Source organism: Nocardioides psychrotolerans, from assembly GCF_900113685.1.
Classification (GTDB): domain Bacteria; phylum Actinomycetota; class Actinomycetes; order Propionibacteriales; family Nocardioidaceae; genus Nocardioides; species Nocardioides psychrotolerans.
In genome coordinates this window covers 57,444-170,268 of sequence record NZ_FOQG01000009.1, presented here as the reverse complement: position 1 = coordinate 170,268, position 112,825 = coordinate 57,444, and the positions used below count along the sequence as shown (strand labels likewise).

Here is a 112,825-nt window from a genome sequence, read left to right as displayed (position 1 = left end):
CCATCATGGCGCTCACCTCCATCACTCTCTCGACGGGCGTGGACGTCGAAGGTCGGGTGTTGGCGCGCAATGGTGCGGTCACCATGGATGCCAATGACCTCACCTCTCCCGCGTGTGCGTCCGCGCCGCCGTCGACTGGCACCCCGACTGGCACCCCGACTGGCACCCCGACTGGCACCCCGAGCACCACGCTGCCCACCGGAAGCACGGTGACGCCCACCGCCAACCCAGGCCAAGGGCCTGGCCCAGGAGCAGGAGGCGGGTTCGGCGCCGGAGATAGCGGCGGTGGCGGCGGCTCCAACGACGGCTCAGACGGCTCAGGGAACGGCTTGACCGGCGGCCCCTTGGTCCCGGTCGGCAACCCCGATACAGGCCGCATGGCATCTCCTCAGGAAGGCGGAGGGCAGGTGATCCTGCTGGCGCTGGCGGGCCTGGCAGCTCTCGGCGCCCTTGGTGCCTTGGTCACGGGACCGCGCCACGTCAGGCGTCACTGAAGCGCCATGTCGATGACCCCCGTCGGGCCGCAGCATCGTCGTCGGCGGCCAACCCGGCGCGTCGTCGCAGCCTCACTGCTGGGGGCCGGGGCGGTTGCGGCGCTAACTGTTGCGCTGTTGATGGACGTTGCCGCGCCTGTGAGGGACGAGGTGAGCCAGCTATCGCCCACTCGCCCTTACCCGCTCACAGCGCAGCGTGACTTCTCCGGCCCCGCCGTTTCCGTCCCGTCTGCCTCCTCGACCGGCACCCGACCGGCGCCGACGCGACTTGCCGTTGCTTCGATCGGAGTGACCACGGACCTGGTTGACCTCGGAGTGAATCAGGACAACACGGTGGAGGTGCCGAGCGATCCGTCGCTCGCGGGATGGTTTTCGTTGGGGACACCGCCCGGCGGACGAGGCTCCGCCGTCATCTTGGGCCATGTCGACTCGGTCGACGGTCCTGCCGTGTTTGCCCGACTGAAACACCTCCGTCGTGGGGATGTGGTGGTTGTTGACTTGTCCGACGGAACGGCACGTCGATTCCGCGTGGAACGGGTAGTCACTTACGCCAATGCAGAATTTCCGGCCCAGCAGGTCTACGCCGGCACCGAGTCGCGCCGATTGCTCAATCTCGTGACATGTGGCGGCGAATACGACGCCGAGCGCGGTGGCTGGCAAAGCAACGTCGTGGTCTACACCGAGCTGATCGGCTGACCCGGTGGAGCACCACGGAGCCTGCCCGCTTCCGCTTCCTGGCACCCGATGACGAGAGCGGCTGACCGGTTCCGTCCCCGGTGTGAAGCGACCAGGATGGGTCGCACCAGCGAGAGGAACCACGATGGCCAAGTACCTGATGCTCAAGCACTACCGACGCACCCACCGCCGAGGAGACCGACTGGGTGCAGGTCGTCGAGTGGTACGACGAGCTCGTGCTCCTCACCGACAGCCCGGTCGTCCGGCTCAACCGCGCGGTCGCGGTCGGTGAGGTCGACGGCCCACGCGCCGGGCTCGCGGCCCTCGCGGCCGTGGACGACTCGGTGCCCCGCCACACCGCCGTGGCGGCGTACCTCCACGAGCGCGACAGCGACCTGGCACTGGCGGCGCTGGCTCAACGCCCGGCTGCGGGGATGAGTGACGACCCGCAGCCACCCACCAGAGGTCACCCGAGGGACGAGTGCTGGTCCGACGGCCCTTGCTGGTGACCGGCACTCGCACGACGAAGGTGGCCCAGCGGCCCGGGACGGACTCGGCGTGGACGCGACCGCCGTGCCGCTCGGTGATCTGCTTGACGATGGTCAGGCCCAGGCCGACGCCCGGGACCTCGGCAGAGCCGGGGGCACGATGGAAGGGGGTGAAGATCTCCTCGAGCTGCTCCGGAGGCGGGCCGGGGCCGTCGTCACTCACCACGGTCGCGGGGACACCGCCGGCGTCAGGGAACATCGCGCCGACTCGCCACCCTGCGCAACCGCAACGCCTCCCACCCACAGCGGCAACCGGAGGCCCTCCTCAGCCAACGCTCAGCACCGGTCTGGACAATGGAGGAATGAGGAAGGGAGCGGGCACCGCGATCGTCGGCGCGTCAGCCGTCGCCGTGGTCGCGGCGGTGGGCTACGGCGTACTCACCGGCAACGGTCCCCTGAGCCCGGCCTCTGACGAGTGCACCGCGACCGTCGACGGGCACAGCGTCGACCTGACGCTCGAGCAGGCGGAGAACGCAGCACTCATCACCGCCATCTCGATCCGACGCGGCCTGCCCGCGCGGGCGGCCTCGATCGCGCTGGCGACGGCCTACCAGGAGTCCGACCTCTACAACATCGACTACGGCGACCGCGACTCGCTCGGGCTCTTCCAGCAGCGGCCGTCGCAGGGCTGGGGCAGCGAGGAGCAGGTGCTGGACCCGGTCTACGCGACCAACGCGTTCTACGACGCGCTGGCGGAGGTCAACGACTACGAGGGCCTCGAGATCACGGTGGCCGCGCAGGAGGTGCAGCGCTCGGGCTTCCCCGACGCCTACGCCGACCACGAGCAGGACGCCCGCACGATCGCGTCCGCGCTGACCGGCAACTCCCCCGAGGCGTTCAGCTGCGAGATCGACGATGACGTGGACTCAGCAGACACCACGCTGCTCGATACCGGCCTGACCGACCGCGCCGACGTCGTACGACGGGAGGCGCTCGGGATGTTCGGCGACCTGGCCCTCGGCGGTTTCGCACCCGGTGGCGTGAGCAGCGGCCACATCGAGGGATCGGCTCACTACGAGGGACGAGCGGTCGACATCTTCTTCCGCCCGGTCAACGCCGAGAACCAGAAGAGCGGCTGGGCGGTCGCGCACTACCTCATGGCCCAGTCCGACCGGCTCGACATCAAGACGATCATCTTCGACGACCGGATCTGGACCGTGAGCCGCTCCGACCAGGGCTGGCGCGACTACGACGCGCCCAGCGGCTCCGGCGACCCGGTGATCCTCGAGCACCGCGACCACGTGCACGTCGATGTCGTCGAGTAGGACAGCACGGTGCCATGCACCCCGGGTGCTTCCCGGAGTGCACGGCACCGACGAGCCGAGTCGCAGCCTCTAGCTGCCGCCCTGCTTCCTGTTCTTGCTCACCTTGAGCGTCAGCACCTCCGAGCGGGAGCCCACGAAGTCGTCGTTGCCGACGAACACCGCCTGCACCCGGTGCTTGCCCACGGAGAGGCGTCCGAGCCGCACCGCGACCTGAGCCGCCGTTCCGTCGAGCCTCACCCGCTTGACCACGACGCCGTCGACCTTGATCTCCAGGCGCCCTGCGGCGCGACCGGACGGCAGCGCCTTGACCGTCACCCGGAGCAGGGCTCGCTGCCGCTGCTTCAGCGTGCTGTCGGCGAACGAGGCCTTCGTCCGCGTGTCGCTCGCCTCCTCCGGCTCGGGAGCCACAGGCACGGTCACAGCACCGGTCACGACCTCAGCGGAGTCATAGCCCGTCTTGCTCGCCGTGACCAGGACGGTCAGAGCCGAGCCCCGGTCGGCTGCCGTCACGACGTACGTCGCTCCGGTCGCGCCGGCGATGGCCTCACCGTCGCGCCGCCACTGGCGGGCGAAGGACAGGCCCTCGGTGTCCCAGCTCCCGTTCGTGACGGTGAGTGTCTCTCCGACGGCTGCCACACCCGTGACGAGCGGCGGCGACAGCGGAGCCGGAGCGGCACCCTTGGCGATGGTGACCGCCGAGGAGGTGCCCGCGCCGTCAGGGATCCCGGTCTTGGTCGCGCTGACCCGGACCGAGACCGGCTGGTCCAGGTCGTCGACCGACGCCACGTAGGTGGTGCCCGTCGCACCGGCGATGGCCGTCGCCCCGCGCAGCCACTGGTAGCCGAACGTCAGACCCGTGGTGTCCCACGTGCCCGGGTTGGCCGTCAGCGTGCTGCCGACCTTCGCTGCGCCCGAGACGCTCGGTGCCGTCGTCGCCGTCGGTGCGACCCCTGCGCCACCGCCACCGCCGCCGCCACCGGGGACAGTCGTCGCCGGTCCGACCGCGGTCGTGACGTCGAACGGCACGAACGCCACGATCTCGCCGGTGCCGTTCTCCTGCACGTAGTCCGGCCGCTGCGCCGCGACTCGGGCAGTGATGACCTTGCCGGCGTCGTCCGCCTCCTGCGCGTACGTCGCACCAGTCGCGCCGACGATCGGCGCGCCGTCACGGAGCCACTGCACCCCGGTCTGCACGATCCCGTCGGCCCACGTCCCGGTGGAGACGCTCAGCGTCTGCCCGACCTGACGGGTGCCCGTCACTCCCGGAGCCGCGGTCGGCGTGGGCGCCAATGGACCACACGTCACCTTGAGCAGCAGGTCGAGTCTCGGCGGCGGCACCTCGAGCGGGCTGGTGGTCGTGGTCGCGCAGGCCCCACCACCGCTGACGCCCGAGGTCAGCTTCACCTTGTAGAAGCCAGCCGTGACGTCCCAACGGAATACCCCGTCGGCGAGCGTCGTGGACGGGTTGGCGGTGTTGACGCTGGGGTCCATCACCGAGGTGTCCTCATTGGCCACTGCGGTGTAGACGCCACCGATCTGCTTCAGCAACGTGACCGTCGCCCCAGCGATGGGACGTCCGAACTGGTCGGTCACCACTCCCGCCGGGTCGATGTAGATCGAGAACTCTCCCCCGCACTCCGCAGGCAGGTTGGTGGAGAACGTGGCGTCCCCCGCGCTGGTGAACCGCGGGATGTTGGCCGTGTAGGTGCCAGGCGGGTCCTCCACCAGGGCGCCAGTCATCGGCGCGGCCCCATTGGCGAACGTGACGGTCCACTCCGGGTCGGCCACGGTCGAGCAGCCCTCGATCACGAGGGTGGCAGGGGAGCCGATGACACCAGAGGGGATGGTGTCATCCGAGGTGCCGTCACCGTCGGTGTCGACCGACTTGGTGGTGAAGCCACTCCCGGTCATCACGTTGTCGGGCGGCGGGGTGGGAGACTTCACGACGAGCGTCAGCTCGTTGACGGCTCCTTCAACCACGAGCAACGATGCGCTGACAGGGCCGCTGTTGCTGGGGAACGCCGTGATCCTGTACTCCTGCTCGACGACCTGAAGCGACAGCACCGCCTCACCGTCGGTGTCGGTCACTCCGCCGTTCGAGCAGGCGTCCACCGTGCACGCGTAGACGTACGAGTTCGCGACCGGAGTCGCCCCGTCGTTATCGCGGACGACGGTGACGGTGACGTCTTCCACGACGGCGTCAGGGCCCAGCACCAGCCCGTCGGTGTAGGTGTAGCCGTCCTGGAAGCCGTCCGCCACGGCTCGCACCTCGACATACAGGTAACGCCCTACGTCCCCGTCCTCCGGAGTAAACGTCGGAGCGGTCACCTGGCGGTTGCCGACGTACCAGGTGTAGGTCACGTCGACGTCGACCTCGGTCGCATTCTCATCGTCAACGGCGGCCCAGACTCCCTGACCCGGCGCCAGCTCCTGACCGACGGTCGGGACGCCGATGTCCAGACGCTCCGTGCGGTACAGCTGTGGCGCCTGAACGATAGTCAGCTCGTTGCTCGTTGCCGTGCCTGCCGAAGCGCCTGGTGCTGCGACGGTCTCCTCTGCGAAGACCGAGTAGCCACCCAGGGAAGCCGGCACGACGAAGTCCGTGCCGCCGTTCTGGACCAGGAAGGAGTAGCCAGTGTCGTCGTAGCTCGCGCGCCACTCGTAGGAGTAGCTCAGCTCGTCAGCACCGGTCCACTCACCCGGCGTGACCTCGAGGGTCTTCCCTGCATCTGGCGCACCGCCACCTCGCACCGCGATGAAGGGTCCGGTCACGACCTCGAGCGACGGGAGCGCTCGGACGTCGACCGGGGCGGACGTCGCACGCGCCGGGCTGAACCCGGATCGTCGAGCCGTGACCTGCACGCTGATGTCGGTGTCGACATCGGCCTGCTTCAGCACGTACGTCGAGCCGGTCGCGCCGGTGATGGCAACGCCGTCACGGAGCCAGCGATAGCTGAAGTCAAGTCCAGCATTCGGCTCCCAGGTGCCCGACGTGGCTGTGAGGGTCTGGCCCACCTGCGGGGTGCCGGAGATGGTCGGGGGCGCGGTGTTGGTGCCGGCCGCCCCACTGCTCGGTGCGTCAGAGGCGATATAGCCGAAGAAGAATGTGTTGGGCGAACCCTCCTCCGCACCGTCCTCGGTGAAGCTTGGCTCCGCGAGCGTCCATGCCTCAGCGCCCTCGTCCTGCAGAGCCGTGAGCGCCTCGGCCCTGCTGGGAGCAACGCCGTAGACGAAGTGCAGCTCTCGCATCGACTCCCCGGCGAGCGCGCCGAAGTCGAAGTCCAGCAGCGAGCCCTGGTCCCGAGGGCCGAACTTGTCGAAGTCACCCGTGGCGCCACGGTCGGTCGGCCCGGCCAGCGGGTCGGCTGAGGCGAAGCCGTCGTTGGAGGCGAAGGTCAGCTCCGGGACGTCGCCGGTGTGCATCGAGACCAGCTCGTTGAACACGGTCGGGAAGACGTCCCAGTCCATGACGCGGCGGTAGGCCAGGTCCATCGGGTCGGCGGTCAGGTTCTCGACGGCTACGTTGACGTCGTAAGCAAAGTCGGACTGCTCCGAGGGCTGGTAGTCGTGGGTGACGAGGATCTTCTCGTCGATCTCGACGACGGCGGTGGCACCGGTGCCGTCTGAAGAGAAGCCCACGCGCCGCAAGCCGGAGCTGAGACCGTCGTTGCGGTTCGCGTGACCGCTGGTGCCGGAGGCGCGGTCAGCCACTCCCCAACCCTCGCACTGACAACCGTGGACGAGGCCGTCCTGCACGGTGTCGTAGTACTCGTCAGCGGCATCGACAAGCTCGAGGCCGGTGCTATAGCGGTTGAGTTCACCCTCGCAGTTGACGCCGAGCCGGATCGTGCCGTTGCCGATCTCGGCACCGTCGCAGTAATCGCCTGAGTAGCGCAGCACGAGGTTCGGCAGGGTGAGAGTCTCACCAACAGCCGGCACGATCACGGTGTCGGCGAGCAGCGGGTCCTGGGCGCCACCGAGGCAGACGAGCTGGTAGACGTTGGTGTATGTCTGCGCGCAGGCGGTGACGCTGCGCCCCGGCATGTCACTGATGATGCGCACTCGGCCGTCGGCGTCGGACACGTCGGACTCGTCGCTCTGGTAGGCGTACTCCGGCTGACCGTCGTTGTTGTCGTCGATCAGCTCGTAGAGCGACACCTGGGTGTCCCGCTGCGGCACCCCTCCGCGCGTTAGGACCCGTCCATTAACCGTGCTGCCGGCCGGCAGCTCCAGCGGGCCGGGGAGCACGAGGTCCGAACCGTCGTCCGGAAGCGTGAAGTACGTCGCGTCCGCAGGGGTCGCACCGCCGAAGCACGGCTGGGAGGATAGAAGGAATACGCAGACGGCGACGGGCTCCTCGGTGAACGGCATGATGACGTCGAATTCCCCGTCCTCTGCGAAACGCTGCACGAAACCTCGGGTCTCGAATCCGCCGTCAGGCCGTTCCACGACCGCATGAACGGGGTAGTACCGCCGACCCTCGAGTCCTTCAGGGCGGGTGAGAACACCCCGGATGTGGACCCTGCGGGCGATCTCGAAGTCCCCGATGTCCTTCGTCCCCATGGTCGAACCCACCGGGATCTGGAAGGTCTCAGCCGACTCCGGGTCGGGTGCACCTCCGAGGCACTCCTGGACACCCACGTAGGAGCAAAGCGTCAGGTCGCTGTCAGTGGGCGCCAACCGGGTCGCGAATGAACCGTCCACCCGGGCGAAGGCGGAGCCGTAGTAGTCGGCGCCTCCACCGGCAGGGGAGACCTCGAACACGTTCATGCCGGCGTCCGTGACGATGGCTCCTGCAGAGTCCACGAGCCGGCCACGCAGCACCACAAGTGGGTCTACGACCTCGCCGATCGCCGCGTCGCCCTCCTCAGGGAACACAAAGTCGTCGACCTCGGGCTCGAAGGGGCTGCTCGCCCCCTGGCAGAACTCACCCAGGTAGTAGTAGTTATCGTTGGTCGAATCCTCAGAATCGACTATGACGTCAGCACGCGCTACACACACCACGTAGCGGCCCCCTGGGACCGCACCGGTCAGCGAGAAGGATCCATCCTCAGCGAGACCTGAGTAGCCCGCGTAGATGGTCGATCCATCGTCCCGGAGACCGTAGAGGCTCGCGTAGCCGCTTGCTACCGGCGCGCCCGCTCGATCCTTGGCAAAACCCGTCACCAGCAGCGGATCGTTCTGCAGGGTCCCGAAGTCGAACTCGGTGGCCGTGGGATCGATCGTAAAGGTGCTGGCTCCGACAGGTCCGTTGGCCCCGCCCTGGCAGAAGTAGCTCCCGTTGCCGCTGTTGTCGTAGGTGCAGACGGCGAGCTTCACTCCGGTCGGGACACTGGCGAAGGCCACGTTGCCGCCCGCATCGGAGTACTCACCACCCAAGCTACGAGCACTGCGTCCTGGGTTCACGCTGTAAAGCTCGATGTAGGCCCCGACGAGTGGATCGCCGTCGACGTTCAGCACCAGACCGGTCAGGCTCGCTTGGGGGCTCTCGGGTGCTACCGCCAGGGTGGTGTCCTGCAGATCTTGCGATCCCGCCACCACCGTGACCACGCCGTCGTAGTCGGTCGAGGCCCAGTAGGCGACGTCATCGCTGAAACGGAGCACGTAGTCGCCCGCATCGACGCCCGTGAACCGGTAGAAGCCGGCGTCGAGGTGCTCGCCGTACTGAGCGTCGTAGGACGAGTAGGCCGTAGCGACCGGGAAGTCCATGGGGCCGGAGGCCTCGGGGAGGAACAGCTCCGCGCGGATGCCGCCGACTGGGTTGCCCGCTTCGTCGACGAGTTTGCCGTCGACCGTGCCAAGTGTCGGCGGCGCCTCGGCTGCAGCGATCGCACCTGCCTTCGACGCGGCTGGCGCCTCAGCGGCGAGCACCGAGCTGGTGCCACCGAGGGTCAGCCCGAGGGCCAAGGCGGAGAGAAGAGCAGAGCGGACGGCCAACCGGCGTCGAGACATATGGAGTTCCCCCATGACATTCGTTACAGCGAGACAGTACGGCGCAACGTAGCGAGTCTCTTCGCCCAGCACAGCCCCCAGATGGCGATCTGGCCCGAAGTGATCAGCGGCCTAGTCAGATATGACTAAACGAGGCTTCCCGTCGCGGTCGCTCAGGAGCTGTGGGAGCACTGAGACCGCCCCCCTCAGACCCGGCGAGAAGCCCAGCGCACGTCGCTGACCTGCGCATTCGCTTGACAGCGCGCACCGTGGGGGCTGCGCGGGACGACGCCCCATGTGGGCTATCCGAAATGGCGTTCCTACCCGCGCCGGACTGCCCGAACGGGACGATCCGGCGTCGAGACGCGCATCTCGGACAAAGCCCGAACAGACAAGTCGCGGCGCCCGCACCCACCTTGGCCACCATGACGTTCCATCAGTTTGACATCGCGCAGCTGTCATTCCTGGAGACGTCAGGCAAGGCGCGCGACCGCGGCCGCGACCCGCTCGTCGGTGGCGGTGAACGCCACCCGCACGTGCTGCGAGCCGGCAGCGCCGTAGAACGACCCCGGGGCGACCAGGATCCCCCGCTCCGCGAGCCACGAGACGGTCGACCAGCAGTCCTCCTCGCGGGTGGCCCAGAGGTAGAGCGAGGCCTCCGAGTGCTCGATGCGGAACCCCGCGCCCTCCAGGGCGGTGCGCAGCGAGGCCCGGCGAGCGGCGTACGTCGCGTGCTGGACGGCGACGTGCTCGTCGTCGTCGAGGGCGGCGATCATCGCGCGCTGCTGGGGGCCGGGCATCTGCAGGCCGAGGTTCTTGCGCACGGCGAGCAGCTCGCCGACGAGCGCGGTGTCACCGGCGACGAAGGCGCAGCGGTAACCGGCGAGGTTGGAGCGCTTGGAGAGCGAGTGGACCGAGAGGATGCCCTCGTGCGACCCGCCCGAGACGGACGGGTGCAGCACGGAGAGCGGCGTGGCCTCCCACGCACACTCGAGGTAGCACTCGTCGGAGACCAGGATCGTGCCGCGCTCACGGCACCAGTCGACGACCTTCTTGAGGTGCTCGGGCGGCAGCACACGACCCGTGGGGTTGGACGGCGAGTTGAGCCACAGCAGGGCGGGCGTCTCGGGGCCGAGCGAGGTCAGCGAGTCGGTGGCAACCGCGCGGGCACCGGCCAGCACAGCACCGACCTCGTAGGTCGGGTAGGCCAGCGCGGGGTAGGCGATCAGGTCGCCGGCGCCGATGCCGAGGTGGCCCGGCATCGAGGCGATCAGCTCCTTGGAGCCGATGACCGGAAGGACGCCGTCGAGCCCGAGGCCGGTGACGCCGTGGCGGCGGACGAGCCAGTCGATGCAGGCCTGACGGGTCTCGGGCAGGCCGATGGTGAGCGGGTAGCCCGGCGAGTCCGCGGCCGCTCGCAGCGCCTCCTGCACGACGGCAGGGGTGGGGTCGACAGGGGTGCCGACCGAGAGGTCGACGATGCCGTCAGCGTGCCTGCGCGCCTGCGCGCCGGCGGACTGGAGGTGGTCCCAGGGGAAGTCCGGGAGCCTCGAGGAGACCGTCGTCCGGACTCCCCGCCTCACTCGTCGTGCTCTTGCGGGTCGAGCGCGGCAACGATCGGGTGGTCCTTGTCGATCTCACCCATCTTCGCCGCGCCACCGGGCGAGCCGAGGTCGTCGAAGAACCCAACGTTGGCGGTGTAGTAGTCCTTCCACTGCTCCGGCACGTCGTCCTCGTAGAAGATCGCCTCGACCGGGCAGACCGGCTCGCAGGCACCGCAGTCGACGCACTCGTCGGGGTGGATGTAGAGCATCCGCTTGCCCTCGTAGATGCAGTCGACAGGACACTCGTCGACGCACGCGCGGTCCTTGAGGTCGACGCACGGCTGGGAGATGACGTAGGTCACCGGGTCCTCCTGAGGACGTTGGATCGGGGCAATCCCTGAGAGCAGCCTCAGCCTAGTATCACCACGTGTCCGGAGCGCAGGAACCCCACCATGTGGTCGCCGGAGGTGTCGGCCAGGGTGTCGGCCAGCACGGGCTGGGGCCACACGTCATCGGCCAGCGCGTCGTCGTGCGACGAGTCGTCCGCGGCGAGACGGGTCCCTCGGGCGGTCCGGCGCTGACCGACCTGCTCGGCACGTGCGTCGCGTGGGGTGACGGCGTCTGCGTCGTCCAACCCGCAGCCGGCGCCCCGGTGACGATCCCGCTCGGCGACATCGTGTCGGGCAAGCCGGTGCCGCCGCGGCCGTCCGTGCGCGACCGCGTGCCGGCGCGCGACGCCCAGGTGCTCGGCTGCGCGCTGTTCGCGGACCTCGAGACCGAGCCGCTCGGTGACTGGGTGCTGCGTCGCTCCCCCACCGCCACCGCGCGGCGGGCCAACTCGGTGCTGGCGTTCGGCCCCACAGGGCTGGCCGACCAGGAGTCCGACGACGTCGCCCACGAGCAGGTCGTGGCGTTCTACGACAACGCCGGTCAGCGTCCGATCGCGGCTGTCCTTCCCGACTCGGCCGAGTCGTCGCTCTTCGAGCAGCGCGGCTGGGTGCCCGAGAGCGACGACGCCGACACCGTCTTCCAGGTCAGCGCGGTGGCGACGGTGGCCCGCGCGCTGCGCGCGGCCGCCCCTCCCGACGTCGACGTGCTCCTCGACGACCTCGACCCGCAGGCCGTGGCCAGCGTCCTCGTCGACGGCACGCAGGTCGCAGCCGGCGTCGCGGCCTTCGACCGCGACTGGGTCGGCTTCCGGAGCATCGAGGTCTCCCCCGAGCACCGCCGCCGCGGCCTCGGGCTCGCGGTGATGGGCGCCCTCCTCGACTGGGGCGCCGAGCGTGGGGCCACGACGGCGTACCTCCAGGTCCTCGGCGACAACGACCCCGCCCTCGCGCTCTACGCGCAACTGGGCTTCCGCGAGCACCACCGCTACCGCTACCTCACGCGTCCCTGACCGCTGCCGGATCTTCTCCGAGTGCGCGACCAGCCACGGCCCGGTTGGTGCGGACCATCAGCAGGAGCAGGCTTCCCGCGACGATCATGCCTGCGACGTCGGCGCCGAGCTGCGCGAGCGAGTGGGGCGGGAGGTAGGGCGGCGGGCTGCATGAGTACCCGGATGTCCGGGGACTCTGTCACTTGAGGGGCGTTGCAACACCCCTCAAGTGACAGACTCGCCCGCCCAGTCCAGGCCGGGGGTGGTCCTCAGGCGTGCGCGACGGCGCCGACGCGTACGCCGCTCCGCACGGTCATCCACAGGCGCGAGATCGCGATGAGTCGAGGCCGGCAACTTCGGGCAGGCGGTGGCGCATGATGAAACCACTCCCGCCCGAACATCCGATGCTCGCCCCGGTGCAGCTCCGTCGTGACCTGATAGCCGACGGTTACACCGACCGTGCGATCGCGCGTCTGGTGGACGCCAAGGTGCTCAAGAAGCTGCGCCACGGCGCCTATGTCGCTCATGACGCGTGGGAGGCGCTCGACCACGAGGGGCGCCATGGGCTGACGGCCCGCGCCGTGGTCAAGGCCGGCAAGACCGACCTCGTGCTGAGCCACGTGTCGTCGTTGCCCGATTGGGGAGCGCCGATGTGGGGGCTGGATCTGTCCGTCGTGCACGTCACCCGCACCGACCACAAGGCAGGACGGCGGGAGGCAGGGGTCAAGCAGCACCGGGGTCTGCTGATGCCAGACGACACGACCGCTCGCAACGGCGTACGGATCACTAGTCCTGAGCGGACCCTCATCGAGCTGACGACCATGGCCGACCTTGAGCAGTGCCTGGTGGTGTGGAACCACTTCGTTCACAAGAAGTTGACCACGATCGACAGGGTGAACTCGCGCTACCGAGCCTTGTCGACGGGCCCAAGGTCTTCCATGGAGCATTGGCCCGACACGCTCACGACCGAGCTTCTGCTTCGTCTCGCGGACGGCCGCATCGAGACCGTGGGTGAGTCACGGACCCAGTGCCTGTTCTGGAAGCAGCGCCTGCCAAAGCCCGTGCCGCAGTACGAGATGCGCGATGCGGACGGAAATTTCCTCGGACGCGTCGACTTCGCATGGCCCGAGCACAAGGTGTTCCTGGAGTTCGACGGACGGGTGAAGTACGAGAAGTACCTGCGCGAGGGCGAGACGGCCGCCGACGCCGTGATCCGCGAGAAGCGGCGCGAGGAACGGATCTGCGAGCGGACGGGTTGGCGCTGCATCCGCATCACCTGGGCGGATCTGGCCTACCCCGAGCGCACCGCTATGCGGATCCGCAACTTCCTCTTCGCGAGCACGGCGACCGCCTGAGACCGCACTTGGCGGGCGAGTCTGTCACTGGAGGGGTGTTGCAACACCCCTCCAGAGCCAAAGTCCCCGGACATCCGGGTACTCATGCAGCCCCCCTCAGCGCCCAGGAGCAAACCCAGCCCGACCAGGGCTCCGAGCGATCGACGCATGCTCCATCGTACGGTCAGTCGATCGAGCCCGGCGGCCGACAGATCACCGTGTCGGAGGCGGTGTAGTCGGTGTGGAACTTCTCCTCGCGCACCAGGTCGTCCGAGCCGGGGCGGCGAAAGTAGCGCCACACGTCGACCTGGAAGCCGGAGTAGCCGGTGTTGGGGTAGCAGTCGGGCGTGTCCAGGGTCCGCGTCGCGGGTGAGACGTAGGCGTAGCGGTCGGAAGTGGCGGTGGTGATGTCCCACGTCTTCGTGGAGTAGATCGAGACCGTCAGCACCCCCTGCGACGACGGCGTGCTGGGGCTCAGCGTCGCCTCGACGAGGACGCCGCTGTCGGTGTCGTTCTGAAAGCGCAGGTCGATCGCCCCGAAGGCGACGGTGGCCTCACGGCCGACGGGGTAGCGGTCGATGTAGAACGAGTGCGGCTTGTGCTCGACGTCCTTCAGCCCGGCGAAGAACGCGGCGTTGAAGGTGGTCGTCGCCATCTGGGAGACCCCGCCACCGAGGTCCTCCTTGAAGATGCCGTCGCTGATGATGAAGCCTTCGGTGAAGCCGTTCTCGCGGGTGCGTTCGCCGACGACATCGTTGAGCGAGAAGGTCTCGCCGGGCTCGAGCACGGTCCCGTTGACGATCTCGGCGGCCCGGCCGATGTTGATGTTGCGGTATTCCGCGTAGGGGAAGTACGTCGTGAAGGACGACACGCGCTCGCGGATCCCCAGCGCGCGCGCCTCCTTCGTCGTGAGGTCGGCCTCGACGACGGTCGCCTCGACGTCCATCTGCCGCTCGCCCTCGGGCTGCGTGACGAGGGTCAGGAAGGTGTCGGTCACGACGGACGGCTCGTAGGTCACGCCCGGCTTGGCCGGCACGACGCGGGGCTTGCCGTCGACGACGTCGTACGACGCGTCCACGGGCGCGCCGGACCCGCCGATCTGGTCGGAGACCAGTGCGGTGAGCCGCTCGGTGTCGAGCGCGGGCACGAGCACGCCGCCTTCGGCCTTCATCCCGAGCACGCGGGCGAAGTCACGCGGCTGGAGTCGCACGGGTGAGTCGCCGAAGACCAGCGTGACCGAGCTCGACAGCGCCGGGTTGGCGAAGTCGTCGAGCGCCGCCTGCACGTCGGCCATGTCGATGTCGGGCGCGATGTCGGTGAGGGTGAGGGCGACGTCCGCCTCGTCGGAGAGGTACGCCGAGACGAGGGCCTCGCGCGTTGCCCCCGGGTCGAGACCCTCGCCCACGACGGGGTCGGTCACCACGATCTCGCCGCGCCGGAAGTCGACCGCTCCGTCGACGGCGTCGCTGCCGAGGTCGCCCCCGAGGCGCTCCACCAACGCATCGAGCTTCGTGTCGTCGACGCTCACGACGGCGTCGAGGTCGTCGCCGCCGGTGTAGTAGTCCCACAGCCGCTGGGGCTCCCAGCTCTGCTCACCCCCGGCGTCGGCGACCGACGCCAGGTAGTCGACCGAGAGACCCGCATCCGCAGGCTGAACGACCTCGGTGCGGTCATCGACCGTGACGGTGATGGGAGCGTCGACCTTGTCGGCCAGCCCCTCCTCCAACGCCTGCGCGGCCACGGCCTGCGTGCGGCCACCGATGTCGATGCCGGCGACGGTCGTGCCGCGCGGGACCTTGTCGCCCGCGGCGAGGTAGGCCGCGGCGTAGCCGCCACCGACCAGCAACGCCAGCCCCACCAGGACGAGCAGCACCACGCGACCCCCGTTGCGCTCACGGCGCGCGTCGGGCTCGCGCGCCGACTCATCCCACAGGCTCATCACCACATCCTACGAAGCACGCGCTCTCACCCCGGGAGGCGGCCCCTGCGCCCAGACGGCGCCGGCAGCGTCGCGACCGAGAAGATCAGCACGGCGACCCCGAAGCCCAGCAGCAGGTAGCCCTGCCCGTCGGCGGAGATGACGTAGTCGCCCTCGGGGCGCGGGACCGACAGGTAGGCCACCATGACGGCCCAGCCGGCACCGAACGACGTGCGCAGCCACCACCCGGGCGGCAGCGCCCACAGCGCCGCGGCGGTGGCGAGCACGCCGAGGAGGAGCCCCCACCACAGCGAGTGCAGCGCGACGGTCGCGAGCCCGACGGCCGCCCCGCCCACGAGCAGCGCGAGCGCCGACAGGACCTTCACCGAGCGCTCAGTGGTCAGCGGGGACGCCGGCGAACAGGTCGGTCTCGAGCCCGTCCTCGTTGACCTCACCCGGGCGGCCCTTGACGATCCGGAAGTATTCGATGCCCCACGCCGTCGCACCCACGTTGTTGGACAGCGCGAAGAACGGCCCGTCGGTAGTGATCTGCGTCCGGTGTGCTGCGAGGGCCGCCATCTTGTGGGGGTGGAACTCCTGCGCGTCGACCATGGCCGCGAGGTTCTCGTCGGCGGTGATGAACGGCGGCAGCGGCCCGTCGGGGTCCATGCCCTCGAAGCTCGTCGTGTCACCGGACTCGCGCAGGGCGCGCAACCCGGCGCGCATGCGGCTCGCGGACATGGCGCCCCAGTAGATCTTGGCGATCTCCCACGGCTCCCCCAGGTCGTGCCTGTACGACGGCACGGCGGCCAACTGGGCGGCATACATCGCCACGCGGTGGGCCTGGATGTGGTCGGGGTGTCCGTAGCCGCCGAACTCGTCGTAGGTCACGAGCACCTGCGGGCGCACCTCGCGGATGACCTCGACGAGGTGGGCGGCGGCCGCGGTCAGGTCGGCGTGCCAGAAGGCGTTGTCGTGCACCAGGTCGGCGGCGACCGCATGGCCGTCGTCGTGCCACTTCATGCCGGAGTCGCGGTAGGTGCCGAAGCCGCCGAGGAAGCGGTGGTCGGTCACGCCGAGCTCACGCATGGCCTCGGCCAGCTCGCCGCGGCGGTGCAGCCCGAGGCCGTCCTCCCGGTCGGCGGCGAGGTGCTCGAGCTCGGGCACCAAGATCTCGCCCATCTCGCCGGCCGTGCAGGTGACGAGCGTGACGCCGCGCCCCTCGGCGGCGTATTTCGCCATCGTGGCGCCCTGGCCGATGGACTCGTCGTCGGGGTGGGCGTGGACCAGCAGCAGCCGGTGGGCGGGGGGGCTCATGCCCGCCAGCCTAGTGAGGCCCACGGACGCTCCGGTCAGGTGCCGTCGCGATGGAGACGCTTGGGCTGGGTGGGCAGCTCGACGGGTGTGACGCCGGGCGGCGCAGCGACTGGCTCGTCGAGGTCGAGCCACCCGTCGAAGTCGTCGACGAGCACCTCGAGCACCAGCTCGGGCGCATCGGTGAGCACCGCCCACGGGTGGTCCTCGTCGTCGTCCTCACCCTGGAACGGCTCACGCAGGACGCTCGCCTCGAAGCCGTCGCGGGTCAGCCGCTGCGCGACCGCGCGGGCGTCGTCCTCGTCGAAGAGGATCGCGCGCAGCAACGGGGCCGTCTCCCCGAGCTGGCCGAGGTGATGGGCCAGCTCGGCGAGGAACGGCCGGTCGGGCTCGAGCCAGTCGACGTCGTGCAGCTCGTCGCGGCTCAGCCAGCGCAGCTCGTCGTGCTCGCTCGCCTCCGGCTCGCCCCGGGAGAGCCGCGCCAGCGCGACGATCAGCACGTAGGAGTCACCGATGACGCTCTGGCTCCTCAACCATTCGGTCACCTCGATGTCGCAGCCGAGCTCCTCGGCGACCTCCCGCTCGATCGCCCCCAGCGGGGTCTCCCCCACCTCCACCTTGCCGCCCGGCAGCTCCCACCGGCCCGCAGCCTCGGGTGGCGTCGTACGACGTGCGGCGAGGACGCGCGCGTGCCTCACGATGGCTGCTCCCACGACCTGTTGCATCGCATCATCGTAGGACCCACTCGAACGGACTCGGACAACGCTCATCGGTCTCGCGCCCGCACCAGGCGGGACCTAGGCACGCGCTTCCCACCTGGTCATTTGCCGCCCGAAACGCTCTCAGAAACTCTGATCAAGGATCTCTACTCTCACCCACTCTCACGTAGCGGGGAAAAGACTACTCCCATTTACTCTAAAAATGTTAGAGTAAATGTGTGTCGTCGAACCGCGTGGACTTCTGCCTCAACCTCCCGGCTCCTGATCGGGCGACCGGCCTCCTGGGGCTCCGCGAGGACCAATGGTTCGAACGCAAGTCGATTCGCGTCACTGCCCGTAGGTTTGCTGAAGCACTGACAGCGCTGGCCAACGCCGAGGGAGGCATCGTCGTCGTGGGCTTGAGTCAAGGCCGCGTCGAGGATATCGACGCGGAGACCAAGCAAGTCAACGAGCTTCGTCGCGCTCCGATGAGCCTGACATCGCCCCCCGTGCGCACCCACTTCGAGGAACTGTCAGTCGTCGACACGGAAGGAAGCCCGGCCACCCTGCTCGTGGCTCGTGTCTCCCCCGGGGAGACGGTGCACGAGATGAGCAACGGTGACGTCTACCTCCGCGTGGGCGACTCGAGCGTGAAGCTGGGACCGGCCGAGCGTCAGGAGCTGCTCTACGACCGCGGAAGCTCGCACTATGAAGCCCGGGCCCTTGCCGGCGTGAGCATGGCTGACCTCGACGTCGATTTGCTCGGTCACTTCCGTGACGCGATCGGCGCGGGCCCCGACAGCCCCTTCGAGCGTCAGCTCCACGCCCGGAGTCTGCTCACGTCCTCGGAAGAGGTGACTGTCGGCGCCTACCTGTTGTTCGCACCCAACCCGGGCCGATTGTTCCCCCATGCCCACGTGCGCGTGCTGCGTTATGACTCGACAGCTCGCGGCACGGGCGCACACCAGGCGCTCCTCGACGGCGGAGACATCCGCCTCGAGGCATCCATACCCCGGGTCATCGACGAGGCCAGCCGCCTCATCGACGCATGGGTTCCACGCCGACGCGCGCTCCAGGGAGATGGGCGCTTCGCGGCGACGCCCATCGTGCCGCGCGATGCCTGGCTCGAGGGGCTTGTGAATGCTGTCGTGCACCGTTCCTACAGCGCCGCCGGTGACCACATCCGCGTCGAGATCTTCCCGGACAGGATCGAGATCGAGAGTCCAGGCCGCTTTCCCGGGATCGTCAACCCCGAGCGCCCCCTCGACATCACGCGCTATGCGCGCAACCCGAGGATCGCGCGAGTGTGCGCCGACCTCGCGATCACCCAGGAGCTGGGAGAGGGAATCAGGCGGATCTTCGACGAGATGCGAGCGCACGGCTTGTCTGATCCGGTCTATCAGCAGACCGCTGGAAGTGTCCGACTGACCTTGGCAGCCATCGCGCGACTTGACCCCCGAGTGCAGACTCGGCTCCCCCGTGGCGCGAACACCGTGCTCCAGGCGCTGCGCGCCGCCGGACAGCCTCTGGGCACGGGGCAGATCGCCGATGCGGTTCAGCGCTCGCGACCCTGGGTATTGCGCGTGCTTACTGCCCTGCGCGAGGAAGAGCTTGTCGAATGGCGCGGCAACTCAGCCCGCGACCCACGCGCCACCTGGCAGCTTCGAGGGCTCTGAGGCTGCCACGCATCTCCGCCCTGGCTGCGGCCGACTACCGTCACCCCATGCCAGCACACCCCGGCCTCCACCTGACCCGCACCGAGGAGAACGTCGCCGCGATCGACGCCCTGGCAGCGCTCCTCGGCGGCCGGATCGGCCTGGAGACGATGCTGGGGGACCTCGACCGCCGGGGCCGGCGAGGGTTCGCACCCGGCCTCAAGGTGCACCGCTCCTTCACCTTCGACGCCGCCGACCGTCGTGACGAGCGCTGGTGGCCCCAAGGCATCAGCACCTCGGCCGATGCCTCCACCTCCGAGACGATCGGCGGCAGGAGGATCGTCGCGGTCTCCTGGTATGCCAAGAAGCTGCCCGGCGACGAGAGCGGCAACCACGGCTCGCGCCTCACGTTCTTCGACCTCGACACCCGCCGCTACCGCCACGTCCTGCTGGTCGTGCCCACGCTCGAGGACGGCCGCCTGGTCCTGGCTCCCCTGCGGGCGCACGCGGGCGGCATCGTCTGGTCCGGCCCCTACGTCCACGTCGCCGCCACGGCCAAGGGCTTCCACACCTGCCGCCTCGACGACCTGCTGCGGGTCACCGACGACCTGGCCGGTCCCGCGTCCGGCATCGGCATCGAGGACGACCGGGTGTCCTCCCACGGCTACCGCTATGTCCTGCCGGTGCGCTTCGCCTACAGCGCCGTGGCGGCCGACGGCGAGGAGCGGTTGCGCTACTCGTTCATGTCGCTCGATCGGGAGACCACGCCGCCGTCGTTGCTTGTGGGTGAATATGCCCGCGGCAAGCAGACCCGCCGCCTCGCGCGCTTCGCCCTCGACCCCGACACCCACCTGCTCTCGACGGCCGAGGACGGCCTCGCGCGCCCGGTCCTGCTCGACGACGGCACGCGGCGCATGCAGGGCGCCGTCATGGCCCGCGGCCGGCTGCACGTCACGACGTCGGAGGGCCCGTGGGGGCTGGGTTCGTTGTACGTCGGTCCGCCCGGCGCCCTGCGCCGGCACCGCTGGGCGACCCCGATGGGGCCCGAGGACATCACCTACTGGCCCTCGACCGACCTGCTGTGGTCGGTCTCCGAGCACCCGCGCCGGCGTTGGATCTATGCCGTGCGCCGCGCATCGCTCGACTGAGCAAACTGACCATGGGCCGAAATGCGACAGGCGGCCCGGGCCTCACTCTCGCAGCGGCGTGAGAGTGGAACCCGGGCCGCGTCTGTGCGTCCCGTCTTGGGGCAATGCTGCTAGGGGGATACGGAAGTAACCCCTGAGAGCTCGCTCCGGGGCACTAGGTGCCCCGGAGCTTCCTCACGTGGTGGTGCTAGATCAGCGAACCCGCTTCGGGTTCGTGACGTCACCCAGCGTGCGAGCAGTCTTGACGACCACCGCGACGTACTTGGTGAGGCGGTTCCCGTTGCGGTCCCGGACGATGAATGTCGCGTTGCCGAACGAGTTCAGGCCCTTGGTCTTGCCGACCTGGATCCGACGACCGTCGATCACCTTGAACAGTCGAACCTCAGCACCAGCGGCCGAGGACGGCGCGTTGACCTTCAGCTTGTCGTTGGCCGGGCCGTTGCTCACGCCGGTCAACTTGGCGACGATCTCGATCGGCGGCACCGGCGGCTGGGTGCCGTTGTCGACCGTGACCGTGTCGGTCAGCGTCTCGCTCTGGCCACTGCCGTCGGTGACGATGGCCGTGATGTTGACCGTGCCCTCGGTGCTGGCGACGAACGTGTAGTTCGCCTCACCGTTGGCGTTGGTGGTGCGGGACTCGGTCTCGCCACCACCCGCGCCGGAGCGGACGAACTCGACCTGGAGACCCTGAGCCGGGTTGCCGTTCTGGTCGAGCACGGTCACCGTCTCGGTCACCGCGGTGCCCGGGACAACAGTGCCCTCGGGGTTCGAGGAGATCGAGAAGTCGGAGGCAGCGAAGTCGATGCCCTCGAAGACCACGTCGGCCGTGTCGGTCAGCGTCTCGCCGTTGGCGACGGTTGCCGGGGCACCGTTCCCAGTCGCGGTCGTGTACCGGTAGGTGTCAGTGACCCAAGTCGCCGTCGCGGTGACGGTCTGTGCGCGGTCCGAGAACACCGAGATGTCGCCGGAGTTGTCGAAGTCAGAGAAACCACCGGTCGTCGAGGCGCCCGGCTTGTTCTCGGTGACGTTAACGAACTCGCCGCCCACGCGGTTGCCGAACTGGTCGGTGGTGACCAGGTCGAACAGAACCGACTGGTTGACAGAAGCAGGGTCAGTCGGGCCGCTCTGCTCAGCTGCCGGGGACTCGACGAGCTCGACCGTACCGCCGTTGAGCGGGTTGGCAGAGCTGTAGTCGACGTCCTCGGTGTCGGTGACCGTGCCAACCGTGGCGGTGACGATCGCCTTGACGAGACCGTCGTCGTCGAAGCCGGCGTCACGCTCGATGGCGACGCTGAACGAAGCGTCACCGGCCGAGTCAGTGGTAACCGTGATCGACTGGGTCAGGGACTTCAGTTCGCCGGCGTCCGCGCCCACGGCAGGAGCCGGGTCGTTGGTGCCGTCGGTGAAGAAGCCCTTGTCGACCGTCAGCGTGACCTGCGTGTTCGGAACGGCGGCGCCCCCAGCAGTGCGGAGCTGAACCGTACCGGCGACTGCCTGGCCAGGCGTCTTGTTGCCCGTGATGGCGACGATCGTGGCGACCGAGCCAGCAGGCGCGGCGCTCGTGGCGAAGACCACGTTCAGCGCGCCGGTGGAGTCAGCAGGACCGGCCGGGTCATCCCCGTCCTTGATGGGCGCGGCCGCGGTGGCGGTCAGCGTGCCCGTCTCGGCCGTGGGGGTGACGTTGGCCGGAACCGGCGGGTCGGTCAGCGAGACACTGAACGTTCCGTCAGCCTTGGTGACTGCAGTCACGCTGTCAGCGTCGACTCGAGTCGTGCCGCTCGGCTGCGTGGTGGAGAAGACCACGTCACCGGTCGGGGTGTACTCGACGTTGACCGTGCGACCACCCAGGGCACCCAGACCGCCCAGGAGCGCGAGCTTGCCGGAGTAGGTGTCAGAGGTGTTCACAGCCGACGATGCCGTGGGGGCCTCATCGAAGGTGATCTCAGACTCGTTCGTGTCGAACGTGAACGGGGTCCCCTGAATGAAGCCCGAACCCAGCACAGCCGGGCGGCGGACATTCAGCGTGTAGGTACCGACGTCGGTGCCCGAACCCGTAAACGGGATGGTGATGCGGCCGTTGGAGTCGGTCACACCGGCGGCCGCGGCGTAAGTCGACGGAGCGCCAGCAGGCGCAGCGCCAGCGGGGTCGAAGGTGTAGCTGTACTCGACCAACTCACCCGCAACGGGGTTGCCGTTCTGGTCCTTGATGACGGCGCGGAAGTCGTTGTCGTCGTCGAGCTCGTCGATGTCGTAGTCAGCGCGACCGGCGACGACGGGCTCCGCCACGAGCGAGGTGTTGACCGGCGTGTACGAGGTGATGGTGACGGGACCAGCGGTCTTCTCACCAGCGTTGGCGACACCGTCCGGGACTGCGTTCGTCTCGGCGATGAAGGTGTACGAGCCCGCGCCGAGCGTGAACTCCGCAACACCCTTGCCGTTCGTCCGCAGGGACGCCGCCCCCGGGGAGGGCTGCGGGTTGGTGTCAACGTCAGAGTCGTCGTCCGGCGTGGTGTAGTCGACGATCACCTTGGGGATCGGGTTGCCGTTCTGGTCCTTGACCGTCACGGTGACCTTGGTGCTGCCCGTGCCCGCAACCGTGTTCGAGGCTGCCGTGGCAGTGATGCTGTTGATGCTCTGGAGGTAGAGCGTCGAGGCCTCCACGTCGTCGGTGCTACCGGCACCAGTGACCGCACGCAGTGCGAGCTGGTTGCTCTCGGTACCGGGGGAGTAGGGGTAGCCCTTAATGTCGACGATGCCAAGGAAGGTCGCCGTGGTGTCGGCACCCTCAACGGGAGTCACCGTCGCCCCAGTGCCGCCAGGAGCGCCGGCGAACAGTGGAGAAACCGTGACGGCGCCAGCATCGTTCGAGTTGGTACCGGATACAGCAACCCACTGACTGCCAGTGTCGGCCGTGTAGGGGCTCTGGAAGACGCCGCGGGACCCCTCGGTCGCCAGCTCCACCGTCTGTGCGGTGGCGTTGGTGAGGAGCGTGGCAGCCTCCGTGTCGGTGTTGGTGAGGCCAGTGTTGGGAATGGCGATGAGGTCGACAGCCGTGACGCCAGCGCCAGCGTTGCCGTCCCACTCGACGACGAAGAGGCCGTCCGCGTTGCGAGCAACCGGGCCGCCGATGTTGACAGGGTCCCCGGCCGCGGGGGCGGTGGGGGCGTACTGGAATTGGATCGACGTGACGTTGGAGCCACCGGTCGCCGCGATCGAGACCGTGGTGTTGGTGCCGTCGTTCTTTGCCGACACGTCATTGACGGTCAGAATGTCGACCTTGTCGGCGCTCGCCAACGCGGCGGTTGCCTGAGTCGCGAGAGGGGTGGCCGAGGCCGAGGTGGCGATGAACGGGATGCCCGTTACCGCGAGAGCGGTGATGGCCGTGGTGGCCAGTCCCCGCTTGATGCCGCTGCTGTTCATGCGTGTTCCCTTCAGGAATGAATGTTGTTCGAGGACCCGAGGCCCTCTCGCGCCGGAGCCGGGTCCCAAGACGGGTGACCTGACTGTCGATGCAGTCAGCAACCTAAGGAGGGGTGAGTGAACGATTGGAATTGTTGTGACATGATCCAATCTCGACAACAAACGAGTGACCCGGGTCACCACACCGGCAGCGCGCAGTCAGTCCGCCCATCCAGGAGGCGTTCATCACCGGCACCAGGGGCCCCACGGTCAGTCCCTCGCGACGAGGCCGCCGCCTGCATCTCCCCGAGGACGTCTCGACGATCACGTCGACATCGATCCGTGTCGACCTCCGCGTCGCGTGGCTGCTGACCACGGCGCGGATCCTCGGTGGTGATCCCGCGCTTTCTCGGCGCGATGGCTTCATCTCACGCCTGGCTGAGCGTGGAACAGCGTTGGATGCGCCTCGCCTCTCCCGTGTGGAGTCGGGCAGCAGCGTGGCCCAGGCGAGCGTGCTGGATGGCTATGAGGACGTCCTTGGACTCACCTCCGGATTGCTGGCGGCCACGGTCGGCGGGCTGCGCCGCGGCTTCCAGAGCGCCGAGGCGCCGCGGGTCCGCAAGACCCCTGAGGTCGACGCCGACGCCGACTTCGACGCCCTCCTGGAGGCCGTCGCCAAGGGGGTCGTGACGGGTGCTCAGTGGCTCTCCGCGAGCCGTGCCCTTTGGTACTACGACCAGGTTTTCCTGCGTCACGACGACTGGTCCGCCCTCGCTTCGGCCCTGATCCGCGAGCTCGCGACCAGCGGTGGCATAGACCACGTGCGGCGCTTCGAGGCGGCCGTCGACTTCCTGCGCCACCCCTCCTCCCAGCGCCACGTCTCGCGCGCCCTGGGCAACTTCGTGATGGACCCGGACGCCCAGGTCGTGGCCCCGGTGCTCAACCTGCTCGGCGAGGTGACCGACCGAGCCGCCAGCGACCTCGTGCTCCGCCTGCTGTCGTCGCCGTCGAGGAACCTGCGCCGCGCGGCGACCTCCGTCGCGGCGACCAAGGTCGCCCGCGGGCACTTCGACGCCCAGGCCCTGCCCGAGCTGGAGCGCCACCTCGAGCGGCAGCTCTCCCGTGGTCTCGACCTCGACGCCGGCCTCGACACGCTCGACCTCGCCGTACACGTCCCGCGCACCTCCTGGGAGGCCGTCGAGAGCCGGCTCCGTGACCCCGTCGCGACCGCCATGGTGGTCCGCGTGCGCTCCACCCGGGAGCTGATCACCTCGCGCAAGGCGGCCTCGCTCGCCACCGAGGTGGCCACCGCGATCCAGGACGCCACCCCGACCCACCACCCCATCGAGACCGACATGATGCTCCACCGGCTCGTCCGCGAGGCGTTGGTCCACACGCACAAGGCGCGACGTCACCACGCGGCCCTGCTGCTGTCCGCGAGCCCCTACGGTCCGGCGACGGCCGACCAGGTCCTCGCCCTGACGCACCACCGCGACGAGTTCATCGCCGCCCGCGCCTGGGCGATGCTCATGCGCCTGCCCTGCCCCACGCCGCCGACCGGTCCCCGTCAGCGCACCGTGGACGCCATGCCCGACCGTCACCTGGCACGGGTGCTCATCAACGTCGGCATCCACGACCGTCCGCTCGACCCCGCCACGGCGGCCGGCCTGGCCGCCCGTCTGCCCGCCCGGCGCCGGTCGGAGCACCATGGCGTCCTCTTCGCGCTCGGCATGCACGGCTCACCCGAGCTCGAGCGGTTGAGCGAGCACGCGGACGACGGCGTACGACGAGCAGCGGCGTGGTGGCTGCTCCAGGGCGGCGCGACGCGCGACGACGACTCGGCCGCTCAGCGCGGCAGTCGGGCCAACTGACGGCTCTGGGCGACCAGGCGGTCTTCTGCGTCCCAGACCTCGCAGTCCTCCTCGAACATCCCACCGGCGACGTTGCGGCTCACGTGTCGCACGCGCAGCCAGCCGGGGGCGGGCTTGGCACGCACGTGGGCGGTGAGCTCCAAGGTGGGCGCCCACCCGATGCCTTTGGTGTTGAACGTGACCGGCGGGAGCGCGTCGACGACGAGCAGCAGGGAGATCGGGTCGGGCTCGCGGCCGTCCTCGAGCCGGAACCACGCCGCCATCTCCGCGACCCCGGTCGGCGCCCCGAGCGCCCAGCCGACGTGCTCGGGGTGGAAGCGCATGTCGAAGCGCCCCATCAGCGGCGCGATCCGGCGCACCTCCTCCGGCGCCATCGTGTTGGGCACGCACTGCTCCAGCGGCGGCAGGTCGAAGGGCAACGCGGTGGTCTGCACGTCGTCGGCGCCGCGGTCGAGGTCGCCATACGTCGCGAGAGCGGCGATGCGCGCCTCTCCCCCCTGGCTCAGCTCGGCCGAGGCAACCGACACGGTGCCGCCGGAGCGGCGTACGTCCACCTGGACCTGCGCCGGGCCGGGCACCGAGGCGGCGAGGTAGTAGGCACTGATGGCCAGCGGGTCGGGCTTGTCGGGCATCTCCGCGCGCAGCGCGTTGCCGATGACGGCGAGCAGGTAGCCGCCGTTGACGCCACCCCCGACCACCCACCCGGGGTCGAGCACCGCGTCGTAGCGCCCCCCGCCCCGGGGGTTCACCGCGGTGGTCGAGTCGAAAACGGAAGCCATGCGCCGGAGCCTAGGGGGCGCCCGTGGGCCACGATGGAGTGCATGGACCCCGTCTACGGGCGCGGCGAGGAGCCGGACCCGCGCTACACGCTGGCCAACGAACGCACGTTCCTGGCCTGGGTGCGTACGACGCTCGCGATGCTGGCCGGCTCCGTGGCGCTGCACTCGCTGGGCAACGCCTGCGAACGACTGGCTGCGCAGCGTGCTCGTCGTGGTGCTGGCGCTCCTCGGCGGGCTGCTGACCGCACTCGCGTTCGTCCGGTGGGCGCGGGTCGAGCGGGCGATGCGGCTGCGCGAGCCGCTGCCGCACTTCACCCTCGGGCTGGTCGTGACCGTGGCGATGGTCGCCGTCTCGGTGCTGATCGCGGTGTCGTTCGCGGTGTGAGGCTCAGCCGGTGACGGTCCTGACGATCGCGACATCTGAGCGCTATACTGCTCAATCGAGCATGATTTCGCTCAACTCAGAGGTGCTGCGATGGATCTGTCCCACCCGCTCTCGTCCGTAATACCTAGCGCGCATGGACCGGTGTTGACGGTGCTCGCCCGCACCAGCGAGCCCCTGAGCGGTCGGAAGGTCGCCGAGCTGACCGATGGGAGGGTCAGCCAGCGACGGGCCAACGACATTCTCGGCGAGCTTGCGACCGCTGGTGTCGCGCTCTGCGAGGACCGGCCGCCGTCGAAGCTGTACCGGCTCAACCATGAGCACGTGGCCGCGCCCGGCATCCTCGCGCTCATCGACATGTGGGGTGCGCTCCTGCAGCGGATCCGCCACGAGATCGCGACGTGGGAGATCCAGCCGGGCGCGGCGTGCCTCTTCGGCTCCGCTGCACGGGGAGCAGCCACGGCTGGCAGCGACATCGACCTGCTGCTCGTCCGCAGCGATCAAGGCGAAGCGCGCGTCGATGACCCCCGCTGGCTCGACCAGGTGGAGCAGCTCGTCTCGCACGTCCACGCCTGGTCCGGCAACGAGTGCGAGATCTTGGAGCTCAGCCTTGATGAGCTCGAGCGGTCCGTGCTGGACAACGATCGGCTCGTCGTTGACTTGCGACAAGATGCGATCGTGTTGGCCGGCAAGGACGTCCGAGACCTGATGCGGCGGACGAAACCCGCGTGACCGCCCTGGATGATGCCCAGGCACACCTGGTGAAGGCCCGCGAGTTCCTGGAGGCGGCTCGTCTGGACCTGACGTGGAACCACGTCAATGCCGCAACTTCGAACGCGGTCATCTCCGGCATCAACTCCAAGGACGCCATCTGCCTGCGCCTCACCGGCACCACGCGCAAGAGAGACAACCACCACGACGCCGTCGCGGAACTCAAAGCCGCTGGACCTGCTGGTGCGGCCCTGGCCTCGACACTCGGTCGACTGCTGAAGCTGAAGACAAAGGCGCAGTATCAATCTCGTCTGGCGGCCCCAGGCGACGCCGCGAAGGCCATCGAGTGGGCGGGGCGGCTCCTCGACGAGGCCGAGACGGTCGTGACAGGTCGCTAGCCGGTGACAGTAACGGTCACCGTCGAGCCGGGTTCGACGACCGTGCCGGGACGTGGAGACGCACCCCAGACGAACCCCGGCGTGCTCCGCGACGGCTTCACGACGACCTTCGCCCGCAGCCCGGCCTCCGTCAGGGTCCGCACGTAGTTCTCCCCCGCCTTGCGCTGCTCGCCGTCGTAGTTGGCCGACGAGAACCCTGGGACCGCGACGAGCATGTCGAGGATGGAGATGCCCGCGAGCACGTCGGTGACCGCCTGCGCCGACACCGAGGACTGGGCGGCGAACATCACGTCGCGCTCGGGGAGGTAGACGCTGGCTCCATAGAGGCGACCGCCGAAACCACGGCCGCTCGAGGTCGGGGATCGCAGCGCAGCCTCTCCGTCTACCTCGACCGGCGTCCAGCCGTCGATCTCGTCCACGGCGTTGCGCTCGCGGATCGTCACGCTCGTCGTGTCGGCGGGAAAGGGGATGAGGCAGAGCGGGATGACTCCTTCGTCCACGACGACCGTGTCGCGGCTCGGCGTGCCACACCCGGTCGCGTTGGTGCCCCACGAGTCCGGGATGGCGATGACCGCCTGGCCGATGCCGGCCCAGCGCGTGCCTGCGGGAGATAAGTCGTCGGGCGGCTCCGGCTGGGGCGCCGGGGAGTCGGAGGCTGCGGGCGCCGGCTCGCGGGTGTCGGCGACGTCACCGGCCGGCCACAGCGCGACCCCGCCCGCGACCAGCGCGACGGCGGCTGCGGCGGCCAGCCCGGCGGCTCCCGACCTGCGGCGGCGGCGCGCGGTGCGGTGCAGGGCGGCGAGCGGGGGCGGGCCGACGCCTACGTCGGCGACGGAGCGCTCCAGGATCTCGGTCAGGTTGTCGTCGTTCACAGCGTCTCCTCGTGGTCGGCGAGATCGGGGTCGAGCGCCAGGGCCGCGAGGGCGCGGGAGAGGCGGCTCTTGACGGTGCCCGGCGCGACGCCGAGGACGCTCGCCATCTGGGCCTCGCTCAGGTGCGCGTAGTAACGGAGCACGACCGCGGCGCGCTGGTCGGCGGTGAGCCGGGCGAGCGCGCGGTCGACGCTGTCTCGGACGAGCACGTCGCGCGTCGGGTCGTCGCCCCCGTCCACAGCCCGCTCCGGCAGGTGCTCGGTCGGCTGCTCGCCGCGCCAGAGCCGGCGGCGGCTGTCGGTGAAGGTGTTGACGAGGACGCGGTAGACGTAGGCGTCGCGGTCATCGGCGCGACGGACGCGCGACCACGTGACCAGGCAGCGAGTGAGCGCGGTCTGGACGACGTCCTCGGCCTCGTGGCTGCTGCAGCCCAGGAGCACCGCAGCGCGCACCAGCCGCTGCCAGCGCGCGGCGACGAAGTCGTCGAACTCCGCGTCGTCACCGGTGTCCCGGTCCATGGCGCCTCCTCGTTGCTCCCTCACCTGCTGCGACGAGTCGGAGGCGGCGTGGGGTTCCCGAGGATCGTGCCTGACATCGCAGAGGCGCGTCAGGGGTCGGTGAGGTCTCTCGTGCCGGTGGGGGTGACGAGCATGGTCTGGCCGTGGGGTTTTCGCCAGAGGAAGGTGCCGGGGGTGAGTTGTTGGTAGGTCCAGCCGGCGTGGGTCTTGAGTTGGTGGTGATGTCGACACAGTGGTGCGAGGTTGCATTCGCAGGTCACACCGGTCCTGGTGTGGGCGGTGAGGTGGTCCAGGTCGCAGGACCTGGACTTCTTTGTGCAGTGGGGGAAGACGCAGGTGGGGTTGCGGAGGCGGACCTTCTCGGCGGTGAGGAAGCTGGGGACGTAGGGGTCTGGCCCCTGGCGACCGTGGTGGCCGGTGTCTTCGCTGCCGTCGCAGTGGTCGTTGAGGTTGATCACGGGGCGGATGGTGATGTGGCGGTCGCCGCGGGTCAACCATTCTCGGATGCGGTCGGCGAGGAGGGTGTGGCCGGCCTCGTCGTGGGCGAGGAGCCCGCGGCCTTCGATGACGTCGTGGTCGAGGTGGACGTAGGCCACGATGCTCTTCGACGGCGGCGGTGGCTCGGTGTTGTTGATGAGCGCGAGTGCCCTGGTGGGGTCGGCGAGGATCCCGACCGCTTGGGAGCGCCTGACATCGAGGGACTCAAGTGAGCCGTCGCGCTTTAACGCTTCGGCGATGAGGGCGACGGCGGTGTCGAGGTCGTGAAGGTCGGCCCAGTCGGCGCGGATGGTCATCTCCGCGATCCCGGTATGACCGATGGATCTCTCGTCGAGGGTGACGTGGCGGTGTTCGAGGGCTTCGAGTGATGCGATCTCGACCTCTTCGGCGTGCAGGAGCAGCATCGCTTCGTCGATGAGGCGGTCGAGGGTGATCAACCCGGCGGTGCCGGCAACGGGGGGCGATGGCACGGTCGACGTGGGCGATGACATCTCTCGGTGCGCCGAGGACGGCGCCCGCGATGCGCCGGGCCCGCCACACCGGGACCTTCCCGGCCACCACTTTCGCGTAGACCCTCGGCATCCGGTGGCGGATCACCAGGCAGTCCCGCAGGAACGCCTTCCCGGCTGCGGTCGACATCGCGTTCGCTGTGGCGAAGGGGGCCGCGGCGGACCAGGCGATGGGGGGGATCCCGAACCACTGCACCTCATCAAGGTCACCGGTGACCGGGGACCCGTCGCCCATCGGCTCACCCGGGACGTAGGAAGCTCGTGGCGCCTTCCAGGACTGGTCGCCGGGGGTCTCGGGGTGGGCGTGGGCCCACGCGATCGCGAGGTGGAACGTGTCGAGCGCGGCAGCGTCTGCGGTGGCCTTCGCGGCACGGACCTGGCGGATCAGGTCAGTGGGTGTGGGCGCGTCGTCGGCGACCTCGTGGGGGTCGATCGCGGCGCCGGTCATGTGATGTCTCAGGACATCGGTGACAGTTCTGTCTCAAGACACTGGTGACACTTGGTGTCTCAGGACATCGGTGACGATTCAGTGTTCTTGCGAGGGCGGCCGCGCGGGCGTCCGTTGCCGACGTAGGTCACGCCAGGTGCGGGTCGGATGTGCTCGATGAGGATCTCGCCTTGCAGATCAGTGATGGTGATCTTGTCGCGGTCAGTGATGACCAGGACCTGCTGGAAGCCATGTCGTGCGTCGACCTTGTAGTGGACCTTGTCCACCATGAAGGTGCCGGCGCTGGTCAGGTTCTTGACGACGGTGTCGTCGGGCAGGTCCGACGGCACCGGTACCGGTGCTGGTGAGGGTTGGCGTTGGTGGACGCGGGGTCGGGTGAGCTGCTCACGGGTGGGTCGTGGCGCCTCGGCCTTCTCGGTGGCCTGCCACGCGGTCAGCGGTGTGATGCGACCGGGCAGTCCTTGGTGGGGGCGCTCGGTGTTGTAGACGACGTCGAAGGTCTCGACCTGGGTTTGCAGCTCGGCCAACGAGGCGGCGAGTGGCTGCTTGTCCAGGAAGCGGAACAAGGTCTGATGGAAGCGTTCGTTCTTGCCTTGGGTGGTCGGCTTGTACGGCTTGCCGGTGATCGGTTGCACGCCCAGGGCCATGACGTGGGCGACGAGCTGGCCCAGGATTCCGCGCCGCGAGGGGTTGAGTGCGGGCCCGTTGTCGGACAGCAACCGTTGCGGCACACCATGAGCGGTGACTGCCTTGTCGAACACCGCGATCGCCGCTTCGGACGTTTCGCCCCACGCCACGTGAGAGGCGACTGCGAAGCGGGAGTGGTCGTCGATGAGCTGGAAGATCACGCACTTGCGTCCCCGGTCAGCACGTACTCGGTGGCATCCAGCTGCCAGCAAGCGTTCGGAGCTGGGTAGACGAACCGTCGCCAGGCCGATCGGGGCTTCTTCTTGGGCTCCAGCCGGGCGACGCCTGCTTCCCTGAAGATCCGGGCCAGCGATGCGATCGATGGCACGGGGTCCAGGCCCATCGCGCGCATCTTGTCGTGCACGCTGATCGGCCCGTGGTCCAACCCCGAGGACTCCATCGCGGCACGAACGGACAGGGCTTGTTCCTTGACCTCGTCAGTGATCTTGGTCGGACTGCTCCTAGGACGTCGGCTGCGGGGCTCGAGGGCAGTCGCAGCACCATCGGTGCGGGTCCTGGCACGGATCACGTAGAAGGTCTTGCGGGAGATCTCGTGCTCGGCACAGAAGGTGCTCACGGATCCGCGTGGCGCGTCATCGGGCCACTGGACTATTGCGAGACGGACACGGGGATCGACGGGGTCATTGGCGGTCGGCACCGGCCAAGACAGCCAGAAGTGTCACCACCAGACACATCCAGCGTGTCACCGATGTCCTGATGCAGAACTGTCACCGATGTCCTGCGACATGACATCGCGGCGCCGGTCATGCATCTAGTGTAGTCGAAGAGACGTTCGGTTGACAATCAATATCCACATGAATTCCACGCTGAATTCTAGTGGCGAGCACCGACGGAGGCTCAGCCCGCGAACGGCGCGTGTCGGGCCACGCTGAGCTTGGCCGGTCAGGCGAGGGCGGCGGCCCGAGACCTGACGGAGAGCTCGTCCGGCGCCCGGCCGGCGCCGGTGGTCCAGGCGATCGTGCCGGTCTCGGCGTCGGCCCGAACGTGGCAGAACAGGTTGTCGTCGGTCATGAGTGGCTCGAAGACGGGCCCACACATCAGCGACTCCATGTCGATGATCTTGACCTCGGTCGTGTCGAACGTGACCTCGAGGACGGCGCGACCCAGAACGCAGACCCCGGTCACGACGACCAAGGCCGGGTCGACTGCCCGTTGGACCATGCCGGAGTCACCATGCCGGTCCCCCTTACCCAGTTCTCGATCGAGTCTCAGCTCAGACGCGCTCGTCGGCGGTGATCAGGAAGCCGTCGTCGGTGGGCTCGAGATAGATCCGGCGGGTCTCGGACTGGGTCGAGCCGTCGGTCCTGTAGGTCAGGGACACGTCTACGGTGGTGTCGTCGACGTCCTCGACACCGCCGACGCTGACGGCGTCGATGGTGCGCCAGAACCCGTCGTACTGGTCGAAGCCACCGAGGTTGGACTGGTAGCCCTCGGTGAACATCTCCCACGCCGCGCCGGTGTCGCCGGGCAGCAGGGAGTAGTAGCCCGCGACGAAGTCGCTCGGGCTCCCAGCATCGGGGGCGGGCTCCGGCTCGGGCTCCTCCTCGACCGGGGTCGTCGGGCTCCTCGGGCGTCGGCTCCGGCTCCGGCTCCGCCGACTCGCTCGGGGTCGGATCAGCGGACGGCTGCCTGCCCTGCGGCCGACCCGACAAGCCCGACGAGCCCGACGACCTGGGATCGGCGGCCGCGGGCTCGGTCTCGTCGTCGTCGGTCATCGCCCACGCCGTGCCGCCCAGCAGGAGCAGGACGAGGACGGCCGCGAGGACCCACGGCGTACGACGGCGACGGTCACCCGCACCACCCGCCGACGGCACGGGCGCAGGCACGGGCGCAAGGTGCTCGGGCGACGGCGCCGCGAAGACCGCTATCCGGTCCGGGGGCGGCGCGGGGACGGGAGCGCCGGCGTGACGGTCGTTGACCTGGTGCAACGCGTGCGCGCAGTCGGCCATGCTCCAGCGGGCGGCGACGTCGGTGTCCATCATCCGGCGGATCGGCTGACGCAGCGGCCCGGCGCGCTCGGGCAACGGAGGGGGCTCGGTGGCGATGCCGGCGAGGACGGCGAGGGCGTTGCCCTGCGAGGGATAAGGACCGTGGCCCTCGACGGCGGCGAAGAGCGTGGCGCCGAGGGCCCACACGTCCGAGGCCGGCGAGGCGTCGGCGCCGCGGGCGAGCTCGGGGGCGAAGTAGGCCGGCGTGCCGACCATCAGGCCGGTCTGGGTGAGCTGGTCGTCGGCCAGGCTGCGGGCGATGCCGAAGTCGGAGATCTTGGCGACGTCGTCGTCGGTGACCAGGATGTTGCCGGGCTTGACGTCGCGATGCACCATCCCGAGCGCGTGCGCCGCGGCCAGCCCGTCGGCGACCTGGGCGCCGATCCGCGCAGCCCTGATGGGGTCCATGGGCCCCTCGGCGGCGGTGATCTCCGACAGGGTGCGGCCGGGGACATATTCCATCACCAGCCACAGGTGCTCCCCCTCCTCCACCGCGTCGTAGACCGCGACGACGTTGCGGTGGTTGAGCGCGGCGGTGGAGCGGGCCTCGCGCATTGCGCGGGCCAGGTGCGGCAGCGACTCACCGGGCAGGTGTCCGACGCGCTTGATCGCCACCTCGCGACCGAGCCGCTCGTCGTGGGCCAGCCAGACGCTGCCCATCCCTCCCCTGCCGACCTCACGGTCGAGGCGGTAGCGACCGGCGAGCGGTCCGCGGGAGGAGTCAGGGGTGCGTGGGTCCATCAGGGAGAGGTACCCACGCCGTGAGGTCCCCACACGTCCGCGTCTCGCCCGACGTCGTACCGGCCAACTGGCATAGGCCGCACGAGACCGCGGGGCCGTGCGCGGCCGGGCCCCCGCTGCCGTCCTATGCCCGTTTGAGCGTACGACGAGCCGCGCTGCCGGCGGGTGGGGATCAGGCCGCTCGGCGCTTGAGCGGCAGCAGGTGGGTCTTGCCCTCGCGCTCGGCGACCATCTGGGTGGCCTCGCGGTCGTAGCCGGCGGCCAGCTCGTGCACGGTCGCCATGTCGTCGTCGGCAACGGCGGTGTTGATCGCCGACACGTAGGAGGCGTGCAGTGCGTTGAGGTCGTCGATCAGGCGGGGCTTCAGGGTGCTGGTCATGCCTGGCTCAGCGCTCCGGCTGGTCGGTTCGTTCCCGATCGGACACCGAAGTGATCGATGTCAAGTGTTCGCGCTCGCCTCGTTCACCCGTCGAGCTGGTCGCGCAGCACCCGCTTGAGCAGCTTGCCGCTCTGGTTGCGCGGCAGCTCGTCGACGAAGTGGACGTGCTTGGGGATCTTGAAGGACGCGAGCGTCTTCCGGGCGTGCGTAGTCAGCGCCTCGGCATCGCCCGTGGCGCCAGGACGGAGCACGACCACCGCGGTCACCGCTTCGATCCAGCGCTCGTCGGGGGTGGCGATCACCGCGACCTCGGCGACGTCGGGGTGGGTGTAGAGCGCGTCCTCGACCTCGCGGCTGGCGACCAGCACCCCGCCGGTGTTGATGGCGTCCTTGATCCGGTCGACGACGGTGATGTAGCCGTGGGCGTCCATCGTGACCAGGTCGCCCGAGCGGAACCAGCCGTCGCGGAACGCATCGGCGGTGGCCTCGGGCGCCTCCCAGTAGCCCGTGCAGAGCTGGGGTGAGCGGTAGAGCAGCTCCCCCGGCGTACCGGCCGGCACCGGCGCGCCCTCCTCGTCGGCGACGAGCAGCTCGACGAAGAGCACCGAGCGGCCGCACGACTCGGGGCGCTCGGCGTGCTCGGCGGGCTGGAGGACGGTGGCCAGCGGACCGATCTCGGACTGGCCGAAGCAGTTGTAGAACTCCAGCTCGGGCAGCCGCTCCCGGAGCCGGTCGAGCACGGGCACCGGCATGATCGAGGCGCCGTAGAACGCCTTGCGCAGCGAGGACAGGTCGCGGGTCGCGAGGTCGGGGTGGTTGGACAGCGGCACCCAGACGGTCGGCGCGAGGAAGAGGGCCCCCAACCGATCCGACTCGATGCGGCGCATCAGCTCGGGCACGTCGGGGCGCACCATCAGCCGGTTGGTGGCGCCGACCGAGAGGTAGGGCATGAGGAACACGTGCATCCCCGCCGAGTGGTAGAGCGGCATGCAGTGCAGCGGGTCGTCGTCCTCGCCCATCGCGAGCGACACCACGCACGAGACGTATTCATGCACCAGCGCCCGGTGCGTCATCATCGCGCCCTTGGGGTTGCCGGTCGTGCCCGAGGTGTAGAGCAGCTGCACCAGGTCGGTGTCGACCACCGTCACGTCGATCGTCGGCACGTCGCCCGTCGACCACGACGGGAGGACCGCGTCGTCGGTGCCGTGCAGCACGAGGACCTGCTCGATGCTGTTGTTGCCGCGGCTGCGAGTGCCCTCCACGGCCTCGCGGAGGTCCGGGTCGACCAGCGCGACCCGGCTCCCCGACTGCGTGAGGATGTAGTCGAGCTCGCTGCCCGTCAGCGCGTAGTTGACCGGCACGTGCACCAGCCCCGCCCGGGCACAGCCGAGGTAGGCCAGCAGGTAGGCGTCCGAGTTGGCCCCCACCGTCGCCACCCGGTCTCCGGCGACGAGCCCCAGCCCCAGGAGGTACGCCGCGGCGCGCGACGTCGCCGCGTCGAGCTCGGCGTAGGTCCAGCTGCGTCCCTCGAACTCCAGCGCGACCCGGTCGGGCACCCGCACCGCGCTGCGGTGCAGGACGTCGTCGACGGTGCTGGAGCGGGGGTCGGTCATGGGTCCTCCGAGGCGGGCGTTCGGCTGTGACGGCGGTCACCGCCAGGCTAGTCGCCGTGGAGGCGTGGCACCGCCTGCGAGCATGACCCGCATGCGTGCCGTCGTCCTCGACCAGTTCCGCGGACCTGTGTCGGTGCGCGAGGTGCCCGAGCCGTCGGCTCCGGCCGGTGGGGTCGTGGTGCGGGTGCACGCGACCGGGCTGTGCCGCAGCGACTGGCACGCGTGGGCCGGCCACGACTCCGGGGTGACGCTCCCCCACGTGCCGGGCCACGAGCTCGCGGGCGTCGTGGCAGAGGTCGGCGCCGGCGTAGAGCATTGGCAGGTCGGCGACCGGGTGACGGCGCCGTTCGTCTGCGGTTGCGGCGAGTGCACGTGGTGCCGCGCCGGCGAGGCCCAGGTGTGTCCCGACCAGACCCAGCCGGGCTTCACGCACTGGGGGTCCTACGCCGAGCTGGTCGTGCTGCACGCGGCCGACCACAACCTCGTGGCGATCCCGGACGGCGTCGACGACGCGGCTGCGGCCAGCCTGGGCTGCCGGTTCGCCACCTCCTACCGCGCGCTGACCGCGCGGGCGCGCGTGCAGCCCGGCGAGTGGGTGACGGTCGTCGGCGTGGGCGGGGTCGGCCTCAGTGCGGTCATGATCGCGGTCGCCGCCGGCGCCCGGGTGATCGCCGTCGATCGCAACGCCGGCGCGCTCTCGCTCGCCACGCGGCTCGGCGCCGAGCACGTGGTGCTCGCGGACGGGGACGCCGTACCGACTCGGGTGCAGGAGCTCACCGGTGGCGGCAGTCACGTGGCCCTCGACGCCGTCGGCTCCGCTGCGGCCCTGGCCGACTCGGTGCTCAGCCTGCGGCGTCGGGGACGACACGTGCAGGTCGGGCTGCTGGCGTCGGCACCGACCGTCCCGATGGACCGGGTGATCGCGTGGGAGCTCGACCTCCTGGGCAGCCACGGGATGGCGGCGGCGGACTATTCCGCGATGCTCGCGCTCGTGGCGTCCGGCGCGCTGGACCCCTCGCTGCTCCTCGAGCGCACGGTGACGCTCGACGAGGCCGCCCGGCTGCTGCCCGTCCTCGACTCCGCCTCACCGGCCGGCATCACGGTGGTCGACCCGCGGCTGGCGTAGGCGCGAGCCGTCGTGGTGGCCCCGGTGGAACTAGCCTGAGACGCATGGACTCCACGGCGAACGAACGCACGATGCTCGAGCAGATGCTGGACGTGCAGCGTGGCGAGATCGCCGCACTGCTCGAGGGGATCAACGAGTCGCAGGCCCGGGCCAGCCTGGTGCCGTCGCTGACGACGCTGCTCGGACTGGTCAAGCACGCGACCTTCGTGGAGCGGGTGTGGTTCCACTCCCGTGTTGCCGGGGTGCCGCGCGAGGAGCTCGCCATCCCGGTCACCGTCGACGAGAGCTTCGTGCTCGTCGACGAGGACACGGTCGACTCCGTGCGTGCGGCCTACCTCGAGGCGTGCGCCCGGTCGCGGGAGATCGCGGCCCAGCACGACCTCGACAACGAGTGGGAGTGGCACGGCCGCCCGGTCAGCCTGCGCTTCGTGCACCTCCAGCTCGTCCAGGAGCTAGCCCGGCACGCCGGCCACGGGGACATCCTGGTCGAGAAGCTGCGCGCAGCGGGCTGACCGCCGGCCCGCCGTCGTGGCAGCCGTCGTGGCAGCCGTCGTGGCAGCCGTCGTGGGAGCCGTCGTGGCAGCCGTCGTGGGAGCCGTCGGCGATACTGGATGACATGACGCAGAAGCGGATCCTCCGGGCCAACGCCAGGAAGCTGGCGCTCCAGCGTGACCGCATGACCCAGGATGCGTTCGCGAAGTATGCAGCCGACCCGGACGACCCAGACGTCCAGGACGTGATCGACCAGCTCGTCGAGGACGACCCGAGCGAGACCGCGCGTGAGCTCTTCGCCATCGCCGCCCGCCTGCTCCACGAGGTGGCCGACGCGACCGGCAGCTCCCCGGACCACGTGCTGGCCAGGATCTCCCGCGCCTAGATGCGGGCACGCTCCTCGGCCGAGGCTCTAGACTCAGGGTGATGAGTCGCCGCGGTGCAATCCCGATCAGGCGTGTCGCCGGAGCTTCCGCGGCACGCCTCTTGGTCGTGCTCGCGGCGCTGGCAGGTCTGTTCGCGATGCACGGCATGTCCGAGCACGGTGTCGCGCACCACGACTCGTCGTCCATGTCGGCGGAGTCCCCGTCAGGTGACGCGATGGCGATGGGCCTGGGCGCCGCCGCGTCCGTCGCAGACGCCGCCGCCGACGTCCAGACTGGTGCAGCTGTCACCGCCACGGCGGCGGGGGACCTGGTCGGCCACGGCGCGGACATGGCCATGACGCTGTGCCTCGCCGTTCTCGCCGGGCTGGTCCTGCTCCTGACCCGGGGACGAGGGTTGTGGGTCGGGCTCGTCATGCGGCCCATCGTCGCTGGGGCGGATGCGCGCATGGCCCGGACTGCTCGTGACCCTGTCCCGCCTGACCTGTTCGTCCTCTCCATCCAGAGGTGCTGAGGAGCACGTCCAGCAACCACGTCGCATGACGTGACGGCTGGACCACCGCATCCCTTCACACCCTTCGCGCTGCCCGCATCGCATGTTCGGCAGTGACCGTTCCTGGAAGAGAGACACCCCTGTGTTCACCCTTGTTGCATCCCGCAAGCTCGCCGTCGCGTTCGCGACCGCGGCCACTCTTGCCCTGTCCCTGACCGCGTGCGGCGGAGACGACCCTGCTGATGACCCGAGTGCCGTCCAGACCGCCGAGAACGGTGACGTCTTCAACGGCGCCGACGTGGCCTTCGCCTCCGACATGATCCCTCACCACACGCAGGCGATCGAGATGGTCGACCTCACCGAGGGCCGCACCCTCGACCCCGAGGTCCAGCAGATCGCCGACGCCATCCGCAACGCCCAGGCCCCCGAGATCGAGACCATGTCGGGATGGCTGACGTCCTGGGGCGAGGAGGTCCCCGAGACCTCCGAGGGCGGTCACGACATGTCGGACATGGGCGGCGACTCCGACGCGGACATGGGTTCGATGAGCGGCATGATGACCTCGGAGGACATGGCCGGCCTTGCGAACGCATCTGACGCGGAGTTCCAGGACATGTGGCTCTCCATGATGGTCGAGCACCACACCGGTGCCGTGGAGATGGCCGAGGCCGAGCAGGCCGATGGCGAGTTCGCTGACGCCGTCGCTCTCGCCGAGCAGATCGAGTCTTCGCAGACCGAGGAGATCGCCACCATGAAAGACCTTCTTTCTTCCTGACGCAACTCTGATCACGGGCGCACGGTGCCGGGACCACCACGGTGGCCCCGGCACCTGCCTCGGAGATTCCCGACCCCGCTCACAGACCGACCATGTCGAGGTGTCAACCGCATGTCAGGCCCGAAGATCATCACCACTCCACCATCGCCTGGATTGATGTCCCTGGTCCGGCGGCCCTCACGAGGCAGCGCGCTGATCATCGGCACGCTCGGGGTCACACTCATCGCTGCGTTGCTCTTCGCCGCCACTCGCGGCGACCAACACTCCACACCCAGGACCACCGCCGGCGTCGACGTGGGTCACATCCACGGCATCGGCGTCGACCCCGGCAGCGACCAGCTCTACATCGGAGCCCACCTCGGCACGTTCAGCGTCACCCCTGAGGGAACCGTGCAGCCGGTCGGAGTCGTGCGCAACGACACCATGGCCTTCACCGTCACCGGCCCCGGACGCTTCCTCGCCTCCGGGCACCCGGAGATCGGCACCGACCAGCCCGTCCACCTCGGCCTCATCGAGTCCCGCGACGCAGCCGCCACCTGGGAGTCCGTGTCGCTCGCCGGCGACGCCGACTTCCACGCCCTCGACACGGCTACCGGCGGACGCACCTGGGGTGCCGACTCGGCACGCGGACTGCTGCTGACCTCCACCGACACCCGATCGTGGGACACCGTGGCGTCAGGCCAGTTCATCGACGTCGCCGCCGACCCGGCCGGGCAGGACATCGCCCTCGTCACCACCGGGACCGGTCAGCTCCGGTTCTACGACCCGACCGGCACGTCGACCGCGGTGCCCGACAGCCCGACACTCACCTTCATCGACTGGGCCGCCCCCGACCTCCTGGTCGGCCTCGGTCCGGACGGGACCGTCTTCGCCTCCACCAGCACCGCCTCCTCGTGGGAGCGAGTCGGGCAGGTGCCCGGTCGACCCAGCGCCCTCGAGGTCACCGACACCGGCTGGTACGCCGCCAGCGACCAGGGACTGTTCTCCTCGACCAGCTCCGGAAGCTCCTGGCAGCCGCTGTTCACCTACGACAGCGCGCCGTGAGCGGCGCCCACCGCAGAGCCCGCACGGACGCCAGGCGCCGGACATCACGGGCGCTGACCGGGGCAGCGGCCACCGCACTGGTGACCGTTGCCGCTGTCGTCTGGACCGACCAGACGACGACCCGTGGTGACGACACCGCTGTCCCCGTCCTGGAGGTCAACGCCGCGCAAGCACCTCGCTCCTCCCCGGGTCTGGGTCCGGAGACCCGGCCCCCCGACGTGCGGACCGACCCGACCTCCCAGGCGCGCACAGCACCTGCCGCCCTCCCGACGCCACTCGTGGCGCGCCTGCCCGAGGTGGGATCCGGGGAGTTCCTCGTGGCGGCAGGCTTGGGCCCGGTCACCGGCGCCGGCGTGCTGATGACCTACACGGTCGAGGTGGAACGAGAGGTGCCCGTCGAGCAGGACGCCGCCGCACGCGTCGTGGACCGGGTCCTGACCGATCCACGTGGATGGACTGCCACGGGCGCCCATGCCCTGGCCCGCGTCGAGACCAGCAGCGACATCCGCGTCCTCCTGGCCACCCCGGAGACCACCGACGCCCTGTGCGCCCCCCTGGACACCGGAGGCCGGCTCTCCTGCCGCAACGGTGACCTCGTCGTCCTCAACGCCTGGCGCTGGTTCAACGGAGCCCCGGCGTACGCCGACAGCCTGCGCGACTACCGCAGCTACCTCATCAGCCACGAAGTCGGGCACGCACTCGGCAACTCCCACGTCGCCTGTCCTGGTCCAGGACGTCCGGCGCCCGTGATGATGCAACAGACCAAGGGCCTCGGCGACTGCGTCGCCAACCCCTGGCCGACACCCTGACCAGCAGCCACGGCCGTTCAGTGGCCGGAGTGCTCGCTGTGATCAGGCGTGTCCGCCGGTGGCGGGGTATCGCCGACCGCGTCACCGGAGATGGCGGGGCCGATGACGAAGGCCGACAGCGAGAACATCGCGGCGAGGATGGCGAGCGCGATGGCGGGCGCCTTCCACGTGTCGAACCTGGTGTAGAGACGACGCAGCAGCGGTATCGAGAAGAGCAGCCCCAGCGCACCGAACAGCAGGTTGCCGCCCGCGCCCGTGACCAGGGTGGCGCCGAAGATGAGGCCGGCGTGATGCAACACGTGCGGAAGGAGCCCTAGCAGGGTCCCGACAACGGCCGAGATCGTGCGCCACGTCCTCTTCAGGATGCTCACGCCCGCTCTACGGCCGATCGATGCGTTCGTGAGATCCGTCGAGGTCCGACGGACGGCTCGAGGTCGAGCTCTGCTGACCCTGCGAGCTGTTGTCCTGCTGGCTCTGGCCGCCGCTCATCCCGCCGCGCATCATGAAGAACATCATCAGCGGACACGCCAGCACGAGCAGGAGGAAGGGGGAGACCCCTGCCCAGACTGCGATGGCAGCTCCTCCGACGACCGCGAGCACATATAGAGGGAAGTTATTGCTGTTGTTCACGAGATCCTCCAACACTGTCTGACGGGAACTCCCGTCCGTGACCAGACTTCCAGTCCGAGAACCACCTGCTCAGGGGCGAAGGTCCTCCTCGACCCGGGCATCGGCCTCGAGTGTTCAGAGCGTGTAGGAGAGGACGGCCATCATCCCCAGCTCCGCGTGGTAGGCGTTGTGGCAGTGCGTCATCCACTGCCCCGGGTTGTCGGCCTGCAGATCCACCGTGACCGTCTGCATCGGCAGGACGTTGACCGTGTCCTTGCGGACGCCTGTGCCCGTGCCACCTGCGAGCGCGAACGTGTGGCCATGGACGTGCATCGGGTGGAACATCATCGACCGGTTGGTCATCGTGATGCGAACTCGCTCGCCGGATGTGATGTCGAGTGGCTGCCGGTCGGCGAAGGTGGCGCCGTTGATGAGCCAGCGGCGCCCTCCGTCTGCCATCCCCAGGGTCATCTCCAGCTCGCGGTCGACGTCCTTGGCCGTCAGGGTGGCCCGGGCAGTAGGCACGAGGTCGCCGTAGGACAGGAGCCGCCCGTCGAGCTCGGTAGGGCGCGCCCCGGGGGCGGGAGCTGCACCCGGCGTCGAGCGCAGCACGGCCATCGCAGCCGGGTCCGGTTTCCCTTCGGGTGCGGCGACGACCGGGAAGACGCCGTCACCGACCTCGACCACGACGTCGTAGCGCTCGCCCATCCCCAGGATGAGCGTGTCGACCTCGAGCGGCTCGACGCCGTAGCCGTCGGTGTGGGTCACGCTCAACCGGTGCCCGCCGACAGCGAACCTGTAGGCCGTGTCGCCACTGGCGTTGATGAGGCGAAAACGGATCCGCCGACCCGGCGCCGAGGTGATCGTGACCGGATCTTGAGGCAGGCGTCCGTTGATCAGGTGCGCGGGGTAGGCGACGTCGCCGGTGTCCGCGCCGAGTGGCGCGTCCGAGGAGACGCCCCCCATGCCGCCACCCATTCCATCCATGCCATCCATGCCGCCCATGCCTGCCATGGAGCCCATCCCGTCGCGGGCGAAGCCGGCGAGGATCTTCGTCGGGGACTGCCCCCAGCCATCGGTCCAGTCGTCGAGGACCAGGACGACCTCTTCGTCGTAGCCGCCGGGTTCGTCGGGGTCCTCCACGATGAGGGCGGCCTGCATGCCGTAGTCGAGCTGGATCCCGGCATGCGGGTGGAACCAGTAGGTGCCGGGGTCGGGGACCACGAAGCTGTAGTCGAACGCCTCCTCAGGGGCGACCGCGGGCATGGTGAGGTCAGGGACGCCGTCCATGTCGTTGCGCAGCGCGAGGCCGTGCCAGTGCACCGTGGTCGGATCGGGAAGCTGGTTCACCAGACGGACCTGCAACAGGTCACCGGCGCCGACCCTGATCTCTGGACCCGGAACTGATCCGTCATAGGCCCACGTGGACACGACACGTCCACCGAGGTCCACGGTGGAGGGGGCAGCGGTGAGGGTGCGCTGGACCACCTTGCCGGAGGTGGAACGCGCCGCTTCGACCCTCGCGACCGCGGTGGATCCAGGGACGACCAGGGTCCGGGACTGCTGATCGAGGAGCTGGATCCCGGCATAGCTGCCGCCGACCGCAACCGCAGCGAGCCCACCGAGCTGGAAGACCTGTCGTCGGCTCAGCGACCTCGGCCCGGTGCGGGAAGCGGTCCTCACAACGGCGATTGGCCGTGCAGCGTGGCCAACCGGCTCGCGAACTCGGTCTCGTCGATCTCACCCCGAGCGAAACGCTCGGCCAGCACCTGCTGGGCCGTGCGGTGCGCTGGCACCATCCCACCGGCGGAGCGGTCCTGCCGGCTGGGCTGGCGCAGCACGAAAGCGAATGCGGCGATGATCGCGCCCCAGAAGACCAGCATCCCGAGAACCATCAGCACGTATCCGGCCCCACTGTCTGCCCAGCCGCCGTCGCCGTTCCAGTACATCATCGTCGTCTCCCTCATCTCGGGTGCCGACACCATCGAGTTGCCGGTCCCCTGAGCCTTGCCGCACTCGTCCGGACCCGACAGGGCCCTTTGGCTCCACTGCTAGGGACTTGAGACTTCGGGAGCGCAACCCCACCCCGGCTATCCTCGCCGCGTGCGCCGCCCCACCTCTGTCATCACCCTGCGCCGCCCGGCGCGGCGGCTGGTGGCGATCCTGACTCTCCTCGGCCTCGGTCTGGTGTGCGCCGGCCCCGGTCTGGTCGACGGGGGGGCATCCTCGAGCGACCACGCCATGTCATCGGCCATGTCATCGGCCATGTCATCGGCGGAAACCGAGTCGATGACGGACATGGGTGCGGGTGCGTGCGACGGCCTCTGTGCCTCCGAATCGGCGACCAGCTGCGTGCAAGCGGCGGATGCCACGCCCATCCACCCAGGGGGACTGCAGCAGCCGGTGCGACCTGAGCGGCGACTGCACATCTCTGCCACCGGTCCCCGCGCGGACTCGGTGCACCACGGACCCGGCGGCTGGCACGGGTGGTCCTCGGTGAGTGCGACCTCGTTGTGCGTGTGGAGGGTGTGACAGGTCGCTCGGCCCCAGGCTGAGCCACCGCCACCTCTCCCGATACCTCACCGTCACCACGTGACGAACACGACTTCGAAGGACGGAACCACCATGGACATGCAGATGAGCAACCGCGTACCTGACTGGCTCACCCCTCTCGCGTGGGCCTACATCGCCCTCGCGCTCCTCACGGCAGCCGCGATCGGCTACGACATCTACGCGCGCCAGCGGCGGCACGGCACCGTCGCAGCAGAACTGGTCTGGATCGCCTCGGCGCTCTACCTCGGACCGTTCGCGATCGCCCCCTACGCCAGGCACGGGCGCACACCGCGCACCACCGCCACGACCACGTCGTACGAGGCAACCAACCCGGCCTCCGGCCCGCAGCCCGTCGCCGTCGCTGGACTTCCCGGGGGCGGGGCCTCGGCCGTGGCGCACCTCGTCGGGGTTCCCCTGGTGATCGCCTCAGGCCTCACCATCGCCGGGATCAACCTGTGGGTCATGATCATCGTCATCGGGTTGCTCGCCATGACGTTTCTGTTCGCCTACGAACGCGCGTCTGCTCGCCACGGCTCCGGCACCCCGACCCCGCTCAGGGCGGCCGCCGCAGCAGCGATCCTGACGGTGTTGGCGTTCGACATCGGCATGGGCGGCTGGATGCTCCTGCTGCACTTCAACGAGTTCATGCCACCGGCCAGCGACGGAACTTTCTGGTTCCTCATGCAGGTCGGCATCATGCTCGGCCTCGTCACGGGCTACCCGGTCGTCGCCTGGCTTGCTCAGCGCCACCAGGTGGTTGCGCCGGCCTGACGTCTGACCTCGCAGCGCTGCGACCTGACGTCGCAGCGCTGCGCGTCCGACGGCTCAACAGGGCATGCCGTCCCAGTCATGGGCCCCCCGATGGACGCCCGGATTGTGGTCGCCACTCAGTCCCATGGTCTGCGCGCAGGAAGACACGTGCTGGCCGAAGTCGCCCGGCGCCGGTTCCGCCTGGGCGGCACCGGGTAGGGCGATCAGCAGGCCGAGCGCGAAAGGCAGGGCGACGAGCGTGGTCGTGTTCATGTCTGGACTCCTCAATGACTGAGGGACCGATCGGTCTCTCACGTCCAGCCTGCAGCGCACCGCGCCTCGTCATCAGGGTCCATGGTCCCGACGAGGCGGGACGAAACGCGCGCGATCAGAGCCGGTGGCTGGGTGAGGCCTCGAGGATCCTGAAGACGTGCCACTCAGAGCAACGAGAAGACGCAGAGGTAGGGAGTCACCTGGGCCATGGGATCTCCGGTTCGTCGAGCTCGGTGAGCGGTGAGACCATCCGGTGCTCGGGGGCCGGTCAGCTCTCGCAGGTCGTCTGCATCGGGGTTGACGTCGGCCACAGGGGTGCCCAGCTACGGAACAGCCGGATTCGGTAGAGCCGATCGAGGGTGCGGCCGTCGTACCGGCGTCGGCCGCCGGCACCGCGGACCGGAGCCAGGAGGCCGAGCTCCTCGTAGTAGCGCAGGGTGCGTTCGGTGACACCGGTACGTCGGGCAACGTCGCCGATGCCCCAACACTTGTCGGGGGCAGGGCTGGTCATGCCTCTCACGTGAGGACCTCACGTCACGTCAGGAGCAAGAGATCCGCGGGCGGCTGCCAAGATCGAGGGGTGAGCACCGCCGACATCAGAGACCGCCAGCTCCAGCGCTGCTGCGATGCGCTGGCCGCTGTGGATCCGGGCGCGGCGACACTGTGTGCAGGCTGGTCCGCGCACGACCTTGCGCTCCACCTGTTGCTGATCAAACGCGAGCCGCTGGCCTGGGCAGGCATGGTCGTGCCTCTGCTCGCCCCGCTCACGAGACAGCGCGCTGAACGGATCCGTCGCCGGTGGCCTTACGGAGATCTCATCGACCAGCTCCGCTCGGAGTCGGGTGCCATCGCCTGCATGCCCCTGGATCGCTGGGAGGACCACCGCCACGCACTGGGCGAGTACTACGTCCACACCCAGGATGTGGCCCGCCCTCACGGCGTCCTCCAGCCGGCTCCTGACGATGAGCTGCAGGAAGCGCTCTGGCTGCGGACCCGCGCCGCCGCCAGGGCCCTACGACGGCGGCTACCGGCCGGTCTGGTCCTGGAGCACCCCGACGGTCGCCGGGCTGCATCCGGCCGTGGCCGTCCCGAGGTCGTCGTCAGCGGCGCGCCCACTGAACTCATCTGCTGGGTCTACGGGCGACAGTCGATGGCGGCGGTGACGGTTCGGGAGGAGTAGACGGACCCTCAACGCGAGGTTCGTTGCGACAACTGGTCGAGCCCAAGCTGCTCCTCGGTGACCTCGATGGCTGATGCAGGGCCGGATTCACCATGCCCTCAGATTGCCCGGCAACAGCGAGACCCGGACAGTCACTTCCGGGCGTACCGCCGACCAGCTGGGCGATCACGACGAGAGCCCTCTGACGAGGGCGGCGTCGAACAGCGTCCGAGCGACCTGCTCGGCCTTCTCGGTCGCCGCGGCACCCACCGGCCTCGCCTCGTAGCGGTCCTGGTTGCGAGCGCGTCGCAGGCGGTCGAACTCTTGCGCCGCCCTTTTCGCGGGCGGTTTGTCGAAGACGGCACGCAGATACCGGCCGAGCGCATCGTGTTGGCCGGGCCCGTTGGTCGTCCGGAAGCCGTACGCCGCCAGCAGGGCCTCACCCGTGTCGTGACAGGCGTCGTAGGCGATGCCGTACCTGACGACGACACTGGTGAGCAGCGGCAGTTGGTTCAGTCGCTCCTCGGCCTGGCGCAGAAACGAGGTCGCACGCGCGACGTCTGCGGGCACGACATCGAGACGTCGCGCCTCGACCAAGGCGAGGACCGTCGCCTGCTGGACGCGGGTGAGCGGGGTCAGCGCCACGGCAGCTCCCCGATCACGGCGACAACCTTGCCGCTGCGCACGTTGTCCAGGAATCCGGAGCGCACGGCGAACTCCTCAGGGGTGAGGATCGTCGGGTTCACGGGACGGTGCACCGCGGCCTCGATCCGGGTGCACGCCTCGTAGACCGCGTCCACGTCGGGCTCACCGAGCACCATGACGTCAATGTCGTGCGGTGCCGGACCGGCCTCCCCGAGCATCCGCGCAGCGAAGGAGCCGTAGAGGAACGCCGACTCGATCCCGTCGATGCGGGCAAGCTCCTCGGCGAGGATCACCACCGGGCCGGTCGCGATCGTGAGGATCTCGCGCAAGGGGTTTACCAGCGGACTCTCGGCGTTGCCGCGGATCAGCCTCGTGCGGCCCACCTGTCGCTCGCTCAGGATGCCGGCACCCACCAGGCGCGCGACCTCACGGTGCGCGGTCGGGTAAGCCAGGCCGGCCCGTTTGGCCAGATCGGTGACGCTCAGTTCCTCGCCGGTGAGCAACAAGGTGGAGAGCAGTCGCGCCTGACCCTCCGACCGGAAGATCGGAGCGAGGAGTGGCGCCTCAGTTCTCATATAACTGAGATTATCCTCCATTATATCGACGGTCAACGGCACCCGCGCGTTCTCGGGACGGTCGGGCGTCGCGGACGATCGTCGGCCTCGGCTGGACTTCTTGCAGGCTACTTGCGGACGTCGGGCGGCGTCCGACCAGCAAGCAGCACAACGACCGTGTGCGCCTCACGGACCCGGCGTACGGACCCTTCGCTCATCTCCGTGGTCCGACGCCCGACGTCGAGTTCCCACCATCCCGCTGAATTACTTGCGGAGTCTGTACGGACCGAAGGGGCGGCAGATTGAGGGCAACGAGAGGACGGAGGACCTACTCATCGCCTCGCCCGGAGACTGCCGCCTCGATCGACTCCGGATCTCGTCGGACACCGATCACGGCAAGCACGTCGATCCGGTCGTTGCGCACGACGTAGACGGCCATGTACGGGAACCGCTTCAGCAGGACGCGGCGGTAAGGCTCAAACAGGACTGCTCCCGACTCGGGGAACATCTCGATGCGCTCGACCTGATCATCAAGGCGGGCCTCGAACCGTCCGGGGAGTGACGAATCGAACGCCTCGTAGTGCTCATAGATCGAGGCGAGGTCGTCCTCCACACCGGGGTGGAAGACCACTGGTCGAAGGGTCACGCCCGACGGGCGGCGAGCCGCGCCTTGAGTTCGCCCCAGGACAGGCCGATCGACGGGTCGGCCTCAAGCTCGGCGGCACGAGACCGGATCGTGGCCTTCTGCCGCTCGGTCACGGCGACCGGAACCGTGCCCTCGATGTACTCGACCAGCTCCAAGCGCTCATCGAGGCTCATCGCCTCGATCGCTGACTGGAGAGCGGGGTTCACCATGCCCATCACGATACGCCGCCTCGGCCGACGGCGGTCGATCCGTCAGAAGGGCCGCCCTTGATCATGCCGACGAACTCGGGTGGCCACGTCCCCCGCGGCTTCGACCCCGCCAGGCGCTTGGCGTCGGCGAACCGCGCTCATACCGGGGAGCCTAGGCGACTCCTCCGGCGACGTACGCACACCTGTGGCCCAACGCCGAGAGCCGGGTTCGGAACGCGTCAGCGCGGCTGAGGTCCTTGGCGCTGGTGAGGGCACTGTGAGGGCCGGCCGTGACTCTCAGGCGCTGACCTGCACGTTTACACGTTGAAGCGGAACGATCACGGGGGGTTTCGGCTGTAGTTGGTCATCGTTGGTCGAGGTCGAAAAACACGGTCTGACCTGCGGAAACGCGCTCTCAAGACCGTTGGAGGTCGTCGGCGATCGTCGGTCTCGGCCGAACTTCTTGCGGACTATTTGCGGACCGCTGGCGACGCGCGGTGGCTGCGTCAGGGACTGCCTCGATCTCGCCAGTAGCTCGGTCGGCGCTTGGCGTGAGCCACGACCACGATTGTCAACACGTCGTGCTCAACGAAGTAGACGACCCCTAAAGGGGAAGCCGGTCACGCCCTTCAAACGCACGACCGGCTGACGATCCCAACCACGCCGCCCAGGCCGCGGGGTCGTCGACGGCAGCGTCGATGGCTGCACGGACCGCTTCCGCGAAGCGGCCGACTACACCAGCCTCGCGGGCGTCGTACCAGTCGACGTCAGCAGCGAACTCGGTCTGGGCTTCCGGTTGGGAGTCGAAGGCGAGCGGTATGTGCTGTGGGCGGCCCGCCGGGCGGCGATGTCGGCACACACGGGTCAGTCCGGTTGGCTCGCTGCGACGAGGTCACCTTCAGCTGAGCGGAGATGATCCGACGCCGATGTCCGGGCAGCTTCTGCGCCGCTCTGCACGATGGCGTTCAGGATGCGCTCGTGGCCCTGACAGGCTCGTTCGATACGCCCCGGAGTTGAGATCACTTTCTCCGAGTAGATCGCATGATGTGGTCCGATTTGTTCATAAAGGCGACGAAGGAGTCCGATGTTCGATACCTGCGCTATGCGGTTGTGGAACTGGAAGTCCAGGGCCACGGGTACGGCTGGGCCACCTCGTCGTCCTCGACGCGCCGGGGGTGCGCGGCGAGTACATCGAACTGATGTCGGAACTGCCGTTTGACATCATCCAGCCCGACGCGGCCTCACCGGATGTAGCGGCTTCGATGTGGATCGTCGGTATGGGTGTGGACCGCCGACATCGCACCCGTGGCCGCGTCCACACCTATGTTCGCCGGCACCAGAACCTGCTGGCCGCCGATGACAACCTGAAGCTGAGGGTGGTAACGCTCAGCCATACCCATCGGCCCCAGATCCAGGCCAGCAGCTTTGACGCGGCCAGTCACGTCGGTCGGCGCCGGCCACGACGGCACCCCCGATCCGTGGGATCCCACAGCACCAGTCAGTGGATGTCCTGATGGACCGCTGGACCCGTCCCCAGGCGAGTCGTTGCCGCAACCGGCAACCGTGACGTGAATCGCCCCGGGTCTGATGGAGGCTCTCAATCCATGGAGGATGAGAGTCATGGCAGCACCCAGGAAGTACCCCGACGAGTTGCGTGAGCGAGCCACCCGGATGGCGGTGGAACTGCGGGCGGACCCGGCGACGAAGCAGGGCGCGATCGCGCGTGTGGCCGAGCAGCTCGGCATGCATCCCGAGACCCTGCGTAACTGGGTCCGGCAGGCCGAGGTCGACGGCGGTGTCCGGCCAGGCACCACCACCAGCGACGCGCACCGGTTGGCCGAGCTTGAGCGGGAGAACCGCGAGCTGCGCCGCGCGAACCACATCTTGAGGACGGCGTGGTCGGCCTGACCCTGCCCGCGGCCAGGGACCTCGCGCAGTACGGCATCCGGGTGTTGACCATCGCGTCCGGAATCGTCGAGACGCCGATGCTGGCGACCGTCTCGGAGGAGTTCCGGGCCGGGCTCGCCGCCGGTATCCCGTTCCCGCAACGGCTCGGACGCCCGGACGAGTACGCGGACCTGGCGCTGTCGCTCATCGACCTCGACTACCTCAACGGGGAGACCATCCGGCTGGACGGTGCGCTGCGGATGGCTCCGCGCTGATCAGCGGGTCACGAAGCGGGCGATCAGCGTCTGGGCCTCGTGGCCCTTCACCATCTCGGTGATCGTGCGCGCTTCCTCCGCACCGGTCTCTGCGCGCGACATGTCCCATCCCTGGCGCAGCAGCCGTCGTACGTTCCCCAGGGCCGTCGCCGGGCCGGCGGCGAACCCGGCAGCCAGGTCACGGGCCCAGGCCACGGGATCGGCGACGACCTCCGAGACCAGTCCCCAGTCGAGCGCCTCCGCGGCCGTGGCCGGCTTGCCGGTGAGGGCGAAGGTGAGCGCTCGCTGCTGACCGACAGCACGGGGTAGGAGATACGACACTCCGCAGTCGGGGGTGAAGCCGATGCCTGGGTAGGCGAACACGAACTTCGTCGCGGCCGCGGACACGATCACGTCGCAGCTGAGCATCAGGGCCAACCCCGCCCCGGCGACGGCGCCCTGCACTGCGGCGACGACGGGCTTCTCGATCGCCGCCAGCGCCTGGAATGCCGCGTCGAGCTCGACCGCCAGTCGGTGGATGTAGGCCGGCTGGTCGGGAGCCGACGCGAAGGAGGCCACGTCGCCCCCGGCGCAGAACCGCGGCCCCGCTCCGGTGACCAGGAGCGCCCGGGCCTCGACGTCCGTCGCGGCCCTGTCCACCGCGGCAGCGAACTCCCGCGTGGTGTCGAGATCGAAGGCGTTGGCGGCGCCCGGGCGGTTGAGCTCGATGTGCGCTACGGCGTCGACGACCGTGTACTCCACGAGGGCCACCTCAGATCCTCCTGAAGAGCGCGGCCAGCGCCTGGCCGCCACCGATGCACATGGTTACGATGCCGAGCTCGAGGTCGCGGCGGACGAGGTCCTGGGCGACGCGGAGCGCCAGGATGGCGCCGGTTGCGCCAACCGGGTGGCCCAGGGCGATGGCGCCGCCGTACGGGTTGACCTTCGCCGGGTCCAGCTTGGCGTCGCGGATGACCGCGACGGCTTGCGAGGCAAACGCCTCGTTGAGCTCGATGGTGCCGATGTCGGCCGGAGAGGTGCCTGTCTTCTCGAAGAGCGCGTTGAGAGCCAGAACGGGTGCGTAGCCCATGAGTTCGGGCTCCATCGCGGCGGTCGCGACGGCTTCGAGGGAGACCAGCGGGGTGAGGCCACGCTCGAGGGCCGCCGACTCCCGCGCCAGCACCACGGCGGCGGCTCCGTCGTTGATGCCCGACGCGTTGCCGGCCGTGACCGAGCCGTCCTTGCTGAAGGCTGGGCGCAGGCTCGCCAGTGTCTCCACGGTGGTGCCGGGCTTGGGGTGCTCGTCCTCGCTCACCGTGAACGGTTTGCGACCGCCCACCTCGACCGCGACGATCTCTTCCGCGAACGCCGCCCTCGCCTCCGGCGTGGCGGCACGTCGCTGCGACTCAGCGGCGAACTCGTCCTGGGCCGCGCGAGAGATGCCGTACTTCGCGGCGACGTTCTCGGCCGTGACCCCCATGTGAATCCCATGGAACGGGTCGGTGAGTATCGCGACAGTCCCGTCCACGAGCGAACGGTCACCCAACCGGTACCCGTCGCGAGCGCCGAAGTCGTAGAAGGGCATCCGGGTCATCGACTCGTCACCGCCGGCGAGCGTGATGTCGAGCCCGTTCCAGCGCATCTCCATCGCCGCCGACCAGATGGCCTGCAGCCCGGACCCGCAGAGCCGGTTGACGGTGTACGCCGGCACGTTCGTCGGCAGACCGGCAGCCATCGAGACCCGGCGGGCGTTGTAGGCGTCCGGACCCACCTGTCCGATGCACCCCATCACGACTTCCTGCACGTCGTGGGCGGCGACGCTAGCTCGCTCAAGCGCGGCTCGGGAAGCGGTGGCGCCGAGTTCGAAGCCCGGGACGTCCTTGAACACCCCGCCGAAGCTGCCGATCGGAGTGCGGGCGCCATCGACGAGGACAATCTTCTCTTCGCTCATGATCCAATACTAGGACGTCCAACCAGTTTGGGGCGGCCATCTCATCACCGGGCGTGACCCACCGAATCCCAGTCGCGGCCCGATCCCAGGAGATGGAAGGCAACGCGCCAGAGCTGGTGCCACGCGAACCTGCCTGCGCTCTGATCGTCGACCGTCCCCCTCGAACACTGCGCGCTCACAAGCCCGCCGGCAATCGGTACGCACCGGCCGCCTGTCCATCACTGCAGCGAGCTGTCGCCAACCCTATGATGTCCAAGGATATGGGTCCCACTCCGGAGAACCGGTGCCGCCACCGAGAATGAGGTGCACGTGACGCGACGCCCGCGCGAGCGCGACCCCATCCGGGAGGCGCACCAGCAGTGGCTCGATCACGGCTGGTCGGAGGCGGCCGACGGAATGGCGATGGTGACCTCGCTGGTGCGGGTCCAGCAACTGCTGCTGGAGCGGATCGACGCAGTCCTGCGCCCTCTGGACCTCACCTTCGCGCGCTACGAGGCCCTCCGACTGCTCTCCTTCTCGAGCGCGGGCGCCATGCCCATGACCCGCCTCGGCTCGCTGCTGCAGGTCCATCCGTCCAGCGCGACCAGCGCAGTGGGTCGCTTGGAGCGTCAGGGTTTCGTACGCCGACTCGGCCAGGATGCGGACCGGCGAGTGGTTCTGGCCTCGATCGCCGAGGCCGGCCGCAACGTCGTCGAGCGCGCAACCGCCCAACTGAACACCACCGTCTTCGAACGCCCCCAGCTCGATCCCGAGGCGGTCACCACCCTGACCGCGCTGCTCACCGAGCTGCGCGTCAACGCTGGCGACCTGCCCGGCGGGTCACCCGGCTGAGCCGACCTCCGGGCGAGCTGGGGACACCGACACCATCAGGCCGATCCGGCCCTCCTGCACGACCTCGTCGCGCTGGTTGAGCACCGCGAAGGCTCGGTCCAGAACCCCGGCGTCTCCCGCGGAGGTGCGCCGGACCGCCAGGATCTCGACGCGGCACCGCAGCGTGTCCCCGACGAGGACCGGCCGGAGGAATCGCCAGTCGTCCACGCCGAGCAGCGCGATCGAGCACGCCTCGAAGACGCCGATCCGCGAGGCCAGGCCCATCGCGATCGACATGCCCAGGAGCCCGTGTGCGATCGGACGGCCGAACCGCCCAGCCGCTGCGGCGACCGCGTCGGTGTGCACCGGGTTGGTGTCCCAGCTCCAGGCAGCGAAGGAGGCCAGGTCGGTCTCGGTGATGGTCCGGCCCTGGCTCAGGAAGAGCTGGCCGGCGCGGAAGTCGTCGAAGTAGAAGGGGGCCGGGGTCAACGTCACGTTCCCAACTTAGTAGGACGTCCTACTATTGAATAGTAGGACATCCAAATACTTCCCTGCGAAGGTGCTCATGACCAACCTCCACGTCCCGACCCACCCCGTCCGCCTCGTGACGGCCTCGAGCCTGTTCGACGGTCACGACGCCTCGATCAACATCATGCGGCGGATCTTCCAGAGCCAGGGCGCGGAGGTGATCCACCTGGGTCACAACCGCTCCGTGCAGGAGGTCGTCGACGCCGCGCTCGACGAGGACGTGCAGGGCGTCGCGGTGTCGTCATACCAGGGCGGGCACATCGAGTACTTCGAGTACCTCGTCGAGTCGCTGCGCGCCCAGGGTGCCGGCCACGTCAAGGTCGTCGGGGGCGGCGGGGGTGTGATCGTCCACGACGAGATCGAGCGGCTGCGGGCCTCGGGGGTCACCATCTTCTCGCCGGAGGACGGCCAGCGGATGGGGCTGGTCGGGATGATCAACTCGGTCGTCGCCGACTGCGACGTCGACCTCTGGGCGGATCGGCAGGTCACCGCCGAGCAGATCCTGGCGGGCGAGCGGTCCGCCGTCGCGCGGGCCATCACCGGCGCTGAGCAGGGACGCCTGCCCGCCGACCTGCTCGAGCAGGTGCGGGCCGCCGCCCGGTCCCGTGCCACCCCCGTCCTCGGCATCACCGGAACCGGCGGGTCCGGGAAGTCCTCGCTCACCGATGAACTGGTCCGTCGGTTGCGCCTCGACCAGCAGGACAAGCTCCGGGTCGCGGTCATCGCCGTGGACCCGACCCGGCGCCGCGGCGGCGGGGCCCTGCTCGGCGACCGGATCCGGATGAACTCCATCGCGAGGTCGGGCGCCGGCGACTCGACCGTCTTCTTCCGCAGTCTTGCGACCCGGGGCGCCCACGAGCTGCCCGAGCACCTGGTCGACGTCATCGACGTGGTCAAGTCCGCGGGCTTCGACCTGGTCATCGTCGAGACTCCCGGCATCGGCCAGGGTGACGCGGCGATCGTGCCGTTCGTGGACCTGGCGATGTATGTGATGACGCCCGAGTTCGGTGCCGCGTCCCAGCTGGAGAAGATCGACATGCTCGACTTCGCCGACGTCGTGGCGATCAACAAGTTCGAGCGCCGCGGCGCCAAGGACGCGCTGCGTGACGTGGGCCGCCAGATGGTCCGCAACCGCGAGGCATTCGGCCAGCGCCCGGAGGACATGCCGGTCTTCGGGACCTCGGCGGCGACCTTCAACGACGACGGTGTGACCGCGCTCTACCAGCACCTGCGTGACCTGCTCGGCCGTGCGGGTCTGCCCGTCAGCGAGGGCACCCTGCCCGCGGTCGAGGTCCGTCACTCCTCCGGCATCCGTCAGGTGGTGCCGACCGACCGGGTCCGCTACCTCGCTGAGATCACCGAGACCGTCCGCGGCTACCACGCCCGCACCGACGAGCTGGCCGAGGCCGCGCGCCGGGTGCAGCGGCTGGCCGAGGTCAGCCGTGAGCTCGCCGAGGGCGACCACGGCGACGTCCCTGCCCTCCTTGAGAAGGCCCGCAAGGCCCTGCCCCGTGAGACCGTCGAGCAGATCGAGGCGTGGCCCGCAGTCGTGGCGTCCTACTCCGGCGACGAGCAGGTCACCCGGGTCCGCGACCGGGAGATCGTCACCACGCTGACGCGCGAGTCCTTGAGCGGCAACCGGATCCCCCGTGTCTCGCTGCCGAGGTACACCGACCACGGCGAGCTGGTCAGGTTCTGGCGCCGGGAGAACCTGCCGGGTTACTTTCCCTTCACCGCCGGGGTCTTCCCGTTCAAGCGTGACGGGGAGGACCCGGCCCGGATGTTCGCCGGCGAGGGCGATCCCGCGCGCACCAACCGCCGGTTCAAGATCCTCTCCGCCGACGGCGATGCCAAACGGCTCTCGACCGCGTTCGACTCGGTGACGCTCTACGGTCGCGACCCCGACCCACGACCCGACGTCTACGGCAAGGTCGGCACCTCCGGGGTTTCGGTCGCGACGCTCGACGACATGTCCGTTCTCTACGACGGCTTCGACCTGGTCTCGCCGACCACCTCGGTCTCGATGACGATCAACGGTCCCGCGCCGACCGTGCTCGCGTTCTTCCTCAACACCGTCATCGACCAGCAGGTCACCGCGTTCACCGAGCGCGAGGGCCGCGAACCGTCCGCCGAGGAGCACGCCGAGCTCACGTCGTACGCGTTGGCCAACGTGCGGGGCACCGTCCAGGCCGACATCCTCAAGGAGGACCAGGGCCAGAACACCTGCCTGTTCTCGACCGAGTTCTCGCTGCGGATGATGGCCGACATCCAGGAGTGGTTCATCGCCCACCAGATGCGGAACTTCTACTCGGTCTCCATCTCCGGCTACCACATCGCCGAGGCCGGGGCGAACCCCATCAGCCAGTTGGCCTTCACCCTGGCCAACGGGTTCACCTACGTCGAGGCCTACCTCGCGCGCGGCATGGACATCGACGACTTCGCGCCCAACCTCTCCTTCTTCTTCTCCAACGGCATGGACCCCGAGTACTCCGTGATCGGGCGCGTCGCCCGCCGGATCTGGGCCGTGGCGATGAAGGAGAAGTACGGCGCCAGCGAGCGTGCCCAGAAGCTGAAGTACCACGTGCAGACCTCCGGCCGGTCCCTGCACGCCCAGGAGATGGACTTCAACGACATCCGCACCACCCTGCAGGCGCTGATCGCGATCTACGACAACGCCAACTCGCTGCACACCAACGCCTACGACGAGGCCGTGACGACGCCGGGCGAGGAGTCGGTGCGCCGGGCCCTGGCCATCCAGATGATCATCAACAAGGAGTGGGGCCTGGCGATGAACGAGAACCCGCTCCAGGGCTCGTTCATCATCGAGGAGCTCACCGACCTCGTCGAGGCCGCCGTCCTGGCCGAGTTCGACGCCATCAACGAGCGCGGCGGGGTTCTCGGCGCGATGGAGACCGGCTACCAGCGCGGCCGGATCCAGGACGAGTCCATGCTCTACGAGCACCGCAAGCACGACGGCTCCCTGCCGATCATCGGCGTCAACACCTTCCGCAAGCCCGACGCCGACGGCACCCCGGCCCACGTCGAGCTGGCCCGCGCCACCGACGCCGAGAAGGAGTCCCAGCTGACCCGGGTCCACGCCTTCCAGACCAACCACACCGAGGAGTCCGCCCAAGCCCTCGACCGCCTCAAGCAGGCGGCCATCGCCGGCGAGAACGTCTTCGCCGTCCTCATGGACGCGGCTCGCGTGTGCACGCTGGGCCAGGTCACCGAGGCCTTCTTCGAGGTCGGCGGCCAGTACCGCCGGAACGTCTGACCGGAACAGGACCGAGATGGAATCCAGTACACCCTCCTATCCCGATGTGGCCAGTCTGCCCACGACCCTGAGCCGTGGAATCCCGGACTCGTTCGAGGACGCCAACGGCCACATGAACGTGCGCTACCACCTCGACCTGACGGTCCACGCCGTAGCCACGATGCTCAGACAGGTCGGTCTCACCGACGACTACCGGACCCGCACGGGCTGTGGCACGTTTGCGCTCGAGCACCACCTGAACTACTTCGCCGAGGTGCTCGTCGGGCACGACGTGACGGCCCACCTCAGGCTCTTCGAGCGCTCACCCAAGGTCGTGCACGGGATGGCGTTCCTCCTCGACCGGACGAGCGAGCGACTGGCGGCCACGCTCGAGTTCACCGTGGCCCATGTCGACCTGGGGACGCGCCGCGTCTCTCTGGCCAGTGCACATCGTCGACGCGATCGACCGGCTGGTCGCCGACGCTGCGGACCTGGCCTGGCGCGCTCCCGTCACCCGCGGGATGGGCGTGCGACGGAGCTGAGCCGCATGGCGCGGGCGATCTCGCGCCGGTAGCGCCTGGGATCCAGCTCGAGGCCGTAGCGGTCGGCCTCGGGGAAGTTGCGGGCCAGGAACGTGCGCTCCTGGGCGATGTCGTCCCGCATGTGCGACTCGTCGGGAAGGCCCACCTCGCCGCTCACCAGGGCGGCCACCCACTGGGCCTGCACGTCCATCATCGAGATGTTGGCGCCACCACTGACGTTGAAGAAGCCGACGAAGTAAAGCCCCGGCCACTGCACGTGGACGACCCGCCTATAGGCGTCGAGCCGGCGCCCGTCGACCGGCGAGACGTCGGGCGCCAGGAAGGGCAGGCTGAGCTCGTAGCCGGTCGCGGCGACCACCGTGTCCACCTGGACGCTGGTGCCGTCCGTGAAGCGGACGACGTCCCCCTCGACACCTGCGACGCCCGGCCGTACGACGATCCTCTGGTAGGCGACGTGCGCCATGAAGGTCGCATTGCTGGCGGGGTGCGTCCGGTTGGCCGGGGTCCGGAACCCCCAGTCCTCCATCCGGCCATGGAAGACGCGGCTGATGGCCCGCATCGCCATCCGTTGGAGCCGCCAGGGCACGAAGGGCTTGTTGATCTTCGCCAGCACCCGCCCCGAGGGCTGGCCGAGGATCATCCGCGGCATGATCAGTACCGGCGACCTCGCGGAGATGTACGTCGCGCTCGCCAGCGTGCAGGTGTCGGCGGCGATGTCGAGGCCGCTGTTGCCGACGCCCACGACCAGCACTCGCTGGCCGCGGAACCGCTCCGGCTCCCGGTAGGCGTGCGAGTGCAGGTACTGGCCGGTGAACTCGTCGGCCCAGGAGGGGTGCGCAGGAACCCCCTGGTGGCCCGTGGCGACCACGACGTCGTCGTACGTCTCCTCGCCCCCCTGGGCGGTGCGGACCAGCCACCCCCGCCCGGGCACCCCGTCCACCGGGGACACGGACTCGACCGGCGAGGCGAACCGGATCCGGCGCCGGAGATCGAAGTCGTCGGCGAAGTCGGAGAGGTAGCCGCTCACCTGCTCGTGCGAGGGGAACATGGGCGTGCCGCTCGGGAACGGGTAGTCGCGGAAGTGGGTGACGCGAGGTTCCGAGTTGATGGTCAGGCTGCGGTAGGCGGCGCTGAGCCCGTTGTCGTTGTCGTAGACCCAGAGCCCGCCGACCCGGGTGCCCTTCTCGTAGATGCTCACCCGGTGACCGGCATCGACCAGGTGTCGGGCGGCGCTCAGGCCCCCCGCCCCCGCACCGATGACGGCGACCCGTCGAGACTTCGTAGCCATGTCCACCCCTCTGGATCGCGCGAATTCCCGTGCCCTCACGCTTCGGCGCGAGAGGCTCCGGCCAGCCGACGCAACTTCGGTCTAACTATTGACCATTCAGGTTGTCAGGCTTACTGTCGGGGCGCAAGAGGGCAACCCTCGGGCCCGAGGACGGGCCCGCAGACAGGCCCGCAGACAGGCCCGCGCACCGGCGTACCGCGCCCACCAGGAGGAACACACCATGAGCGACGAGGCGACCAATCCCCACGGAAGCGGTCCGCTCGCGGGCATCAAGGTCGTGGAGTTCGCCCAGGTCATCGCGGGCCCGCTGGCCGGCACCCTGATGGCCGACCTCGGCGCCGATGTGGTCCACGTCGAGCCTCCGGGCACCGGCGACAGCGCCCGGACCATGGGGCCGGCCCGCGACGGGACCCACCTGTGGTGGAAGGTGCTCGGCCGCAACAAGCGCTCGGTCACCCTCGACCTGCGTGGGCAAGACGGCCGGGACACGGCCAGGCGCCTGGTGGAGTGGGCCGACGTCGTCATCGTGACGTTCCGCGCCGACACGGTCGTGAAGTACGGCCTGGACTGGGAGAGCGTCCGGGTGGCGAACCCCTCCGCGATCCTCCTGCAGATCTCGGGCTACGGAGCCCGGAGCAGCAAGCGGAACTCCCCCGGCTTCGGCAAGATGGGCGAGGCCCGCAGCGGACTCGTCTACCTCACCGGGTTCGAGGACGGACCCCCCGTGCACACCGGCTTCTCGCACGGCGACGCGACCACGGGCCTGATGGGCGCCTTCGCCGTGAGCGCCGCACTGACCCGCCGCGAGCGCGACCCCGAGCGCAAGGGCGAGTGGATCGACCTCGCCCTGTCCGACACGCTGATGCGCCTCGTGGAGTGGCAGATCATCCTGCGCGACCAGCTCGGCATCGTGCCCGGCCGGGCAGGCAACCAGCTCGCGGTCGCACCCGCGGCCGTCGTGAACGTCTTCCAGGCTGCCGACGGTGGCTGGGTGACGGTGACCTCCGGGACCCCGCGATCGGTGCTGAACATCGTGCGTCTCCTCGGTCTGGACACCGAGGACTACAGCGACAGCGCACGGCAGGTTGCCGGCACCCAGGTCCTCGACGACGGACTGCGCAGCTGGATCGGCGCCCACTCGACCGGGGAGTCGCTCGCCCTCATGGAGGAAGCCGGTGTCGTCGGGTCGAAAGTCTTCGACGTGGACGACATCCTGGCCGACCCCGTCTTCGAGGAGCGCGGCTCGATCGTCACCGTTCCCGACCACGATCTCGGCGAGGTCCGGATGCAAGGTGTCGTGCCCGACTTCGTCGGTGACCCGGGCCAGGTCTGGCGGACCGGTCCCCAGCTCGGGGAGGACAACGCCCTCGTCTACGGCGAGTGGTTGGGCCTGGACCCGACCGAGGTCGAGCGACTGAGCCAGAACGGCGTCATCTGAGGCAGCGTGGGCGGGCCTCCCGGACCGGGTAGAGCTAGAGCGTGTCTGCTTAGAACTGCGTCCGAGGGCTGATTTCCTGTTGCCATGTCACGCGTAGCTGTTCTCAGCGATGCTCATTGGGCCCAGATCGAGCCGTTGATGCCGGTCAGGCACGGGCGCCATCGGCCCTTCCGGGATCACCGTCAGGTCCTGGAGGGGATCATCTACCGGTTCCGCACCGGGATTGCGTGGCGTGACCTACCAGCCGAGTTCGGTCCGTGGCAGACGGTGTGGCAGCGGCACAAGCGGTTCAGCATTGACGGGACCTGGGACCGGATCCACGCCCATCTGGTTGCGCTGGCCGACGCCCGAGGCGAGGTCGAGTGGGACCTCAGCATCGACTCCACGATCAACCGGGCCCACCAGCACGCGACCAGCCTGGCGCGGACCCCTCTGGTCGGCACAGGGGGATCTGTCGAACTACACGAACAGAGTCGACGGGTTCCTCGTCGAACCTGTTGATCACGCATTGGGTCGCTCTCGCGGCGGTCTCTCGACCAAGGTTCACCAGCTCGTCGATGGACGATGTCGTCCGTTGGCGGTGATCGTCGGCCCAGGTCAGGGCGGCGACTCACCGATGTTGCCGCACCTGCTTGGACAGGTCCGTGTTGCTCGCCTCGGCCCGGGACGTCCCAGGACCCGGCCCGACCGGGTCCTGGGCGACAAGGCCTACTCCTCCAAGGCCAACCGCGCCCTGCTGAGCAGCCGCGGTATCAAGGCGACCATCGCCCAGCCCGCCGACCAGGCCGCCAGCCGCAAGCGCCGCGGCCGCGCCGGTGGACGCCCACCAGCCTTCGACCCGGTGATCTACAAGCGCCGCAACGTCGTCGAGCGCAGCTTCAACCGCATCAAGGACTGGCGAGGACTCGCCACCCGCTACGACAAGCTCGCCATCACCTACCGCGGCGGCGTCGTACTACGAGCCATCACCCTGTGGCTCCACTAACCAGACACGTCCTAGGCCCGGGGGGCCCGCAGCTCCTCAGCGACGGCCACCAGCCGACGGAGCTGGTCGGTCTCGTCGCTGAGCGGCGTCAGGATGTAGGCGTCCACGCGGTCGATCCCCGCCGTCTGGGCGCGGACCTGCTCGACGACCTCCGCCGCGGTCCCGATCGTGTAGGTGCGCAGCGCGTCCTCCCAGCTCCCCCTGAAGAAGCGCGCGAGCGCGCTGCGGCATCGCTCCTCCGACTCGGGCCCGTCGAGGACGTAGCACCAGTCGGACATGACGAAGTCGAGATCCTCACGGGTGCGCCCGTGCTGCTCGGCACTGTCCAGCACCCGACGCCAGGCCGCGGCCAGCGTCTCGGGCGAGATCCGGCGCCGGTGCGAGGCGGAGTACACCAGCGGGACCCACCCGTCGGCCAGCCGGCCCACCCGGTCGAGCTGACGCAGGCTGGCCACGGGCAGGTCGTCGGGCGCCCAGTCGAGCGCCTGCGCCGGCGAGAACGACGCGAGCCAGACGGGAGGACCGCCGGCTCGAGCCGGCGCCGGGAGCACCTGGACGTCCTGGAAGCTCCAGGCCTCGCCATCGTGGTCAACGGGACGCCCGGTCCAGAGCGCCCGGACGACGCCGAGTGCCTCCTCGAAGCGGCCCGCCCGACCCGCGTGGGGGATGTCCAGGGCAGCGAACTCGCGGGTGTTCCACCCGATCCCTGCCCCGAGCACCACCCGCCCCCCAGAGAGGGCGTCCAGCGACGCGAACGTCTTGGCCAGCTGGACGGGGTGGCGGTAGGGGAAGACGAGGACCAGGGATCCGATCAGGAGCCGTCGGGTCCGGGCCGCCATGGCGGCCATGATCACGGTGACGTCGATCATCGACGCGCCGTACACCACAGACCCTTTCGCGACCGTCGCCTCTCCGAGGAGCCGGTCCCCCACGAAGACGCCGTCGAAGCCCAGCTCCTCGGCCTCCTCAACCCAGCCCAGCAGGTCGGCGATCCCGCCGCCCGCCTCGTTGACCCAGCCGGGAGGTCGGACGCACACCAGTGCTGCTGCCGACCCGGACGCTCGCACACTCATCGTCACTCCCGCTCAGACGCCGAGGTAGGCCTCTTGGAGGTCCGGTCGCGCGAGGAGCTCCTTGCCCGGCCCGCTCATCACGACCTTGCCCTGCTCCAGGACGTATGCGCGGTTGGCCATCTCCAGGGCGTCGTGCACGTTCTGCTCGACCAGCAGGATCGTCATGCCCGTCTCGGCGAGCTTGCGGACGAAGTCGAGGATCCGCTCGACGAGGATGGGAGCCAGCCCCAGGGACGGCTCGTCAAGGATCAGCAGCCGTGGTCGGGTCATCACGGCCCGACCGAGCGCGCACATCTGCTGCTCGCCCCCCGACATCGAGCCGGCCAGCTGGTTGCGGCGTTCGGTCAGGATCGGGAACAGGTCGTAGACCTCGGCGAGCGACTGGTCGGCCTGACGCCGACCGCGCTTGCTGAACGCACCCAGCAGGAGGTTCTCGTGCACGGTCATGAAGGGGAACAGCTTGCGCCCCTCCGGCACCATCACCAGCCCCGCTTCCGGGCGCTCGTGGGCCGCCATCTTGGTGATGTCCTCACCGCCGAAGCTGACCGTGCCCTCCCAGGCCTTGAGCAGGCCGGTGAGGGTGCCCAGCAGGGTGGTCTTCCCGGCACCGTTCGGGCCCACGATGGTGACGATCTCACCCTCGTCGACGGTGAAGGTGACGCCTTGGACGACCGGCAGGTCTCCGTAGCCGGAGTGGAGGTCGGTGACTTCGAGAAGGGGCATGGTCATCTCCGGTTGCCGAGGTAGGCACGAACGACGTCGGGGTGCTGCAGGACCTCGGTGGGGGTGCCCTCTGCCAGCACGGCGCCGTGGTCGAGCACGACGACGTGGCGCGACAGGGTGCGCACCACCTTGAGGTTGTGCTCGATGAGCACCAGGGTCACCCCACGCTCGTGCAGGTGGTGGAATAGGTCCACCGCCTTGCCGATGTCGGTGGGGTTGAGACCGGCCATCACCTCGTCGAGAAGCAGCACCACGGGCTCGGTGGCGAGCGCCCGAGCGACTTCGAGCCGCTTACGCAGGGGCAGGGGCAAATCGCCGGCACGCTGCTTGGCGACGTGGGCGAGACCCACCTCCTCCAGCACCTCGGCGGCCTTCGCCTCCGCGTCGCGGCGCTTGGGGTGCTTGACGAAGGCGCCCATCATCGTGTTCTCGAGCACCGAGAGCGCCGGCAGCGGACGGACCACCTGGAAGGTGCGACCGAGACCGAGGCGCGCCCGCTCGTGCACCGGCCGCCCGGTGATCCGCTCCCCGCGGAAGAAGACTTCCCCGGAGTTCGGCTTGAGCTGCCCGGTGAGCAGGTTGAACAGGGTCGTCTTGCCGGCACCGTTGGGACCGATGATCCCGAGGACGTCGCCTTCGTTGACCTTGATGGAGACCTGGTCCACGGCCACCATCCCGACGAAGCGTCGAACGACGGAGGAGCATTCCAGAAGCGGGACCGCGCCCTCAGTCATCGTGACCATCGTGTCGTCGCCTTTCTCGTCAGGTCTGCCACGGTGCCGACGATGCCTCGCCTCATGAGGAGGGGGATGAGTACCAGCATCGCACCGACGGCGACCAGGTTGAGTCCAGGCGCCTGAGACGAGAGCTTGGCCTGGAGCAGGGTGATGGCGGGGATGAGGAGCAACGCTCCGAGGACGGGGCCCGTCGCCGTCCCAATCCCGCCCAGCAGGCAGATCAGGACGAGCCGCACGCTGACATCCGCCAGGCTCAGCACAGAACCGGGGTCGATGTAGCGGATGTACATCGCGTAAATTGCACCGCCGACAGCGGTCACTCCCGCGCTCAGCAGCATGCCGTGCATCTTGACCTTGAAGACGTGGAACCCGGCCGCCGAGGCGGCCTCGTCGTTCTCGCGCACGGCGCGCAAGGCATAGCCCAGGCGGCTGCGGCTCATCCAGGTGGACAATGCGACCGCGACCATCAGGTAGACGAGCACGAGCACGCCGTACTTCCAGCGCTCGATGAAGGCGGCCTCGCGCAGCGAAGGGGCGAACGGCATGGTGATACCTGCCGGCCCCCCGGTCACCTTGTCGAAGTACAGGGCGAGGACCAGCGCAACCTGGTTGAGCGCCAGCGTCGCCATGGCGAAGAACGGCCCGCGGAGACGGAAGGTCGGCCAGGAGGTGAGACCGGCCACCGCGCAGGCGATCGGGACTGCCAGGACCATGCCCAACCAGGGCGACCAGTCGTAGCGGGTGGATGTGATCCCGACGACGTAGGCGCCGACAGCGAAGTAGACCCCATGGCCCAGCGAGAGCTGGCCACCGAATCCGCCGATCAGGTTCCAAGCCGCGGCGAGCCCGCCGAAGAGGTAGGTCATGATCAGGATGTTGAGCCAGTAGGCGTCGACCTGGACGATCATCAGCAGCAGCCCGAGAAAGGCCATGCTGACCGCGTAGAGCCCCCACACGAGGGCCGGGCTGGCGCCCGCCGAGCCACCCCGCAGGGTCTTGGCGATACTGCCGAGCGCGTCAGTTCGTGGGGTCACTTGGGTCGACACTATGCACCCATCTCTTCGGAGCCGGCTCGTCCGAACAAGCCAGCTGGGCGGATGATCAGGACGAGGAGAAACACCCCGAAATAGAAGGCCATCCCGAGGCGGGGGTCGATGTAGTACCCGCTGAACGCCTCGACGAGACCGATTAGGAAGCCGCCGAGGTAGGCACCCGTCACGCTGCCCAGACCGCCCACGACCACCACGGCGAAGGCCGCGAAGATGAAGCTCTGGCCGACGTTCGGGGTCAGCGTGTAGACGGGGGCCAGCAGGACGCCGGCGAGGCCGGCGAGTGCGGAGCCGATGCCGAACACGATCAGGAACGTGCGTTCGACGTTGATGCCCATCAGCCGGGCGGCCATCCTGTCCTCGGTGACGGCGCGGACCGAACGGCCGAACGACGTCTTGTGGATGAGCCACCACAGCGCCACCGCGACGGCGGTGGTGGCGACCAGGACGACCAGGCGTCCGTAGTCAACCTTGGCGACCCCGAGGTCGAAGGTGTTGCGGGCGAACGAGGAGGAGACCGAGTAGGCCTCACCCTCCGTAATCGCCAGCACGGAGTTCTGAAAGACGATGACCAGGCCGAAGGTCGCCAGCAGCTGCATCGTGGTCTGTCCGCTCAGCGGTTGGATGACCACTCGCTGGATGATCAGGCCTAGCACGAACATGGCTGGTACGACGATGACCATCGTGGCGTAGACGTTCCAGCCCAGCACCTGGTTGAGGAAGTAGGCGCCGTACATGCCGAGCATGACGAGCTCGCCGTGGGCGAAGTTCACCACCCGCACGACGCCGAAGATCAGGTTGAGGCCCATGGCGACCAGGCCATAGATGCCGCCGAGCAAGACCGCGATGATGAGTACCCGCATGAAGGTGTCCATCGCTCTTCCACCTCTCCTTCGTGACTACTGGTCAGATCATGGTTCTCAAGTGGCCCCGCCCGGTCCGGCACAACGTCATCGTGCCGGACCGGACGAGCGTGAGCTACTCGGCCGCGAGTGGCTTGGCACCCTCTGGAGCAGCAGCCTCCGGGTAGACGGTCACGGTCTTGCCGGACTGCCACTGGACGACCGCTGGCAGGGCCAGCGTGTTTTGGAATTCGTCGTCGAACTTCTCACCGAAACCAGCAGCGGTGGAGCCGAGCTCCTTCTCGAGCTCCGGGAGGACCTTGCGGATCGCCTCGGGGTCGGTGCTGCCAGCCTTCTCGATCGCCTCGAAGAGGAGCTTGGCGCCGGTGTAGGCGGCCATCGTCTGGGGGAACGTGGGCTCACCCGTGAACTTCTTCTCGTAGGCGGCCAGGAAGTCGCTGATGCCGGGTGCGTAGCTCTCGGCCGCGTCGTTATGGAGGTAGGACGTCACGAACACGCCGGAGAGATCCGCCTCCGGGACGGACTTCTGGGTCTCGGAGGTGTCACCCGAGCCCACGAGCATCGTCGCGGCGGGCTGGAAGCCCTGCTGCGCGGCGGTCTGCAGGAGCAGGTTCGAGTCGGAGGTGTAACCGGTCGACATCCAGACGTCGGGGTCGCCCTCCTGGCACCGGAGGATGACGTTGCCCAGATCCGGCGCGGCCGGGTCGTAGGCCACGGTCGCGACGACATCCGCCCCCGCGTCACTGAGCATCTGCTCCTGGACGATGGCCACGGACTCGCCGTAGATGGACTGTTCATGGCTCAGGCAGACCTTCAGGCCCTGGACGTCCTTATTTATGCTGGGCGCTACGAGCGTCTCGACCGATTCGGCGGAGACCTCGCCGAACGCCGTGGCACTGGGGCCGGAGCGGACGAAGTTGCTGAGCCCGCGCTCGGTCAGGTCGGTGGCGAGACCGTTGGTCTCCCAGTAGAGCTTCCCGTAGCGCTCGGCGGTCTGGCTGGCGGTGTTGGCGACCGCGCTGAGGTAAGTGCCGATGAAGACGTCGACATTCTCCGAGGTGGCCAACCGGTTGGCCTCCGAGATTCCCTGCTCGGGCGTGGAGGCGTCACCCTTGACGATCTCGACCTGCTTGCCGAGCAATCCACCCGAGGCGTTGATCTCGTCGACCGCGACCTCGTAGCCCTGGGTCACTGCGACACCACCAGAGGCGAGTGCGCCGCTGAAGGGGTTGATCACGCCCAGCTTGATCGTCGAGTCGGAGCTTCCGCTCGACGACCCGCCGCCACCGCAGGCCGCGGCCGACAGGGCCACGACCACCAGGACGAGAGTCCCTGCACGTGCTCTAAGCATTGTTCCTCCTGAATTGCCATCAGTTCTGCGGTGACGTTTCACCACAGATCCGTCAGTGCACGTGGGGCGATGCGACGGTCGCTACGTCGCGACCAGTCTCCCTGCGCACGTTCTTCGGTGCTGTCACCTGCCAGCCGAGAACCGTGAGACAGGTCATAGCCGAGGAGACTGCCCTGCCGAGATCGGCGGCGTCAAGAGTTTTCAGCCGAAAGTTTGAACCAAAGCAAAACTTTGGCCTACCAAACTGCTTGCGAAGGCCTTCACATGCGCCGAGAGTGGTCCCGGACAGGTCCCGCAACGGGCGGGGAAGCCTGGAGCGAACCACCCGCGGAGGACCCCCTTGAGCGAACCGAGCACCGTCGCAGTGATCACCGGCAGCACGTCGGGAATCGGCCTCGCCATGGCGCAGGACGCCCTCGCTCGCGGCATGCGCGTGGTCGTCACCAGCCGCAGTGAGACGAAGGTCGCCCGGGTCGCCCACGAGTTCGGAGGGGATGGGGACCGGGTCCTCGGCGTCGCCGTCGACCTGCGCGAGGCACCCGCGGTGGACGCGCTGGTCGACCAGGTCGTGGACCGCTTCGGACGCGTCGACCTGTGGGTCAACAACGCGGCCGGACTCTTCTTCGCGGCCGCGCAGGACATCACGCCGAACGGCTGGCGCGCGATCATCGAGACCACCCTGACCAGCGCGTTCCTGTGCTGTCGGGCCGTCTTCCCGGTGATGCGCGAGCAGCAGGCCGGCTGCATCGTGAACATCAGCTCGACGGCCGCCTACCTGCCGCACCCGGGGGCCGCCCACTACGCGGCAGCCAAGGCCGCCCTCAACAGCCTGACCCAGACCCTGGGCCACGAGTGGGCGCCGTACGGCATCCGGGTCAACGGCGTCGCCTTCGGTCCCGTGCTGACCGCCGCGTCCCGCTACCACGACCCCGACCTGCGCGCTGCGATGGAGCGGGACCAGCCGACCGGTCGCATCCTGACGGCCGCCGAGGCAGCCGACATCGTGCTGTCACTGGCCGCCATCGGCAGCCCGCACCTGACCGGCGAGACCATCCGCGTGGACGGCGCCTTCCGCTCGGTGCTGCACAGCCCCCTGACGCCCGGGCCGGCTCCGGCGTAGGAAGCCTCACTCACCCCGGTAGCGCGCCAGGTCCAGCGCGAATCCGACGTACTGCGCCGCCACGTCCTCCGGGGTAACGGGCCCCGAGGGGTCGAACCACTGCGCCAGGCCGGTGCACATCGTGACCACCGCCCGAGCGGCGTCACGGGGACGTGCGACCGCGAAGAGGCCGGCGTCGCAGGCCTCCTGCACCTCGACGTCGACCATCCGCTGCTGGAGGCGCCGGGACTCGACCAGCCGCTCCCGCTGGGGCTCCTCGAGGCTGCGCATCTCGCTGGCCCCGACGAACCCGAGCTCGCGGCGGTGCGTGTGGAAGAGCGCCAGGCACTCGACCAGGTACGAGAACCGCTGCACGGCGTCGGTCCCGTCCGCACGGGCGGCCCGGCTGCGGGCAAGCAGGTCGTCCATCGTGAGGTCCAGGATCGCGACCAGCATGTCCTGCTTGCTGGCGTAGTAGTGGTAGACGCCCGGGACCGACAGGCCGGCTCGCCTCGCGATCTCCCGCATCGTCGATCCGTGGTAGCCGTACTGGAGAAAGGCCGACAGCGCGGCCTGGAGGGGAACCACCAGCTCGAGGTCGGGATAGGAACGCCAGTCGGTGCCGTCCATCGACCGCCCTCCTCCACCCGGGAGCACCCGGTCATTGACATTGGTCGACCAAAGCGCGAAAGTGTTGCTCTACGACCGAGCGCTCGCTCGGTACTGCCGAATCCTACGCGGTCGACGACCAGGCGGCCAAGGAGACCCATGCCCACCGACGCACTGCCCTGGCTGAGCAGCTACCCGCCCGAGGTCCCCCACCGCTTCGAGCCCGAGTTCACCGACGCACTGTCGATGTTCCGGGCGGCCGTGGCTCGCTCGCCCGAGACGACTGCGATCTCCTACTTCGACGGCCGGCTCGTCCTGCGCGAGGTCGACGAGCTGTCCGACGCCCTGGCGTGCGCGCTGCTCGCGGGTGGCTTCGAGCGCGGCGACCGCCTCGCGGTGTACCTCCAGAACGTCCCGCAGTTCGTGATCGCCATGGTGGCGACGTGGAAGGCCGGCGGCGTGATGGTCTCGATCAACCCGATGAGTCGCCAGCGCGAGCTCCGGCACCTGCTTGTCGACTCCGGCGCCACGGCGCTGGTCTGCCTGGAGGACCTGTACGACGAGGTCGTGCGCGAGGTGCTCCCCACCAGCGGGGTGCGTCAGGTGATCACCACCAGCCCGCTCGAGTACCAGACCCGCAACGACCCGCGGCTCTTCGCGAACGTGCACCGCGTCCGGCACCCCGGGACGTACGACATGGCGGAGCTGATGGACCGGCACGCCAGCGAGCACCCGCCGGCCGTCGAGTTCGCCCCGACCGATGTCGCACTGCTGACCTACACGTCCGGCACCACGGGCACCCCCAAGGGTGCGATGAACACGCACGGCAACGTGGGCTTCAACGCCCAGACCCTGCGCGAGTGGTGCCGCCTCACCCCGGACGACGTGGTCCTCGGGGTGGCACCGCTCTCCCACGTCACCGGGCTGATCGCCCACGTGGCGGTCTCGATGCTGGTGCCGATGGAACTCGTCCTGACCTACCGGTTCGACGCCACCATGGTGGTCGAGACCATCCGGGAGCGTCGACCCACCTTCACGGTCGCCGCCCTGCCGGTCTACATCGCGCTCGCCAACACTCCCGGGGTGAGCGCCGAAGACCTCGAGAGCCTCCGGGCCGCCTACTCCGGCGGCGCGCCGGTGACCCCGGCCTGGGCGAGCCGCTTCGAGGAGCAGTTCGGGGTCCGGATCCACACCGTCTACGGCCTGACCGAGACCACCTCCCCCTCGCACGCCGTCCCCCTGGGTGCCCGCCCCCCGGTGGACCCGGAGTCCGGCGCCCTGTCCGTCGGCGTCCCGGTGCCGAACACCCACTCGGAGATCGTCGACGAGCAGGGCCAGCCCATGAAGGCGGGCGAGATCGGCGAGATCGCCATCTCGGGGCCGCAGGTCGTCCCCGGCTACTGGCAGAAGCCGGAGGAGACCGAGCACGCGATGGCCGGTGGGCGGCTCCTCACCGGCGATGTCGGCTTCATGGACGAGAACGGCTGGTTCTACGTCGTCGACCGCAAGAAGGACATGATCAACGCCTCGGGCTTCAAGGTGTGGCCACGCGAGGTCGAGGACGTGCTGTGCGAGCACCCGGCCGTCAACGAGGCAGCCGTGGTCGGGGTCCCCGACGAATACCGGGGAGAGACCGTGAAGGCGTTCGTCACACTGCGCCAGGACGCGGCTGCGACCGAGGACGAGCTGATCGCCCACTGCAAGGCCCGGATGTCGGCCTACAAGTATCCCCGGGTGGTGGAGATCATCGACGTGCTCCCGAAGACCGCCACCGGCAAGCTGCTGCGCCGCGAGCTCCCTCGGACCGCACGATGAACGCCGAGCTGCCCATCGTCCAGCCCAGCGTCGAGCTGCCCAGCGAGGACGTGCCCGGCGCGGAGATGCCCGGTCTCGACCTGGACGCGCTCACCGCCCACCTCGCCGACGAGCTCCCGGGCACCGTGGCCGGCCCGCTGCGTGGTCGCCTGATCGCGGGTGGGCGCTCGAACCTCACCTACGCCGTCAGCGACGACCGCAACAGCTGGGTGCTGCGGCGCCCGCCCCTGGGCCATGTCCTGGAGACGGCCCACGACATGGGCCGCGAGTACCGGGCGATGACGGCGCTGGCCGCCACCGGCGTGCCGGTCCCCCGGATGCTCACCCAGTGCGCGGACCCGGCCGTGCTGGGGGCGCCCTTCTACATGATGTCGTTCGTCGAGGGCACGGTCTACCGCTCCGAGGAGCAGCTGGCCGCCCTCGACGCCCCGGCAGCCGAGGCGCTCGCTGACCGGCTGGTCGAGGCACTCGTCGAGCTGCACCGCCTGGATCCTGCCGACGCGGGGCTCGCCGACTTCGGCAGGCCCGAGGGCTACCTGGCCCGACAGGTCCGCCGATGGGGCAAGCAACTGGCCGCCTCCGGCTCCCGCCAGATCTCCGGCCTGGAAGAGCTGGGCACGCGCTTGGCCGAGACCGTGCCGGAGACCCGGCGGCACGGCGTCGTGCACGGCGACTACAAGCTGGACAACGTTGTGGTGAGCCCCGAGGACGGCACCATCGTCGCCGTGCTCGACTGGGAGATGGCCACCCTCGGCGACCCGCTGATGGACCTGGTCAACCTGATGCTCTGGTGGGACGGGGTCCTCGACACCGAGGGACGCCCCTTCGCGCCGGTCCCGGCCCGGCACCCGCAGTTCCCCCCGAGCAGCCGCCTGGCCCAGCGCTACGCCGAGCTGACCGGGGCCGACCTCGACACACTCCCCTGGTGCAGCGGCCTGCTCTGCTACAAGCTCGCCGCGATCTTCGAGGGGATGCACTCCCGCCAGACCCAGGGCCTCACCGTCGGCGAGGGGTTCGAGCTGGTCGCGGGGTTGGCACCCGCGCTTGCCGAGCGCGGCCACCGGGCGCTCCTGGCCACCGGCCCCTGACGCGCCCACCTGTCCCTGTCCGCACGATGCACCATCCCGTCACCGACCCGGAGGACTGACACCCATGCGAGCCCTGCACCTGCACACCTACGAGGGTCCCGGCGCCCTGCGCCTCGCGGAGGCGCCCGACCCCGAGCCGGACGAGGACGGGGTCGTCATCGACGTCCGGTCCATCGGCATCAACTACCCGGACCTGCTGATCACGACGGGCGCCTACCAGATGAAGCCGCCCCTGCCGTTCGTCCCGGGCAGCGAGGTGGCCGGCGTGATCAGTCACGCACCCGCGTCGTCGGGATGGTCCGTCGGCGATCGGGTGGCCGCCTTCGTGTGGTCCGGCGGGTACGCCGAGCGCACCTACGTCCCCCTCAACGCCGTGCTCCGCCTGCCCGACGACATGGACTTCTCCACTGGTGCGGCGACGATCATCAACTACCACACGGTCCACTTCGCGCTCTCGCGACGCGGTCGCCTCGAGCGCGGCGAGACGCTCCTGGTCCTGGGCGCTGCCGGCGGGATCGGGTCCGCCGCGGTACAGGTCGGCAAGGCCCTGGGGGCCCACGTCATCGGCGGCGTCGCCTCGGAGGAGCAGGCCGACGCAGCCCGTGATGCGGGCGCCGACGAGGTCGTGGTCCTCACCGAGGGCTTCTCCGCCAAGGTCCGCGAGCTGACCGACGCCCGCGGTGTCGACGTGGTCCTCGACCCGCTCGGCGACTGGTTGTTCGGCGAGGCGATCCGGGCGATCGCCCCCGAGGGCCGGATCCTGGTCGTCGGGTTCGCCGCGGGAGCGATACCTCAGCTGGGCATCAACCGGCTGCTGCTCAAGAACATCTCCGCCGTGGGAGTGGCCTGGGGCGCCTTCCTCGATCTCGACCGCGACCTGATGGCGCACGCCGGCAGCGAGATCGCGCAGATGCACCGGGCCGGGATGCTGCGTCCGCTGGTCTCGGCGAGCTACACGTTCGACCAGATCCCCGAGGCGCTCGAGCAGCTGAGCAAGGGCGCCATCCGGGGCAAGGCGGTCGTGGACCTGCCCGACCCGGCCTGACATCAACGCACAGAGGGCGGCGCCGGAGAGCTCTCCGGCGCCGCCCTCTGTGCGTGGCACTTCAGCTCGCGCGGCCGGCCAGGATCCGCGCCGCGTTGTGCACCATGATCTGCTCGATCGTCTCGTTCGACACACCGCGCTCCCTGAGCGCGGGCAGGACCCGGTCGGAGATGTTGCGGTGGTTCCAGTTCGGCATGATCCGGTTGCGCACCGACGGCTCCATGTTGACGCTGAAGAACGACGCGTCGTGGGAGAGGGTCAACCGGTCGGCGTAGCCGAGTTCGCACAGGCGCACGACGGTGTCGATGCGATCCTCGTCCGAGGCCATGATCTCCATGCCGAAGCGGTCCATCCCGATCGGCGAGCCGTTGTCCATCAGCTCGCGCAGGTAGTCGAGGTCGGTGCTGTCTCCACAGTGGCCGATCACGACGTGCTGGAGGTCGACCCCGTGCTGGCGGAAGAACTCCTGCTGCTCGAGCCCGCCCCGCTCAGCGGCGTTCGTGTGGGTGGTGATCGGCGTGCCGGTCTCCTGGTGGGCCTCGGCCGCAGCGGCGAGCACCCGCTCCAGGTCGGGCGTGATGCCCCACTTGTCGGTGACGACCTTGATCATCGCCGCCTTCACCCCGGTCCCCGAGATCCCGTCCCGGATGTCACCGACGAACATGTCGACGAGCGGCTCCGGGATGTCGGCGTAGAGGTTCGGGCCGTGGTTGTGAAAGTACGCCGGCAGGTCCTTCTGGGTGTAGTACCCGGTGGCAACCACGATGTTGAGCGGCGACTCCGCGGCGACCGCCTGGATCCGCTGGATGTTTCGCCCGAGCCCCATCACCGTGAGGTCGACGAGGGTCGTGATGCCGCGCTCGGCGAGCGCGTGCAGGCCCGCGAGGGCGGTCGCGTGCATCGCCTCCTCGTCCCACTCGGCGCTCGGGTAGTTGTGCTCGAGCTCGGGGTTCTTCACGAAGATGTGCTCGTGCATCAGGGTCCAACCGAGGTCCTTGGCCTCCATCGGGCCGTTCACGGTCTCGACGTTCATCAGTTTCACGCCTCTCTGACGGCGGCTGCCGTCACTCCACATACCGGCAGCGAGCACCGCTCGCCGAGGGCTCGCCGACCGCCTCCCGACCTGTCACGAACCAGCCTGAGCCGTATGCTGCCCTGCCCCGCCAGCGCCGTCAAGCGAAAGTTTGGACCAAAGTCCTGACGGCGCCGGCGCCGTCACATGGGGATGTCTTCCGGCACGTTTAAGTTCTCCACCAGCTCGCGGTAGACGTGGACGTGCTTCGACATCGACGAGGCCGCCTTGTCCGCGTCCCCGGCCCGGATCGCCTTCAGGATGCGGGAGTGCGCCTCGAGCGTCGCGCCCATCGTCTCTTCGGAGTTGAACTCCTCGATGTCCGTGCTGCGCAGGATCACCTTCGAGAGCGAGTTGACGATCGCCTCGATCACCTCGTTGTGGGTCGCGGCGCCCACCGCGACGTGCCACTCGACATTGCACTGCAAGAACAGCGGCACGTTGCCCCGGGACTCCGCCATCTTGGCCGCGACCCGGTCGAGGGCCACCAGGTCGTCGTCGGTGCGGTGCAGCGCGGCGAGGCGGGCGGCGACCGGCTCGAGGCCCTCGCGAGCCTCGAGCAGCGAGTGGAACTTGACCCCGCGCCCGCTGACCAGTACATTCAGCGTCCGCTCGAAGGTCGCGGTGTCCGGGCGACGGACGAAGGAACCGCCGGCGCGACCCGGCCGCGTGACGATCAGCCCCTCGATCTCGAGCACCCGCAGGGCGTCGCGCACGGTCTGTCGGCCGAGACCCACCGAGGTCGCGAGGGCCCGCTCCACCGGAAGGGCGCTGCCCTCCACGAGTTTGCCCTCGAGGATCTGCTGGCGGAGGTGGTTGGCGAGCACGTCTGAGCTCTTGGGGACGGACATGGGGGCGAGCCCAAGGCCAAGGCCGATGTCAACCCCGGAGTCATCCTGTGCGTTGTCTGCCTGTGTCATAACACCATGGTACAAAGGTCAGGCCATAAGTCCTAGAGGTGTCCTCCGAGGGCCCTCAGTACATCGTGGTGCCGGCGCTCACGTTGAGGTCCTCGCCGGTGATCCCGCCTGCCTCGTCGGAGGCCAGGAAAACCACGGCCGCGGCCACCTGCTCGGGCTCGACGAACCGGCGAAGTGGCGACACCGCCTGGAACTCGGCCCGGAGCTCTGCCTCGGGCCGGTCGAAGGCCTGCGCCTGGGCTTGGAGCACCGCGTCCAGGCGCGGCCCGGCCACGGGGCCGGGCGACACCAGGTTCGCCCGGACACCGTGCTCCCCCGCCTCGAGCGCGACCGTCCTCGTCAGGCCCACTAGGGCCAGCTTGCTGGAGGTGTAGGCGGACCGGTTGAGCAGCGGCCGCTTCCCGCTCATCGAGCCGACGACCACGATGCTGCCCGAACGCCTTGCGACCATGGACGGAAGCACGGACCGGCAGCACAGGAACACGCCGCGCACGTTGACGGCGTAGGTCTCGTCCCAGTCCTCCGGGCTGACCTCCCAGATCGGCGCGGTGGGACCACCGATGCCGCTGTTGGCCACCAGGACGTCCACCCGCCCGAGGTCGTCGAGCACCTGGGTCACCATGTCCCGGGTCGCGTCCGCGTCGCGGACGTCCGTGGGTACGACGATCGCGGGGACACCGGTCTCGGCCTCGAGCGTGGCGGCCACGGCGTCCAGGTCAGCGGTGGTGCGACCGGCCAGCGCGAGAGTGGCTCCCGCCCGGCCGCAGCGGAGCGCGGTCGCGCGACCGAGGCCGCGCCCGGCTCCGGTCACCAGCACGACTTTGCCGTCGAGCGGGCGGGCCGCGCTCACGACTCCCTCAGCTCGCGTAGGTGAGGTAGATGACCTCGGCCACCAGGGCGGGCCGGTCCTGGCCCTCCACATGCAGCTCGACACCCATCTTGTACTGGAGACCGCCGTCCGGGCGCAGGCGCACGTTCATGACCTGCCCACTGAGCCGGACCCGCGACCCCACGGGCACCGGGCTGACGAAGCGCGCCCGGTCGATCCCGTAGTTGGTGCCCCGGACCTGGTCGGTGACCTTGATCAGGTCGTCGAGCATCCTCGGGACGAGGGACAAGGTGAGGTAGCCGTGGGCGATCGTGGTGCCGAAGGGACCCTGGGCCGCACGGTCCGGGTCGACGTGGATCCACTGGTAGTCCTCGGTGCAGTCGGCGAACCGGTCCACACGTTCCTGGTCCACGAGGAGCCACTCGCTGGCGCCCAGGGGGGTCTCCCCCAGGTCTCGCAGCTCCTCGAACGTCAGCTCCAAAGTCGTCACTGCACACCTTCCTTCTTCTCGGTCCTCGAGGCGAGGAGACCGGCCGTCATGCGAGTGAGAACCGGGGCAGGGAGAACGTCGCCTCGCGCTCGATCCGCACGACCACCGGGAGCTCGATGCCCAGGTCGCCCTCGTCGGCCAGGATGTTGGTGATCAGGCGCGGGCCTTCGTCGAGCTCCACCACGGCGACGTTGTAGGGCAGCCGGTCGGCGAAGCCGGGGTGCGCCGCATGGTGGTATACGACCCAGCTGATGATCCGGCCGCGGCCGCTGGCCACTTCCCAGCCGGGCTCGGCCGCGAGGCAGCGCGGGCATTCCTCCCGAGCGGGGAGCCACGCACCACCGCAGGAGCCGCAGCGCTGGAACGTGAGCTCGCCGCGCTCCAGGGCGGTCCAGAAGGGCTGGTTGACCGGCGTGATGCCCGGCTCCGGCATCTCGCTCATTAGGCGCCCAGGATCAGGGTCGAGTGGGTGTGCATGATGCCTCCTTGGTTGCTGACCAGGCTCGTCGTCGCGCCGGGCACCTGGTTGGTGGAGGTCCCCCGGATCTGGCGGACCCCCTCGATGACCAGCTGCATGCCCGGCATCCCGGTCTCGGAGAGCAGCCCGCCACTGGTGTTCACGGGGAGCGCTCCCCCGATCTCGATCGCGCCGTCCTCCACGAACCGGCCACCCTCGCCCTTCGCGCAGAAGCCGTAGTCCTCCAGCGTCATCAGCGGTGTGATCGTGAAGCAGTCGTAGAGCTGGGCCACCTGGATGTCCTTCGGCGCCAGGCCGGCCATCTCGAAGGCGGTCCGGCCGGAGACCGCCGCCGCCGTCTCGGTGAGGCTCGGTCGCTGGGCGACCTCCCACGAGGTCTGGCCCTGGCCGAAGCCGAGGATGGGTACGGCAGCGTCCACCTTGAGCGAGCGGGCCCGCTCGGCGCTCATCACTACGACCGCGGCGCCGCCGTCGGAGATCAGGCAGCAGTCGTCGCGTCGCAGCGGTTCCACGACCGGCCGGGAGACGGCGTACTCCTCGAGGGTGAGGGGCTTGCGCAGCTGCGCGTCCGGGTTGTTCGCCCCGTGGCGTCGCGCGGCGACGGCGATCGCGCCGAGCTGCTCGTGGGTGGTGCCGAACTCCTCCATGTGCCGGCGGGCGATCATCGCGTAGCCCGCGGGGGTGCCGAACCAGCCGTAGACGTCGTCCTCGCCCCACGCGCGCTCGTAGGCCTGCCGGGTCCCCGTCCGGGGGTTGTCCGCGATGGTCACCAGCGCGACCTCGCACTGGCCCTGCTCGATGGCCATGGCCGCAAACGAGATCATCGAGATGTTCGTGGCGCCGCCCTGGTCCCAGACTCCGCCGATCCGCGGCTGGATGCCGAGCGCCTCGGCGACGATCTGGCCGTACATCGAGCGGTGCTGGGACGTGGGGTACTTGACGAACAGGCCGTCGACCATGCCCTTCTCGACGCCGGCGTCGGCCAGCGCCTTGCGGCACGCCTCGACGTTCATGGACGTGGTGGAGCGGTCCGGGAGCTTGCCGTGGGCGGTGTGACCGACCCCGGCGATGACAATGTCGCCGCGCACTAGATCACTCCGTTCTCATGGAGCTCGGCGATCCGCTCCCCGTCGAGGCCCAGCCAGTCGCCGTAGATTTCCTGGTTGTGCTGGCCGAGGGTCGGGCTGGGCACCAGCTCGGCGTAGTAGTCCCCGACCCGGATCGGGCTGTGCGGCACCACTAGGTGGCCGAGCTCGGGGTGCTCCATGTTCTGCAGCATCCCCCGCTCGTGCAGGTGGGGGTCGGCCACGACCTCGGCGATCTCCCGGACCGGTGCGCTCGGCACGCCAGCCTCGTTGAGGCAGGTGGCCAGCTGCTCCTTGGTCTGCTGGCGAGTCCACTCGCTCACCATCGCGTCGACCTCGTCGATGTGGCGCACCCGCGCCACCCGGTCGACGTAGGCCGGGTCGGTGGCGAGCTCGGGGACGCCCATCAGCTTCGTCAGGGCGGTCCAGTGGCCCTCGCTGACGCAGATCAGGGCGATGAAGCCGTCGCTGGCGGGATAGACGTTGTACGGCGACTCGGCCAGGCCGGAGTGCCGGTTGCCCGTGCGGGTGGGGATGTCGCCCGTGCTGCCGAAGAAGAGCCCCAGGCTCGACATCAGGCTCGGGTACACCGAGTCGAGCATGGCCGCCTCAACCCTGGTGCCGTGCCCGGTCCGCTCGCGCTGGTAGAGGGCGCTGGTGATGGCGCCGTAGAGGTGGATGCCACCCATGAAGTCGCTGACGGCCGGGCCAGCCTTGACCGGCTCGCGGTCCGGGAAGCCCGTGACGGACATGATCCCGGACATGGCCTGGATGGTGATGTCCATCGCAGGCAGGTCACGGTAGGGACCGGAGGAGCCGTAGCCGGAGCCGGAAGCGTAGATCAGCCGCGGGTTGAGGCCGCGCAGGTGGTCGGGGCCGACGCCGAGCTTCTCGGTCACTCCCGGGCGGAAGTTCTCGACCAGGACGTCTGCCTTCATCACCATCTGCTCGAGGAGCTCGACGCCCTCGGGGCTCTTGAGGTTGAGGGTGACGGCCGTCTTGTTGGAGTTGAGCATGGCGAAGGGCGCACCCGCCCCCGCGACCTTGCCGCGGCCGCGCAGGTTCTCCCCCGTGAGGGGTTCGACCTTGATCACCCTCGCGCCGCCGAGGGCGAGCAGCAGCGTCGCGTACGGCGCGTTGTAGATCTGACCGAGGTCGACCACGGTCACGCCGGCGAATGGTGCACTGTCCATCGTCATCTCCCTGTGAACTCGGGCGACCGACGCTCCGCGAAGGCGGCCGGTCCCTCCTTGGCGTCGTCGGTGAACTGGAGCAGCCTGTTCATGGTCTCCTCCAGGCGCAGTCCGGTGGCTCGGTCGACGTCGCGCGAGCGCAGCGCCAGCTCCTTGGCGGCCTGGACCGCGAGCGGTGCGTTGGCGGAGATCTCGCGGGCCACCTCGAAGGCGGTCGAGAGCAGATCCTCCTGCTCGACGACCCGGTTGACCAACCCCCAGCGGGCTGCCGTCTCGGCGTCGACACGTCGGCCGGTCAGCAGCATCTCCATGGCGATCGCGTGCGGGATCTGCTCGAGGATGCGCTGGGTGCCGCCGTTACCGGCGACCACGCCCCGGGCCACCTCGCTGAGCCCGAACGTGGCGCTCGGGGTCGCGATGCGGATGTCGGTCGCGAGCAGCAGCGTCATGCCACCGCCCAGGCAGTAGCCGTTCACCGCGGCGATGACCGGCTTCCACACCTCGAGCCCGCGGTTCAGGAGCTGGTTGTGCTGGGTGAGCCAGAACTGCGACAGGCCGTTCGGGGCGTTGACGAAGCTCTTGAGGTCCGCGCCGGTGGTGAAGGCCTGGTCGCCCGCACCGGTGATGACCGCGACCCGGATGTCCTCGTCGTCACGGACGCGGCACCAGGCCTCCGAGAGCTGCTGGTACGCCGCGGCGTCCATCGCGTTGAGCCGCTCGGGTCGGTTGATGGTGATGAGGGCGATGCCGGCGTCGTCGACCTCGAACTCGACGCTCAACTCAACGCACCCGGTGCCCCGGACAGGAGCTGCCGCGCGACCACCATGCGGTGGACTTCCGACGGGCCCTCGCCGATGCGCTTGATGCGTAGCTCGCGGTACCACCGCTCCAGGGGCAGCTCCTTGGCGACGCCCATGCCGCCGAGGATCTGGATGCACCGGTCGACCACGCGACCAGCGGTCTCCGTGGCGTAGACCTTCGCGGCCGAGGCCTCAAACTTGAAGTCCTGACCCAGGTCGGCCTTCCAGGCAGCCGTGTAGACGAGTCCGCGCGCCGCGCGGATCTCGATCTCCGAGTCCGCGATCATCCACTGGATCGCCTGCTTGTCGGCGAGTGTGCTGCCGAACGCCTCGCGGTTCTTGGCGTAGTCGATGGCCAGCGCCAGCGCAGCCGAGGCGATGCCGAGCGTGGCTGCGGCGTAGGGGACCCGCCCGTGCACCAGCCAGTGCTGGGCCAGGGTGAAGCCCTTGCCCTCCTCGCCGATGAGGTTCTCGGCCGGGACGCGGACGTCCTCGAAGGACAGCTCGCACGGGTACCACGAGCGGATGACCGGGATCGGCGTCATCGTCAGTCCAGGGGTGTCCGCCTCGACGATGAAGGCGCTGACCCCGTCGCGGCCCGGGCTGGTGCGGGCGAACACAACGCCCCAGTCGGACACGTTCGCAGCCGAGATCCAGGTCTTGGTCCCGTTGAGCACGAAGTCATCACCGTCGCGGACGGCCGAGGTCGTGATGCTGCGCGCCGGGTCGGAGCCGCCGGAGGGCTCGCTGATCGCCACGAAGGTCTTGCCACCCTTGGCGATCGTGGGGACGGCGTACTTCTGGATCTGCTCCTCGGTGCCCTTGTAGATGACGTTCGGCGGGTCCCACCCGAACACGCCGCCGCCGGGCACGTAGGCACCCATCCGGCACTGCGAGGCCTCTTCGGCCACGACCACCTGGGCGAGCAGGCTCATCTCGCTGCCGCCGTACGCCGAGGGCGAGGCCACGCACCAGAGCCCCGCCTGGCGGGCCTTGGCGCGAATCGTGTCGAGGGCCTCGGTCGGCAGGGTGTAGGCATCGAACTCGATGCCCTCCTCCACCGGCCGGACCTCGCGCTGCACGATGTTGCGAGTCAGCTTCTTCAGATCCTTGAGCTCATCAGAGAGCTGCCAGCCCTGGTAGTCGTTCATCGATGTCTCCTCGTTCGCGGATGGCGGTCGCGGCCGGCGGTGCGGGTTCCGACACCCCGGCGACTGGTCCCCTCCCGACGCCGGAACCGTCCAGATTCGACTGGTACCTGCGACTGAAAACCTGACGGAAGGCTACGATCCTGACCACGAAGTGTCAATGATTAGACCGAAAAGGAACGGAGCTCGATTCTCATGGACTTCTCCCTCTCCCCGAAGGCCGAGGACAGATGCGCACAGATGTGGGATTTCATGCGCGACCGGGTCTTCCCGGCGGAGTCCCGCTACGCCGACTACCTGGCCGAGCACGGGCCTCATGAGCACCCGCCCGTCATCGAGGAGCTCAAGGCGGAGGCACAGAAGCGGGGGCTGTGGAACCTCTTCCTGCCGGAGTGGTCGGGAATGAGTCATGTCGAGTACGCCTCGATCGCGGAGATCTCCGGCTGGTCACCCGTGATCGCTCCCGAGGCCATCAACTGCCAGGCTCCCGACACCGGGAACATGGAGACCCTGCACCTGTTCGCGACCAACGAACAGCGGGCCTGGTGGCTGGAGCCCCTCCAGCGGGGTGAGATCCGCTCGGCGTTCGCGATGACCGAGCCGGACGTCGCCAGCTCCGACGCCACGAATATCACCACCGAGATCCTCCGCGACGGCGACGACTACGTGATCAACGGTCGCAAGTGGTGGACCAGCGGGGCGGCCGACGAGCGCTGCCAGGTCTTCATCGTGATGGGCAAGACCTCGCACGAGGGCCCCTCGCACCGTCAGCAGTCGATGATCCTGGTGCCGCGCGACACCCCCGGGCTGACCATCGAGCGCGACCTCTCGATCTTCGGCTACCACGACCAGCACGGGCACTGCGAGGTCACGCTGCGCAACGTGCGGGTCCCGGCGACCAACCTGCTCGGCGAGGAGGGGTCGGGCTTTGCGATCGCCCAGGCCCGGCTCGGCCCGGGTCGCATACACCACGCGATGCGCGCCATCGGCATGGCCGAGCGGGCCCTGGGCCTGATGGTGGACCGCGCGAAGTCCCGGGTCGCGTTCGGGACCCACCTGTCCGAGCAGGGCGTGGTCCGGGACCTGATCGCGCAGTCCCGCATCGACATCGACCAGGCCCGGCTGCTAGTACTGAAGACCGCGTGGCTGATCGACCAGTTCGGCGCCAAGGGTGCGCGCACCGAGATCGCCGAGATCAAGGTCGCCGTCCCGGCGATGGCCACGGCCGTGATCGACCGGGCGATCGAGGTCTTCGGTGGCGCCGGGGTGAGCGGGGACACGCCGCTGGCCTACTTCTACGCCTGGGCCCGGGTGCTGCGGATCGTGGACGGCCCGGACGCCGTGCACCGCCGCTCGATCGCCATCCAGGAGCTCAAGAGGGAGCGCCCCTACGTCGGTTGACCGAGGCGGGCCACCCGCGGATTGGTCAGCGGTGGCCGGCCACGGCGTGAGGCTCGTACGGCGCACCGAGCGCCTCGAGCTCCTCGTCGGTCAGGCGGAGCTCGAGCGAGGCGACCGCGTCGGCGAGGTGCTCGGGGCTGGTGGCTCCGACGAGGGGCGAGGTGACCCCGCGCTGGGCGCACAGCCAGGCCAGGGCGACCCGGGCCTGGGGCACCTCCCGGGCGGCGGCGACCTCGGCGACCCGCTCCACGACCACCCGGTCGGAGTCGCGGTAAAGGGTGCGGCCGAGCTCGTCGGTCTCCAGGCGAGCGGTCGTGGCGTCCCACGGACGGGCCAGGCGGCCGCGGGCCAGCGGGCTCCACGGGAGCACCGCGACTCCCTGGTCCACGCAGAACGGGATCATCTCGCGCTCCTCCTCGCGGTAGAGCAGGTTGTAGTGGTTCTGCATGGTGACGAAGCGGGTCCAGCCGTGCAGGTCCGCGGTGAACTGCGCCTTGGCGAACTGCCAGGCGTACATCGACGAGGCCCCGAGGTAGCGCACCTTGCCGGCCCTGACCGCGTCGTGGAGCGCCTCCAGGGTCTCCTCGACGGGCGTGCCGTCGTCCCAGCGGTGGATCTGGTAGAGGTCGATGTAGTCGGTGCCCAACCGGATCAGGCTGGCGTCCAGCTCGGCCATGATCGCCTTGCGGGAGAGGCCGGCGCCGTAGGGACCCGGTCGCACCCGACCGTGCACCTTCGTCGCGATGACCACGTCCTCGCGGCGGGAGAAGTCGCGGAGCGCGCGGCCGGTGATCTCCTCGCTACTGCCGCCGGAGTAGACGTTGGCGGTGTCGAAGCCGGTGATACCGGCCTCGAGGGCCTGGCGGATGATCGCGCGGCCGGTCTCCTCGTCACGCACCCAGGGGTGGCCGCCGCGCGCCGGGTCGCCCCATCCCATGCAGCCGAGGGTCAGTGACGACACCTTCAGCCCGGTCCTGCCCAGCTTGACGTAGCGCACTTCTCTCACTCCTCGTCTGGATGCGGGCTCCGCCGCGGGTCACGAACTTGGCGATCTGTGCGGCTGCCCTGACTCGCCCCGCAGCGGCGAACGTCGCGACGTCACTCCCCACAGAATCGACGGCCCTCGCCTTCGACCAGAACAGCTCGGAACTGTTCGGACGATGCATGCGTCACGCAGTCGCCGAGTTCCTGAGCGGTGGCCGTGTCGATGGCGTTGGAGACATGCGGCCACACGAGCGTGATCCGGCCGACTCCCTCCTGAGCCTCGAAGCGAGCTCCTAGGCCGTTCATCGCTCCACGTAACACTGTGAGTCGGTCATGTGCCACATTGTAGGACGTCCTACTATTTGGCGCACGACATCTGAACGCCAGGCGCAGCCGCGCCGCGACGGAGGATCACCATCGCCCGATCGCCACCCGTCCCGACCGGGGCTGGTTCCAAGCGATGGAGCCTCCACGAACACTTACGGGCGATCAGTCGACCGCTCGAGAGGTTCTCCGCGGCCGCCTCGATCTCCTCCAGTCGGTGTGCGAACCGGGGCCGCAGTTGAGCGAACCACCCGCCAGCCCATCGCCGTGGGCGACCTTGATCGCGTCGACGCCTGCAGCGGCGAGCGCCAGAACGATGCGGCCGACGTTCTCGGGTGTGATGCGATGGCGCACCGCGTGCATCCCGTCAGGCAAGGTGACGTTTGTCCAGAAGGTTGTCTCGAACCGGCTGTTGGCGTCGAGCCGTTGTTCGGCCGACTACTCCGGCGATGGCCACACGTGTGACTGCCGGCGACGATCTTCCCTCCACTTCCGACCCCTTCATCCTCTCCTACCGACCTCCCAATCATTGATCCCCATTGACTCTCCACGGTTCTCACAATCCTCTCCAAATACCTCCCTTCCTGCTCTCTCTACCCCTCCCTTTCCATGCGGCACGCATGCTACGAAGGACGTCGATGGGTCGCCCGTGATCGGGCGGCCCACGCGGCATTTCTAAAGGTCCGTTGGTTGTCGACGGACGTCGTGGAGGCGGTGATCTGCATGCACGGCGGGGTGAAGTTCTACCGCGGTGCGGCGAAGGCTGCCCGCGCCTACGTCGAGCGCGACCGTTCGCGGGCCGATGACTACTACCTCGGCGAGGGCACCGGCGTCGCCGAGCGACTCACTGCGACCCCGGATGGTGTCGCGAGAGCCGGCCCGATGGACGGGGACGCATACGAGCAATGGGTCGCCGGGATAGACGTTGACACCGGTCGCAAGAAGGGTCGGGTTCGCGAGGACGCGAACGCGCTGCGGTTCGTCGAGGTCACCGTCAACGGACCCAAGACCTGGTCACTGGCCGCCGCGCTACATCCAGAGGTGTCGGAGGCGCTGGACGAGGCTCAGGACGAGGCCGCCGTCGAGATTGTCGGCTGGGTCGCACAACACGCGACGACCCGGGTCGGTCCGCGTGGACGCCAGGTGCAGGTGCCGGTCGAGCGGATCGAGGCCGCCGCGATCCGGCACTACACGTCGCGGGCCGGCGACCCGCATCGGCATCTGCACCTTCAGGTCAATGCTCGCGTCTTTGCCATCGGTGCCTGGCGGGGCCTGCACTCGGTCGGGGTGCGCGACATAATCGAGGCCATCAACGGCATCGGCCACGCAGCGGTCGCCACGAACCCGGAGTTCCGGGCGGTCCTCGCTGCCCGCGGTTACACCCTGGACGCCGAAAGCGGGGAGATCGAACAGCTCGCGCCGTACGTCGGGGCGTTCAGCGCTCGGACCAGTCAGATCCACCGCAACATCGACCGCTACGAAGCTGAGTGGCGGCGCGAGCATCCCGGTGAGGAACCGGGGCCACGGCTGCGCGAGGCGTGGGATCGGCGGGCGTGGGCCGATGCGCGGCCGGACAAGGTCGTCCCCACGGACGGCAATGACCTGGTCGCGCGGTGGAACGCCGAGCTACGCGACTTGGGCTACCTCGACCCAGCCGCCCCGGCCGTGCTCGAAGCGACCCAGGTGGGCTGGATCGACCGGGACGGGGCTGCGGACTGGGTGATCTCCCAGCTCGGGGCGAAGCGGTCGGCGTGGAACGCCGCCGACATCCGCGGCAAGGTCGAGGTCCTGCTGGCCCAGACCAACCTGGTTGCCGAGCCCTCAGCGCGGATCGACTTGGCCGAGGACGTGACCGCCCGCGCCGCCACACGCTGTGTTCGGCTGCTCGCCTCACCCGACGTGCCCGAACATGTCCGCTCGCTGACATCCCAGCACGTGGTGAAGGTGGAGGCGGACCTCGTCCACCGCCTCGCCCGCCGCGCCGAGAAACCCGCCAGACACGTCCGGCTGCAAGGGCGCGGGCTGACGCGGGTCGACCCCAGCCAGGCCGCCGTCGTCGGCGCCCTGGCGGGTGACGGCCAGCTGGTCGTCGTGGAGGGCGCAGCCGGCACAGGCAAGACCACCGCGCTGAGGTCGGCGCAAGCCGTTCTGGCTCGGCAGGGACATCGGCTACTGGTGGTGTCGCCGACGTTGAAGGCGGCCGAGGTCGCTGCCGCGGAGACTGGCGCTGACGGGCGCTCAGCCGCCTGGCTGATCCACCAGCACGGCTGGCGATGGGACGACGACGGGCACTGGGCACGGCGCCCCGACGCCACCCCCGTCCCGGCCGCCCGACTGCGACCAGGGGACCTGCTGCTGGTCGATGAGGCGGGCATGCTGGATCAGGACACCGCCTGCGCGCTCCTGACGGTCGCCGACGAGGCCGGGGCGCGGGTCGCCCTCGTCGGCGACCGGCACCAGCTCCCCTCGGTCGGACGCGGCGGGGTCCTGGACCACGCCCTCGCCTGGGCCCACCCCACCGCGGTCGTGTCCTTGGAGAAGGTGCACCGGTTCACCGACCCCGGCTACGCCGCGCTGTCCCTGCGCATGCGTACCGGCGACGATCCTGCCGCCGTCTTCGACGCGTTGCATCGCCGCGGGTCGACAGTTATCCACCCCAGCGACATCGAACGCGACTTCGCCCTCGCCGAGGCGGGCGCGGCCGGAGGCCTCGTCGTTGCCGATACCCGCGAGCAGGTCGCCCGCCTGAACGCCGCGATCCGCGACCAGCGACGCGCCGAAACCGCCACCGGCGAATCGATGGTGACCACTCGCGGCGAAAGAATCGGGCTCGGGGACCGTGTCGCCACCCGCCGCAACGACCCCGACCTCGGGGTCGCGAACCGCCAGACGTGGACCGTGGCCGGCATCGGCGAGGACGGCGGTCTGGTCCTTCGCGGGCTCGGGCGCGACCGGGAGGTCCCGGCGGCGTACGCGACCCGGTTCGTCGAGCTCGCCTACGCCACCACCGTCCACGGGGCACAAGGCGAGACCGTCGACCGAGCGCACGTCGCCATCGGGGACACCACCGGCGCCGCGGCGGCGTACGTCGCCATGACCCGAGGCCGAAACGGCAACACCGCGCACGTGGTGGCCGAGTCCGTCGAGGAAGCCCGCAGGCAGTGGGTCGAGGTCTTCGCCCGTGACCGCGCTGACCTCGGCCCCGCCCACGCGAAGCGGCAGGCGATCGACGCGGTCGATCGGTACGGCATCCAGAAGCGGGATCGGACGGTGGACGAACCGCGACCGCCAATCCCGGCATCCGGCGGCGGGATCGGCATCTGAAGTCAGTGACGGCGCTTGCGCCTGCGGACTGGCCGCCACTCGACGCCGATCTCCTTGGCGAGCCATGCGCTGAACCCGGCCGGATCGCGCGGCTCCATGTCCTGACCCGCTGCGGCCGCGTCGATCACCGGCTGCCACGTTTCACGGATCACCTCCGGGAGGTTCAGGCGCTCCCAGACCTGCATCAACAGGATCCCGTCGACGGAGTCGAGCATCAGCTCGGTAGTCCCACGAACGATGACCCACTCGTAGTAGTCGATGCGCTCGGCCTCGACCGAGAGGTCCCACACGCGCGGCCTGCGGGACTTAAACAGGTACCCCAGCACTTGGATCTTGCTGAAGCAGTCGGGCATCGGCACCGACCACAGCCGCTCGGGCACCAGGTACTGGCCGATCTCGGCGTCCTGCCGAACGTCGAAGTCGATGATCGGCTTGATCGCGAGTTCGGCGTCGGCAGCCTCCAAGAGCCTCTCCACCACCTCAAAGGTTGGGGACTTGCGGCGGGACTCGTACTCCGAGACCGACGACTGCTGGGTCCCCGCCCACATCGCCAACTGGTGCTGGGACAAGCCCGCGGCCTTGCGGGCGACTTCGATGATCGTCTTCGTCGGCTCCACGACCACAGGATATCGCTGATCATCGATTGGTCTGGCCCGCACACCTACTGGATGAGGTCGAGAACCGCTTGGCCTCATCGACCAGCAAGGAGCACCACGATGACCGCAGAGCGGATGAACCCCGACAACAACCGCCGCCCGTCGACGAGCCTCGGCGACGAGATGCTGAGCCTCCAGGAAGCCTGCCGCTTCCTCCGCGTTCCCGAGGGCACCCTGCGCTACTGGCGTCACCTCGGGAGTGGGCCCCGCAGCTTCAAGGTCGGCCGCCACGTCCGCTACTGGCGAGCCGACCTCGTCCTCTGGCTCACCGAGCAGACCAACCGTCCCCAGAACCACCGCTGAACCTGCCCCACCGTCGGATCTAAGAGAGACGATGGAGCGATCCTGGAAGGAGTATCACCATGTCGGGAAACATCGCCAAGCGAACCAACGGCAAGTGGCGGGCGCGGTACCGCGACGAGGCCGGCAAGGAGCACTCGCGGCATTTCGATCGGAAGATCGACGCCCAGCAGTGGCTGGACCAGGTCACCTCGGCCGTGGTCACCGGCGCGTACGCCGATCCCAAGGCCGGACGGATCACGTTCGCGGCGTTCTTCGGCGAGTGGTCGGCCCGCCAGGTCTGGGCACCCGGCACCGTGCTCGCGATGTCGCTGGCGGCGAGATCCGTGCCATTCGCGGGGAAGCCGATGAAGCAGGTCCGGCGCTCAGACGTCGAGACCTGGATCAAGCAGATGGACGCCGCCGGGCTCGCCCCCGGCACGATCAAGACGCGGTACGTCAACGTCAGGTCGGTGTTCCGCGCCGCGGTGAAGGACCGGGTAATCGGCTCTGACCCGACCGACGGCGTACGCCTCCCCCGCGGCCGTCGCGCGGACGTCGCCATGTCGATCCCCGCTCCGGAGGAGGTCGGGCAGCTCATGGCCGTAGCCGACGAATGGTTCCAGCCATTCATCGCCCTCTGCGCATTCGCCGGCCTGCGGCTGGGCGAGGCTGCCGGGGTCCAGCTCGGTGACGTCGACTTCCTTCGCAAGTCGCTGAAGGTCACCCGGCAGGTGCAGCGCGTCAACGGCGGGGCGATCGATGTAAGGGCGCCGAAGTACGGCTCTGAGCGCATCGTCTTCCTCGCCGACAGCCTTGTCCACGTGCTCGCCGAGCACGTCGCCGCCCAAGGCACCACGGGAAAGGATCGATGGCTCTTCATCGGTGATGACGACGACCCTCCGCACCAGAACACCGTCGGCTACTGGTGGCGCAAGACGCTGCGCGACGCCGGCCTGACAGGAATCAAGCTCCACGACCTGCGGCACTTCTATGCCTCGGGCCTCATCGCGGCCGGGTGCGACGTCGTGACCGTCCAGCGGTCGCTCGGCCACGCGAAAGCGACTACGACGCTCAACACCTACGCACACCTCTGGCCGACCGCCGAGGACCGCACCAGGCGGGCGGCGGAATCGATCATGTCCGCGTCCCTCGGACACGAGGAATCGCCCGAGCTTGCGGAGGGCCTGTCCCGTCTTCACTGATCACGAGAGTCAGCACTCACGCCGCGTTTGGTAAGTGTCCGTCGACGGCGTCTTGGGCCGCGTCCCTAGGGGCTGGGGATGTTCAACCCGTCCTGCCGGGCGTAGGTGGTATCCAGATTTGACGCGCTCAAGGCGGCGCACACACTCCATTCCGAGACCACCCGAACCTAGGAGCTCACCGCCGGCATCGGCGCTGTCCCACACGGAGACGGTCGGCAACAACCGAACCGAACCATCTTTCAAGTCATTCGATGGTGATGGCCGTTGGGATCTGGAGGGTGTTTGCGATCGGGGTATAGAGGTCGATCTCCTGTTCAGCGGTCTTCAGCGAGACGACCAGTGCGTAGCGCACGGGTTGGTCGATGCGGGCCTTGATCGCGTTGTTCTTCCACCAACCGCCGACGGGATAGACAGCGAGCTGGCCGGACTGGGCGAGTTCGATCCCGGATGTCTCCCAAATGTCTTGGTGAAGCGATCCCAGGTTGCGCTGATTGGCACCGATCAACCAGTTGACCTGTCCGCCCTGAGGTCGTCCGCCGGCCTCCTCGGTCCGAGCGTCCCGATTGACCCGCTGCACAAACTGTGACTCGTTCTCGAGCGGGTCCTGCAGTTCGAACCGCAGTTGGTGTGACGCGTAGCGATAGCGCTGCCGCCAGCCGCGCCGCGATGCCGTGGGTTCGATGAAGTAGGACAAGCTGACCCGCAGGTCAACCCGAGCATCACCAAGTTCCTCGAGGACTGCCCGTGGCCAGGGCAGGTCATGCAGGCGGAAGGCGGGGATCCTGAAGGCGTCACCTTCGAACGGGACGAACTCGTCCTGGACGACGAGCGTGACCGCCTGGTCTGTGGAGTAGAGGACCCGGTCTTCGGTGGGAACCCCCCACCCGTAGCGACGCAGCATGAGCTGCTGGGTTTTGCGGCCCGACTTGCGGGCCTCCCTGAGGGCCGCCCGCATGGCCGGGGTCCACTCGGCACCGTGGACCAGGAGCGCCCGGATGGTCTCGGGCCAGTACTCGGGGTAGGTCGCCATCGCGAGAGCGGCGAGGTGCGAGGCACGTGCGGTTGCCGCACTGGTGGCGTGGGCGGAGGTGACTGCAAGATTGTTGGTGTGGCCGGTGGTGCGCGTCGAGAGCGCGGGGACACCTGTCTCGAAGAGCGACCCGCCGTCGTGGAGCACGTTTCCGCCCTCCATCACGATATCCGGCTTGACCGGCCACGGGATGTTGCCGAACACCAGCGACGTGCGACTGTACGGCGACAGCTCGCCGTCGTTGGCGACGACGTCCCACCCCGCATAGGCCGGATCCGTCGGTGGGGCCACCAGTTCGGTGTGCGCGCCAATAGTCAACGCATTCCATGACTGTGCAGGATCCCGCATCGGTGACAGGTCGGACTCGTCGAGGTGGTCTGCAACGTAGTTGTCGACGTTTCCGGCTGAGATCACGATGAGGCGGGCCCGGCTCGGGTCCGGGGCCGCGATCAACGCGAGTTCGTCGCCGTTGCGGACGACATCAGCACCCACGGCGAGGGCGTCGACGGTCGCTGACCACAGGGTCGGCTGGCCCGGGTTGCCTGGCGTGTCGCTCTTGGTCGTCACCGGCATGCAGAACACGCGCTCGCGCGGCGAGACGATCTCCGGCAAGGACACTGCCTGCGCCATCACATCACCATAGGCAAGCGGATCGTGTTGCGGTTCGCTCGCCTGCGGCAGGATGCGCACCGACTCCAGGCGATGCCTCAGGGCAACCGTCTGGGTTCCAAACAAGAGTGGGTCGAGATCGCCGAAGAGTCCGATGCCGGCCATTTTCGTGCCGTGTCCGTTCCGGTCGAAACCGCTGGTCCCGATGACCGTGTGGAGATCCTGCGGCGCGAGGGAGTTCTCCAACAAGACGTGAGTGCGGGCCACACCCGTATCGAGGTGGCACACCGCCGGTGCGTCCGCCGCCGCTGGTTCCACACGTTCGACCAGGTCTTCGACGTACTCGGCCCGCTCCTCCACGGTCAGGTCTTCGATCGAATCCACGAACTCAGGGCGACGAATCTCTGCGACGGGGATCGCAGTAAACGGCAGTACCTGCAGCTGTTCCCAGGTGGCCTGGATCCACATGACGTCTCGGTCGATCAGGCGCAGTACGCGCGCTGAGATGGATAGGTCGTTCGCCTGGGCGAACCTGCTTAGCAGCCCCGAGCCGTCGGCTCCAGGGCGCAACCAGATCTCCCACCACACGGTCTCGACCGCAGGCGGTTCCCCCTCGGACTGCCACAGATCAGCAAGCACCGTCTCCCGGATCCGAGCAATGTTCGCGACAAGTTCGTTGTTTCGCGGATTGCCCGTGCGCCCTGCTAGAGCGAGGTAGTCCTCGAAGAGCTTGAGGAAGTCGGCCCGGTACTCGTCGCTGACCCAAACCGTGGCCCGCTCGGGCAATCCGTCGTCAGGTCGCGCTGGCATCACCGAGAGGAGCAGCCATTTGGGTCTCTTTGGGGTTGTGCGGTGTGCCGAGCGGCGTTCGAGCCGATCGAGTGCGATCGGGTAGTCGGACTCGTCGCCCTCAAGCGTTACCACCGTGCCCAGCGCCCGCAGTTCCTCATCGGTGAGCAACTCGGCGCGGGTCTCTTCCGCAGACTCGAACGCCGACCGCAACTCGCCGAGGCGTCCGCGGCCGTGGGTTGCCCGGTCCTCGACGGGACGGATTTTCGCGTTACCCCGCCCGCGTCGACGGAACTCTTCGTCAGTGGATCTGTTCTCTACTAGGAGGTGACTCAGATGCTCGCGCGGTTCAGCCAAGGCTGCCCGCCTGCCTATTCTCCAGCGCGCTGCGCAGGTGCTCGATCGTGATCCCGGTGCCTCCACTCAAGATCACGGTCTTCGCTGCGGCCTCCGAGGCACGGACCAGGTCGGCATGTGAGAGACCTTCCATGGCAGGCGTGAGGGCAGACCACCGCACCCCCTTGGCCAGAGCACCCAGTCGCCCCCGCATGACCGCGACCCCTTGTTTGGCGTCTGGGAGCGCGTAGTCCAAGACCATGTCAAAACGCCGGAACAACGCCTTGTCCAGGATCGAGCGGTGGTTGGTGGCAGCGATGATCAAACTCTCGCTCCTGCTGCGCTCCAGGAACACCAAGAATGAGTTCAGAATCCGGCGTGCCTCGCCGACATCATTACCGGTCCGATCTCCACCCAGGGCATCGAACTCGTCGAACAAGTATACCGCACGCTGCTCTTCGGCCGCCTCGAAGATCATGCGCAACTTGCTGGCGGTCTCACCCATGAACTTACTCATCAAGCTGTCCAGCCGAATGCTCAGCAAAGGCAACGACAGCTCGTGCGCGAGGACCCCGGCCGTCATGGTCTTCCCGGTGCCAGCGGGGCCTTCGAGAAGCACCCGGTGGCACGGCTCGAACCCATGGTCGAGCAGATTCTTGCGTTGCCGTTGTTCAGTCAGGATCCGCGAGACCTGGGAGGCCAACTCTGCAGGGAGCACCAAGTCTTTTAAGCCGACAGTCGGATGGGAAGCGATCACCAGATCCGCCAGGTCACCCCGCGGGCGCGCGATCGAGGTCACCTTCGACACGGTCGAGGCCCGAGAGGTCTCCACAGCCGACTTCAGGTCCGCAGCGAGCTTGTGGTGTCCCTGTCGTGCAGCTGTTGCAGCAACCTGCAACGCGACTGAGTAGAACGCGGCGTCATCACCACTGGCGTGACTACGCACCAACGCCTTGAAATGTTCGCCCGTGCCCGCCATGATCCACCTCCCGTCGCCTGTCTGCTCGAGTCTAGGGTCTCGCACCGTCAGAACCGCTCACAACGGTCCCGACCAGACTCGCGGAAGGCCTATTCAAGTGGACCGCCTGTGCGGTCACGTTGGAGAACGCCTGGCACCCGCCCCGCGGCGTTCCCGAGCGCCTCGTCATTCCGACTCGAAGACCGACCTGCAGACAGCCGCGCCAATGGCTCGAAGCCGCTCACGGAGAAGCCGACAACCAAGTCTATCGAGCGAATCGGATTGAATTTCTTGCGGACTCTGTGCGGACTGGGAGGAGCCACACCCCCTCTGACCTGCGCTTTTACGCCGATTCACACGTTGAAGCGGAACTCCACGACGTCGCCGTCGACCATGACGTAGTCCTTGCCCTCCATGCGCACCTTGCCGGCCTCCTTGGCCTTCTGCATGGAACCGGCGGCCATCAGGTCGTCGAAGGAGACGATCTCGGCCTTGATGAAGCCACGCTGGAAGTCGGTGTGGATGACACCGGCCGCCTCGGGAGCCGTGGCGCCCTGGGGGATGGTCCAGGCGCGGGTCTCCTTGGGGCCGGCGGTGAGGTAGGTCTGGAGGCCGAGGGTCGCGAAACCGACGCGGGCCAGCATGTCGAGGCCGGGCTCCTCGACGCCCATCTCGGCGAGCATCGCGCGCGCCTCCTCGTCGTCGTCGAGGTCGACGAGCTCGGACTCGAACTTCGCGTCGAGGAAGATCGCCTCGGCCGGCGCGATGAGGTCGCGCATCGTCTGCTTCAACGACTCGTCGGAGAGCTCGTCGGCGTCGCAGTTGAAGACGTAGATGAACGGCTTGGCGGTCAGCAGCGACAGCTCGCGGATCAGCGCGCGATCCACGCGGGTCGCGATGATCGGCGTCCCTGCCTCCAAGAAGCCCAGCGCCTCGCGTGCGGCGTCGAGATTGGCGGTGACCGACTTGTTGCCACGCGCCTCCTTCTCCAGGCGCGGAATGGCCTTCTCGACCGTCTGCAGGTCGGCGAGGATCAGCTCGGTCTGGATCGTGGAGATGTCGCTGGCGGGGTTGACCTCGCCGTCGACGTGCGTGACGTCCTCGTCGCGGAAGACGCGCGTCACCTGGCAGATCGCCGCCGACTCACGGATGTGGGACAGGAACTTGTTGCCCAGCCCCTCCCCCTCGGAGGCGCCGCGGACGATGCCGGCGATGTCGACGAACTCCACCGTTGCCGGCAACAGCTTGGCCGAGCCGAAGACCTCCGCGAGCTGCGGCAGCCGGTCGTCGGGCACGCCGACCACCCCGACGTTCGGCTCGATCGTCGCGAACGGGTAGTTCGCCGCGAGGACGTCGTTCTTGGTGAGGGCGTTGAAGAGGGTGGACTTGCCCGCGTTGGGGAGCCCGACGATACCGATGGTGAGTGCCACGGGCGGGCAGTCTACGGAGACCCGAGTCCCCCCGACGAATCAGCCAGCCTCAACCGGACGTGGTCAGCGCCTTGAGCCGCATCACCGCGGCCACGGACAGCGCCTTGGAGGTGCGGGTGGCGTCGTCGACCTGCACGATGACGCTCTCGCCGGTCGCGCAGCAGCGCCCGTCCTGGAAGATCGCCTGCTCCATGGTCACCGAGGACCGACCGACCCGCGCGACGCGCGTGCCGATGTCGACCGTGCCCGGCCACTGCAGCTCGCCGACGAACTGGAGCACCAACCGCGCGATGACGAACGACGAGCCGGCATCGGCCAGCGGTCCTGCACTGCCGTGCAGCACCTCGACCCGGCCGGTCTCCAGCAGGGAGGAGAAGACGGCGTTGTTGACGTGCCCCTGACGGTCGGTGTCGCCGTAGCGCAGCTTGTCCTGCGCGTGCGCCGGGAAGTGGTCAAGGGTGGGTATGTCGCTCACGGCCACCAGTGTGCCCACCCCGGGGACGACCTGGAAGTGCGGGCAGGGACCGGGTCGTGCCGACGAGACCGGAGGTGGTTTCGTGGGCGCATGACCCTGCCCGAGCTCGGTGTCGTCCTGCGTCCCCAGACCCCACCGGAGGAGATCCGCGCCGTCGTCGAGCACGCGGACCGCAGCGGGACCCCTCAGCTGTGGCTGTGGGAGGACTGCTTCCTCGAGGGCGGCCTCACCACCGCCGCCGCGGCGCTCGCCTGGTCCGAGCGTGTCGTCGTCGGGATCGGCCTGCTGCCCGTCCCGCTGCGCAACCCGGCCCTGGTCGCGATGGAGGTCGCGACGCTGGCCAGGCTCTTCCCCGGACGGCTCGCGGTCGCCCTGGGGCACGGCGTACAGCCCTGGATGGTGCAGGTCGGCGCCCACGTCGACTCACCCATGACCCTGCTGCGCGAGCACACCACCGCGGTGCGCGACCTGCTGGCAGGCCAGGAGGTCGACGTCGACGGCCGCTACGTGCACCTCGACTCCGTGCGGCTCGACTGGCCTCCGGCGTCGCCCCCGACCCTGCTGCTCGGGGCGCGTGGGGACAAGACCGTCAGCCTGGCCGGCGAGCTGGCCGACGGCGTGCTGCTCGACGCCGTCGCGGACGTCGACGCCGTACGACGAGCCCGGGCGTCGGTCGACGAGTCACGGCCGGCGGAGCGTGAGGGCCGCGGCCTGGTGGTGGTCTACGCGGAGGTCGACCCCCGCAAGCACCCCGACGAGGCGTCGCTCGACGCAGGCGTGCGCGAGGTCGCCGACGCCCTCGGACGCGCCGGCGCCGACACCGTGGTCCTGCAGTCGACCGGGGACGCCCCCGACCCGAGCTCCCTGATCGCCGCTGTGGCCCGGATCAGCGCCTGACCCGCCTATCCCGCCGTCTCATCCGCGCAGGTGGTGACGATCTTGGTGTCGCCCGTCACACTCATGGCTGACGTCTGTGGCCGTCACAGGCCGATCAATGCCGCCCGGAGGCTCCCCCATGACCGACACCAGCATGCGGCTGGCCCGCGACGCCGACCGGCGGATCCACGAGGCGGGCGCCGACGACGAGCCCGGCGTGAGCGAGCTGGGCACCCCGTTGGACCTGCTGCTGGCTGATGCGAGTCGCGGCCCGATCAGGCGTTTCCTGCCCGGCATCTCCGGCGTGAAGTTCGCCGCCGGCCTGGCCCGCCACCCCCGCACCCTCGCCGGCCGCACGCTCGGCCTGGGCGCCGAGCTGGCCCGCGTGCAGGTCGGCCGCTCGGAGATCGCACCGCACCCCAAGGACCGTCGCTTCAGCGACGAGGCGTGGGCCAAGAACCCGTTCCTCAAGCGGACCCTGCAGTCCTACCTCGTCGCCGGCGAGGCGGCCCGCGGCCTGGTCGCCGACGCCGGCCTGGGCCACGGCGACGAGCAGCGGATGGGCTTCATCGTCGACAACCTGGTCGAGGCGTCCTCCCCCAGCAACAACCCCATGCTCAATCCCAAGGTCCTCAAGCGGATCATCGACACCGGTGGCGGCAACCTCGTGGCCGGCGGGCGGCGCTTCGTGCGCGACTTCGCCACGGCGCCACGGGTGCCGTCGATGGTCGAGCCCGACGCCTTCGAGGTCGGCGAGGACCTCGCCGTGACGCCCGGGCAGGTCGTGCTGCGCACGGACGTCTTCGAGCTCATCCAGTACACCCCGCAGACCCCGAAGGTCCGCACGGTGCCGCTGCTGATCGTGCCGCCGACGATCAACAAGTACTACGTCATCGACCTCGCCGAGCGACGCAGCCTGGTCGAGCACCTGGTCCAGGCCGGTCAACAGGTCTACTGCATCTCCTGGCGCAACCCCGACGCCCGGCACGCCGACTGGGGCCTGGACACCTACGGCCAGGCGATCCTCGAGGCGATGACGACCGCCCAGGTCATCTCCCGTCAGGAGCAGGTCGCCGTGCTCGGCATCTGCTCGGGCGGCATGCTCGCCTCGATGGTGATGGCGCACCTGGCGGCGACCGACGACCTCGACCGGGTGGCGGCGTTCAGCCTCGCCGTGACGGTCCTCGACCAGCACGACGCGGGCCTGCCCAGTGCCCTGCTCTCGCACAAGGGCGCGGCCGCGTCGACGCGGGCGTCACGCGACAAGGGCTACCTCGACGGTCGGGCCCTCGCGGAGATCTTCGCGTGGCTGCGGCCCAACGACCTGATCTGGAACTACTGGGTCAACAACTACCTGATGGGCCACGCCCCCAAGGCCTTCGACATCCTCTACTGGAACGCCGACCCCGTGCGCATGACCGCCGGGATGCACCGTGACTTCATGGACCTCGCGCTGCGCAACGCACTCACCAAGGCCGGGGGCTGCACGATGCTGGGCACCCCGGTCGACCTCGGCGACATCGACGTCGACTCCTACGTCGTGGCGGGGATCGCCGACCATCTGTGCAAGTGGGAGTCCTGCTACCGCACCACCCAGCTCTTCGGCGGCGACTCCCGCTTCGTCCTCTCGACCAGCGGCCACATCGCCGCCATGGTCAACCCCCCGGGCAACGAGAGGGCCAGCTTCCAGACCTCCGACTCCAACCCGGCCAGCGCGGCGGAGTGGCTCGACGGGGCCCGCCAGGTCAACGGCACCTGGTGGGACGACTACGCCGCCTGGCTGGCCGCCCGCACCGGGCCGGAACGCACCAAGCCGCGCAAGGTCGGCTCCGCACGCTTCGAGCCGCTGTGCGACGCTCCGGGGACCTATGTCCATGACCGCTGAGTCGCCCCTGGCAGCCCCCGACACCGTGCGCACCGTTGCCGTGCGTGGGGTGGCGGCGCGCGTCTCGGTGCGTCCCGGCGTGGGTCGCTTCGTGCACGAGCCGCCCCTGCTGCTCTGCAACGGCATCGGCGTCTCGCTCGAGGTGCTGCAACCCCTCGTCGACCAGCTCGACCCCGAGCGGGGCATCGTGCGCTTCGACGTACCCGGTGTCGGTGGCAGCGCCCTGCCCCCCACGCCCTACCCCATCGCCGGGCTCGCCTCCTGGGTCGCAGCGCTGATGACCAAGCTCGGGCACCGCGAGTTCGACGTCCTCGGGCTGTCCTGGGGCGGCGGCCTGGCCCAGCAGCTCGCGATCCAGTCCCGCAAGCGCGTACGACGGGTGGTGCTGGTCGCGACCGGCACCGGCTTCCTGATGGTCCCGGCCCACCCCTCGGTGCTGGCCAAGATGGCGACGCCCCGGCGGCACCGCGACCCGGCCTACGCGCGGCGCATCGCCGCCGACATCTACGGCGGCTCCATGCGCAACGATCCCGAGAAGGGCGCCAAGCTGCTGCACGCCGTCACGCGGTCGGGCCCCAAGCGCGGCTACTACTACCAGCTGGCCGCGATGACCGGCTGGTCCAGCCTGCCGTTCCTCGGTCTGATCCGGCAGCCCACGCTGGTCATGGGCGGCACCGACGACCCGATCATCCCCGTCGCCAACCCCCGCCTGCAGGCCCGGCTCATCCCACGCGCCCGCCTGTACCTCTACGACGGTGGCCACCTCGGCATCGTCACCGAGGCCGACGAGCTGGCTCCTGTGGTGGAGCAGTTCCTGAACGAGGAGACCCCCTCATGACCCACGACTCGGCCCTGACCCACCGCGAGCTCGAGGACTCCCCGTTCTCCGACTTCCTCGGCTTCGAGCTGCTCCTCGACGACGAGGACCGCGAGCTGCTCAGCCGCGTGCGGGCGTTCATGACGCGCGAGGTGGAGCCGGTCATCAACGCGCACTGGACGCGCGGGGCGTTCCCCCACGAGCTCGTCGCCGGGCTCGCCGAGCTCGGCATCGCCGGGCTGGCCTACGACGGACCCGGCTGCCCGGCGCGCGGCGCCCTGGTGGACGGCATGGTCGCGATGGAGCTCAGCCGGATCGACCCGTCGATCGGCACGTTCATGGGGGTGCACGGCGGGCTGGCCATGGGCTCGATCCAGCTCTGCGGGTCCGACGAGCAGCGTGAGCGCTGGCTGCCGGCGATGGCGCGGGTGGAGCTGATCGGCGCCTTCGGGCTGACCGAGCCCGACGTCGGCTCGGCGATCTCGCAGGGCCTGGCGACCAGTGCCCGCCGCGACGGCGACGGCTGGGTGCTCAACGGCGAGAAGAAGTGGATCGGCAACGCCTCCTTCGCCGACCTGGTCGTCATCTGGGCCCGCGACGAGGACGACGGCGAGGTCAAGGGCTTCGTCGTCGAGAAGGACACCGAGGGCATGACCTTCGACGTGCAGCAGGACAAGATCGCGCTGCGGGTCGTGCAGAACGCCGAGATCCACCTCACGGACGTGCACGTCCCCGAGGTCAACCGGTTGCAGGGGGCGACAAGCTTCGCCAGCACCGCCAACGTGCTGCGCGTGACCCGCATGGGCGTGGCCTGGCAGGCCGCTGGTTGTGCCCGCGGCGCCTACGAGCACGCGCTGCGCTACACCAAGTCGCGCGAGCAGTTCGGCCGGCCGATCGCGTCCTTCCAGCTGGTGCAGGACCTGCTGGTCAAGATGCTCTCGAACGTGACGGCGTCGACCGCGATGAATGTGCGCGCCTCCCAACTCCAGGACGCCGGTCTGCTGCGCGACGAGCACGCGTCCCTCTGCAAGGTGCACAGCACCGTGCGGATGCGCGAGACCGTCGGCTGGGCCCGCGAGGTCCTCGGCGGCAACGGCATCCTGCTCGAGCACCACGTGGGGCGCTTCGTCGCCGACGCGGAGGCCATCTATTCCTACGAGGGCACCCGCGAGATGAACACCCTGATCGTCGGTCGGGCGATCACCGGCGAGAGCGCCTTCGTCTGATGGGCGCTCCGTTGCTCGACCCTCAGCTCGATGTCGGCCGCATCCGCTCGCACTTCCCCGCGCTCGACCAGGGCGTGGCGCACTTCGACGGCCCCGGCGGCTCGCAGGTGCCCCTCGTCGTGGCGCAGGCGGTCGCGGACGCGATGACGTCAGGGCTGTGCCAGCGCGGCACGCTGACGGCGAGCGAACGGCGTACGGACTCGGTGACGGTGGGCGCGCGCCAGTCGATCGCCGACCTCGTCGGCGGCGACCCGGGAGGCGTCGTCTTCGGACGCTCGATGACCCAGCTGACGATGGACCTCGCGCGCACGCTGGCGCAGGGCTGGGGGCCCGGCGACGAGGTGGTGGTGACGCGGCTCGACCACGACGCCAACATCCGGCCCTGGGTGATCGCCGCCGAGCGGGCCGGGGCGACCGTGCGGTGGCTGGGCTTCGACCCCGTCACGACCGACCTCGACGACGTGACACCGCTGCTCTGCGAGCGCACGCGACTCGTGGCCCTGACCGGCGCCTCCAACCTCTTCGGCACCCGGCCCGACGTCGCCGCGGTGGCCGCCGCCGCGCACGCGGTCGGTGCGCTGGTGTTCGTCGACGCCGTCCACCTGACGCCGCACGCACCGGTCGACCTCGTCGATCTCGGCGCCGATGTCCTGGTCTGCTCGCCCTACAAGTTCTTCGGCCCGCACCTCGGCGCGCTCGTCGCGTCGCCGTCCCTGCTGGAGGGGCTGCGGCCCGACAAGCTGCTGCCGTCGAGCGACGCCGTGCCCGAGCGCTTCGAGCTCGGCACGCTCCCCTACGAGCTGCTCGCCGGCGTCACCGCCGCGGTCGACTTCATCGCCGACCTCGTGCCGGGGCAGGGCTCGCGGCGCGAGCGCGTCCTCGTCTCGATGGCCACGCTCGAGCAGCACGAGGACGTGCTGCTCCGGCACCTGCTCGACGGGCTGGCCGGGATCGACGGGGTGAGCCTCCACGGCCGACCCGCTCGTCGTACGCCGACGGTCCTGTTCACCGTCGCCGGCCACGCGCCGCGCGCGGTCCACGAACACCTCGGCGGGCTGTCGGTCAACGCGCCGGCCAGCCACTTCTACGCGCTCGAGGCATCGCGTCACGCGGGGCTGGGCGACGAGGGCGGCGTACGGGTGGGGCTGGCGGCCTACACGACCCAGGACGAGGTGGACCGCCTGCTCGACGGGGTGCGGGCACTCCTAGGCTGAGTGGATGCGCCTGGCCACCTGGAACGTCAACTCCCTGCGCTCGCGCATCGGCCGGGTCGAGGCCTTCCTCGAGCGCCACGACATCGACGTGCTTGCGCTCCAGGAGACCAAGGCGCGCGAGGACCAGCTGCCGCTGATGGGCCTGCAGTCTCTGGGCTACGAGGTCGCGGCCGCCGGCTACCACCAGTGGAACGGCGTTGCGATCATCAGCCGCGTCGGGCTCGAGGACGTGCAGATCGGCTTCGAGGAGATGCCCGGCTTCGGCGACCCCCTGACCGCGGAGGCGCGGGCGATCGGCGCGACCTGCGCAGGGGTGCGCGTGTGGTCGCTCTACGTGCCCAACGGTCGCAAGGTCGAGGACCCGCACTACGCCTACAAGCTCGACTGGCTCGCGCGCCTGCGGGCCGCTGCGCTCGACTGGCGCGAGGGGCCGACCGCGCTCGTCGGCGACTGGAACATCGCACCCCTGGACGAGGACGTCTTCGACATGGCGCAGTTCAAGACCTCCACGCACGTGACACCACCCGAGCGTGCGGCCTTCCAGGCGTTCCTCGACGACGGCTACGTCGACGTCGTGCGGCCCCACACACCGGGCCCGGACGTCTACACCTACTGGGACTACTACCGCCAGCGCTACGAGCGCAACCGTGGGCTCCGCATCGACTTCGTGCTCGGCTCGGCACCCTTCGCCTCACGGGTGACCGGGGCGTTCATCGACCGGGACGAGCGCGCCGGCACCGGCGCCTCCGACCACGCCCCGGTCGTCGTTGACCTGGCTGACTGACGGGTCGACCCACACGCAGCCCCGCGTATACTTTTGGTATGACCATGACGACGATCAAGGTCTCGCCCGAGACGCGTGACCGACTGAAGGCGCAAGCTGCGGCATCACGCGTGAGCCTGGGCGAGCACCTGTCGCGCCTGGCGGACGCGGCGGATCGCGGACTGCGGTTCGAGGCGATGCGCCGGGCCATGGACGCGACGCCGGCCGACGCGCTGGCCACCTACGCCGCCGAGACCGACGAGTGGCTCGACGCCGACCTCGGTGCATGAAGCCGCTGCGGCCAGGCGCCGTTGTGTGGGCCTGGCTCGACCCGTCGGTCGGTCGGGAGCAGGCCGGTCGACGGCCGGTGGTCGTGGTCTCCTCCGACGGCTACCTCGACGTCGTCACGACGCTGGCGGTCGTCGTACCCGTCTCTCGGACTGATCGTGGCTGGCCCAACCACGTCCCTCTGACCGGGGTGAGCGCCCTGCCGGACTGCTTCGCGATGTCGGAGCAGTCGAGGACACTCAGCCGCGACCGCCTCGGCGAGCCCTTCGGTCAGGTGGACGACCTGTGTCTCGCGGAGATCAAGGTCTGGCTCGCCGCGTTCCTCGACATCTGAGCGGTCACGCGCGACCTCCGAAGCACTGTCGGTGGTCGCGTCCATGCTGGACCCATGACCGTCACCTTGCTCGCCGCGCTGCTGCTGTGCCTCGTCGTCGGAGCCCTCGTGGGCTACCTCGCCGGGCTGCTCCGCGGCCGCGACCACTCGTCGTACGACGAACGCGCGGGCGCCGCGCTCGCGCTCGACCAGCGCGCGGCAGACCAGGCGGTGGTCAAGGAGGGGCTCGACCGGTTGCAGGACCAGATGCGCGACCTCGAGCACAACCGGGTCGCGTGGCAGAGCCAGCTGCACGAGCAGGTGCTCGACATGCGGCACGCCAACGATTCGCTGCGCCGCGAGACCCAGTCGCTGTCGACCGCCCTGCGCAAGCCGCAGGTGCGGGGTCGCTGGGGCGAGCTGCACCTGCGTCGGGCGGTCGAGCTCGCCGGACTGGTCGACCGGTGCGACTTTTCCGAGCAGGTGCGTCTCGACGACGGCGCCCGACGGCCCGACCTGGTGGTCCGGCTGGTCGGCGACCGACAGCTCGTCGTTGATGCCAAGGTGCCGCTCGACGCCTACCTCGACGCCACCTCGTGCGACGACGACGACGTGCGCAGCGGTCACCTCGCCCGGCATGCCCGACAGGTGCGCGCCCACGTCGACGCACTGGCCGCCAAGGCCTACTGGAAGTCGCTCGAGGAGAGCCCGGAGTTCGTGGTGCTCTTCATGCCGGCCGAGTCGTTCCTGGCCGCCGCGCTGGAGGCCGACGGCGACCTGATCGACTACGCCGCGACGCGTCAGGTCGTGCTGGCCACCCCGACGACGCTGATCGCGCTGCTGCGCACGGTCGCCCACGGGTGGAGCCACGAGGCGCTCGCCGATCAGGCCCGCGAGATCCACCGCCTCGGGCGCGACCTCCATGCCCGTCTCGGCACGCTCGTCACCCACGTCGACCAGCTCGGCCGCTCGCTCAATGCGGCCGTCGGTCACTACAACCAGGCGGTCGGCTCGCTGGAGTCACGGGTGCTGGTGGCGGCCCGCCGGTTCAGCGACCTGTCGGTGACCGACGACGAGCTCCCGACGCCGCGGGCCGTGGAGCTGCGGGCGGTCGCCCGGCGCGTCGCCCCGGGCGAGTCGGACCAGGACCATACGGTAGCTCTGTGATCGAGGCACTATGACGCACGCCCGGACCCTCTGGGAGGAGGGGCGCGAGCCAGGCTGGCAGGTCGTCGCGCTCGGGATCGCTGCTGCCCTCACCGTGGTCGTGGTCGACCTGCTGCTGGGCGGTCACATCAGCTTCTTCTTCGACCTGTGCTTCGTCGCCCTCTGCGTCGCGCTCGCCCTGACCGTGCGCCCCTCGGACTTCTTCACCGTCGGGGTCCTGCCGCCGCTGCTGATGATCGGCGTGTTCGTCCTGGTCGGCGTCAGCCGCCCCTCCGTCATCGGCCACCCCGACGACGGCACGGTGCAGGCGGTCATCACCGGGCTGTCCGAGCACAGCCTCGCGCTCGTCTCCGGCTACGTCCTGTGCCTGTCCACCCTCTACGTCCGCCAGCGGGTCACTCGAAGCGGTCAGGGTCTCCTGCACCACGACGCGTGACCTCGGGGGTGCCCGAGGACCAGTCGACGACGGTCGTGGGCTCGGCCGGGGTCTCCCCTGCCTCGATGACGAGGTCGACCTCGTGGTCGAGCTCCTCCTTGACCTCCCAGCCGATCGTGCGCGGCTCGGTCTCCCCCGGCAGGATCAGCGAGCTCGACAGCAGCGGCTCCCCGAGCACCTCGAGCAGCGCCTGCACGAACGTGTGGTCGGGGATACGCACGCCGACGGTCTTCTTCTTGGGGTGCATCAACCGCTTCGGCACCTCCGGCATCGCCGGGAGGATGAACGTGTAGGGACCCGGCGTCGCGGAGCGGATCGCGCGGAACGCCGAGTTGTCGACGTGCACCATCTGCCCGAGCTGGGAGAAGTCCTTGCAGATGAGGGTGAAGTGGTGGCGGTCGTCGAGCCCGCGGATGCGCAGGATCCGGTCACGGCCGTCGCGGTTGCCGATGCGGGAGCCGAGGGCGTAGCCCGAGTCGGTCGGGTAGGCGATCAGCGCGTCGTTGCGCAGCTCCTCGGCCACCATCTCGAGCAGCCGCGGCTGCGGGTTGTCCGGGTGGATGTCCACGAACCTGGCCATGACGCACCTCCTGTCTCCGTCGTCGCCCCGACCTTCTCACGAGAGGGGCGTGGTCGATGGGCGAGCCGGTCAGCTCCGACCGGCAGCCTTGAGGTCGCGGCGCAGCTCCTTGGGCAGCGAGAAGATCAGCGACTCCTCGGCGCTGTGGACCGCCTTGGCGTCGGGGTAGCCGCGCTCGGCGAGGTAGGCGAGCACGCCGTCGACCAGGGCCTCGGGCACGCTCGCGCCGGAGGTCACGCTGACGTTGCGGACACCCTCGAGCCAGGTCTCGTCGATCTCGGAGGCGTCGTCGACGCGGTAGGAGGCCTTGGCGCCGGCATCGAGCGCGACCTCGACCAGGCGCACGGAGTTGGAGGAGTTGCCCGAGCCGACCACGATCAGCAGGTCGGCGTCGCGGGCGATCTCCTTGACCGCGAGCTGGCGGTTCTGGGTGGCGTAGCAGATGTCGTCGCTCGGCGGGTCGAGCAGCAGCGGGAAGCGCTCCCGGATCGCTGCGACCGTCTCCATGGTCTCGTCGACCGAGAGAGTGGTCTGGCTGAGCCAGGCGACGCGGGCCGGGTCGCGCACCACGATGCCCGACACGTCGGCGGGGCTCTGCACGAGCTGGATGTGGTCAGGCGCCTCACCCGCCGTGCCCTCGACCTCCTCGTGGCCCTCGTGGCCGATCAGGAGGATGTCGTAGTCGTCCTCGGCGAACCGCTTGGCCTCGTGGTGGACCTTGGTCACCAGCGGGCAGGTGGCGTCGATCGTCTTGAGCTCGCGCTCCTCGGCCTGGCGGTGCACCTCGGGGCTCACGCCGTGGGCGGAGAAGACGACCGTGGCGCCGGCCGGCACCTCCTCGATCTCCTCCACGAAGATCGCGCCGCGCGACTCCAGGTCTGCCACGACGTGCTTGTTGTGCACGATCTGCTTGCGCACGTAGACCGGGGAGCCGTAGAGGTCGAGCGCCTTCTCGACCGTCACGACGGCCCGGTCGACCCCAGCGCAGTAGCCCCGCGGCGCGGCCAGCAGGACCGCTCGCTCCGCCTCGTCGGTGGGCAGGAGGCGCGGGGTGCCGAGGTCGGTGCTCATGACCCCGAGTCTACGGGGGCCGGCGACGGCGCCTCGCCGGCCGTGGTGTCCTAGGGTCACCGCATGGCCCTGGACACCTCACCCCAGTCGCCGGCGCCGGTGCGGCAGATCGCCAATGCGATCTCCGGCTGGGTCGACCGGTTGGGGGCAGTGTGGGTCGAGGGGCAGGTGGCGCAGGTGAGCCGGCGGCCAGGGGTCGGCACGGTGTTCCTGACGCTGCGTGACTCGGTGGCCGACATCTCGGTCCCGGTGACCTGCTCGCGCGTGATGTACGACGGCCTCAACCCGCCGCTCGTCGAGGGCGCCAGTGTCGTGATCCACGCCAAGCCGTCCTACTACGCGACGCGCGGCACGATGTCGCTCTATGCACGTGAGATCCGGATGGTCGGGCTCGGTGAGCTGCTGGCCCGTCTCGAGCAGCGGCGCCAGCTCCTCGCCGCCGAGGGTCTCTTCGACCAGGCGCGCAAGCGACGGCTGCCGTTCCTTCCCGGCAAGGTCGGGCTCATCACGGCCCCCAACTCCGCGGCCGAGCGCGACGTGCTCGACAACGCCCGACGTCGCTGGCCGGCGGTGGCCTTCGAGGTCCGCCACGCCACCATGCAGGGCACCCGGTCGGCCGCCGAGGTGATGGAGGCGCTCGACCGGCTCGACCGCGACCCGAGCGTCGACGTGATCGTGATCGCCCGGGGTGGTGGGGCCGTCGAGGACCTGCTCCCGTTCTCCGACGAGGGGCTGATCCGGGCCGTGTCCAAGGCCCGCACGCCAGTCGTCTCCGCGATCGGGCACGAACCCGACACCCCGCTGCTCGACCTGGTCGCCGACGTGCGGGCTTCCACACCCACCGACGCCGCCAAGCTCGTCGTGCCCGACGTCCACCAGGAGCTCGCCGGCATCGGTCAGGCCCGGCTGCGCATGCGCCAGTCGGTCGCCGCGCGGATCCACCAGGAGCAGTCCCGCCTCGACCAGCTGCGCTCGCGCCCCTCGATGGCCGACCCGCGCTCGCTGCTCGACGCCCGCGACGACGAGCTCACCGCCCTGCGCGAGCGGGCCCGGCGCACGCTGCGGCACGCCCTCGACCGCGCCGCCGACGACATCGGCCACCACCGCGCCCGCGCCCGGGCGCTGTCCCCGCTCGCAACCCTCCAACGCGGCTACGCCGTGCTCCAGGACGCCGACGGCCATGTCGTCACGTCGGTGGACGGCCTCGCTGCGAAGCAGAAGATCAGCGTCCGCGTCGCCGACGGCCGCATCGCCGCCACCATCACCACGGCCGCAGCCACCGCCACCCCCGACCCCGACCCCGCTCCCCCGACCGTGCACGAGGAAGACGAGCCCGCATGACCGACGAGACCCCCTCCTACGAGGCCGCCCGCGACGAGCTGCTCGACGTCGTACGCCGCCTGGAGACCGGTGGCACCACGCTCGAGGAGTCCCTCGCGCTCTGGGAGCGCGGCGAGCAGCTCGCCACGGTCTGCCAGACCTGGCTCGACGGTGCGCGCGCGCGACTCGACGCCGTCATCGGCGCCGACGACGAGTAGGCGTCAGGGCGTGAGCGGGGCCGTCGTCAGCGACTCGATCAGCAGCACCAGATCGGCCTGGCTCGCCGAGCCGTAGACCAGCAGCCGGTCCTCGCCGAGCTCGGCGGCATAGGCGAGGTCACCGCCTTCGTCGGAGTAGCCCTCCCACGTCGTGGCGATCGGGCTATCCACCAAGAGCGCGTCCTCCTCGGAGATGTTCTCCGGCTCCTCGTCGACGTAGGTCGCGAGCAGGTCGTCGAGCGACTCGTCCTCCTGGCGCACTCCCACGAAGGTGCCCGCGTCGGTGAGGATCGACAGGCCGAACGCCGGCTGCTCCCCCGGTACGACGGTCACGTTGGTCGCCTTCCAGCCGTCGGGCAGCTCGGCGGGGTAGGCGATCTCGATGTCGGAGTCCTGGGCGAGCTCGACGGTCTCGAGGTAGTCGACCGCGCCGGGTTCGATCTCCTCGTCCTGGCTGGTCAGCGCGCGGAAGACCACCCACGCGAGCACGGCCACGACCGTGATGACCAGCGCGGCCACCAGCCCGTCGACCGACCTGTTGTAACGCCCGGGCGTCCCGCTCTCGCTCACCGGGCCAGTGTCACAGGTCCCGCATGGTCTCCGCGTGCCGACCCTCGTCCACCTGGCGGCTGACGCCGTCGCGGTCGGCGCCCTTCTGGCACTGCTCGTCACCGCCTACCTGGTCGCGCCCCCCCGAGCCTAACAGCCGCAGTTGCGGCATCTTGACTGGTCTCCTCACCGCAGATACGGCATGCTCTGTCCGTGACTACCTACCGAGTTGCGGAAGCCGCCGAGATCCTCGGGGTCAGCGACGACACGCTGCGGCGCTGGGTCGAAGCCGGCAAGGTCGCCGCCTCGTCCGTCGACGGGCGCAGCACGATCGCCGGGGAGGACCTGGCCGAGCTGGCCGAGTCCCTGGCCGACGGACGTGACCCCGACCCCGACCGCGCCGCGGCCGTGAGCGCGCGCAACCGGCTCACCGGCATCGTCGTGCGGGTCAAGCAGGACACCGTGATGGCGCAGGTCGACCTGATCTGCGGGCCCTACCGGGTCGTGTCGCTGATGAGTGCCGAGGCGGCCGACGAGCTCGGCCTCCGCCCCGGGGTGCGCGCCGTCGCCTCGGTCAAGTCCACCAACGTCGTCGTGGAGCGTCCCTGATGAGCACGACAACCGTGAGGAGGTCCCTCGCCCTGCTCGCCCTCCTCCTGCCCCTCACGGCCTGCGGCTCCGACGAGGGCGAGGACTCCGGGCGGCAGAGTGACGGAGACACCACGATCACCGTGCTCGCGGCGGCCTCGCTCACCGACACCTTCACCGCGCTCGCCGAGGACTTCGAGGCCGAGCACGAAGGGGTCACCGTCAAGCTCGCCTTCGACTCCTCCGCCACCCTGGCCGAGCAGGCCCTCGGTGGCGCGCCCGCCGACGTGCTGGCCACCGCCGACACCGCGACCATGGACGACGCGAGCGAGGCGTTGGCCGCCGACCCACAGCTCTTCGCGACCAACACCATGGTGCTGGCGCTGCCTGCCGACAACCCGGCCGGGATCACCTCCTACGACGACCTGGGCTCCGGCGACGTCACCTACGTCGTCTGCGTCGACACCGCCCCGTGCGGCAAGGTCGCCGCGGCCCTGATCGAGAGCACCGGCCTGGAGGCCGAGCCCTCCTCCCTCGAGGTCGACGTCAAGGCGGTGCTGTCCAAGGTCATCACCGACGAGGCCGACGCCGGCTTCGTCTACGCGACCGACGCGGTCGCCGCCGGCGACGCCGTCTCCACCGTCGAGATCCCCGGCGCCGCCGAGCAGGTGACCTCGTACCCGATCGCCCCGTTGGTCCAGTCGCAGGAGGCCGACCTCGCGCAGGAGTTCGTCGACCTGGTCCTCTCCGAAGCCGGCCAGCAGACCCTCACCGACGCCGGCTTCGGCCCGCCCAGCTGATCACCCGACACACAGCCTCTGATGACCCGACGCAGCGACCCGACGACCCGCCAGACGCTCGGCCGACCGCCCGCCGTCCTGGTCGTCCCGGCCACGATCGCAGCAGCACTGCTCGTGCTCCCGCTGGTCGCCCTGGTGCTCGACACCCCGTGGTCGACCTTCCTCGAGCAGCTCGGCAGCGAGCCGGTGCTCGAGGCCCTGCGACTCACCGCGGTCGCGTCCGGCGCCACCGTGGTCGCCTGCATCGTGCTCGGCACGCCGCTGGCCTGGCTGCTGGCCCGCGTGGACTTCCGCGGTCGGGCGATCCTGCGCGCCGCCGTCGCCGTCCCTCTCGTCCTGCCGCCGGTCGTCGCCGGCGTCGCCCTGGTCACCGCGCTGGGTCGCAACGGCCTGGTCGGCCCCCTGCTCCGCGACGGCGGCATCACGCTGCCCTACACGACCGGCGCGGTCGTCATCGCCCACACCTTCGTCTCGATGCCGTTCTACGTGCTCAGCGTCGAGGGCGCGATGCGCTCCTCCGGCGAGCGCTTCGACGTCGTCGCCGCCAGCCTGGGCGCCACCCGGTGGACGACGTTCCGTCGCGTCACGCTGCCGTTGGCGATGCCCGGCATCCTGGCCGGGTCGGTCCTGGCCTGGGCCCGCTCGCTGGGCGAGTTCGGCGCCACGATCACCTTCGCCGGCAACTACCCCGGCACCACCCAGACCATGCCGTCGCTGATCTACACGACCCTTCAGGGCGATCCCGCGCTCGCGCGCACGCTGAGCATGATCCTGCTGCTCGCCTCCGTCGTGATCCTCGCGGCGCTCCGCAACCGCTGGCTGACAACGCCATGACCCGCCCAGTGACCCGGCCCGTGACCGGCCTCGAAGCCCAGATCCACGTCCCCGACCGTCTCGACGCCACCATCACCGCGCCACCCGGCTCCGTCGTCGCCGTCATCGGCCCCAACGGCGCCGGCAAGACCACGCTGCTGCGCGCGCTGGCCGGCCTGGTCGAGATGACCGGCCACGTCACCGTCGACACCGAGAGCTGGACCGACCCGCCGCGCCTCGTGCGCGAGCGCCACCTCGGCTTCGTCTTCCAGGACCGGTCCCTCTTCCCCCACCTCACCGCCCTGGCCAACGTGGCCTTCGGCCTCCAGTCCCGTCGTACGCCGCGGCGCGCGGCGGAGCAGGTCGCCCAGGGCTGGCTCGACCGCTTCGCCATCGGGCACCTGGCCAAGCGCTTGCCCGGCGAGCTCTCCGGCGGACAGGCCCAGCGCGTGGCGATCGCCCGCGCCCTGGCCTCCGATCCCCAGCTGCTGCTGCTCGACGAGCCGTTCGCGGGGCTCGACGTCGGCGTCGCCACCGGCCTGCGGATCGAGCTGGCCCGCCACCTCGCCGACTACCGCGGCGTGACCCTGCTGGTGACCCACGATGCGATCGACGCGCTGACCCTGGCCGACCGGGTGCTGGTGGTCGACGAGGGTCGCGTGGCGCAGTCCGGCAGCCCCCAGGAGGTCGCGGCCCGCCCGCTCACCGAGCACGTCGCCCGCCTGGTCGGGCTCAATGTCATCCGTGACGGGGAGGGCGAGGGCGAGGGCGAGGGGCAGACCTACCGCTCCTTCACCCCCAGCTCCGTGACCGTGTCGGTCCACCGGCCCGAGGGGTCCGCGCGCCACCAGTGGCACGGCCCGATCGCCAGCGTCGCGCCGCACGGCGACGCCGTACGGCTGCTGGTCGCCACGCAGGAGCCCACCCGCCAGGAGCTGCTGGCCGACGTCACCCCCGGCGCGGCGACCGAGCTCGGGCTGACGCCGGGGCGTGAGGTGTGGCTCTCGGTCAAGGAGACGGCGGTCCAGACCTACGCGGCGGACCGGCCGAGGTGATGGACACCGATACGATGCCGACCATGGACCCCACCCTGGACGTCGCGCCCCAGTCCCCCGACCGCAACCTCGCGCTCGAGCTGGTGCGGGTCACCGAAGCGGCCGCCATGGCCGCCGGCCGCTGGGTCGGCAAGGGCGACAAGAACGGCGCCGACGGCGTGGCCGTCAACGCGATGCGCGTGATGATCTCGACCATCGGCATGAACGGCACCGTCGTGATCGGCGAGGGCGAGAAGGACAACGCGCCGATGCTCTACAACGGCGAGAAGGTCGGCGACGGCACCGGTCCGGAGTGCGACGTCGCCGTCGACCCGATCGACGGCACCACCCTGACCGCCAAGGGCATGGCCAACGCGGTCGCCGTGCTCGCAGTCTCCCCGCGCGGCTCGATGTACGACCCGTCCGCGGTGTTCTACATGGACAAGCTCGCCACGGGTCCCGAGGCCGCCGACGTCGTCGACATCCGTTTCCCCGTCGCGGAGAACATCCACCAGGTCGCGAAGGCCAAGGGCAGCAAGCCCGAGGACGTCACGGTCATGCTGCTCGACCGCCCCCGCCACGAGGCCCTCGCCGAGGAGATCCGGGCCACCGGCGCGCGGATCAAGTTCATCGTCGACGGCGACGTCGCCGGCGCGATCTCCGCCGCCCGCCCCGACAGCGGCGTCGACCTGCTGCTCGGCATCGGCGGCACCCCCGAGGCGATCATCACCGCGTGCGCGATGAAGTGCATGGGCGGCGTGATCCAGGGCCAGCTGTGGCCCCAGGACGACGACGAGCGGCAACGCGCCCTCGACGCCGGCCACAACCTCGACAAGGACTTCGTCCTCCACACCGACGACCTCGTCACGGGCGACGACTGCTTCTTCGTGGCCACCGGGATCACCGACGGCGACCTGATGCGGGGCGTCCGCTACCGCTCCGGCGGCGCGACGACCCACTCCCTGGTGATGCGCTCGCGCAGCGGCACGATCCGCTCGATCACCAGCGAGCACCGGCTCCAGAAGCTACGCAGTTATTCCGCGATCGACTTCGACTGAGGCCGGCTGCGCCTGACGGCGCAGCGACCCGACCACGTGGTCGATGACGCGCGGGTCAACGGCCATCCCGACGTGGGAGGCCCGGACCTCGATCGCGTGCGCCGCGGGGTCGATGCAGGCACGCCAGTCGACGATGCCGTCGCGCTTGGAGTAGATCGCGGTGAAGTCGACGCCGTAGGGCAGCGGCGAGCGGCTCTCGTCGAAGCTCTGGCGCGCGCAGCTGCCAGCGACGCACTCCTCCGACATCAGGCCCGGCACGCCGGCCCGGCTGAGCCGCACGAGCACGTCGACACCCGCCGTGAGGGCGCGGTGGTGGGCGCCGGGCGCCAGCATCGGGCTGCCCATCGTGATGATCCCCGACACCAGGTCGGGGCGCCTGACGGCGACCCCGCGCGCGAGCATGCCGCCGAGGCTGTGGCCGACGACCTGCACGCGCGTGCCGCGGCGGATCGCGATCGACTCCAGGCGCGACTCCAGCTGGGCTGCGGCGTCGAGCGTGCACCCGATGTTGGCGCGGATCATCGAGCGGTAGGTGCGGTAGCCCTGGGCCCGCAGCGCTCGCGCCATGAACGCCAACGAGGCGTCTCCCGCCATGAATCCCGGCACCAGGATGACCGGGTCGGCGGCGCGCACGGGTCCGCGACCGGTGTAGGGCGTGCTGCGGCGGGTGCGGCGGTCCTCGACCGAGCGCAACGCGTAGCGGCCGACCTCGGTGACGAGGCTCGCCTCGCGGGCCACCGCGACCAGGGCTGGCCTCGCATAGCCCTCCGGCAGGAGGAAGGAGGCCAGCGTGGAGGTGCTCATCTGGACGACGTTACGCGGCCGCAACACGGGAAGGTGGGAAATCCGGGCCATTGGAAGACACCTCCTCACCCGTGAGAGAGACTCGGTGACATGTCCCCACGTGCACGCCGACAGCCCGAGACCACCCCCGTCGAGGTTCCGGTGGCGGTCTCCGGAGAGCTGTTCGCCCCGATCTCCCCGGGCATGGAGCTGTGCTATCAGACCTTCGGCAGCCCCGACGACGAGCCGCTGCTGCTCGTCATGGGGCTCGGCGGGCCGATGACCTGGTGGGACCCCGAGCTGTGCACGATGCTGGCGCGCCGCGGCTTCTACGTGATCCGCTACGACAACCGCGACACCGGCCGCTCGAGCCGCAGCAGCGCCCGCGTGCGCCGTACGACGCTCGTGCGGGCCTTCGCGGGCACCCCGGTCCGCCCGCCCTACACCCTGGTCGACATGGCCGGGGACGGCTTCGGCCTCCTGGACCACCTCGGCGTCGAGGCCGCCCACGTCGTGGGCGTCTCCATGGGCGGGATGATCGCGCAGACCATGGCGATCGCCGAGCCGCGTCGGGTGCTCACCTTTGTCAGCATCATGTCGAGCACCGG

The 112,825-nt window shown here is 69.4% G+C and carries 113 protein-coding genes and 3 pseudogenes (2 of these 116 only partly in view); 56 read left to right on the top strand and 60 right to left on the bottom strand.

The window, feature by feature from the left end; genetic code table 11:
* From BM204_RS12875 to BM204_RS12865, 3 genes are all read left to right on the top strand, one after another.
* Positions 1-494, top strand: partial view of an ice-binding family protein gene (locus tag BM204_RS12875; RefSeq protein WP_091113930.1) — the end only. Its footprint begins 643 nt before the window's first position; only the last 494 of its 1,137 coding nucleotides appear in the window; its start codon lies beyond the left edge, outside the window; the stop codon is at positions 492-494.
* Between the two features lie 288 nt (positions 495-782).
* Positions 783-1,190, top strand: coding sequence for a class F sortase (locus tag BM204_RS12870; protein WP_218031379.1), 408 nt, complete (start codon positions 783-785; stop codon positions 1,188-1,190).
* A gap of 185 nt (positions 1,191-1,375) precedes the next feature.
* Entirely contained in the window at positions 1,376-1,678 is a 303-nt protein-coding gene (locus tag BM204_RS12865; protein ID WP_305728401.1) for a hypothetical protein, read from the top strand.
* Between the two features lie 55 nt (positions 1,679-1,733).
* Here BM204_RS12865 and BM204_RS23540 read toward each other — a convergent pair.
* Positions 1,734-1,916, bottom strand: a pseudogene (locus BM204_RS23540) (sensor histidine kinase); the annotation flags it as partial.
* A 103-nt stretch (positions 1,917-2,019) separates the two neighbouring features.
* Between BM204_RS23540 and BM204_RS23535 the strand changes: the two are divergent.
* Positions 2,020-2,982, top strand: a complete 963-nt coding sequence (locus BM204_RS23535; RefSeq protein WP_091113926.1) for a VldE C-terminal domain-containing protein — start codon at positions 2,020-2,022, stop codon at positions 2,980-2,982.
* A gap of 69 nt (positions 2,983-3,051) precedes the next feature.
* Here BM204_RS23535 and BM204_RS12850 read toward each other — a convergent pair whose 3' ends face one another.
* The 3 genes from BM204_RS12850 to fdxA form a co-directional block, all read right to left on the bottom strand.
* A complete protein-coding gene (locus BM204_RS12850; protein WP_091113923.1) occupies positions 3,052-8,889 on the bottom strand; it encodes an Ig-like domain repeat protein in 5,838 nt (1,945 codons plus the stop codon).
* Between the two features lie 497 nt (positions 8,890-9,386).
* Positions 9,387-10,496: a succinyldiaminopimelate transaminase gene (gene dapC / locus BM204_RS12845; protein ID WP_091113921.1), complete on the bottom strand. Its 1,110-nt coding sequence runs from the start codon at positions 10,494-10,496 to the stop codon at positions 9,387-9,389.
* Positions 10,493-10,819 (bottom strand): ferredoxin, encoded by a 327-nt coding sequence (fdxA, locus tag BM204_RS12840; protein WP_091113919.1) that lies wholly within the window; start codon positions 10,817-10,819, stop codon positions 10,493-10,495. The genes dapC and fdxA overlap by 4 nt, the downstream gene beginning before the upstream one ends.
* A gap of 65 nt (positions 10,820-10,884) precedes the next feature.
* Between fdxA and BM204_RS12835 the strand changes: the two genes are divergently transcribed.
* Together BM204_RS12835 and BM204_RS12830 are read left to right on the top strand one after the other, a co-directional pair.
* Entirely contained in the window at positions 10,885-11,856 is a 972-nt protein-coding gene (locus BM204_RS12835) for a GNAT family N-acetyltransferase (RefSeq protein WP_091113917.1), read from the top strand.
* 254 nt (positions 11,857-12,110) lie between these two features.
* Positions 12,111-13,190 (top strand): type IV toxin-antitoxin system AbiEi family antitoxin domain-containing protein, encoded by a 1,080-nt coding sequence (locus tag BM204_RS12830; protein WP_143099763.1) that lies wholly within the window; start codon positions 12,111-12,113, stop codon positions 13,188-13,190.
* A 163-nt stretch (positions 13,191-13,353) separates the two neighbouring features.
* Here the strand turns inward: BM204_RS12830 and BM204_RS12825 are convergent, their stop codons facing one another.
* The 4 genes from BM204_RS12825 to BM204_RS12810 are packed head-to-tail and all read right to left on the bottom strand — an operon-like array spanning position 13,354 to position 17,126.
* Complete coding sequence (locus BM204_RS12825; RefSeq protein ID WP_091113912.1) at positions 13,354-15,108, bottom strand: VanW family protein; 1,755 nt, start codon at positions 15,106-15,108, stop codon at positions 13,354-13,356.
* A gap of 26 nt (positions 15,109-15,134) precedes the next feature.
* Positions 15,135-15,473, bottom strand: coding sequence for a DUF6113 family protein (locus tag BM204_RS12820; RefSeq protein WP_091113910.1), 339 nt, complete (start codon positions 15,471-15,473; stop codon positions 15,135-15,137).
* A gap of 7 nt (positions 15,474-15,480) precedes the next feature.
* Complete coding sequence (gene mshB, locus BM204_RS12815) at positions 15,481-16,404, bottom strand: N-acetyl-1-D-myo-inositol-2-amino-2-deoxy-alpha-D-glucopyranoside deacetylase (protein ID WP_091113907.1); 924 nt, start codon at positions 16,402-16,404, stop codon at positions 15,481-15,483.
* Between the two features lie 35 nt (positions 16,405-16,439).
* The gene (locus BM204_RS12810; protein ID WP_091113906.1) at positions 16,440-17,126 is read right to left on the bottom strand and encodes a (deoxy)nucleoside triphosphate pyrophosphohydrolase; all 687 of its coding nucleotides are present in this window, start codon (positions 17,124-17,126) and stop codon (positions 16,440-16,442) included.
* 212 nt (positions 17,127-17,338) lie between these two features.
* Between BM204_RS12810 and BM204_RS12805 the strand changes: the two genes are divergently transcribed.
* Both BM204_RS12805 and BM204_RS12800 read left to right on the top strand, forming a co-directional pair.
* Positions 17,339-18,775, top strand: coding sequence for an ATP-binding protein (locus BM204_RS12805; protein WP_091113903.1), 1,437 nt, complete (start codon positions 17,339-17,341; stop codon positions 18,773-18,775).
* A 47-nt stretch (positions 18,776-18,822) separates the two neighbouring features.
* A complete protein-coding gene (locus BM204_RS12800) occupies positions 18,823-19,902 on the top strand; it encodes a hypothetical protein (protein WP_091113900.1) in 1,080 nt (359 codons plus the stop codon).
* 192 nt (positions 19,903-20,094) lie between these two features.
* Here the strand turns inward: BM204_RS12800 and BM204_RS12795 are convergent, their stop codons facing one another.
* Complete coding sequence (locus BM204_RS12795; protein WP_143099762.1) at positions 20,095-23,505, bottom strand: beta strand repeat-containing protein; 3,411 nt, start codon at positions 23,503-23,505, stop codon at positions 20,095-20,097.
* Between the two features lie 275 nt (positions 23,506-23,780).
* Here BM204_RS12795 and BM204_RS12790 point away from each other — a divergent pair, with 275 nt between their 5' ends.
* Positions 23,781-25,172, top strand: coding sequence for a hypothetical protein (locus BM204_RS12790; RefSeq protein WP_091113895.1), 1,392 nt, complete (start codon positions 23,781-23,783; stop codon positions 25,170-25,172).
* On the opposite strand, the gene BM204_RS12785 is transcribed toward BM204_RS12790, so the two are convergent.
* Positions 25,148-25,951 carry a thioesterase family protein gene (locus tag BM204_RS12785; RefSeq protein ID WP_091113894.1) on the bottom strand — a complete coding sequence of 268 codons (804 nt, stop codon included), beginning with the start codon at positions 25,949-25,951 and terminating at the stop codon, positions 25,148-25,150. The two genes, BM204_RS12790 and BM204_RS12785, sit on opposite strands and share 25 nt — an antisense overlap.
* Before the next feature lie 33 nt (positions 25,952-25,984).
* Here BM204_RS12785 and BM204_RS23270 point away from each other — a divergent pair.
* From BM204_RS23270 to BM204_RS12770, 4 genes and pseudogenes are all read left to right on the top strand, one after another.
* Positions 25,985-26,110 (top strand): annotated as a pseudogene (locus BM204_RS23270) (YidH family protein); the annotation flags it as partial.
* Positions 26,111-26,153: 43 nt separating this feature from the next.
* Positions 26,154-26,336 carry a YidH family protein gene (locus BM204_RS23265; protein WP_246166587.1) on the top strand — a complete coding sequence of 61 codons (183 nt, stop codon included), beginning with the start codon at positions 26,154-26,156 and terminating at the stop codon, positions 26,334-26,336.
* Between the two features lie 90 nt (positions 26,337-26,426).
* A complete protein-coding gene (locus tag BM204_RS12775) occupies positions 26,427-27,065 on the top strand; it encodes a nucleotidyltransferase domain-containing protein (RefSeq protein ID WP_091113889.1) in 639 nt (212 codons plus the stop codon).
* Positions 27,062-27,442, top strand: coding sequence for a HEPN domain-containing protein (locus BM204_RS12770; protein ID WP_091113887.1), 381 nt, complete (start codon positions 27,062-27,064; stop codon positions 27,440-27,442). The genes BM204_RS12775 and BM204_RS12770 overlap by 4 nt, the downstream gene beginning before the upstream one ends.
* On the opposite strand, the gene BM204_RS12765 is transcribed toward BM204_RS12770, so the two are convergent.
* From BM204_RS12765 to BM204_RS12730, 9 genes are all read right to left on the bottom strand, one after another.
* The gene (locus BM204_RS12765) at positions 27,439-28,314 is read right to left on the bottom strand and encodes a PASTA domain-containing protein (RefSeq protein ID WP_091113884.1); all 876 of its coding nucleotides are present in this window, start codon (positions 28,312-28,314) and stop codon (positions 27,439-27,441) included. The two genes, BM204_RS12770 and BM204_RS12765, sit on opposite strands and share 4 nt — an antisense overlap.
* A complete protein-coding gene (locus BM204_RS12760; RefSeq protein ID WP_091113881.1) occupies positions 28,311-28,832 on the bottom strand; it encodes a SigE family RNA polymerase sigma factor in 522 nt (173 codons plus the stop codon). The genes BM204_RS12765 and BM204_RS12760 overlap by 4 nt, the downstream gene beginning before the upstream one ends.
* 89 nt (positions 28,833-28,921) lie before the next feature.
* A complete protein-coding gene (locus BM204_RS12755; RefSeq protein WP_143099761.1) occupies positions 28,922-29,800 on the bottom strand; it encodes an HNH endonuclease signature motif containing protein in 879 nt (292 codons plus the stop codon).
* Between the two features lie 546 nt (positions 29,801-30,346).
* A complete protein-coding gene (locus BM204_RS23655; protein WP_439895893.1) occupies positions 30,347-31,135 on the bottom strand; it encodes an integrase core domain-containing protein in 789 nt (262 codons plus the stop codon).
* Complete coding sequence (locus BM204_RS23650; protein ID WP_439895892.1) at positions 31,132-31,632, bottom strand: helix-turn-helix domain-containing protein; 501 nt, start codon at positions 31,630-31,632, stop codon at positions 31,132-31,134. Before BM204_RS23650 ends, BM204_RS23655 begins: the two co-directional genes overlap by 4 nt.
* Positions 31,633-31,877: 245 nt before the next feature.
* A complete protein-coding gene (locus BM204_RS12745; RefSeq protein ID WP_091113877.1) occupies positions 31,878-32,156 on the bottom strand; it encodes a DUF2442 domain-containing protein in 279 nt (92 codons plus the stop codon).
* 47 nt (positions 32,157-32,203) lie between these two features.
* Entirely contained in the window at positions 32,204-33,724 is a 1,521-nt protein-coding gene (locus BM204_RS12740; protein WP_091113874.1) for a serine/threonine-protein kinase, read from the bottom strand.
* Positions 33,725-33,896: 172 nt separating this feature from the next.
* Entirely contained in the window at positions 33,897-34,103 is a 207-nt protein-coding gene (locus BM204_RS12735; protein ID WP_091113872.1) for a hypothetical protein, read from the bottom strand.
* 83 nt (positions 34,104-34,186) lie between these two features.
* A complete protein-coding gene (locus tag BM204_RS12730) occupies positions 34,187-35,716 on the bottom strand; it encodes a fatty acyl-CoA synthetase (RefSeq protein WP_091113869.1) in 1,530 nt (509 codons plus the stop codon).
* A gap of 82 nt (positions 35,717-35,798) precedes the next feature.
* On the opposite strand from BM204_RS12730, the gene BM204_RS12725 reads away from it, so the two are divergent.
* From BM204_RS12725 to BM204_RS12695, 7 genes are all read left to right on the top strand, one after another.
* A complete protein-coding gene (locus BM204_RS12725; RefSeq protein WP_246166226.1) occupies positions 35,799-36,842 on the top strand; it encodes a zinc-dependent alcohol dehydrogenase family protein in 1,044 nt (347 codons plus the stop codon).
* 44 nt (positions 36,843-36,886) lie between these two features.
* Entirely contained in the window at positions 36,887-37,354 is a 468-nt protein-coding gene (locus BM204_RS12720) for a DinB family protein (protein ID WP_091113867.1), read from the top strand.
* A gap of 104 nt (positions 37,355-37,458) precedes the next feature.
* A complete protein-coding gene (locus BM204_RS12715) occupies positions 37,459-37,719 on the top strand; it encodes a hypothetical protein (RefSeq protein ID WP_091113865.1) in 261 nt (86 codons plus the stop codon).
* Positions 37,720-37,760: 41 nt separating this feature from the next.
* Positions 37,761-38,231 (top strand): DUF6153 family protein, encoded by a 471-nt coding sequence (locus BM204_RS12710; RefSeq protein WP_143099760.1) that lies wholly within the window; start codon positions 37,761-37,763, stop codon positions 38,229-38,231.
* Positions 38,232-38,352: 121 nt separating this feature from the next.
* Complete coding sequence (locus BM204_RS12705) at positions 38,353-38,985, top strand: DUF305 domain-containing protein (RefSeq protein WP_246166225.1); 633 nt, start codon at positions 38,353-38,355, stop codon at positions 38,983-38,985.
* A gap of 156 nt (positions 38,986-39,141) precedes the next feature.
* Positions 39,142-40,029 (top strand): F510_1955 family glycosylhydrolase, encoded by an 888-nt coding sequence (locus BM204_RS12700; RefSeq protein ID WP_091113858.1) that lies wholly within the window; start codon positions 39,142-39,144, stop codon positions 40,027-40,029.
* The gene (locus tag BM204_RS12695) at positions 40,026-40,838 is read left to right on the top strand and encodes a DUF3152 domain-containing protein (protein ID WP_246166224.1); all 813 of its coding nucleotides are present in this window, start codon (positions 40,026-40,028) and stop codon (positions 40,836-40,838) included. Before BM204_RS12700 ends, BM204_RS12695 begins: the two co-directional genes overlap by 4 nt.
* Before the next feature lie 17 nt (positions 40,839-40,855).
* Here BM204_RS12695 and BM204_RS12690 read toward each other — a convergent pair whose 3' ends face one another.
* From BM204_RS12690 to BM204_RS12675, 4 genes are all read right to left on the bottom strand, one after another.
* The gene (locus BM204_RS12690; RefSeq protein WP_218031201.1) at positions 40,856-41,137 is read right to left on the bottom strand and encodes a hypothetical protein; all 282 of its coding nucleotides are present in this window, start codon (positions 41,135-41,137) and stop codon (positions 40,856-40,858) included.
* 79 nt (positions 41,138-41,216) lie between these two features.
* Complete coding sequence (locus BM204_RS12685; RefSeq protein ID WP_218031200.1) at positions 41,217-41,468, bottom strand: DUF2933 domain-containing protein; 252 nt, start codon at positions 41,466-41,468, stop codon at positions 41,217-41,219.
* Positions 41,469-41,582: 114 nt separating this feature from the next.
* Positions 41,583-43,130 carry a multicopper oxidase family protein gene (locus BM204_RS12680; RefSeq protein ID WP_091113853.1) on the bottom strand — a complete coding sequence of 516 codons (1,548 nt, stop codon included), beginning with the start codon at positions 43,128-43,130 and terminating at the stop codon, positions 41,583-41,585.
* On the bottom strand, positions 43,127-43,399 hold the full coding sequence (locus BM204_RS12675) for an SHOCT domain-containing protein (RefSeq protein WP_091113973.1): 273 nt from the start codon (positions 43,397-43,399) through the stop codon (positions 43,127-43,129). The genes BM204_RS12680 and BM204_RS12675 overlap by 4 nt, the downstream gene beginning before the upstream one ends.
* A gap of 640 nt (positions 43,400-44,039) precedes the next feature.
* On the opposite strand from BM204_RS12675, the gene BM204_RS12665 reads away from it, so the two are divergent.
* Positions 44,040-44,771, top strand: a complete 732-nt coding sequence (locus tag BM204_RS12665; protein ID WP_143099759.1) for a DUF4396 domain-containing protein — start codon at positions 44,040-44,042, stop codon at positions 44,769-44,771.
* Positions 44,772-44,825: 54 nt separating this feature from the next.
* Here the strand turns inward: BM204_RS12665 and BM204_RS12660 are convergent, their stop codons facing one another.
* Together BM204_RS12660 and BM204_RS12655 are read right to left on the bottom strand one after the other, a co-directional pair.
* Positions 44,826-45,023, bottom strand: a complete 198-nt coding sequence (locus tag BM204_RS12660; RefSeq protein ID WP_091113846.1) for a hypothetical protein — start codon at positions 45,021-45,023, stop codon at positions 44,826-44,828.
* A gap of 268 nt (positions 45,024-45,291) precedes the next feature.
* Complete coding sequence (locus BM204_RS12655) at positions 45,292-45,534, bottom strand: MerR family transcriptional regulator (RefSeq protein ID WP_091113845.1); 243 nt, start codon at positions 45,532-45,534, stop codon at positions 45,292-45,294.
* Positions 45,535-45,603: 69 nt separating this feature from the next.
* On the opposite strand from BM204_RS12655, the gene BM204_RS12650 reads away from it, so the two are divergent.
* Positions 45,604-46,203 carry a maleylpyruvate isomerase family mycothiol-dependent enzyme gene (locus BM204_RS12650; protein WP_170259143.1) on the top strand — a complete coding sequence of 200 codons (600 nt, stop codon included), beginning with the start codon at positions 45,604-45,606 and terminating at the stop codon, positions 46,201-46,203.
* Between the two features lie 165 nt (positions 46,204-46,368).
* Here the strand turns inward: BM204_RS12650 and BM204_RS12645 are convergent, their stop codons facing one another.
* The 5 genes from BM204_RS12645 to BM204_RS12620 all read right to left on the bottom strand — a co-directional run bounded on the left by BM204_RS12645 (position 46,369) and on the right by BM204_RS12620 (position 49,349).
* A complete protein-coding gene (locus tag BM204_RS12645) occupies positions 46,369-46,827 on the bottom strand; it encodes a HEPN domain-containing protein (RefSeq protein WP_091113839.1) in 459 nt (152 codons plus the stop codon).
* Positions 46,818-47,402, bottom strand: a complete 585-nt coding sequence (locus tag BM204_RS12640) for an ArsR family transcriptional regulator (protein ID WP_091113838.1) — start codon at positions 47,400-47,402, stop codon at positions 46,818-46,820. Before BM204_RS12640 ends, BM204_RS12645 begins: the two co-directional genes overlap by 10 nt.
* A gap of 307 nt (positions 47,403-47,709) precedes the next feature.
* Positions 47,710-48,012, bottom strand: a complete 303-nt coding sequence (locus tag BM204_RS12635; protein ID WP_170259142.1) for a type II toxin-antitoxin system RelE/ParE family toxin — start codon at positions 48,010-48,012, stop codon at positions 47,710-47,712.
* Positions 48,013-48,023: 11 nt separating this feature from the next.
* On the bottom strand, positions 48,024-48,236 hold the full coding sequence (locus BM204_RS12630; protein ID WP_170259141.1) for an addiction module protein: 213 nt from the start codon (positions 48,234-48,236) through the stop codon (positions 48,024-48,026).
* An 843-nt stretch (positions 48,237-49,079) separates the two neighbouring features.
* Positions 49,080-49,349 (bottom strand): FCD domain-containing protein, encoded by a 270-nt coding sequence (locus tag BM204_RS12620; RefSeq protein WP_091113829.1) that lies wholly within the window; start codon positions 49,347-49,349, stop codon positions 49,080-49,082.
* Positions 49,350-49,390: 41 nt separating this feature from the next.
* On the opposite strand from BM204_RS12620, the gene BM204_RS22670 reads away from it, so the two are divergent.
* From BM204_RS22670 to BM204_RS12605, 3 genes are all read left to right on the top strand, one after another.
* Complete coding sequence (locus BM204_RS22670; protein ID WP_170259140.1) at positions 49,391-49,729, top strand: hypothetical protein; 339 nt, start codon at positions 49,391-49,393, stop codon at positions 49,727-49,729.
* Between the two features lie 106 nt (positions 49,730-49,835).
* Positions 49,836-50,123, top strand: a complete 288-nt coding sequence (locus tag BM204_RS12610; protein WP_170259139.1) for a transposase — start codon at positions 49,836-49,838, stop codon at positions 50,121-50,123.
* A complete protein-coding gene (locus BM204_RS12605) occupies positions 50,111-50,377 on the top strand; it encodes an SDR family oxidoreductase (protein WP_218031198.1) in 267 nt (88 codons plus the stop codon). The genes BM204_RS12610 and BM204_RS12605 overlap by 13 nt, the downstream gene beginning before the upstream one ends.
* Here the strand turns inward: BM204_RS12605 and BM204_RS12600 are convergent, their stop codons facing one another.
* Both BM204_RS12600 and BM204_RS12595 read right to left on the bottom strand, forming a co-directional pair.
* Positions 50,378-51,127 (bottom strand): enoyl-CoA hydratase/isomerase family protein, encoded by a 750-nt coding sequence (locus BM204_RS12600; protein WP_091113825.1) that lies wholly within the window; start codon positions 51,125-51,127, stop codon positions 50,378-50,380.
* A 1-nt stretch (position 51,128) separates the two neighbouring features.
* On the bottom strand, positions 51,129-52,307 hold the full coding sequence (locus BM204_RS12595; protein ID WP_218031197.1) for a thiolase family protein: 1,179 nt from the start codon (positions 52,305-52,307) through the stop codon (positions 51,129-51,131).
* A gap of 309 nt (positions 52,308-52,616) precedes the next feature.
* On the opposite strand from BM204_RS12595, the gene BM204_RS12590 reads away from it, so the two are divergent.
* A complete protein-coding gene (locus tag BM204_RS12590) occupies positions 52,617-53,138 on the top strand; it encodes a MarR family transcriptional regulator (RefSeq protein ID WP_246166223.1) in 522 nt (173 codons plus the stop codon).
* On the opposite strand, the gene BM204_RS12585 is transcribed toward BM204_RS12590, so the two are convergent.
* Positions 53,127-53,612, bottom strand: a complete 486-nt coding sequence (locus tag BM204_RS12585; RefSeq protein WP_246166222.1) for a MaoC/PaaZ C-terminal domain-containing protein — start codon at positions 53,610-53,612, stop codon at positions 53,127-53,129. The genes BM204_RS12590 and BM204_RS12585 overlap by 12 nt on opposite strands.
* Positions 53,613-53,682: 70 nt before the next feature.
* Between BM204_RS12585 and icmF the strand changes: the two genes are divergently transcribed.
* Together icmF and BM204_RS12575 are read left to right on the top strand one after the other, a co-directional pair.
* Positions 53,683-56,919, top strand: coding sequence for a fused isobutyryl-CoA mutase/GTPase IcmF (icmF, locus tag BM204_RS12580; RefSeq protein WP_091113820.1), 3,237 nt, complete (start codon positions 53,683-53,685; stop codon positions 56,917-56,919).
* Between the two features lie 46 nt (positions 56,920-56,965).
* The gene (locus tag BM204_RS12575) at positions 56,966-57,472 is read left to right on the top strand and encodes a thioesterase family protein (RefSeq protein ID WP_170259138.1); all 507 of its coding nucleotides are present in this window, start codon (positions 56,966-56,968) and stop codon (positions 57,470-57,472) included.
* Here BM204_RS12575 and BM204_RS12570 read toward each other — a convergent pair.
* On the bottom strand, positions 57,409-58,728 hold the full coding sequence (locus BM204_RS12570; protein ID WP_091113816.1) for a flavin-containing monooxygenase: 1,320 nt from the start codon (positions 58,726-58,728) through the stop codon (positions 57,409-57,411). The two genes, BM204_RS12575 and BM204_RS12570, sit on opposite strands and share 64 nt — an antisense overlap.
* A gap of 220 nt (positions 58,729-58,948) precedes the next feature.
* Here BM204_RS12570 and BM204_RS12565 point away from each other — a divergent pair, with 220 nt between their 5' ends.
* Positions 58,949-60,166 carry a CaiB/BaiF CoA transferase family protein gene (locus BM204_RS12565; RefSeq protein WP_091113814.1) on the top strand — a complete coding sequence of 406 codons (1,218 nt, stop codon included), beginning with the start codon at positions 58,949-58,951 and terminating at the stop codon, positions 60,164-60,166.
* 84 nt (positions 60,167-60,250) lie between these two features.
* Positions 60,251-61,151, top strand: a pseudogene (locus BM204_RS12560) (IS5 family transposase).
* A gap of 11 nt (positions 61,152-61,162) precedes the next feature.
* On the opposite strand, the gene BM204_RS12555 reads toward BM204_RS12560, so the two are convergent.
* The 6 genes from BM204_RS12555 to BM204_RS12530 all read right to left on the bottom strand — a co-directional run bounded on the left by BM204_RS12555 (position 61,163) and on the right by BM204_RS12530 (position 66,947).
* A complete protein-coding gene (locus tag BM204_RS12555; RefSeq protein WP_091113811.1) occupies positions 61,163-62,224 on the bottom strand; it encodes an LLM class flavin-dependent oxidoreductase in 1,062 nt (353 codons plus the stop codon).
* Positions 62,225-62,236: 12 nt separating this feature from the next.
* A complete protein-coding gene (locus tag BM204_RS12550) occupies positions 62,237-62,947 on the bottom strand; it encodes an ABC transporter ATP-binding protein (RefSeq protein WP_091113810.1) in 711 nt (236 codons plus the stop codon).
* Positions 62,948-62,949: 2 nt separating this feature from the next.
* On the bottom strand, positions 62,950-63,681 hold the full coding sequence (locus tag BM204_RS12545) for an ABC transporter ATP-binding protein (RefSeq protein WP_091113966.1): 732 nt from the start codon (positions 63,679-63,681) through the stop codon (positions 62,950-62,952).
* Positions 63,678-64,718, bottom strand: coding sequence for a branched-chain amino acid ABC transporter permease (locus BM204_RS12540; protein ID WP_143099756.1), 1,041 nt, complete (start codon positions 64,716-64,718; stop codon positions 63,678-63,680). The genes BM204_RS12545 and BM204_RS12540 overlap by 4 nt, the downstream gene beginning before the upstream one ends.
* Positions 64,719-64,729: 11 nt before the next feature.
* Positions 64,730-65,608 carry a branched-chain amino acid ABC transporter permease gene (locus BM204_RS12535; protein WP_091113804.1) on the bottom strand — a complete coding sequence of 293 codons (879 nt, stop codon included), beginning with the start codon at positions 65,606-65,608 and terminating at the stop codon, positions 64,730-64,732.
* Between the two features lie 103 nt (positions 65,609-65,711).
* Entirely contained in the window at positions 65,712-66,947 is a 1,236-nt protein-coding gene (locus BM204_RS12530) for an ABC transporter substrate-binding protein (protein ID WP_091113801.1), read from the bottom strand.
* A gap of 340 nt (positions 66,948-67,287) precedes the next feature.
* Between BM204_RS12530 and BM204_RS12525 the strand changes: the two genes are divergently transcribed.
* Positions 67,288-68,067: an SDR family NAD(P)-dependent oxidoreductase gene (locus BM204_RS12525; protein ID WP_143099755.1), complete on the top strand. Its 780-nt coding sequence runs from the start codon at positions 67,288-67,290 to the stop codon at positions 68,065-68,067.
* Between the two features lie 6 nt (positions 68,068-68,073).
* Here BM204_RS12525 and BM204_RS12520 read toward each other — a convergent pair whose 3' ends face one another.
* Entirely contained in the window at positions 68,074-68,676 is a 603-nt protein-coding gene (locus tag BM204_RS12520) for a TetR/AcrR family transcriptional regulator (RefSeq protein ID WP_091113797.1), read from the bottom strand.
* A gap of 138 nt (positions 68,677-68,814) precedes the next feature.
* Between BM204_RS12520 and BM204_RS12515 the strand changes: the two genes are divergently transcribed.
* The 3 genes from BM204_RS12515 (at position 68,815) to BM204_RS12505 (ending at position 72,603) form a co-directional block, all read left to right on the top strand.
* Entirely contained in the window at positions 68,815-70,470 is a 1,656-nt protein-coding gene (locus tag BM204_RS12515; protein ID WP_091113795.1) for an AMP-binding protein, read from the top strand.
* Complete coding sequence (locus tag BM204_RS12510; protein ID WP_091113793.1) at positions 70,467-71,558, top strand: phosphotransferase family protein; 1,092 nt, start codon at positions 70,467-70,469, stop codon at positions 71,556-71,558. The genes BM204_RS12515 and BM204_RS12510 overlap by 4 nt, the downstream gene beginning before the upstream one ends.
* Positions 71,559-71,622: 64 nt before the next feature.
* Positions 71,623-72,603: an NADPH:quinone oxidoreductase family protein gene (locus tag BM204_RS12505; protein ID WP_091113790.1), complete on the top strand. Its 981-nt coding sequence runs from the start codon at positions 71,623-71,625 to the stop codon at positions 72,601-72,603.
* Between the two features lie 61 nt (positions 72,604-72,664).
* Here the strand turns inward: BM204_RS12505 and BM204_RS12500 are convergent, their stop codons facing one another.
* From BM204_RS12500 to BM204_RS12460, 9 genes are all read right to left on the bottom strand, one after another.
* The gene (locus BM204_RS12500) at positions 72,665-73,636 is read right to left on the bottom strand and encodes a phosphotriesterase family protein (RefSeq protein WP_091113787.1); all 972 of its coding nucleotides are present in this window, start codon (positions 73,634-73,636) and stop codon (positions 72,665-72,667) included.
* Positions 73,637-73,818: 182 nt separating this feature from the next.
* Positions 73,819-74,526 (bottom strand): FadR/GntR family transcriptional regulator, encoded by a 708-nt coding sequence (locus BM204_RS12495; protein WP_170259137.1) that lies wholly within the window; start codon positions 74,524-74,526, stop codon positions 73,819-73,821.
* 124 nt (positions 74,527-74,650) lie between these two features.
* Positions 74,651-75,445: an SDR family NAD(P)-dependent oxidoreductase gene (locus BM204_RS12490; RefSeq protein WP_170259136.1), complete on the bottom strand. Its 795-nt coding sequence runs from the start codon at positions 75,443-75,445 to the stop codon at positions 74,651-74,653.
* A gap of 7 nt (positions 75,446-75,452) precedes the next feature.
* Positions 75,453-75,914: a MaoC family dehydratase gene (locus BM204_RS12485; RefSeq protein ID WP_091113780.1), complete on the bottom strand. Its 462-nt coding sequence runs from the start codon at positions 75,912-75,914 to the stop codon at positions 75,453-75,455.
* A gap of 46 nt (positions 75,915-75,960) precedes the next feature.
* On the bottom strand, positions 75,961-76,356 hold the full coding sequence (locus BM204_RS12480) for a Zn-ribbon domain-containing OB-fold protein (RefSeq protein ID WP_091113777.1): 396 nt from the start codon (positions 76,354-76,356) through the stop codon (positions 75,961-75,963).
* A complete protein-coding gene (locus tag BM204_RS12475; RefSeq protein ID WP_091113776.1) occupies positions 76,356-77,480 on the bottom strand; it encodes a thiolase C-terminal domain-containing protein in 1,125 nt (374 codons plus the stop codon). Before BM204_RS12475 ends, BM204_RS12480 begins: the two co-directional genes overlap by 1 nt.
* Positions 77,480-78,670, bottom strand: coding sequence for a CaiB/BaiF CoA transferase family protein (locus BM204_RS12470; protein ID WP_091113773.1), 1,191 nt, complete (start codon positions 78,668-78,670; stop codon positions 77,480-77,482). The genes BM204_RS12475 and BM204_RS12470 overlap by 1 nt, the downstream gene beginning before the upstream one ends.
* 2 nt (positions 78,671-78,672) lie before the next feature.
* Positions 78,673-79,449, bottom strand: coding sequence for an enoyl-CoA hydratase/isomerase family protein (locus BM204_RS12465; protein ID WP_091113770.1), 777 nt, complete (start codon positions 79,447-79,449; stop codon positions 78,673-78,675).
* Positions 79,446-80,621 carry an acyl-CoA dehydrogenase family protein gene (locus BM204_RS12460; protein WP_091113768.1) on the bottom strand — a complete coding sequence of 392 codons (1,176 nt, stop codon included), beginning with the start codon at positions 80,619-80,621 and terminating at the stop codon, positions 79,446-79,448. Before BM204_RS12460 ends, BM204_RS12465 begins: the two co-directional genes overlap by 4 nt.
* Positions 80,622-80,813: 192 nt before the next feature.
* Between BM204_RS12460 and BM204_RS12455 the strand changes: the two genes are divergently transcribed.
* Positions 80,814-82,019: an acyl-CoA dehydrogenase family protein gene (locus BM204_RS12455; protein WP_091113765.1), complete on the top strand. Its 1,206-nt coding sequence runs from the start codon at positions 80,814-80,816 to the stop codon at positions 82,017-82,019.
* Positions 82,020-82,044: 25 nt separating this feature from the next.
* Here the strand turns inward: BM204_RS12455 and BM204_RS12450 are convergent, their stop codons facing one another.
* On the bottom strand, positions 82,045-83,016 hold the full coding sequence (locus BM204_RS12450) for an aldo/keto reductase (RefSeq protein ID WP_091113762.1): 972 nt from the start codon (positions 83,014-83,016) through the stop codon (positions 82,045-82,047).
* Between the two features lie 1,001 nt (positions 83,017-84,017).
* On the opposite strand from BM204_RS12450, the gene mobF reads away from it, so the two are divergent.
* Positions 84,018-86,651, top strand: a complete 2,634-nt coding sequence (gene mobF / locus BM204_RS12440; protein ID WP_246166221.1) for a MobF family relaxase — start codon at positions 84,018-84,020, stop codon at positions 86,649-86,651.
* A gap of 2 nt (positions 86,652-86,653) precedes the next feature.
* On the opposite strand, the gene BM204_RS12435 is transcribed toward mobF, so the two are convergent.
* Complete coding sequence (locus BM204_RS12435) at positions 86,654-87,268, bottom strand: helix-turn-helix domain-containing protein (protein WP_170259135.1); 615 nt, start codon at positions 87,266-87,268, stop codon at positions 86,654-86,656.
* 99 nt (positions 87,269-87,367) lie between these two features.
* Between BM204_RS12435 and BM204_RS12430 the strand changes: the two genes are divergently transcribed.
* Positions 87,368-87,610 (top strand): helix-turn-helix domain-containing protein, encoded by a 243-nt coding sequence (locus BM204_RS12430; protein ID WP_246166220.1) that lies wholly within the window; start codon positions 87,368-87,370, stop codon positions 87,608-87,610.
* 59 nt (positions 87,611-87,669) lie between these two features.
* Complete coding sequence (locus BM204_RS12425) at positions 87,670-88,791, top strand: tyrosine-type recombinase/integrase (protein ID WP_091113758.1); 1,122 nt, start codon at positions 87,670-87,672, stop codon at positions 88,789-88,791.
* Between the two features lie 244 nt (positions 88,792-89,035).
* On the opposite strand, the gene BM204_RS12420 is transcribed toward BM204_RS12425, so the two are convergent.
* The 4 genes from BM204_RS12420 to BM204_RS12405 all read right to left on the bottom strand — a co-directional run bounded on the left by BM204_RS12420 (position 89,036) and on the right by BM204_RS12405 (position 94,418).
* Complete coding sequence (locus tag BM204_RS12420; RefSeq protein ID WP_091113755.1) at positions 89,036-91,576, bottom strand: S8 family peptidase; 2,541 nt, start codon at positions 91,574-91,576, stop codon at positions 89,036-89,038.
* Positions 91,569-92,534, bottom strand: a complete 966-nt coding sequence (locus BM204_RS12415) for an AAA family ATPase (RefSeq protein WP_091113753.1) — start codon at positions 92,532-92,534, stop codon at positions 91,569-91,571. The genes BM204_RS12420 and BM204_RS12415 overlap by 8 nt, the downstream gene beginning before the upstream one ends.
* A gap of 332 nt (positions 92,535-92,866) precedes the next feature.
* Positions 92,867-93,943 carry a redox-regulated ATPase YchF gene (gene ychF, locus BM204_RS12410; RefSeq protein ID WP_091113751.1) on the bottom strand — a complete coding sequence of 359 codons (1,077 nt, stop codon included), beginning with the start codon at positions 93,941-93,943 and terminating at the stop codon, positions 92,867-92,869.
* A gap of 49 nt (positions 93,944-93,992) precedes the next feature.
* The gene (locus tag BM204_RS12405) at positions 93,993-94,418 is read right to left on the bottom strand and encodes an acyl-CoA thioesterase (protein WP_091113959.1); all 426 of its coding nucleotides are present in this window, start codon (positions 94,416-94,418) and stop codon (positions 93,993-93,995) included.
* A 90-nt stretch (positions 94,419-94,508) separates the two neighbouring features.
* Here BM204_RS12405 and BM204_RS12400 point away from each other — a divergent pair, with 90 nt between their 5' ends.
* From BM204_RS12400 to BM204_RS12355, 10 genes are all read left to right on the top strand, one after another.
* Complete coding sequence (locus BM204_RS12400; RefSeq protein WP_218031195.1) at positions 94,509-95,315, top strand: LLM class flavin-dependent oxidoreductase; 807 nt, start codon at positions 94,509-94,511, stop codon at positions 95,313-95,315.
* A 118-nt stretch (positions 95,316-95,433) separates the two neighbouring features.
* Positions 95,434-97,179, top strand: a complete 1,746-nt coding sequence (locus tag BM204_RS12395; RefSeq protein ID WP_218031194.1) for a PHA/PHB synthase family protein — start codon at positions 95,434-95,436, stop codon at positions 97,177-97,179.
* Positions 97,169-98,017 (top strand): poly(3-hydroxyalkanoate) depolymerase, encoded by an 849-nt coding sequence (gene phaZ, locus BM204_RS12390; protein ID WP_091113749.1) that lies wholly within the window; start codon positions 97,169-97,171, stop codon positions 98,015-98,017. The genes BM204_RS12395 and phaZ overlap by 11 nt, the downstream gene beginning before the upstream one ends.
* Positions 98,014-99,222 carry an acyl-CoA dehydrogenase family protein gene (locus tag BM204_RS12385; protein ID WP_091113746.1) on the top strand — a complete coding sequence of 403 codons (1,209 nt, stop codon included), beginning with the start codon at positions 98,014-98,016 and terminating at the stop codon, positions 99,220-99,222. Before phaZ ends, BM204_RS12385 begins: the two co-directional genes overlap by 4 nt.
* The gene (locus tag BM204_RS12380; RefSeq protein ID WP_091113744.1) at positions 99,222-100,436 is read left to right on the top strand and encodes a cysteine desulfurase-like protein; all 1,215 of its coding nucleotides are present in this window, start codon (positions 99,222-99,224) and stop codon (positions 100,434-100,436) included. The genes BM204_RS12385 and BM204_RS12380 overlap by 1 nt, the downstream gene beginning before the upstream one ends.
* 4 nt (positions 100,437-100,440) lie before the next feature.
* Entirely contained in the window at positions 100,441-101,220 is a 780-nt protein-coding gene (locus BM204_RS12375) for an exodeoxyribonuclease III (protein ID WP_091113741.1), read from the top strand.
* Between the two features lie 38 nt (positions 101,221-101,258).
* Positions 101,259-101,489, top strand: a complete 231-nt coding sequence (locus tag BM204_RS12370) for a hypothetical protein (RefSeq protein ID WP_091113739.1) — start codon at positions 101,259-101,261, stop codon at positions 101,487-101,489.
* The gene (locus BM204_RS12365; RefSeq protein ID WP_091113737.1) at positions 101,486-101,821 is read left to right on the top strand and encodes a type II toxin-antitoxin system PemK/MazF family toxin; all 336 of its coding nucleotides are present in this window, start codon (positions 101,486-101,488) and stop codon (positions 101,819-101,821) included. The genes BM204_RS12370 and BM204_RS12365 overlap by 4 nt, the downstream gene beginning before the upstream one ends.
* 54 nt (positions 101,822-101,875) lie before the next feature.
* Positions 101,876-102,967 (top strand): DNA recombination protein RmuC, encoded by a 1,092-nt coding sequence (locus BM204_RS12360; RefSeq protein WP_091113734.1) that lies wholly within the window; start codon positions 101,876-101,878, stop codon positions 102,965-102,967.
* Positions 102,968-102,977: 10 nt separating this feature from the next.
* Entirely contained in the window at positions 102,978-103,403 is a 426-nt protein-coding gene (locus BM204_RS12355) for a DUF6542 domain-containing protein (RefSeq protein WP_091113733.1), read from the top strand.
* On the opposite strand, the gene BM204_RS12350 is transcribed toward BM204_RS12355, so the two are convergent.
* Entirely contained in the window at positions 103,363-103,983 is a 621-nt protein-coding gene (locus BM204_RS12350) for an L-threonylcarbamoyladenylate synthase (protein WP_091113730.1), read from the bottom strand. The two genes, BM204_RS12355 and BM204_RS12350, sit on opposite strands and share 41 nt — an antisense overlap.
* Positions 103,984-104,052: 69 nt before the next feature.
* Positions 104,053-105,054: a 4-hydroxy-3-methylbut-2-enyl diphosphate reductase gene (locus BM204_RS12345; protein WP_091113726.1), complete on the bottom strand. Its 1,002-nt coding sequence runs from the start codon at positions 105,052-105,054 to the stop codon at positions 104,053-104,055.
* A gap of 63 nt (positions 105,055-105,117) precedes the next feature.
* Between BM204_RS12345 and xseA the strand changes: the two genes are divergently transcribed.
* Both xseA and BM204_RS12335 read left to right on the top strand, forming a co-directional pair.
* Positions 105,118-106,395, top strand: coding sequence for an exodeoxyribonuclease VII large subunit (gene xseA, locus BM204_RS12340; protein ID WP_091113723.1), 1,278 nt, complete (start codon positions 105,118-105,120; stop codon positions 106,393-106,395).
* Positions 106,392-106,592, top strand: a complete 201-nt coding sequence (locus BM204_RS12335) for an exodeoxyribonuclease VII small subunit (RefSeq protein WP_091113721.1) — start codon at positions 106,392-106,394, stop codon at positions 106,590-106,592. Before xseA ends, BM204_RS12335 begins: the two co-directional genes overlap by 4 nt.
* Positions 106,593-106,595: 3 nt before the next feature.
* Here the strand turns inward: BM204_RS12335 and BM204_RS12330 are convergent, their stop codons facing one another.
* The gene (locus BM204_RS12330) at positions 106,596-107,162 is read right to left on the bottom strand and encodes a DUF4245 family protein (RefSeq protein ID WP_170259134.1); all 567 of its coding nucleotides are present in this window, start codon (positions 107,160-107,162) and stop codon (positions 106,596-106,598) included.
* 192 nt (positions 107,163-107,354) lie between these two features.
* Between BM204_RS12330 and BM204_RS12325 the strand changes: the two genes are divergently transcribed.
* Genes BM204_RS12325 through glpX form a run of 5 tightly spaced genes read left to right on the top strand, consistent with a single transcriptional unit; the run spans position 107,355 to position 111,434 of the window.
* Complete coding sequence (locus BM204_RS12325) at positions 107,355-107,750, top strand: TOBE domain-containing protein (protein ID WP_091113718.1); 396 nt, start codon at positions 107,355-107,357, stop codon at positions 107,748-107,750.
* On the top strand, positions 107,750-108,529 hold the full coding sequence (gene modA, locus BM204_RS12320) for a molybdate ABC transporter substrate-binding protein (protein WP_091113716.1): 780 nt from the start codon (positions 107,750-107,752) through the stop codon (positions 108,527-108,529). Before BM204_RS12325 ends, modA begins: the two co-directional genes overlap by 1 nt.
* 21 nt (positions 108,530-108,550) lie before the next feature.
* Positions 108,551-109,363, top strand: a complete 813-nt coding sequence (locus BM204_RS12315; protein WP_091113713.1) for an ABC transporter permease — start codon at positions 108,551-108,553, stop codon at positions 109,361-109,363.
* Between the two features lie 20 nt (positions 109,364-109,383).
* Positions 109,384-110,397 carry a sulfate/molybdate ABC transporter ATP-binding protein gene (locus tag BM204_RS12310; protein ID WP_218031193.1) on the top strand — a complete coding sequence of 338 codons (1,014 nt, stop codon included), beginning with the start codon at positions 109,384-109,386 and terminating at the stop codon, positions 110,395-110,397.
* Positions 110,398-110,420: 23 nt separating this feature from the next.
* Entirely contained in the window at positions 110,421-111,434 is a 1,014-nt protein-coding gene (gene glpX / locus BM204_RS12305; protein WP_218031192.1) for a class II fructose-bisphosphatase, read from the top strand.
* On the opposite strand, the gene BM204_RS12300 is transcribed toward glpX, so the two are convergent.
* The gene (locus tag BM204_RS12300; RefSeq protein ID WP_091113708.1) at positions 111,402-112,238 is read right to left on the bottom strand and encodes a lipase family alpha/beta hydrolase; all 837 of its coding nucleotides are present in this window, start codon (positions 112,236-112,238) and stop codon (positions 111,402-111,404) included. The two genes, glpX and BM204_RS12300, sit on opposite strands and share 33 nt — an antisense overlap.
* A 90-nt stretch (positions 112,239-112,328) precedes the next feature.
* Here BM204_RS12300 and BM204_RS12295 point away from each other — a divergent pair, with 90 nt between their 5' ends.
* Positions 112,329-112,825, top strand: partial view of an alpha/beta fold hydrolase gene (locus tag BM204_RS12295; protein WP_170259133.1) — the 5' portion only. The gene runs 448 nt beyond the window's last position; only the first 497 of its 945 coding nucleotides appear in the window; the start codon lies at positions 112,329-112,331; its stop codon lies off the right edge, out of view.

Excerpts from the sequence above, each read along its gene's own strand:
- BM204_RS23535 (WP_091113926.1), top strand. The coding sequence starts at position 2,020 with ATGAGGAAGGGAGCGGGCACCGCGATCGTCGGCGCGTCAGCCGTCGCC.
- BM204_RS12825 (WP_091113912.1), bottom strand. The coding sequence starts at position 15,108 with ATGAGCCTGTGGGATGAGTCGGCGCGCGAGCCCGACGCGCGCCGTGAG.
- mshB (WP_091113907.1), bottom strand. The coding sequence starts at position 16,404 with ATGAGCCCCCCCGCCCACCGGCTGCTGCTGGTCCACGCCCACCCCGAC.
- BM204_RS12810 (WP_091113906.1), bottom strand. The coding sequence starts at position 17,126 with ATGCAACAGGTCGTGGGAGCAGCCATCGTGAGGCACGCGCGCGTCCTC.
- BM204_RS12800 (WP_091113900.1), top strand. The coding sequence starts at position 18,823 with ATGCCAGCACACCCCGGCCTCCACCTGACCCGCACCGAGGAGAACGTC.
- BM204_RS12785 (WP_091113894.1), bottom strand. The coding sequence starts at position 25,951 with ATGGCTTCCGTTTTCGACTCGACCACCGCGGTGAACCCCCGGGGCGGG.
- BM204_RS12775 (WP_091113889.1), top strand. The coding sequence starts at position 26,427 with ATGGATCTGTCCCACCCGCTCTCGTCCGTAATACCTAGCGCGCATGGA.
- BM204_RS12760 (WP_091113881.1), bottom strand. The coding sequence starts at position 28,832 with ATGGACCGGGACACCGGTGACGACGCGGAGTTCGACGACTTCGTCGCC.
- BM204_RS12745 (WP_091113877.1), bottom strand. The coding sequence starts at position 32,156 with ATGGTCCAACGGGCAGTCGACCCGGCCTTGGTCGTCGTGACCGGGGTC.
- BM204_RS12740 (WP_091113874.1), bottom strand. The coding sequence starts at position 33,724 with ATGGACCCACGCACCCCTGACTCCTCCCGCGGACCGCTCGCCGGTCGC.
- BM204_RS12735 (WP_091113872.1), bottom strand. The coding sequence starts at position 34,103 with ATGACCAGCACCCTGAAGCCCCGCCTGATCGACGACCTCAACGCACTG.
- BM204_RS12730 (WP_091113869.1), bottom strand. The coding sequence starts at position 35,716 with ATGACCGACCCCCGCTCCAGCACCGTCGACGACGTCCTGCACCGCAGC.
- BM204_RS12725 (WP_246166226.1), top strand. The coding sequence starts at position 35,799 with ATGACCCGCATGCGTGCCGTCGTCCTCGACCAGTTCCGCGGACCTGTG.
- BM204_RS12720 (WP_091113867.1), top strand. The coding sequence starts at position 36,887 with ATGGACTCCACGGCGAACGAACGCACGATGCTCGAGCAGATGCTGGAC.
- BM204_RS12715 (WP_091113865.1), top strand. The coding sequence starts at position 37,459 with ATGACGCAGAAGCGGATCCTCCGGGCCAACGCCAGGAAGCTGGCGCTC.
- BM204_RS12710 (WP_143099760.1), top strand. The coding sequence starts at position 37,761 with ATGAGTCGCCGCGGTGCAATCCCGATCAGGCGTGTCGCCGGAGCTTCC.
- BM204_RS12700 (WP_091113858.1), top strand. The coding sequence starts at position 39,142 with ATGTCCCTGGTCCGGCGGCCCTCACGAGGCAGCGCGCTGATCATCGGC.
- BM204_RS12675 (WP_091113973.1), bottom strand. The coding sequence starts at position 43,399 with ATGATGTACTGGAACGGCGACGGCGGCTGGGCAGACAGTGGGGCCGGA.
- BM204_RS12660 (WP_091113846.1), bottom strand. The coding sequence starts at position 45,023 with ATGAACACGACCACGCTCGTCGCCCTGCCTTTCGCGCTCGGCCTGCTG.
- BM204_RS12655 (WP_091113845.1), bottom strand. The coding sequence starts at position 45,534 with ATGACCAGCCCTGCCCCCGACAAGTGTTGGGGCATCGGCGACGTTGCC.
- BM204_RS12640 (WP_091113838.1), bottom strand. The coding sequence starts at position 47,402 with ATGAGAACTGAGGCGCCACTCCTCGCTCCGATCTTCCGGTCGGAGGGT.
- BM204_RS12630 (WP_170259141.1), bottom strand. The coding sequence starts at position 48,236 with ATGGTGAACCCCGCTCTCCAGTCAGCGATCGAGGCGATGAGCCTCGAT.
- BM204_RS12610 (WP_170259139.1), top strand. The coding sequence starts at position 49,836 with ATGGCAGCACCCAGGAAGTACCCCGACGAGTTGCGTGAGCGAGCCACC.
- BM204_RS12595 (WP_218031197.1), bottom strand. The coding sequence starts at position 52,307 with ATGAGCGAAGAGAAGATTGTCCTCGTCGATGGCGCCCGCACTCCGATC.
- icmF (WP_091113820.1), top strand. The coding sequence starts at position 53,683 with ATGACCAACCTCCACGTCCCGACCCACCCCGTCCGCCTCGTGACGGCC.
- BM204_RS12570 (WP_091113816.1), bottom strand. The coding sequence starts at position 58,728 with ATGGCTACGAAGTCTCGACGGGTCGCCGTCATCGGTGCGGGGGCGGGG.
- BM204_RS12565 (WP_091113814.1), top strand. The coding sequence starts at position 58,949 with ATGAGCGACGAGGCGACCAATCCCCACGGAAGCGGTCCGCTCGCGGGC.
- BM204_RS12555 (WP_091113811.1), bottom strand. The coding sequence starts at position 62,224 with ATGAGTGTGCGAGCGTCCGGGTCGGCAGCAGCACTGGTGTGCGTCCGA.
- BM204_RS12550 (WP_091113810.1), bottom strand. The coding sequence starts at position 62,947 with ATGCCCCTTCTCGAAGTCACCGACCTCCACTCCGGCTACGGAGACCTG.
- BM204_RS12545 (WP_091113966.1), bottom strand. The coding sequence starts at position 63,681 with ATGACTGAGGGCGCGGTCCCGCTTCTGGAATGCTCCTCCGTCGTTCGA.
- BM204_RS12535 (WP_091113804.1), bottom strand. The coding sequence starts at position 65,608 with ATGGACACCTTCATGCGGGTACTCATCATCGCGGTCTTGCTCGGCGGC.
- BM204_RS12530 (WP_091113801.1), bottom strand. The coding sequence starts at position 66,947 with ATGCTTAGAGCACGTGCAGGGACTCTCGTCCTGGTGGTCGTGGCCCTG.
- BM204_RS12520 (WP_091113797.1), bottom strand. The coding sequence starts at position 68,676 with ATGGACGGCACCGACTGGCGTTCCTATCCCGACCTCGAGCTGGTGGTT.
- BM204_RS12515 (WP_091113795.1), top strand. The coding sequence starts at position 68,815 with ATGCCCACCGACGCACTGCCCTGGCTGAGCAGCTACCCGCCCGAGGTC.
- BM204_RS12510 (WP_091113793.1), top strand. The coding sequence starts at position 70,467 with ATGAACGCCGAGCTGCCCATCGTCCAGCCCAGCGTCGAGCTGCCCAGC.
- BM204_RS12505 (WP_091113790.1), top strand. The coding sequence starts at position 71,623 with ATGCGAGCCCTGCACCTGCACACCTACGAGGGTCCCGGCGCCCTGCGC.
- BM204_RS12500 (WP_091113787.1), bottom strand. The coding sequence starts at position 73,636 with ATGAACGTCGAGACCGTGAACGGCCCGATGGAGGCCAAGGACCTCGGT.
- BM204_RS12495 (WP_170259137.1), bottom strand. The coding sequence starts at position 74,526 with ATGTCCGTCCCCAAGAGCTCAGACGTGCTCGCCAACCACCTCCGCCAG.
- BM204_RS12480 (WP_091113777.1), bottom strand. The coding sequence starts at position 76,356 with ATGAGCGAGATGCCGGAGCCGGGCATCACGCCGGTCAACCAGCCCTTC.
- BM204_RS12470 (WP_091113773.1), bottom strand. The coding sequence starts at position 78,670 with ATGGACAGTGCACCATTCGCCGGCGTGACCGTGGTCGACCTCGGTCAG.
- BM204_RS12460 (WP_091113768.1), bottom strand. The coding sequence starts at position 80,621 with ATGAACGACTACCAGGGCTGGCAGCTCTCTGATGAGCTCAAGGATCTG.
- BM204_RS12455 (WP_091113765.1), top strand. The coding sequence starts at position 80,814 with ATGGACTTCTCCCTCTCCCCGAAGGCCGAGGACAGATGCGCACAGATG.
- BM204_RS12430 (WP_246166220.1), top strand. The coding sequence starts at position 87,368 with ATGACCGCAGAGCGGATGAACCCCGACAACAACCGCCGCCCGTCGACG.
- BM204_RS12425 (WP_091113758.1), top strand. The coding sequence starts at position 87,670 with ATGTCGGGAAACATCGCCAAGCGAACCAACGGCAAGTGGCGGGCGCGG.
- BM204_RS12415 (WP_091113753.1), bottom strand. The coding sequence starts at position 92,534 with ATGGCGGGCACGGGCGAACATTTCAAGGCGTTGGTGCGTAGTCACGCC.
- BM204_RS12400 (WP_218031195.1), top strand. The coding sequence starts at position 94,509 with ATGACCCTGCCCGAGCTCGGTGTCGTCCTGCGTCCCCAGACCCCACCG.
- BM204_RS12395 (WP_218031194.1), top strand. The coding sequence starts at position 95,434 with ATGACCGACACCAGCATGCGGCTGGCCCGCGACGCCGACCGGCGGATC.
- phaZ (WP_091113749.1), top strand. The coding sequence starts at position 97,169 with ATGACCGCTGAGTCGCCCCTGGCAGCCCCCGACACCGTGCGCACCGTT.
- BM204_RS12385 (WP_091113746.1), top strand. The coding sequence starts at position 98,014 with ATGACCCACGACTCGGCCCTGACCCACCGCGAGCTCGAGGACTCCCCG.
- BM204_RS12380 (WP_091113744.1), top strand. The coding sequence starts at position 99,222 with ATGGGCGCTCCGTTGCTCGACCCTCAGCTCGATGTCGGCCGCATCCGC.
- BM204_RS12375 (WP_091113741.1), top strand. The coding sequence starts at position 100,441 with ATGCGCCTGGCCACCTGGAACGTCAACTCCCTGCGCTCGCGCATCGGC.
- BM204_RS12370 (WP_091113739.1), top strand. The coding sequence starts at position 101,259 with ATGACCATGACGACGATCAAGGTCTCGCCCGAGACGCGTGACCGACTG.
- BM204_RS12365 (WP_091113737.1), top strand. The coding sequence starts at position 101,486 with ATGAAGCCGCTGCGGCCAGGCGCCGTTGTGTGGGCCTGGCTCGACCCG.
- BM204_RS12360 (WP_091113734.1), top strand. The coding sequence starts at position 101,876 with ATGACCGTCACCTTGCTCGCCGCGCTGCTGCTGTGCCTCGTCGTCGGA.
- BM204_RS12355 (WP_091113733.1), top strand. The coding sequence starts at position 102,978 with ATGACGCACGCCCGGACCCTCTGGGAGGAGGGGCGCGAGCCAGGCTGG.
- BM204_RS12350 (WP_091113730.1), bottom strand. The coding sequence starts at position 103,983 with ATGGCCAGGTTCGTGGACATCCACCCGGACAACCCGCAGCCGCGGCTG.
- BM204_RS12345 (WP_091113726.1), bottom strand. The coding sequence starts at position 105,054 with ATGAGCACCGACCTCGGCACCCCGCGCCTCCTGCCCACCGACGAGGCG.
- xseA (WP_091113723.1), top strand. The coding sequence starts at position 105,118 with ATGGCCCTGGACACCTCACCCCAGTCGCCGGCGCCGGTGCGGCAGATC.
- BM204_RS12335 (WP_091113721.1), top strand. The coding sequence starts at position 106,392 with ATGACCGACGAGACCCCCTCCTACGAGGCCGCCCGCGACGAGCTGCTC.
- modA (WP_091113716.1), top strand. The coding sequence starts at position 107,750 with ATGAGCACGACAACCGTGAGGAGGTCCCTCGCCCTGCTCGCCCTCCTC.
- BM204_RS12315 (WP_091113713.1), top strand. The coding sequence starts at position 108,551 with ATGACCCGACGCAGCGACCCGACGACCCGCCAGACGCTCGGCCGACCG.
- glpX (WP_218031192.1), top strand. The coding sequence starts at position 110,421 with ATGGACCCCACCCTGGACGTCGCGCCCCAGTCCCCCGACCGCAACCTC.
- BM204_RS12300 (WP_091113708.1), bottom strand. The coding sequence starts at position 112,238 with ATGAGCACCTCCACGCTGGCCTCCTTCCTCCTGCCGGAGGGCTATGCG.